The organism is Pseudomonas sp. LBUM1652 (assembly GCF_059716105.1).
Genome location: NZ_CP166804.1, coordinates 1,564,276 through 1,679,618, shown reverse-complemented (window position 1 = coordinate 1,679,618; position 115,343 = coordinate 1,564,276). Strand labels below are relative to the sequence as shown.

Here is a 115,343-nt window from a genome sequence, read left to right as displayed (position 1 = left end):
CCGAACAGCAGGAATGCCGGCAGCACCACCGCCAGTGCGCCGAGGTAGAAGTAGCCAAAGCGGCGATAATGCGGCAGATCGCTCGGGTGTTTCGCCACCAGATGTTTGTACAACACCTGCCCGGCGGCATAGGTGAAGTTGGCCAGTTGCAGCAGCAGGAAGCCCATGAAGAAATCCGGACTGATGCTGTCGAAACGAATCACCGCCGCCCCGCCCACCGCCACCAGCGCGGCGATCAGCGCCCACGGGTTAAAGCGTCGGTTCAGCGCATCTTCGATCAACGTCACGTGCAGCGGTGTGAGGATGGTGAACAGCAACACCTCGGGCACCGTCAGCACACGGAAGCTCAGATAGAGGCAAACGTAAGTCACACCGAACTGCAACGCCCCAATCACCAACATGCCGCGCATGAACGAAGGTTCCACCGAACGCCAGCGGGTCAGCGGGATGAACACCAGCCCGGCTAGCAGCACACGTACCAGCACCGCGAAGTAGCTGTCGACATGACCGGCAAGGTATTCGCCGATCAGACTGAAGGAAAACGCCTGGATCAGCGTGACAAAAAGTAGATAGCCCATGATCGCCTCTGTTTCGAATGGCGGCGACGATAGCGGTTTTTACTTTCTGGAACCAACACAAATCCCAGGCAAAAAAAAGCCCGATCTCGCTAATGCGTTCAATCGGGCTACAGCACTCAGGAGCAAAAAGTGCAAAGGGAGGTTCGATGCGCGTAGAGCCTTGAAGGGGTTGCGCCAGGTCACTAGAACATCCAGCGATTATCTGGCGATTAACATATCAAGCGACCGAGGCCAGTTTGGCGTTGGCCTGGTTCAAGCCTTTTTCCTGGAAGTCGCCACCCAGGTTCATGCCTTCGGCGTGAATGAAAGTCACGTCGTGGATGCCGATGAAACCCATCACCTGGCGCAAGTACGGTTCCTGATGGTCCGCCGGGCCGCCGGCGTAGATGCCGCCGCGGGCCGTCAGCACGTAGGCACGCTTGCCGCTGAGCAGGCCTTGCGGGCCGGTTTCGGTGTATTTGAAGGTCACGCCGGCACGCAGTACATGGTCGAGCCAGGCCTTGAGGGTGCTCGGGATCGCGAAGTTGTACATCGGTGCGGCCATCACCAATACATCGGCGGCCAGCAGTTCGTCAGTCAATTCATTGGAGCGATCCAGCGACGCCTGTTCGCTGTCGTTGCGCTGCTCGGCGGGCTTCATCCAGCCACCCAACAGATTGATGTCCAAGTGCGGCACCGGGTTCACGGCGAGGTCACGTACGGTGATCTGATCGGCAGGGTGTGCTGCTTTCCACTGTTTGATGAAGGTCTGGGTCAACTGGCGGGACACCGAGTCTTGCTGGCGGGCGCTGCTTTCGATGATCAGAACGCGGGACATGTTGTGTAGCCTCCATCCGAGAATGTTGTAGGTCGATGGAGTGGAGATTAGACAGAGTCGATTCGATGAAAAAGCGCAAATAATTGCTATAAAGCATCGATAAATTCGTTTATAAGCTGAAGCATGCCTTTGCAGGAGTGAGCCTGCTCGCGATAGCGGTGTGTCAGGCGACATCTATTTATCTGGAACACCGCTATCGCGAGCAGGCTCACTCCTACAGGAGAACGGTGCTACTTCGGGGTGCAAGTCAGCTTGATCCGCAGCTTGATGATTTCTCGGGTGAACTTGGCCGTAGCGTTTTTATGCTTGCCGGCCGCCACTTCGATGGTGCGTGTGCGCGGTGCTTCCGGGCCGTTGGTGAACACGGCTTTGCAGACTGCATCGACATCCCCGTAGTTGACCACCTGGATCGAGCCGATGTCATTGTCGGTGTCGAAGGTCTCGTAGTCGATCTTCAGTCCGTTGAGATCCTTGACCACGTCGATCGGATAAGCAAACGCCGACATCGGCAGCAGCGCCAGCAACACACAACAGAATTTTTTCATTCGGCAATCTCCATGAGGGACGGCCAGCTTAGGACAAGAGGAGCTATTGATGAAAGCGCCCCGCGTGACCCTTGATCAATGGCGAACATTGCAGGCGGTGGTCGACCACGGCGGGTTCGCCCAGGCCGCCGAGGCCCTGCACCGTTCGCAATCGTCGGTAAGCTACACCGTCGCCCGCATGCAGGACCAGCTCGGCGTGCCGTTGCTGCGCATCGACGGGCGTAAAGCGGTACTCACCGAAGCCGGCGGCGTGCTGCTGCGCCGCTCGCGGCAACTGGTGAAACAGGCCAGCCAATTGGAAGACCTTGCCCACCACATGGAGCAAGGCTGGGAAGCCGAGGTGCGACTGGTGGTCGATGCGGCCTATCCGAGCGCACGCATCGTGAGGGCGCTGACTGCGTTCATGCCGCAAAGCCGTGGCTGCCGCGTGCGTCTGCGTGAGGAAGTATTGTCGGGTGTCGAGGAAGTGCTACTGGAAGGCGTGGCCGATCTGGCCATCACCGGTCTGAGCATTCCCGGCTACCTGGGCGCGGAATTGAGCGACGTCGAGTTTGTTGCCGTCGCCCATCCCGATCACCCGCTGCATCGGCTCAATCGCGAACTGAGCTTTCAGGATCTGGAGACCCAGATGCAAGTGGTCATCCGCGACTCTGGGCGCCAACAGCCACGGGATGTCGGCTGGCTCGGCGCCGAACAACGCTGGACTGTCGGTAGCCTTGCTACTGCTGCCACGTTTGTCAGCAGCGGCCTGGGCTTTGCGTGGTTGCCACGGCACATGATCGAGCGGGAACTGAAAGATGGCTCGCTTAAGCTGCTACCGTTGGACAGGGGCGGCAACCGCAACTCCAGCTTCTATCTGTATTCAAACAAGGACAAACCGCTGGGCCCGGCCACGCAAATCCTTATCGAACTGCTGCGCACCTTCGACACTTTGCCGCTGGACGCACCGTTCGCCGCACCTGAGCAAGCCTGACACGGAGTTCACCGATGGCGTGTTTCGAGCACGAAGGTTGCAACCTGCACTACGAGGAATATGGCCACGGCACGCCGTTGCTGCTGGTCCACGGGCTCGGCTCGAGCACGCTGGACTGGGAAATGCAGATCCCGGCACTGGCCGCGCATTACCGGGTGATCGTCCCGGACATTCGCGGCCACGGCCGCTCGGACAAACCCCGCGAGCGCTACAGCATCGCGGGCTTCAGCGCCGATCTGGTCGCGCTGATCGAGCACTTGAAACTCGGCCCGGTGCACTACGCCGGGCTATCCATGGGTGGCATGATCGGTTTTCAACTGGCCGTCGATCAGCCGCAGATGCTCAAGAGCCTGACCATCGTCAACAGCGCCCCCGAGGTCAAACTGCGCAGCCGCGACGACTATTGGCAGTGGTTCAAGCGCTGGAGTCTGATGCGAGTGCTGAGTCTCGCGACTATTGGCAAGGCGTTGGGTGGCAAACTTTTCCCGAAACCGGAACAGGCCGATCTGCGACAGAAAATGGCCGAACGCTGGGCAAAAAACGACAAACGTGCTTATCTCGCCAGCTTCGATGCGATTGTGGGCTGGGGGGTTCAGGAACGACTTTCCCGAGTGACCTGTCCAACCCTCATCGTCAGCGCCGACCGTGACTACACACCCGTCGCGCTGAAAGAAACCTATGTAAAACTGCTACCCGATGCGCGGCTGGTGGTGATCGCCGATTCACGCCACGCCACCCCGCTCGATCAACCCGAACGCTTCAACCAAACGCTGCTGGAGTTTCTCGCCGCAGCCGATATTCAATCTCAGGATCACTGACCCATGCTGAAAAAACTCGCCCTCGCCGCCGGCACCGTGCTGTTTGCTGCCAACCTGATGGCTGCCACGCCGGTTAAAGCACCGCACGTGCTGCTGGAAACCACCAATGGCCAGATCGAAATCGAACTGGACCCGGTCAAGGCACCGATCAGTACCAAGAACTTCCTTGAATACGTCGACAGCGGCTTCTACACCAACACGATTTTCCACCGTGTGATCCCGGGGTTCATGGCTCAGGGCGGCGGTTTCACCCAGCAAATGCAGCAAAAAGAAACCAAGGCACCGATCAAGAACGAAGCCAGCAATGGTCTGCATAACGTTCGCGGCACCTTGTCGATGGCACGCACCTCCAACCCGGATTCGGCCACCAGCCAGTTCTTCATCAACGTGGCCGACAACGCCTTCCTCGACCCGGGTCGTGACGCCGGTTACGCCGTATTCGCCAAAGTGGTCAAGGGCATGGACGTGGTCGACGTCATCGTCAACTCGCAAACCACCACCAAACAAGGCATGCAAAACGTGCCAGTCGACCCTGTGATCATCAAGTCGGCCAAGCGCATCGACTAAGGTTTACAGGGCATATAGAGCGGCGACGGCCTGATCCCGCGCCGCTCACACCGATAAAAGGAGAGCCCGTACTCCGGGCGGTTATCTGATGCTCTATCGCCGTTTTGAACAACTGATCGACATATTCCGCGACGCCCCGACGGCATCCCCGCCGGATCGTGTGCTCCCCTTCTATACCTATTACCTCAAGCAGGTCTGGCCAAGTTTTGCCGCTCTGCTGGTGGTCGGTCTGTTTGCCGCGCTGATCGAAGTGGCGCTGTTCAGTTATCTGAGCCGCATCATCGACCTGGCCCAAGGCACGCCGAACCCGAATTTCTTCAGCGACCACGCCCTCGAACTGTCCTGGATGCTGGTGGTTGCGCTTGTGCTGCGCCCGATCTTCTTTGCTCTGCATGATTTGCTGGTGCATCAGACCCTGAGCCCGGGCATGACCAGCATGATTCGCTGGCAGAACCACAGCTACGTGCTCAAGCAGAGCCTGAACTTCTTCCAGAACGACTTCGCCGGTCGTATCGCCCAGCGCATCATGCAAACCGGCAACTCGCTGCGTGATTCGGCGGTGCAGGCGGTGGATGCGCTGTGGCACGTGGTGATCTATGCGGTCAGCGCGCTGGTACTGTTCGCCGAGGCCGACTGGCGCCTGATGATCCCGTTGCTGATATGGATCGCAGCGTATATCGGCGCGCTGTATTACTTCGTGCCACGGGTGAAAGACCGCTCGGTGGAAGCCTCCGACGCGCGCTCCAAACTGATGGGCCGAATCGTCGACGGCTACACCAACATCGCCACCCTGAAGCTGTTTGCCCACACCAATTTCGAACAGCACTACGCCAAAGAAGCCATCGAAGAGCAGACCGTCAAAGCGCAAATGGCCGGCCGCGTGGTCACCAGCATGGACGTGGCGATCACCGCCATGAACGGCTTGCTGATCGTCGGCACCACGGCGCTGGCCCTGTGGCTGTGGACGCAATCGCTGATCACCGTCGGCGCGATTGCCCTGGCGACGGGTCTGGTGATCCGCATCGTCAACATGTCCGGCTGGATCATGTGGGTGGTCACCGGCATTTTCGAAAACATCGGCATGGTCCAGGACGGTTTGCGCACCATCTCGCAACCGGTCAGCGTCACCGATCACGAACAGGCCAAACCGCTGGCAGTGGCCCATGGCGAAGTGCGTTTCGAGCACGTGGATTTTCACTACGGCAAGAAGAAAGGCATCATCGGCGACCTCAACCTGAACATTAAGCCGGGTGAGAAAATCGGTCTGATCGGGCCGTCCGGCGCCGGCAAATCGACCTTGGTCAACTTGCTCTTGCGCCTGTACGACGTTGAAGGCGGGCGCATCATGATTGACGGCCAGAACATCGCCGAAGTCGGCCAGGAAAGCCTGCGCGCGCGCATTGGCATGATCACTCAGGACACCTCGCTGCTGCACCGCTCGATCCGCGACAACTTGCTGTACGGCAAGCCTGACGCCACTGACGCAGAGCTGTGGGACGCCGTGCACAAGGCCCGCGCCGATGAGTTCATTCCGTTGTTGTCGGACGCTGAAGGCCGCACCGGGTTCGACGCGCATGTCGGTGAGCGCGGTGTGAAGCTGTCCGGTGGCCAGCGTCAGCGCATCGCCATTGCGCGGGTACTGCTCAAGGACGCGCCGATCCTGATCATGGACGAAGCGACCTCCGCCCTGGACTCGGAAGTCGAAGCAGCGATTCAGGAAAGCCTGGAAACCCTGATGCAGGGCAAAACCGTGATCGCGATTGCCCACCGCCTCTCGACCATCGCGCGCATGGATCGGCTGGTGGTGCTGGAAAACGGCAAGATCGCCGAGAGCGGCACCCACGCCGAGCTGCTGGCCCATCGCGGGCTGTATGCGCGGTTGTGGGCACACCAGACTGGAGGGTTTGTCGGGATCGATTGATTTCCCTGCCCGACACAAAACCTGTGGGAGCGAGCCTGCTCGCGAAAGCGTCAGTTCAGCCAAAATCCTTTGTGGCGGCACGACGCCTTCGCGAGCAGGGGGAGTCAGGTTTGGCGGTAGGGCAAGGCTGCTCTCGCTTCTTCGGCATAGGCCAGCACACCGGCGCGTTCCTGGTGCAGGAAGTCTTTGACCGCCGCTTTCAAACCCGGATGCCGCAGGTAATGCCACGAATGCGTGATCACCGGTTCAAAGCCGCGAATCAGTTTGTGCTCACCCTGAGCGCCGGCATCGAAACGCTGATAACCCTGGGCAATCGCGTAATCCATGCCCTGATAAAAACAGGTCTCAAAGTGCAGCCGATCAAACTCGGCCAGACACCCCCAGTAGCGTCCGTAAAAGCTGTCACCCCCGACCAGACTGAAGGCCATGGCCACCGGCCGTGAGCCTTGCTTGGCCAGCACCACACGGATCGCTTCGGGCATACGCTCGGCCAGCAGGCTGAAAAACTCCCGAGTCAGATAGGGCGTCTGCCGGCGCACTGCGTAGGTGTTGGCATAGCAGGCATAGACGAAATCCCACTGCGCCTCGTTCAGCTCGCGCCCTTCCAGCCATTCAAACTCAAAGCCCTGCCCCGCCACTTGCTCGCGCTCCTTGCGCATCTGTTTGCGCTTGCGCGAACTGAGCACATCGAGAAAATCCTGGAAGTCGCGATAGCCGCGATTCTGCCAGTGATACTGACAGCCGATGCGCTGCAACCAACCCGGTTGCTCGGCCATGGCGGCATCAGTGAAAGGGTCGGTGAAGTTGATGTGGGCGCTGGAAAGCTCTTCAATTTCCAGATAACCCGGCAGGCTTTTGAGCAGCTCGAAACCATCTTCGACGTTCGCCGCCAACAGCCTTGGGCCGCTGACCGGACTGAATGGCACCGCCGTCAACAACTTGGGGTAATAGTCGATCCCGGCGCGGGCGCAGGCATCGGCCCAGCCGTGATCGAACACGTACTCGCCGTAAGAATGCCACTTGCGGTAACTGGGTAGCGCCGCGATCAGTCGATCATCTTCGATGTGCAGCAAATGCTCGGGTTGCCAACCGCTGTGCGGGCCGACACTGCCGCTGTCTTCCAGCGCACTGAGAAACGCATGACGCAGAAATGGCTGACTCTCGGGCACCAGAGCATCCCATTCCGACGGGGCGATTTCTGACAGGTTCTGCAGGCGTTGCAACGGCATCAACAAGTCTCCACATCTGGGTTTCAGCGCCCGGCGAGTATCGCCGATTGCGTTGCATTGCACACCCGCCATTGAGCGACAGCGCTCTAGATCGATAGTTCACGCGCACCGTGCATCGTCATCAACCTGCCATCACTGTGCCACCGCTCTGTCATAAACCATCGCGATACTGGCGCCTGTTTTTAGAGCGCCGGGGTCTACCCGGACACTGTTTTCCGACCTTCAACCGTCGGTTGTGCCCAGGATGGTTCAGCCATCCCTCTCATCTTCGGAGATTGCTATGCGTCTTGCTTCCACGAAAACTGCGGCGGCCCTGTGCGGTGGCCTGTTGCTGGCCATGAGCGTTCCGGCCAGTGCCGCAGTCGACGCCAAACTGCTCGACATGCTCAAGGCTAACGGTTCGATTTCCCAGTCGCAGTACATCGAGCTGCAAACTGAACTGGCCAAGGATCAGAAGGCTCAGCAAATCGCCCAGCAGGCGCAGCAAGAGACCAACGAACAAGTCGCGGCTGTCGCGAAGAAAACCACCGAACAAAGTGCCTTCGACCAGAAACTGGCCTGGGCTGCCAAGACCCAGTTCAAGGGCGACGTGCGTATCCGTCAGGAAACCATCAAGATCGACGGCGAACCAAACAACGGCGGCCGCGACAAGGATCGTCAGCGCATCCGTGCCCGTCTGGGTGCCTACACCGAGATCAACCCGCAAGTCGACACTGGCATCCGTATCGCCACCGGCGGCGGCGATGACGCCCGTTCGACCAACCAGGATCAGGACAACTACTTCGACAAGAAGCAGATCTGGCTCGACCTGGGTTACATCGATTACCACCCCGATCAAATCAAGAACCTGCACGTGATCGGCGGCAAGATGCTGCAACCGTGGGTCAGCATGGGCGACGTGATCTGGGATGGCGACATCAACCCTGAAGGTCTGGCTGTTACTTACAAATACCCATTGGGCAGCAGCGCCGAACTGTTCGGCAGCCTGGGTAACTACAACCTCAAGGACAACGTCGATGGCGACGGCGTGCAATTCCGTCACGATTTGCGCATGACCGCCGGCCAACTGGGTAGCCGCTTCACCATCACCGATAACCTGAAGCTGACGGTGGGTGGCAGTGTCTACGCCTACCAGAACGACGAAGACAGCCGTTGCACCGGTACTTCCACGCCGTGCGCCCTGGCCGTCAATGGCAACTCGGCGAACAACGAGTTCCGCCTGTACGAAGGCTTCAGCCAGATCGACATCGGCGGTCTGCCAATGCCGCTGTCGTTCTACGGCCAGTACGTGAAGAACAACGACGCCGTGACCGATCAGGACACTGCGTGGCTGCTCGGCGCCAAGTCGAAGGTCTTCGGTTTCAACCTCGACTACAACTATCGTGACGTGCAGCGCAACGCTGTAGTCGGCGCCTTCACCGACTCCGACTTCGCCAACGGTACTACCGGTTCGCGTGGCCACAAGTTCAAGGTCGGTTACGACATCGACAAGAACTTCGCCCTTGGCGCGACGTACTACCTGACCAAGGCCGACTTCTCCAGCCGTACACAGCGTGATGCAGACACCAACACTCTGCAGCTGGACGCGGAAGCGAAGTTTTAAGCCACAGAGCAACAGATCTCAGGCGTTGCGCTTCTCATCCGGGCGCAATGTTTGAGGTGTTTCAACAGTCTGGTGCGATTATGGCGATCCCCATCATCCGTGAGCTTTAACCGTGCCAGCCTGCATTTCCCTCAGGGACTGTCGTCCCGCCGCTGCTTGGCCAGACGCTCGGCCAGCGCATCGACATCCTCCACCGGGTGCTCCGGCAGCGCCTTCAGCGTCAATTGCATCAGACGCATCTGACGAATGAAACGCCGGCAATTGGCGCAGAACATCAGGTGATGACGCACCATCAGTCTTTCCCGAAAACTCAACTGGCCATCGAGATAATCGCTGGATCGTGCCACTTGCTCCTTGCAGGTCAACATTCCCCTGTCTCCTCAAAATGTTCCACGGTCGCGAAGACCTTTAAACGTGCCCGATGCAGCAGCACGCGGACATTGGAGAGCGATATCTCCAGAAGATTACAGATCTCTTCCAGCTCCAGCCCCTGACGTTCGCGCAACAACAGCACACTGCTTTGCAGTTCCGACAGGCTCAACAGCGTGTGTTCCAGGCATTCGCGCAGTTCGCTTTCGGTCAACAACGCTTCGGGAGTGTCCTGGTGCCAGGCAAACGGTGCGACCAGCCAATGGCCGTCCCCGGGAGAAAAACGGCCGTCGTCGATGGTGCCGTGGGGCGATGGCAGGTCATCCATCAGCACTTCGCGGCGATTGAGTTTGTAACGACTTTTGGCTGAGTTGGCGGTGATGGTCAGCAACCAGGTTTTGAGACTGGAGCGGCCTTCGAAGCTGCCAATATGACGCACCACCGAGAGCCAGGCATCCTGCACCACTTCCTCGACATGACGCTGGCCGACAATCGCATACGCGACGGCGCGCATCGCACTCTGATAAGTCGTGACCAGTTCCTTGAAAGCCCGTTGCTCGCCTGCCAGCAAACGCGCGAGCAGTTGGGTGTCGTCAGCCGCCATCCATCAATCTCCTTGTTCCGACTCCGAAAAAGATAGCGGCAGGATTCGCCTAAAGCGTCTCCTGCCGCGATTTCCGAAAACTACAGCGTTCCAGCCGATTCGGATGTAGGAAAGGTCAGCGCGATTAAGCGGAAATTAAACCGTTTTTCAACGCTTGCGCAGAATCACGCTACCGATCGAGTAACCCGCACCGAACGAACTCAGTACCGCCAGCGAACCGCTGGCCAGATCATCCTGATATTTGTGAAAAGCAATCACGGACCCGGCAGAGCTGGTGTTGGCGTAGGTGTCGAGGATCACCGGCGCTTCTTCTTCGGTAGCCTCGCGGCCCAGCAGTTTGCGCACGATCAGGTGGTTCATGCTGAGGTTGGCCTGGTGCAGCCAGAAACGCTTCACATCGCCGACGTTGAGCTGGTTTTCCTGAAGATGCTCGCCGATCAGTTCAGCGACCATCGGGCAAACATCTTTAAACACCTTGCGGCCTTCCTGCACGAACAGTTTGTCGCGGGTGCCTATGCCCTCTTCCGCTGCGCGGTTGAGGAAGCCGAAGTTGTTGCGGATGTTGTTCGAGAACTTGGTCAGCAGTTTGGTGCTGACCACGTCGAACTGGTGGCTGGACGTTGCCAGATCAGCGCGCTCGATGATCACCGCAGTGGCGGCGTCGCCGAAGATGAAGTGGCTGTCGCGGTCACGGAAGTTCAGGTGACCGGTGCAGACTTCCGGATTGACCATCAGGATCGCCCGGGCCTGGCCCAGTTGCACGCTGTTGGCCGCGGCCTGGATGCCGAAAGTCGCCGAGGAGCAGGCCACGTTCATGTCGAAACCGAAACCCTGAATGCCCAGCGCTTCCTGGACTTCAATGGCGATGGCCGGGTAGGCGCGTTGCAGGTTGGAACAGGCGACGATGACGCCGTCGATGTCCGCGGCGGTCTTGCCGGCACGCTGCAAGGCTTGCTCGGCAGCGCCGATGGCCATCTGGCAAAGTACCGACCATTCGTCGTTGGAACGCTCCGGCAGACGTGGCGCCATTCGCGCAGGGTCGAGGATGCCGTCCTTGTCCATGACAAAGCGGCTTTTGATGCCCGAAGCTTTTTCGATGAACGCGGCGCTGGATTCGGTCAGGGCCTGGACTTCGCCGCTGGCGATGGCGTCGGCATTGTCGGCGTTGAACTGGGCGACGTAGGTATTGAAAGACTGCACCAGCTCTTCGTTGGAGATGCTGTTGGCCGGGGTGTACAGGCCGGTGCCGCTGATGACGACGTTATGCATGGTCGTTTCTCTAATCTGTTCAGGCAGAAAGTGCTGGAACCGTCGTACCAACACACAAAGGGTCTATTCCCATCCGGGGGACGCAAACCTGGCATCGCTTTATTCCGATCCGTGACCGCGCCGAAGGCTCTGGGTCGCGAAAGCGGCGTTTATGGTCGCGAAGTTTGCCATAAACCCGAGGTTTTGGCGCCTTTCTCAGGCACAACGCCTATCCCCTGTGCTGGCTTGTGTGGCGAGGGGATTTATCCCCGATCGGCTGCGAAGCAGTCGTCAAACCATCCCACTCGGTACAACTGGCACGCTTAGTTCATGGTTTTTGGGGCGGCTTCGCCACCCATCGGGGATGAATCACCTCGCCACAGAGGTTGTTTGAGCTTCTGTGTCAGGGTTCGACCTGGGTCCACTGCTTGTTCAGGCGTTTGTCGGAAATCGGCACTTTTGTCCCCAACTGCTGGGCGAACAGCGACACCCGGTATTCCTCCAGCCACCAGCGATACAGCTCAAGCTGCGGATCGCGTTTGCCTTCCTGCGCGTGTTTGGCCGCACGGGTATGGTATTGCGCCCACAGGCCGGCGAGTTCGCCGCTCCAGACCCGATCCTTCTGCACCTGCGCGCCGAGTTTCTCGAAACGCTGCTCGACCGCTTTCAGATAACGCGGCAGCTCCTTGAGCCACTGCATCGGCGTTTCCCGGACAAACCCCGGATAGACCAGATTATTGATCTGCTGCTTGATGTCGTTCAGCGCCACGGCTTGCGCCAAGTCGATCTTGCCCTTGAAGCGTTTTTGCAGACCGTGCCAGAGCTTGAGGATCTCCAGCGTCAGCCGCGCCATGCGCTCGGCGTGTTCGGTCCAACTGCCGCGTTTGCGTTCGGCCAGGGCTGCCAGTCCTGCGCCGTCACGCGGCAGCGGGTCTTCGCCATCGAGAATGCAGCTGTCGAGGCTGGCCAACAGAATGTCTTCGACCAGCGCATCGACACGGCCCAATTCACGATAGAGCAAGCCAAGTTCGGTCTGCCCCGGCAACTTGCCACGCAGGAATTTGGCCGGCTCGGCCAATTGCTGCATCAACAGACGCTGCAAGGCGCGACGGTGCTGGAACTCGGCTTCGGCCGGGGTCGAGAACCGCCCTTCCTTGACCGTACCGCCCTCTTCAACCAGCGCCGGATAGACCGTCATCGACAGCCCGGCGATTTTCTGCTGAGTCTTTTCCGCTACGGGTGCGAAAACCCTGGCTTCCACCGGTTGCTGACTTTTCGCGCTCTGCGGCACCGCCAACGCGGCCTGACTCGCCTCAGCGAAGCGTGCAGTCAGTTCGGCCAGATCCCGCCCTTCGCCGAGGAACTTGCCCTGGCCGTCGACGATTTCCAGGTTCATCCGTAGATGCCCTTCGACTTGCTGCGCGGCTTCCGCCCACGCCTCGTCGCTGACCCGCGCGCCGGTCATGCGCAACAGCTCACGCCCGAGCACCTGGGGCAGCGAACCCTCGGCGAAGGTCATGCGTTGCAATGCAGCCTTGATGAAGTCCGGCACCGGTACGAAGTTCTTGCGCAGGGCTTTCGGCAGGTTACGCACGAGGGCGATGCACTTGGCCTCTATCAGCCCCGGCACCAGCCATTCCAGACGCTCCGGTGGCAGCATCGGCAGCAGCGGCGCCGGCACGCGCAGGGTCACGCCGTCGCGCGGGTGATTGGGTTCGAAGTGGTAAGTCAGGGCCAGTTCCAGATCGCCGATGTGCAGCGTGTCCGGGTAGTCCCGCGCGGTGACTTCACTGGCCTCACGGGCCAGCACGTCTTCTTCGCGCATGATCAACAGCTGCGGATCTTTTTGGCTGTTGATGCGATACCAACTGTCGAAGGTCGCGGTCTGATGAATCTCCGCCGGCAGCCGCGCATCGTAGAAGGCGTACAGGGTTTCTTCGTCGGCGAGGATGTCGCGACGTCGGGCCTTGGCTTCCAGTTCGTCGAGCTGTTCCAGCAGTTGTTTATTGGCGGTCAGGCATTTGGCCCGCGACTGAATCTCGCCACGCACCAGACCTTCGCGGATAAACAACTCACGCGAGACCACCGGATCAACCGGGCCGTAATGCACTGGCCGGCGACCGACCACGATCAGGCCGAACAGAGTGATCTGCTCAAACGCCACGACCTGCCCGCGCTTCTTCTCCCAGTGCGGTTCGAAGTGATTTTTCTTGATCAGATGCCCGGCCAGCGGCTCGATCCAGTCTGCGTCGATCTTCGCCACCATGCGCGCGTACAGCTTGGTGGTTTCCACCAGCTCGGCGGTCATCAGCCATTGCGGGCGCTTCTTGCCGATGCCCGATGACGGATGAATCCAGAAGCGCCGCTGCCGCGCGCCGAGGTAATCGCCGTCCTCGGTTTTCTGGCCGATCTGGCTGAGCAAACCCACCAGCACGGCCTTGTGCAGTTTCGGATAATCCGCCGGCTCTTTATTGAGGCTCAACTGCATGTCGCGGCAGATCAGGCTCAACTGCCGATGCGAGTCACGCCACTCGCGCAGACGCAGGTAGTTGAGGAAATTCTTGCGGCACCAGTTGCGCAGCGGGCTGGCAGTCAGCGCCTGACGCTGCTCTTCAAAACCGCGCCACAGATTGACCAGCCCGGCGAAGTCGGAATCAACATCCTTCCATTGCGCGTGGGCCTGATCCGCCGCTTGCTGGCGCTCCGGCGGACGTTCGCGCGGGTCCTGAATCGACATGGCACTGGCGACGATCAGCACTTCCTGCAAGCTGCCGAGCTTCGCCGCTTCCAGCAGCATGCGGCCCATGCGCGGGTCGACCGGCAGGCGTGCCAACTGGCGACCCAACGGGGTCAACTGGCTGTTGCGATCCACCGCCGAGAGTTCTTGCAGCAGGTTGAAGCCGTCGCTGATCGCCTTGCCGTCCGGCGGCTCGATAAACGGGAACGCGGTGATTTCGCCGAGGCGCAGGTGCAGCATCTGCAAGATAACCGCAGCAAGGTTGGTGCGCAGAATCTCCGGATCGGTGAATTCCGGGCGACCGAGGAAATCTTCTTCGCTGTACAAACGTATGCAGATACCCGGCTCGACGCGACCGCAACGACCTTTACGCTGATTGGCGCTGGCCTGGGAAATCGCTTCGATCGGCAGGCGCTGTACCTTCGCGCGGTAGCTGTAACGGCTGATGCGCGCGGTGCCGCTGTCGATCACGTAGCGGATGCCCGGCACGGTCAGCGAGGTTTCGGCAACGTTGGTCGCCAGCACCACACGTCGACCCGGGTGCGACTGGAAAATCCGCTGCTGCTCGGCCGGCGACAGGCGCGCGTACAGCGGCAGAATCTCGGTGTGTTTGAGCTGGGCCTTGCGCAGCATGTCGGCGGCGTCGCGAATCTCGCGCTCGCCGGGCAGGAACACCAGCACGTCGCCCGGACTGCGGCGTTCGCTGCGCTCGTAAGCGGCGATTTCGTCGAGAGTGGCGAGAATCGCCTGATCCACGGTCAGGTCGTCTTCGACGCGGTTGCCCTCTTCGTCCTGCTCCAGGGTCAGCGGGCGATACCAAGTGTCCACCGGGAAGGTGCGGCCGGAGACTTCGACAATTGGCGCATCGTCGAAGTGCTTGGAGAAGCGCTCCAGATCGATGGTCGCCGAAGTGATGATGACTTTCAGATCCGGGCGGCGCGGCAGCAGGGTTTTCAGGTAACCGAGCAGGAAATCGATGTTGAGGCTGCGCTCGTGGGCTTCGTCGACGATGATCGTGTCGTAGCGTTCCAGATACCGGTCGTTCTGGGTTTCCGCCAGCAGAATGCCGTCAGTCATCAGTTTGATCAGGGTGTTGGAGTCGCTCTGATCTTCGAAACGCACCTGATAGCCGACCAGCGAACCCAGCGGCGTGCCGAGCTCTTCGGCAACCCGGCTGGCAACGCTGCGCGCCGCGATCCGGCGTGGCTGGGTGTGGCCGATCAAGCCGTGCTGGCCGCGACCGATTTCCAGACAGATTTTCGGCAACTGCGTGGTTTTACCCGAGCCGGTTTCGCCGGCGATGATCAGCACCTGATGCTGCTCCAGCGCCTTTTTGATTTCGTCACGCTTGGCCGCGATCGGCAGGCTGTCGTCGTAACGGATCACTGGCAGGCTGGCCTTGCGCGCCAACACCTGATCGCAGGACGCCTGCATGCGCGCCACCCACTGGGCCAGCTTGGCCTCGTCGGGTTTCTTGCGCAGCTCAAGCAACTGCCGCCGCAACCGGTGACGGTCGGCGAGCATGGCGTGATCGAGGTTTTTCAACAATTTGTCGATGGAGGGCGATTCGTCGGTCATCGGGTACGCAATTCGGTCGTCTAGTGGCGCAGGGGGGCGATTGTCGCAGATTTGCGGCACTGAACACGACTGTGAGGTGCTTTTGTGGCGAGGGGATTTATCCCCGATCGGCTGCGCAGCAGTCGCCAACTGGATATCAAAGCCGATCTGTCACATCTGCGCTGAATGGTTTTAGGGGTGCTTCGCACCCCATCGGGGATAAATCCCCTCGCCACACAGTGTTCACTTGAAAATTATTCGTTATCCAGGCCCTTGCGCCGATACGGGAACACATCAATCACCTTCCCCGCCCGAATCGCCTCCTGCAAGCTCTTCCAGTAATCGGCGTTATACAACTCCCCATGCAACTGATCGAACAACTTGCGCTGACCGGAATCGGCAAACAAAAACGGCGGAAACTCTTCGGGGAAGACATCCAGCGGCCCGATCGAATACCACGGCTCCGACGCCATTTCGTCCTCCGGCGTACGAGGTTGCGGGATGTGGCGGAAGTTGGCCTCGGTCAGAAAGCAGATTTCGTCATAGTCATAAAACACCACCCGTCCGTGACGGGTGACGCCGAAGTTCTTCAGCAGCATGTCGCCGGGAAAGATGTTCGCTGCCGCCAGTTGCTTGATCGCCAAGCCGTAATCCTCCAACGCCTCGCGTACCTGCGCATCGTTGGCGTTTTCCAGGTACAGGTTGAGCGGGGTCATCCGTCGTTCGGTCCAGCAGTGGCGGATCAGCACGGTGTCGCCTTCCACCGACACCGTGGACGGCGCGACTTCAAGCAATTCTTCAAGGCACGCCGGATCGAACTTGCTCAGCGGAAAGCGGAAATCGGCGAATTCCTGGGTATCGGCCATGCGCCCGACCCGGTCGACACTTTTCACCAAACGGTACTTCTCGATGACCGTGGCGCGGTCGACGTTTTTCGACGGTGAGAAGCGGTCCTTGATGATTTTGAATACGGTGTTGAAGCCCGGCAGGGTGAACACGCTCATGACCATGCCGCGCACGCCGGGGGCCATGATGAACTGGTCGTCGGTGTTGGCCAGGTGGTTGATCAGCGCCCGGTAGAACTCGGACTTGCCGTGTTTATAGAAGCCGATCGAGGTGTACAGCTCGGCAATGTGCTTGCCCGGCAGGATCCGCCGCAGGAAACCGATGAACTCCGCCGGCACCGGCACGTCGACCATGAAATACGAGCGGGTGAAGGAGAAGATGATCGACACATCGGCTTCGTCGGTGATCAGCGCGTCGATCTGAATTCCGCGACCTTCGCGGTGCAGCAACGGGATCACCAGCGGCCACTGCTCGTCACGGGTATAGATGCGCCCGACCAGATACGCGCCCTTGTTGCGATACAAAACCGAAGAAAACAGCTCGACGCTCAGTTCCGGGTCTTTGCATACCCAGTCCGGCAGGTTCTCGCGCAATTGCGCTTCGAGTCTGAGCAAATCGCCCGGCAAATCGGCGTAATCCTCACTGAAGCGGTAGTCGGCAAAAATGCTCGCCAGCATCCCCGATAATTGGCCCTGCGGTTTGTACGTGCGGGTTTGTGCGGCGCGGGCACGGCGCAGGCTGGGCCGGGTGGTGTGGATGAACATGCAGCCGTCGCTGATCAGGTCATGGCTGAACAGCCCGCAGAAAATCGAGTTGTACCAGGTCTCGGACAGCTCATCGTCGAAGCGCAGGTCGATGACGCTGATGTAGGCGCTTTTCACCAGCGGCCAGCAACTGACATCCATCAGCGTTTCGTCGTCGAAATACTCACGCAGGCGAGCGATGGTTTCGCCGACCTTTTCTTCGTAGAGGTTGATCCGCGCCGCCGATGCCGTCTGGATCTCCTGCCAGCGCGCCTGCTCGAAGCGCTCCCGCGCGCCGTCGGTGATCCGGCGGAAATGCTCGCGGTAATCGTCGAAGCCATCGAGGATCATGCGGGCGATGTCGGTGGCTGGCCATGGCTGCGGCATAGATGAAACCTCTGCGTGCATTCGGAATGCTTGAGCTTAGCCACGGAACCGGCCCGAGGAGAAGTGCAATTTCTGCCAAAACCGCGTCGTGGTTGCACACGGCAGGGATTATTCGTTGCCGGCGTAAACAATGGACCGGTCAGACCAAAATTAAATGCCTGATTAGCGGTTGCCATCGTCAGGGCGCTCGGCAACACTCTCGTCCCGATCAAGCAAGGAGCGCCACCGTGAGCCCCGTCGATATTTTCCGCATGCTGTCGCTGGCAGCCATCTGGGGCGCGAGCTTCCTGTTCATGCGCATTATTGCGCCGGTGATCGGCACAATTCCGACGGCGTTCTTGCGCGTGTCGATTGCGGCCGTCGGTCTGCTGGTGATCCTTGGGCTGATGCGCATCAGCTGGGATTTCAAGGGCAAGCTGAAAACCGTGATGCTGCTGGGTGTCATCAATTCGGGGATTCCGGCGACGCTGTATTCGGTGGCGGCGCAGGTGTTGCCGGCGGGTTACTCGGCGATCTTCAACGCCACCACGCCGTTGATGGGCGTGCTGATTGGCGGGTTGTTCTTCAGTGAAAGACTTACCGTCGCCAAGCTCAGTGGCGTGTTCCTTGGCTTGTTCGGTGTCGGCGTTCTCACGCGCGCAGGCCCCGTGGCTTTCGATCTGGAATTGTTGATGGGCGCCCTCGCCTGCCTGCTTGCCACCACTTGCTACGGTTTCGCCGGTTTCCTCACCCGTCGCTGGCTGGATCATAGCGGCGGGCTCGATAGTCGACTCTCGGCGGTGGGCAGCATGCTCGGGGCAACGCTGTTTCTCTTGCCGCTGTTCGGCTACAGCGTGATGACCGCACCACCGGCAAGCTGGGGCGGCTGGAATGTCTGGCTGTCGCTGCTGGGATTGGGCTTGGGCTGCACGGCGTTTGCCTACATCATTTACTTCCGTCTGCTCAGCTCCATCGGGCCGGTGAAGTCGATGACCGTGACCTTCATGATCCCGGCGTTCGGTGTGTTGTGGGGGGCGCTGCTGCTGGATGAGCCGCTGTCGATGGCACATCTGTATGGCGGGGTGTTGATCGCACTGGCGTTGTGGCTGGTGTTGAAGCCGGCGGTGGTGAAATCGGCTGAGGTGACGGCCCGCTAGAACAGCGTGGCTGCTGAAATTGCCATCGCGAGCAGGCTCACTCCTACAGGGAAATGCGTTCCAACTGTAGGAGCGGGCTTGCTCGCGAAGACGCCAGCACAGTCACTGAGGATTTAAAGCGCCAGCGCACTCACCTCACCATCCACCAAACGCCTAATCCCCAGCGGATTAGCATCCTGCAATGCCTCGGGCAACAACGCATCCGGGTAATTCTGAAAGCAGACCGGCCGCAAAAAGCGATCAATCGCCAACGTCCCGACCGACGTTCCGCGCGGATCCGACGTCGCCGGATACGGCCCGCCATGCACCATCGCCTCACACACCTCGACCCCGGTCGGATAACCGTTGAACAGAATCCGCCCGACCTTTTCCTGTAGCTGCTCGGCCAGCCAGCGGTACTCCAGCAACTCCCCCGCCTCACCGATCAATGTCGCCGTCAGTTGCCCACGCAAGCCTTGCAGCGCTTGCGCCAACTGCGCCTGATCCTCCACTTCAATAATGATGGTGGTCGGGCCGAAGACTTCTTCCTGCAACAGCGCATCACCGTTGAGCAACAGGCTGACGTGGGCTTGAAACACCTGCGGCTGGGCCTGAGTACCTTGTTGCGGATGACCGGCCAGGTGCGTCAGCCCCGGATGTTCGTGCAACTCGCCCAAGCCTTTGCTGTAACTGGCCAAGGCGCCGGCATTGAGCATGGTCTGTGCCGGTTGCCCGTTCATGTTGGCGCAAAAGCGCCGGACAAACGTACTGAACTGCGGCGAGCGCAAACCGATCACCAGACCGGGATTGGTGCAGAATTGCCCGCAGCCGAGCGTCACCGAACCCGCCAGTTGCGCGGCAATCTGCTCGCCGCGTACTTCCAGCGCTTCAGGCAACAGGAACACCGGGTTAATGCTCGACATCTCGGCGAATACCGGGATCGGTTGCGCGCGGCTCGCGGCCATCTGGCTCAGGGCATTGCCGCCCTTGAGCGAACCGGTGAAACCCACAGCCTGAATCGCCGGATGTTTGACCAGCCATTCGCCGACTCCGCCGCCGTAGACCATGTTGAATACGCCGGCGGGCATTTCGCAGCGCTCGGCGGCGCGGATGATCGCGTCCGCCACCCACTCGGCCGTGGTCATGTGGCCGCTGTGGGCCTTGAACACCACCGGGCAACCGGCGGCCAGCGCCGAGGCGGTGTCGCCACCGGCCGTGGAAAACGCCAGCGGAAAGTTGCTCGCGCCGAACACCGCCACCGGACCGAGGGCGATGCGGTACTGGCGCAGATCCGGACGTGGCAACGGCTGACGTTCAGGTAACGCCCGATCAATCCTCGCACCATAAAAATCACCCCGGCGCAGGACTTTGGCGAACAGCCGCAACTGGCCGCTGGTGCGCCCGCGCTCGCCTTGGATACGGGCGGCGGGCAGCGCGGTTTCACGGCATACGGTAGCGACGAAGTCATCCCCCAGGTCGTCGATTTCATCGGCGATGGCATCGAGAAACACCGCGCGTTTTTCTGCACTGAGGTTGCGATAAACCGGATAGGCAGCGGCGGCGGCTTTGGCAGCAGCGTCCACCTCGGCTTCGGTGGCCTGGACGAAATGCCCCGGCAGCGCCTCACCCGTTGTGGCGTCGAGACTTTGCAGCTGCACGCTGCCTTGAGCGCTGCGGCGGCCGCCGATGTAGTTGTGACCCAGTAGCGATGTCATGGGAATTCCTCAAACAATTGGGCTTTACAACGCACGTACCTGACCGATGGCCAGCGGCTGGGCACTTTCGCCGATGCCGTTTTCCAGCGGCGCGCCGAACGCGTCGAGACTGATCTGGAAGCGGTCGCCGGGGCGGGTCTTGATAGCGTCGGCAAACGACAGCGTGGCGGTGCCGAAGTAATGCACGTGGACATCGCCTGGACGCAGGAACTGCGCGTATTTGAAGTGATGAAATTCGAGGTTGGCGAGGCTGTGGCACATGTTGTCTTCGCCACTGAGGAACGGCTTCTCCCACAGCACTTCGCCGTCACGCAGGATGCGGCTGGTGCCTGACAGATCGGTGGGCAACGCACCGACCCGCAGCTCCGGGCCGTAGGCGCAGAAGCGCAACTTGGAATGGGCCAGATACAGGTAGTTGCGCCGCTCCATGACGTGATCGGAGAATTCGTTGCCCAGCGCATAACCGAGGCGATACGGCAGGCCATCGTCGCCAATCACGTAGAGGCCGGCCAATTCCGGCTCCTCTCCGGCATCTTCGGCAAATGGCGGCACCGGAAAATCCGCGCCGGGGCGCACGACGATGTTGCCGTCGCCTTTGTAGAACCATTCCGGCTGCGCACCGACGTCACCGGCCGCCGGTTTACCGCCCTCGATGCCCCACTTGAAGATGCGCATGGTGTCGGTCATGCCCGCTTCAACAGCGCCGTCCTGCTGGTGCATTTTGTCCCGTGCCGAGGCGCTGCCCAAGTGGGTCAGGCCGGTGCCGCTGATCAGGCAATGGGCCGGGTCTTCGTGATCCAGCGGCGGCAGGACGCGGCCCTGTTGCAGCAGCTCGGCGTAATCGGGGCCGAGTTCAGTGCCGCGCAGGGCGACTTGCTCTTGCAGACCATGGCTGGCACGAATCGCCGCCAGCGCCAGTTCGCGGGTGCTGACGGTGTTGCGCACGACGTGAACCTGCGTGCCCTCAACGAGCCCGACGAGGCGCTGGCCGGCGGTGTTTTCAAATTGAATCAGGCGCATATGCGACCTCCGGAAATGCATGGAGGGCGCCGCCCGCAGGCGACGCCCGACAGATCACTCGATGATGTTGAAGTCGTTCAAGTACTCATCAGAAATTTCCAGGCCCAGGCCCGGCTTGTTGTCGTCGAGCTGGATATAGCCGTTGACCGGTTGCGGCTCGCCCTTGAACACGTAATAGAAAAGTTCGTTGCCGACTTCGACGTCGAACACCGGGAAGAACTCGGCCATCGGCGAGGCGGTGGTGGACATGGTCAGGTGGTAGTTGTGCATCTGCCCGGCATGGGGGATCACCGGCACTGACCAGGCTTCGGCCATGGCGTTGATCTTGCGCGCGGCGGTGATGCCGCCGACGCGGTTGGTGTCGTACTGGATCACGTCGACGGCGCGGCGTTCCAGCAAATCCTTGAAGCCGTAGGAGGTGAATTCATGCTCGCCACCGGAGATCGGCATGATCCCCATTTTTTTCAGCTCGATGTAGCCTTCGATGTCGTCGGCGATCACCGGTTCTTCCAGCCAGCGCGGCTCGAACTCGGCCAGTTTCGGCAGCATCCGGCGGGCGTATTCGAGGGTCCAGCCCATGTAGCACTCGAGCATGATGTCGATGTCCGGGCCGGCCAGTTCACGCAGGGCGCGCACTTGCTCGATGTTTTTGCGCATGCCCGCCGGGCCGTCTTTCGGGCCATAACCGAAGCGCATTTTCAGCGCGGTGAAACCCTGATTCAGATAGCCCTGCGCCTCTTCGAGGAACAGGTCGAGGTTGTCATTGGCATAGAGCTTGGAGGCGTAGGTCCAGATCTTTTCCTTGGTGCGCCCACCGAGCAGTTTGAACACCGGTTTGTTCACCGCTTTGCCCATGATGTCCCAGATGGCGATATCGATGGCCGAGATCGCCGCCATGCCGATGCCTTTGCGGCCCCAAGCGTGGCTCTGGCGGTACATCTTCTGCCAGATGTATTCGTTGTCGAAGGGGTCCTCGCCGATGGCAATCGGTGCCAGATAGGTGTCGATGATTTCCTTGGCCACGCGCGGCGCCAGCGCACAGTTGCCGATGCCGACCAGACCGGTGTCGGTTTCGATTTCCACCACCAGCCAGCCGTGGAAACGGAACGAGCCCATGGCGTCGCCACGCTCAAAAAGGATGTCGCTGGCGTTGGTGCAGAAGTGCGCTTGCGGTGGCACGACTTTGCCTTTCCATTCGAAGACGCGGGTACGGATCGCTTTGATTTTCATGAATACGGTTCCTTGCTAACGCTTAAGTAGTGATCAGCCAACCTGAGCCGGTGTGAGCTGCGAGGGAGAAACAGGGGTTTGGGTGGTGCGAAGTCGGGACAACAGAACCGCGCCAACGAGGCCTACCAGCGCCAGGGCGAACATGCCGGCACGGGGGTCAGCGAAGGAGGTTTCCATCACGGTTTTCAGGTTCGGTGCGACAAAGCCGCCGAGGTTGCCGATGGAGTTGATCAGGGCGATCCCGCCGGCTGCGGCGGCACCGCTGAGGTAACTGGTGGGTATGGTCCAGAACAGTGGCTGCACCGAGACGAATCCGGCGGCAGCGAAACAGAAAGCGAGCACCACCGGCATCATGCTGGTACCCAATGCCGACGCCGCGATGCCAAGGGCGGCCATGGTCAACATGCACACGGCGAGACGACGGTGCTGGCCAGTGCGGTCGGCGTAGCGGGTGACGATGCGGGTGACGATCAGCGCGCAGATCCACGGGATCGCGGTGATCAGGCCCACGTTCAAACCGACATGACCGTCGAGCAACCCGGCGATGCGGGTTGGCAGGTAGAACACCACGCCATAAACGCTCATCTGAATGGTGAAATACGCCAGGCAGAATTGCAGCACTCGCGGGTTGCGCAAGGCGCTCAGGAAACCGTGGGGGCTGGAGTCTTTTTTCTTTGCATCTTCTTCATCGAGTGCAGTTTGCAGTGCCTGCTTTTCTTCGACACTCAACCATGTCGCCTGAGCCGGACGGTTGACCAGGTAGAAGTAAGCAGCGATGCCCACCACCGAAGCCATCAGCCCCTCAACGACGAATAGCCACTGCCAGTTGGTCAGGCCGAACACGCCGTGGAACTCCAGCAACCAACCGGACAAAGGGCTGCCCAACACCAGCGCCAGCGGCAGGCCGAAATAGAACAGACCGAGGGCCTGGCCACGGCTCTGCGCCGGGAACCAGTAGGTGAGGTAAAGGATGATCCCCGGGAAGAAACCGGCTTCGGCCACACCCAGCATGAAGCGCAGGACGTAGAAGGTTTCGGCGTTGTGGGCAAACATCATCGCCGCCGACACCAGACCCCAGGTGACCATGATCCGGCACAGCCAGACCTTGGCGCCGAGGCGATGGAGCATGTAGTTGCTCGGTACTTCGAAGAACGCATAACCGATGAAAAAGATGCTCGCACCGAAGGCGAACGCCGCATCCCCGAGCCCGGTATCGGCTTGCAGCGCCGCTTTGGCGAAGCCGACGTTGGAGCGATCGATGAAGGCGAGGATGTACATCAGGATCAGAAACGGCAGCAGGCGCAGCCGGCTTTTGGCGATGGCACTGGACAAAACCAGGGCGGAATCTGGACGGGTCATGTGAAGGTTCCTTTGCTGCCGGTATGTGCCCTGCGGAAGTGACAGGGCGGGCTTTTTGTAGTTGTTGGTCGCATGAACATGCGTTCAGTCGATGGAGCGACTGTAGCCAGCGCAAAGGGCTGCCGGATAATCACTTATGCGTATCCGGCGATAACCTGCGGTGATCGCATCAAGCGATTTATGGGCAGATAGGGTTATCGGATAAAAAACAAAAAAGATCGCAGCCTGCGGCAGCTCCTACAGGTGAATGAGATCCCCTGTAGGAGCTGCCGCAGGCTGCGATCTTTTGCTTCTGATGTTACTAGTAGCTGTTGGCACCCATCCGACAGGCAATTTCGAACGCCTGGCGAATCGCGCCGACGTTGGCTTTACCCTGCCCCGCAATATCAAACGCGGTGCCATGCGCTGGCGTGGTGATCGGGATCGGCAAGCCGCCCTGCACCGTCACCCCACGGGAGAAGCCCATCAGCTTGATCGCGATCTGGCCCTGGTCGTGATACATGGTGACGACCGCATCAAATGCGCTGGCATCGCCCTGCACCTTAAGGAAAATCGTGTCGCCCGGATAAGGCCCTTCCGCCGCAATGCCCTCGGCCTGTGCCGTACGCACTGCCGGGCCGATGATGTCCAGCTCTTCGCGACCGAACGAGCCGTTGTCGCCGTTGTGCGGGTTGAGGCCACACACGCCGATGCGCGGTTTCTCCAGTCCGTTGCGTTTGAGCGCGGTGTCGATCAGGCGGATCGCCTCGCCTACCCGCTCCTGACTGAGCAGCCCCGGCACATCGGCCAGCGCCACGTGTGACGTCACCCGTGACGTCCACAGGTTGTCGAGCACGTTGAATTCGCAGAACGGACCATGGAAATCCAGCAACTCGGCGAACCAATGCAGCTCGTCGCTGTGGGCCATGCCGGCCATGTGCAGCGAGGTTTTGTTCAACGGCCCGAACAGCACCGCATCGGTGGTGCCAGCCTGGGTCAGACGCAGGGCGATTTCCAGCGTATCGAGGCTGTAGCGGCCGCCGATTGCACTGGCTTCACTGCGGGGAAACTCGCCCACGGTATCGCCGCGCACGTTGTAGAACAGTGGCGTGTCATCGGCAAAATCCAGTTGCTCCAGCGACTCGATCCGGCGATAGGGAAACTCGACGCCAGCGATGCGCATGCCGCGCTGCATCTCGGCTTCATCGGCAATCAGAATCACCTGCGCCTGTGCGCGTACTTGCGGCTCGCCGAGCAGCCGCGCAATCAGTTCCGGGCCAATGCCCGCCGGGTCACCGAGTACCATGGCGATCGTGGTTTTGTTCATGCTTGACTCCTCAAAGGCTCAGACCCGGCGCGCTCAAGGACACCAGGTTCGCAGCGGTAAACCCGCTGCGCGTTGCTGTAGAACAGACATTGCTGATCGGCCTGCGGCAGATCGGCGACGATGTGTTTGAAACCGCTGTAAATGCTGTCGAACGAGCCGCACAGGCTGTCGACCGGGAAGTTACTGGCAAACATCGCCCGCGTGCTGCCGAACATGGCGATGATCTCGCGCACGATCCACGCGTTATCGATGGCCCGCCATGAACGACCGGCCTGACCGAGACCGGAAATCTTCACCTGCACGTTCGGGTACTCGGCCAGTCGCGCCATGGCTGTGCGCCAACCGGCCAAACCTTCGGCGCTGCGGTCGCTGGGCAGGCCGGCGTGGTTGAGAATCAGCGTGGTGTCGGGGAAATCCCGGGCCAGCCGCTCGGCTTCCGGCAGGTTCCACCACGGTGTCTGCAAATCGAAGTGCAGCCCCAAACCTTGCAGCGCGGCGTAACTGCGGCGCCAATGCTCGTCGCTCATCAGGCTGCGCGAACGCCCGACTTGCGTGGGTGATGTCGGCCCTCCGGGTTTGTGCCGCACGCTGCGCACATGCTTGAAGCGCGCCTGTTCGGTGAGCACATCGATTGCGTCCGGATGATCAAGCCAGGCTTGGGCCACCACCGCATTCGGCACGCCATAACGGGCGGCCAGTTGTTCGATGAAGCGGGTCTCGCCGATCGGGTCCTGCGGGTTCCATTCGGTCTCGATGTAGACGGTTTGCACCACTTGATGCTGCGCCGCGTCGGCGAAGTAATCCTCGGGAAAATAGCGGCGCTTGATCGCGCTGTAATCACCATAGCGAAACGGGATGTTGGCCTCGGGCGCGAGCCACGGGTGATCGTTGATCGCCGGGTCCCAGAAATGATGATGGGCGTCGATGATCGGGCCATCCCACAGTGGGCGGTTCTGCTCAGTCATGGCGCACCTCGTCCAGTGCAATGAACAGCGTGGCCAGCACAAACACCGCCGAACACGCCGCGAAGAAACCGAGTACCGGAGCGAAACCGCCGGCCATCTGCAGGATCACGCCGACCAGAATCGGCACGGTAATCCCGCCGACACTGCCGGCCATGTTCATCACTCCGCCGATCAGGCCGACCCGCGCCGGTGCCGCGAGCAGCGCCGGGAAGCTCCAGTAGAGGCTGCCCCACATCAGGAAAAACGCGGTCATGGCCAACAGCGCCACGGCCGCAAAAGGGTTGCTCAAGGTCGGCAGCAGCAGGAACGCGCCCAGCGCCACCAGCCCGGAAAAAGCCAACAGACTCTTGACCGCCACACCACGGCTGACGCCTTTGCGAATCAGCCCGTCGCAGAGAAAACCACCCGTGAGTGAGCCGAGCGCGCCGCAGACAAAGATCACAAACGTGGCGAAACCAATGCCCTTGATATCGAAGCCGCGCGCTTGGGACAGGTAGGTCGGCCCCCAGGTCAGCAGGCCGAAATAAACCATCGCCCAACTGGCCCGGCCGATCAGCAAACCACTGAGTGAACGTGCGGCAATGCCCAGACCCTTGACCGGTGCCCGCGCTGCCTCGGCGGCAGGCGTGGCGCGGCCGGCGTTGATCTTTTCCAGCTCCGCCGCATTCACTTGCGGGTGGCAGGCCGGATCGTCGCGCAGATAACGCCAGGCCAGCCACGCCAACACCAAAGTGGCGATACCGGCAATCACAAACGCCAGGCGCCAGGAGTTCAGCGAGGCAATCAGGTAAGCGATGATCAAACCGCCCAACGCCACGCCCAAGGGGCTGCCGCTGTCCATCAACACCGCGCCGCGACTGCGCTCGCCGGGGGCGAGCCACAGGGAAATCAGTTTGCCGCCGGACGGAAACAGTGGCGCTTCCGCCGCGCCCAAAGCGACTCGGGCGAACAGCAGCGACAGGCCGCCGGTGGCGAATGCCGCCAACACCTGAAAGGTGCCCCACAAACCGGTCGACCAAGTGATGACCCGGCGCGGCCCGTAACGGTCGATCAGCCAGCCGCCGGGGATCTGCAACAACGCATAGGCCCAAAAGAAACTGCTGAGGATCAAGCCTTGCAGGCTCGGTGATAGGGAAAATTCGGTAGCGATGGTCGGCATCGCAATCGACAGCGACACGCGGTCGATCAGGTTGACCATGGTCAGGGCGAAGACAATCGCAAAGATCCGCCAGCGCACGTTGCTGGCCGTGGTGCTGGCGGTCAGCGCAGCCGCCGCTGCCGTCGGGAGGGCGCCTGCGACAGGCAGGTGCAGGGAAGCACTGGGACGAGCCATGGTGCGTACCTCGTTTTATTATTTTTGTGGGTGTCGCCACGCCGCTGTTTCGCGGCATCCGGAGGGCACTATCGAAGGCCCGGCGATAACCGTCTAATCAAAACTTGAAATCAGGCGATAGCCTCGGGTTATGCCATGCCGATCTTTCATCACGCTTACATCGCCAGCCATGACGATGAATGTGCGCCTGAAACGCTCTACGGCAAAGTCTGCCCCACGTTTGGGTAATTGATTGGCGCCCGAGCGATAACCCCAGGCTATCGGTGTATGTTTTGTTTTGAGTAGACGCCGCCGTCATACCTTCCCACACTCAGGCCAGGCTTGCGGCTTTCGAGCGCAGACAAGTCACTCATAACAACTACAAGAATGAGGCCTCCCATGCGTACTGCATTCGTCCGTCGCACCTCCCGTCTGCTGCTGGGTTGTACCCTGCTCGCGGCCGGTGTCCTCCCCTCCCTCGCCCACGCCTGGCAACCGGACAAGAACGTCGAGATCGTCGTCGCCGGCGGCCCCGGTGGCGGCACCGACCAGCTCGGTCGTCTGATCCAGTCGATCATCACCACCCACAAGTTCCTTGAGGTCAACACCATCGTCCTCAACAAGGGCGGCGGCAACGGCGCTGAAGCGTTTCTTGATCTGAAGATGAACAAGGGCGATCCGGAAAAACTGGTGATCGGCACCAACAACATCTACCTGCTGCCGCTGGTGTCCAAGCTCGGTTACCAATGGCAGGAACTGACCCCGGTGGCCGCCGTTGCCGAGGATGACTTCATTCTCTGGAGCTACAAGGACGCGCCGTGGAAAGACGCCAAGGGCTTCTATGAGGCGGTGAAAACCGATCCGTCGAAACTGCGCATGGGCGGCAGCCAGTCCAAGGACGTCGACCAGACCCTGACCCTGCTGCTCAACCAGACCAACAACAGCAAACTGGTGTACATCCCGTTCAAGAGTGGCAGCGAAGCCGCCACGCAACTGGCCGGCAAGCACATCGCCGCCAACGTCAACAATCCCAGCGAAAGCATCAGCCAATGGCGTGGCGATCAGATCGAGCCGCTGTGCGTGTTCAGTAAAGAGCGCATGGCCTACACCGAAAAAGTGGCTGGCGACAAATCCTGGGCGGATGTACCGACCTGCCACGAACAAGGCCTGGGCATCGATCAATATCGCTTTCCGCGCACCGTGTTCATGCCGGGCGATGTCACCGCCGAACAGCGCGCGTTCTATGTCGAGCTGATGCGCAAAGTCACCCAGACCCCCGAGTTTCAGGCCTACGTGAAACAGAACGCGCTGGTGCCGACCTTCCTCGAAGGCGAGCCGCTGACCGCGTACATCGAGCAAGACACCGCCCGTGTCACGCCGGTGTTCAAGGAAGCCGGCTGGCTGAAAAACTGAGGTCGTCCACGGCCGCCCGATAAGGTGCGGCCGTCACCTGCTGGAGGTGTTTCATGTCCCATTCTTCGGATTCACCGGCGCTGGTCAGCACCCGTTGGGTCGAACTCGGCCTGACCCTGTTCACCACGCTGATCGGCGCGGTGGTGATGTACGGCAGCCTTGAACAAGGCATCGGCTGGGGTGACGCCGGGCCTGAGCCGGGTTACTTCCCCTTCTACATCGGCCTGATGCTCAGTGGCGCGAGCGTGGCCAACGGCATTCTGACCGTGGTGCGCTGGCAGGCCATGAGCATTGCGTTCGTCAGCCGCAGCGCGTTTCGGCAAGTGTTCTCGGTGTTCCTGCCGATTGCCCTGTTCGTCGCGGCCATGCCGTTCACCGGTATCTACGTGGCCTCGGCGGCGTTCATTGCCTGGTTCATGTGGCGCGACAAAGTACGCGTAAAACCCTATGGCAAATGGATGATCGGCAGCGTCTCGCTCGGTGCGGTGCTCGCCAGCTATCTGATCTTCGCGCTGTGGTTCAAGGTGCCGCTGGATGCCGGCCCGATGGGCGACTGGATTGCCCTCGCCGGGAGAAACTTCAAATGAGCGAATTCGATTCCCTGATGCAAGGCATGAACCTGATCATGACCCCGGGCCACATCGGCCTGATGGTGATCGGCGTGCTGCTGGGCATTCTGGTCGGTGTGTTGCCCGGCCTCGGCGCCCCCAACGGCGTGGCGTTGCTGCTGCCTCTGACCTTCACCATGTCGCCGGTGTCGGCGATTATCCTGTTGTCGTGCATGTATTGGGGGGCGTTGTTCGGCGGGTCGATCACCTCGATTCTGTTCAACATCCCTGGTGAGCCGTCATCCGTGGCGACCACCTTCGACGGCTACCCGATGGCCCGTGAAGGCCGCGCCGCCGAAGCCCTCACCGCCGCGTTCAGTTCGGCGCTGATTGGCGCACTGGCCGGCGTGTTGTTGCTGACGTTCCTGTCGACCAAGATCGCCGCGTTCGCCATGTCCTTCAGCTCACCGGAATTCTTTGCGGTGTACCTGTTGGCCTTCTGCACGTTCATTGGCATGAGCAAGAACCCACCGCTGAAAACCGTGGTGGCGATGATGATCGGTTTCGCCATGGCGGCGGTGGGCATGGACACTGTATCCGGCAACCTGCGCCTGACCTTCGATCAGCCCGCGTTGATGACCGGCATCAGCTTCGAAGTGGCCGTGATCGGTCTGTTCGGCATCGGTGAAATCCTCTGCACAGTGGAAGAAGGCCTGGTGTTTCGCGGTGAACATGCGCGCATCACGCCGATGGTGATCCTGCGCACCTGGGCGAAACTGCCGCGTTACTGGCTGACCATTGTGCGTAGCACGTTGGTCGGTTGCTGGATGGGCATCACCCCGGGCGGGCCGACGGCGGCGTCGTTCATGAGCTACAGCCTGGCGCGGCGCTTCTCGAAGAACCGCGACAACTTCGGCAAGGGTGAACTGGAAGGCGTGATCGCCCCGGAAACCGCCGACCACTCCGCCGGCACCAGCGCCCTGCTGCCGATGTTGACCCTGGGCATTCCCGGTTCGGCCACCGCAGCGGTAATGCTCGGCGGCTTGATGATCTGGGGCCTGCACCCCGGCCCTACCCTGTTTGTCGAGCAGCACGATTTTGTCTGGGGCCTGATCGCCAGCATGTATCTGGGCAACGTCGTAAGCCTGATCGTCGTGCTGGCCACCGTACCGTTGTTCGCCTCGATCCTGCGCATTCCGTTCTCGATCATTGCGCCGATCATCATCATGGTCTGCGCCATCGGTGCCTACTCGGTGCACAACTCGTTCGTCGACGTGGTGCTGATGCTCGGCTTCGGCGCGCTGGGTTATCTGTTCAAGAAACTCGGCTACCCGATCGCGCCGCTGGTGCTTGCCGCCGTGCTGGGTGACAAGGCCGAAGACGCGTTCCGCCAGTCGATGCTGTTCTCCGACGGGCACTTGGGCATCTTCTGGTCCAACCCGTTGGTGGGCAGCCTGACCACGGCGGCGTTGCTGATGTTGTTCTGGCCACTGATCTCCAAGGCGCTGCAAGTCATGGTCGGTTTGCGCAAGGCCCATGGGGCCAAGCCAAAATCGGTGCTGTGACACAGGACTGGCACTGCCTGACATTTGTTGTCAGGCTGGCCACCTGTCTTTTTCGCGAGCACGGCCCATGACCCGAATTCCTGATGCCAACGTGATCCACAGCCGCCTGCGTCTGCGCCAGTTGCGGCTGATGCTGGCGTTGCAGGAATTCGGCTCGCTGCGCCGCGCCGCCGACCACATCGGCATGACTCAACCGGCGGCGACCAAAATGCTCCACGAGGCCGAGGATTTGCTCGGCGTCGAACTGTTCGAGCGCTTGCCCCGGGGCATGCGCTCGACGCCCTTCGGCGAGACGGTGATCTATTACGCGCGCATGGTCTTCGCCGAACTCAGCGGCATGCGCGAAGAGTTGGTGGCGCTGGAATCGGGCAATCTCGGAAGGGTCGCGGTCGGGGCTATTCCGGCGCTGGCCTCGGGGTTGCTGACGCGGACTATCGCGACCTTGAAGCAAAGCCATCCACGGTTATCAATGAGCATTCAAGTCGACACCAGCGACGTGTTGGTGCAGGCGCTGTTGCAGGATCAACTGGACATCGTGCTGGGGCGAATACCCGCCGGAGCGCGGGCCGAAGAGTTGCTCTTCGACAGTCTCGGCGAAGAAGCCTTGTGCGTGATTGCCGGCGCGCAGAACCCGCTGGCGAAAGAGAAAAACCTCAGCTGGGCAGAATTGCAAAACATGACCTGGGTGCTGCAACAGCAACCGAGTCCGATGCGCGCGATCATCAATCAGGTGTTCCACAACGCCCGGGTCGACATCCCCAGCAGCATCGTCGAAACCACCTCGATCATGACCTTGCTGTCATTGATCCAGCAGACCGACATGCTCGGCGTAACACCGGTGTCGGTGGTCGAGGACTATCCCGGCCGCGACCTGCTGGCGGTGCTGCCGATCAAGTTTGAAGCGCGACTGCCACCGTTCGGTCTGATTACCCGACGCCACCGGATTCAGTCCTCGGCGATGCAGGCGTTCATGAACTCGGTGCGGGCCGAACATGCATTGAGCAAATGAAAAAAGGCCCGGAGACAGGCTCCGGGCCTTTTGCGGTTTAAGCTGTTTTACGGAAGACGAACGCCAGACCGATGATGATCAACAGCATGCCGAACATGCTCAACGTCGCCAGTCTGTTGCCGAAAAACAGATAGTCCATCACTGCAGTCACCGCCGGCACCAGATAAAACAGGCTGGTGACATTCACCAGATTGCCCCGCGCGATCAGGCGATACAGCAACAGCGTCGCCAGAACTGACACCACCAGGCCCATCCACAACACCGGCACGATGAAGCCCACACTGTGCTCGAAATGAAACGGCTGGAACGGCACAAAGATCCCGCACAACAACAGCCCCGCCAGATACTGCACCGGCAGCGTGCCGAGGGGATTGTCGGTGATGCGCTTCTGCATGATTGAACCGAGCGTCATGCTCGCCAGCGCCAGCAGACCGAACAGCATCCCCGCCCACGACATCCCGGCCAGACCGATCCCCTGATACACCACCATGATCAGACCGGCCAACCCCAGCGCCAGCCCAAACATCCGGCTGGCCGAGCGCTGCCGCTCCATCAACACCACCGTGAGAATCGGTTGCACGCCCATGATGGTCGCCATCACCCCCGGCGTGACTTTGGTGTTGAGGGCCAGCAGATAGAAAATCTGATAAGCCCCCAACAACACCACACCGGTGGCAATCGCAAACAGCATCGGCCTGCCGCCCTTGGGCAGTTTCAATTTGAGTAAAGGAATCAGCAGCACCAGGCCGCACAGGGCGATGGCAAAGCGAATCAACAGAAAGGCAAACGGTGACGCGTGGGCCAGGCCCCATTTGGAGAAGATCGCCCCGCTGCTCCACAGCAGAACGAACAGGCTCGTGGACGTCGCCGCGAGCGCGGATTTTTTCGAAAGGACAAACATGAATACCACCTGTAGTCAGGCCAATAGCCAACTCAGCCGAAGCTGAAATTCAGTAGGTTTTTCAGGCGGGCAAGGGGGTCAGCAGAAAATGCCGATCAGCCCGATACGCCAACGCCCGGCGGTGATACGACTGCGCACACCGGCGTGCTACTGACAGGTGGGGGGTAATGACTGATCTGCCCGGGCTGCTGATTCCCGCACGGCACGACGCCAGCGTTGACCGCTGAATCGACTACCGCGTTGATGAGGGATACAGGCATTGGGGCAGATCTTTTTTGAAGGGTTTGGAACGTGAATCACCTGATTCACGAGCGGCGACTATAACCAGCGTGGGACACAGATTGCAATGGCTTGGGATTTCTGCAAGTTCTGGTCGATGGCATTGACGTGGATGAACCCAACGTTCTCGCTGGACGGCGCTGAATCGCAGGCAATAAAAAACCGCTCACAAGAAGCGGTTTTTCATTTCCGGTTCGGTCTCAACCAAACAGCCAATACCCGAGCAACGTCAAGACCACCACCGCCAACACCGGCCGCAGCACACGGTAGGCTTTCGGATTACGGCGTTTCCACTGTTTGACCACGCCGCTGAACTTGTCGCTGAAGTTCTTGCTCCAGGCGTAAGCCTGGTTGATGCCACCGACGCGTTCGTCATCAAGGTTCTGTGGTGCGGTTGCCCGGCCGAGCCAGCCGCTGATGAAGCGGTTGATTCGGGTCATCAGCCGGTTGCTCAGCGGACGTTCGATGTCGCAGAACAGGATGACGCGCGTCTTGTCGGTTTCGTTCTTGACCCAGTGCACGTAGGTCTCGTCGAACATCACGTCTTCACCGTCGCGCCAGGCGTAGACCTGACCATCGACGAAGATCCGGCAGTCATCGGAGTTCGGTGTCGACAGGCCGAGGTGATAACGCAGGGAACCGGCAAACGGATCGCGGTGCGGATTGAGGTGACTGCCGCCCGGCAGCAGCGCAAACATCGCGCCTTTAACGTTCGGAATGGTACTGACCAGTGCCACGGTTTTCGGGCACAGGGTTTCGGCCGATGGCAGAGGTTTGTCGTACCACTTGAGGTAGAAACGCTTCCAGCCCTTCTTGAAGAACGAGCCGAAACCGGCGTCGTTGTTCTTCTCGGCGGCGCGGATGTAACCCTCGTCGAACAGGTGCATCGCTTCGTCGCGAATGACTTCCCAGTTATCGCGCAGCACATCCAGTTCCGGGAATTTGCTGCGATCCAGATACGGCTTGGACGGTACAGCGGAGAACAGGTACATCAAGGCGTTGTAGGGGGCGAACAGCGCCGAGTGGTTGACGAACTGACGCAATACCGGCAAACGCGCCTTGCCGCGCAAATGCACATAGAGCGTGCTGCCCAGAAACAGCAGCAATACCGAAGCCTTGGCGGCAAACGAAAAGGTCATCAACAACTCCTTGGAATAAAAACAACACTGCGCAACGCCCTTTACCCGGCATGGCAGCCGGCCATGATAAACACTCCTGGCCCGGGGCAAAACCCGTTCAACCCAAGATTCAGTGTTAAGAATTGCGCAACAAAGCATTTATTAACATAAGCATCCTGAACCCCGGCTGACCTGAATCAACTCGATTACTGCTGGTTCTCCTGCTCGGTGAACAGATCGCTGAATAGCATGCTCGACAGATAACGCTCACCGGAGTCCGGCAGAATCACCACGATGGTCTTGCCCTGCATCTCAGGTGTCTCGGCCAGACGCACCGCCACCGCCATTGCCGCACCGCAGGAAATACCGCACAAAATCCCTTCTTCCTGCATCAGGCGCAGGGCCATGGCCTTGGACTCTTCGTCGGTGACCTGCTCGACCCGGTCGACCATCGACATATCAAGGTTTTTCGGCACGAAACCGGCACCAATGCCTTGAATCTTGTGCGGGCTCGGCTTGATCTCTTCGCCAGCCCGTGCCTGAGTAATCACTGGCGACGAGGCAGGCTCCACGGCCACCGAAATAATCGGTTTACCCTGGGTATTCTTGATATACCGCGAAACGCCGGTGATGGTTCCGCCGGTGCCGACGCCAGCCACCAGCACATCCACTGCACCGTCGGTGTCATTCCAGATTTCCGGGCCGGTGGTTTTTTCGTGGATGGCCGGGTTGGCCGGGTTATCGAACTGTGCCGGCATGAAGTATTTGCCTGTATCACTGGCAACAATCTCGGCGGCCTTCTCGATCGCGCCTTTCATGCCTTTGGCCGGCTCGGTCAGCACCAGTTCGGCGCCCAGCGCCTTGAGTACTTTGCGACGCTCAATGCTCATCGAGGCGGGCATGGTCAGCATCAACTTGTAGCCACGCGCGGCGGCGACGAAGGCCAGGCCGATGCCGGTATTGCCCGACGTCGGCTCGACGATGGTCATGCCTGGCTTGAGTTTGCCGCTGCTTTCGGCGTCCCAGATCATGTTGGCGCCTATTCGGCACTTGACCGAATAACCGGGGTTGCGCCCCTCGATCTTGGCCAGAATGGTCACGCCACGCGGGGCGATACGGTTGATCTGCACCAGCGGCGTGTTGCCGATGGAATGGGCGTTGTCAGCAAAGATGCGGCTCATGGCTGGGTCCTTGTGCAGCGTTGAATTTAGCGCTCCAAGGTATGCCTGTTGCCCGTTACAGTCCAGTCGGGTCGAACGTCTGCGGCAGCAGGCAGTCAACCGTTTACATCGTTCGGGAATTGGCACCATGAAGCGTCGTTATAGCTGGCCGTTATGGATTTTCGCTGGGGTTGTCGTGCTGTTGATTGCACTTCACATCGCCCTGCCGTACGTGGTGCGTGATTATCTGAACGACAGAATGGCGAACATGGGTGACTACCGTGGGCAGATCACCGATGTCGATCTGGCGCTGTGGCGCGGCGCCTACAAAATCAACGGCCTGAAGATCGTAAAGGTCGACGGCAAGGTGCCGGTACCGTTCGTCAACGCACCGGTGATTGACTTGTCGGTGAGCTGGCACTCGTTGTGGTACGAGCGAGCGGTGGTAGCGCAGGTGCAGTTCATCAAACCGGAAGTGAATTTCGTCGACGGTGGGGCCAACAAGCAGAATTCCCAGACCGGTCAGGGCACTGACTGGCGCGAGCAACTGGGCAAGTTGCTGCCGATTACCCTCGATGAAGTCCAGATCCACGATGGCCGCGTCACATTCCGCAATTTCAACTCCAAACCGCCCGTCAACATGAACGCCACCAACGTCGACGCCAGCATCTACAACTTGACCAACGTGGTCGACAAAGAGGGCAAACGCGATGCACGTTTCGAAGGCAAAGCTTTGTTGTTGGGCCACGCCCCTCTGGAAACCACCGCGACCTTCGATCCGCTGAGCAACTTCGAAGACTTCGAGTTTCGACTTCGCGCAAAAGACATCGAGCTCAAGCGCATGAATGATTTCGCCTCGGCTTATGGCAAGTTCGACTTCAACGCCGGGCATGGCGACGTGGTGATTGAAGCAAAAGCCGAAAAAGCCAAAGTGACCGGTTACATCAAACCGTTGCTGCGCGATGTCGATGTGTTCGACTGGCAGCAAGACGTTGAAAACAAGAACAAAGGTCTGTTCCGCTCGGTCTGGGAAGCACTGGTCGGCGGTACCGAAACCGTGTTGAAAAACCAGGTCAAAAACCAGTTCGCTACCCGCGTGCAACTCAGCGGTAACGTGCACCAGCAAAATATCAACGGGTTCGAAGCGTTTTTGCAGATTTTGCGCAATGGATTTGTTCAGGCTTTCAATGCGCGGTATGAGCGGCCGAAGCCGGATGAGGGTTAAGGCTTTGCGCCAGCACCTCCCGATGAAGGGTATCGGCCGAAACCGAGTCAACATGTGACGCCCCATTCAGAGACTGAATAAGCCGTCTGCGTTCACAGTCGACCGGGCTGCGCGTTATAGTCGGTGCATCCGATTATTTCGCCCCCGCCCTGCCCGTTCAGGTCGGCGTTACCGTTCGAGGATTAGCAGATGAAGTTCGAAGGCACCCAGGCCTACGTCGCCACCGATGACCTGAAGCTGGCGGTCAACGCCGCCATCACCCTGGAGCGGCCGCTGCTGGTCAAGGGCGAACCGGGCACTGGCAAGACCATGCTCGCCGAGCAACTGGCCGAATCGTTCAACGCCCGGTTGATCACCTGGCACATCAAGTCCACCACCAAGGCGCATCAGGGCCTGTACGAGTACGACGCCGTCAGCCGTCTGCGCGACTCGCAGTTGGGCACAGAAAAAGTCCACGACGTGCGCAACTACCTGAAGAAAGGCAAGCTCTGGGAGGCTTTCGAGTCCGAAGAGCGAGTCATCCTGCTGATCGACGAAATCGACAAGGCCGACATCGAGTTCCCTAACGACCTGCTGCAAGAACTCGACAAGATGGAGTTCTACGTTTACGAGATCGACGAGACCATCAAGGCCAAGAAGCGCCCGATCATCATCATTACCTCCAACAACGAGAAAGAGCTGCCGGACGCCTTCCTGCGCCGCTGCTTCTTCCACTACATCGCCTTCCCCGACCGCAACACGCTGCAAAAAATCGTCGATGTTCACTATCCGGACATCAAGAAGGATCTGGTCAGCGAAGCGCTGGACGTGTTCTTCGACGTGCGCAAAGTACCTGGTTTGAAGAAGAAGCCGTCGACCTCGGAACTGGTCGACTGGCTGAAGCTGCTGATGGCCGACAATATCGGCGAAGCGGTGCTGCGCGAACGCGATCCGACCAAGGCAATTCCGCCGCTGGCAGGGGCTTTGGTAAAGAACGAACAGGACGTGCAATTGCTTGAGCGCCTGGCGTTCATGAGCCGTCGCGGCACCCGCTAAGAGGCTGATGCCATGTTGCTCAACCTGTTCAATGAAATGCGCGCAGCCAAGGTGCCGGTGTCGGTGCGCGAGCTGCTCGACCTGATCAACGCGCTGAAACAGCGCGTGACCTTCGCCGACATGGACGAGTTCTACTACTTGTCGCGGGCGATTCTGGTGAAGGACGAGCGGCATTTCGACAAGTTCGACCGTGCGTTCGGCGCCTACTTCAATGGCCTGGAAAAACTCGACGATCATCTTCAGGCGCTGATTCCCGAAGACTGGCTGCGCAAGGAGTTCGAACGCTCGTTGAGCGACGAAGAACGCGCGCAGATCCAGTCCCTCGGCGGTCTGGACAAGCTGATCGAAGAGTTCAAGAAGCGTCTGGAAGAACAGAAGGAACGCCACGCCGGCGGCAATAAATGGATCGGTACCGGCGGCACCAGTCCGTTCGGTTCCGGCGGCTTCAACCCGGAAGGCATTCGGGTCGGCGATGCCGGCAAGCGTCAGGGTAAAGCGGTAAAAGTCTGGGATCAGCGCGAGTACAAGAACCTCGACGATTCCGTCGAACTGGGCACGCGGAACATCAAGGTTGCCCTGCGTCGTTTGCGTAAGTTCGCCCGTCAGGGCGCGGCGGAAGAGTTGGACATCGACGGCACCATCGACCACACCGCCAAAGATGCCGGACTGTTGAACATCCAGATGCGCCCGGAACGGCGCAACACGGTGAAGCTGTTGTTGCTGTTCGACATTGGCGGCTCGATGGATGCGCATGTGAAGATCTGCGAGGAACTGTTCTCGGCCTGCAAGACCGAGTTCAAGCACCTGGAGTATTTCTACTTCCACAACTTCATTTATGAATCGGTGTGGAAGAACAACATGCGCCGCACCTCCGAGCGTTTCTCGACGCAGGATTTGCTGCACAAATACGGCGCCGACTACAAAGTGATCTTTATCGGCGACGCCGCCATGGCGCCTTATGAAATCACCCAGGCCGGCGGCAGCGTCGAACACTGGAACGAAGAGCCCGGTTATCTGTGGATGCAACGCTTCATGGAGAAATACAAGAAGCTCATCTGGATCAATCCGTATCCGAAAGATACGTGGGGCTATACCTCATCGACCAACATCGTGCGGGACTTGATCGAGGATCAGATGTATCCGCTGACCTTGCGTGGGCTGGAAGAAGGGATGAGATTCCTGTCCAAATAAAATCAAAAGATCGCAGCCTTCGGCAGCTCCTACAGAGAAATCTCCGCTCCCCTGCAGGAGCTGCAGCAGGCTGCGATCTTTTGATCTTCAACCAAACAGCTGCAGATAGTCGACATGCTCCCGGTGCGCAACGTCCTGCACCACCGGCCGCAATCTCACCTTTTCTCCCGGCAGACATTGCGCCAGCCGAGCCAACGCCAACGGCGTCAACGCCCCCAAGCGCGGATAACCACCAATCGTCTGTCGATCATTGAGCAAAACAATCGGCTGCCCGTCCGGCGGCACCTGCACCGCGCCCAGTGGAATGCCCTCGGAAATCATCGGTTGGCCCTGGTAGTGCAAAGGCTTGCCCAGCAAGCGAATGCCCATGCGATCAGCGCGACTGTCCAGCGTCCAGGCGCTGTTGAATACATCAAACAGACTTTCCCCGCTGAACTGGCCGATCTGCGCCCCGAGCACCAGATCCAGTGGCGCATTCAGCCGAAGATCCGGGCGATGCGCCATTGGCACTTCCCGAACCAGAAAGGTTTCACCCTGATAGCTCAACGTCGCCCCTTTGGCCAGCGGCAGCCCCATGCCATCGAGCCCCCCGAGTTCCTCGCGCACCACCGTGGCGCTGCTGCCCAGAACCCTCGGCGCGTCAAAACCACCCGGCGCCGCCAGATAAGCCCGGGCACCGAGTCGTGGCTGGGTGAATTTCAAAGTCTGCCCTTTGCGCAGTTTGAAACTGCACCACGGCGACAGCGGTTGGTCATCCAGGTGCGCGTCGAGATCTGCCCCGGCCAACGCCAACAGGCAATCCTCTTCAGCCACCACGGCAAACCCGCCGAGGGTGATTTCGATCACCGGCAGATCCAGGCCGTTGCCCAGCAGCCAATTCGCCCAACGCATCGACCGCCAATCCGCCGCACCGCCCTGGGTCACACCCAAATGCCGCACGCCAAACCGCCCGGCGTCTTGCAACAGGCACAGCGGCGTACTTGCTTCAATCGTCAGTCGGCTCATATCAGTGCCTCCAGCGGTGTGTCGTCGCCACCCAGATGGATGAACTCGGCGTGGCTCACCGCTTCGAAGCGCACGGTGTCGCCAGGTTGCATCAGGCTGTAGCCGTCGCGATGACGATCAAACAGTTTCGCCGGGGTGCGGCCGATCAGGTTCCAGCCACCCGGGGAGACCACGGGATATGCGGCGGTTTGCCGTTCGGCAATGCCGACGCTGCCGGCGGCAACTTTCTTGCGCGGGGTGTTCAGGCGTGGCGCGGCCAAGACTTCTTCGACCAGCCCCATGAAGGCAAAACCCGGGGCAAAACCAAGAGCGAATACCTGATACTCCCGGGCACTGTGACGGCGGATGACCTCTTCTACCGCCAATCCACTGCGTTGGGCCAACAGGCTCAGTTCGGGGCCGACGCTCAGGTCGTACCAGACCGGCAGCACGTGGCACTGGCCGGTGGCCCGCGCATTCGGCGAAAGATCAATCAACGCATCAGCGATCAATTCCCGGGCCTGATTCGGGCTCAAAACGGTCAAGTCGTAATGCACCATCAATGTCGTATAGGACGGCACCAGATCAATCAGTTGCGCACCGAACACCGCGCGTAAGCGCTCACTGGCAGCGAGCATCCATGGCATGTTGGCCTCGGCGATGTCATCGAACAGACGCAGCATCAGGCAATCCAGTGCTACGACTTCAATCCTTGGGTTCATGACGCACTCTGCTGATTCAAGGCCTCGCGGATACGCTGCACGGCGGCCACCGAACTGGTGTTGTCACCGTGTACGCAAAGGGTGTTGGCTTGCAGGTGCAAGGCGCTGCCGTCGCTGGCGGTGAGGTTGTCGCCACGGGCAATGGTCAGCGCTTGCTCGATGATTTTTTCCGGTTCGTGATGCACCGCGCCCGGCAGTTGTCGCGAGACCAGGCGACCGGCGCTGTCGTAGGCACGGTCGGCGAAGGCTTCAAACCACAGGGTTACGCCGTACTCGTCGCCGAGTTGCTGCGCCGCCGAGTTGTCGCGGGTGGCCATCAACATCAACGGCAACGTGCGATCGTAAGCGGCCACCGCCTGAATCACCGCGCGCAACTGCGCCGGGTTGGCCATCATGTCGTTGTACATCGCGCCATGGGGTTTGACGTAGCTGACTCTTGCACCTTGCGCGCGGCAGATGCCGTCGAGCGCGCCGATCTGGTAATGCAGGATGTCTTGCAGTTCCTGTGCGGAATACGCCATGGAGCGCCGACCGAATCCGACCAGATCCTGATAGGCCGGGTGCGCGCCGATCTGCACGCCATGGCTCAGTGCCAGGCTGACGGTTTTGCGCATGATGCCCGGGTCGCCGGCGTGGAAGCCGCAGGCCACGTTGGCGCAGTCGATGAAGGGCATGACTTCGGCGTCCAGACCCATGGTCCAGCTGCCGAAACTCTCGCCAATGTCGCAATTCAATAACAGGCGGCTCACGGTAAACACTCCTGTAGCTTTTTATCTTTCTATCCGTAGGACATCGCCCCTTGGGCAATGCCCCCGCAGGTTATCAGTTACTGCGCGTCGAGTTGCTTGCCACGGGTTTCCGGCAGGCTCAACGCCGCGATAATCACCACGCCGTAAGACACCGCAGCAAATGCACCAATGCCTACGCTCAACGGCACTTTCTGGCTGAGCAGGCCGATCAGCAGCGGAAACAGCGCCGCCAGCGCCCGGCCGATGTTGTAGCAGAAGCCTTGGCCCGAGCCGCGAATCCGCGTTGGGAACAACTCGGTGAGAAACGCGCCCATACCGCTGAAAATCCCCGAGGCAAAGAACCCCAGCGGGAAGCCCAGCCAGAGCATCACGCCATTACTGACCGGCAATTGGGTGTAGAGCAGAACGATGGTGAACGAGCCGACCGCGAACAGGATAAAGTTCTTTTTGCGGCCCAACAGGTCGGTCAGATAAGCACTGATCACGTAACCGACATAGGAACCGACAATCACCATCGCCAGGTAACCGCCGGTGCCGAGCACGCTCAAGCCGCGTTCGTTTTTCAGGAAGGTCGGCAACCACGAGGTGATCGCGTAGTAACCGCCAAGTGCGCCGGTGGTCAGCAGCGAGGCGCGAATCGTGGTGAAGAGTATGCCGGGGGCGAAAATCTCATAGAACTTCGCCGCATTTTCCGGGGTTTGCGCAGCCTTGGCTTCGCGGTAGATCTCCGGGTCTTTGACCAGACGTCGCACGAAAATTACGAAAATCGCCGGCACGATGCCGAGGATGAACAGCGCTCGCCAGGCATCTTCCGGCGGCATGATCGAGAACAGCAGCGCATACAGAATCGCCGTCAGCCCCCAGCCCAGCGCCCAACCGGATTGCACCATGCCGACCGCTTTGCCGCGATCCTTCGCCCGGATCACTTCGCCGATCAGCACTGCGCCAGCCGTCCATTCGCCACCGAAACCGAAGCCCATCAGGGTGCGGGCGATCAACAACTGTTCGTAGTTTTGCGCGAAGCCGCAGAGGAAGGTGAAGAAGGCGAACCACAGCACCGTCAGTTGCAAAGTGCGCACACGGCCGATGCGATCGGACAGGATGCCCGCGACCCAGCCGCCGATGGCCGAGGCGATCAGGGTGCTGGTGTGAATCAGCCCGGCTTCGCCCGTAGTGATGCCCCACATCGCAATCAGGGTCGGCACCACGAAACTGAGCATCTGCGTGTCCATGCCGTCCAGACCGTAGCCGATCTTGCAGCTCCAGAACGTGCGACGCTCCTGCTTATTGATGTTGCGATACCAGTCGAACGGTCCGGGGCGGGCCGTAGTCTTGGCGAGGTCGAGGGTGTCGGGCGCACTCATGGCAAGTCTCCGCAGGCTTTTATTGGTCTTGTTCGTAGTCCCGACGACGCCTATCGTGGGAACCGGATGCGCCGATTTTTGGGCGCCCCGCCCTGCTGCGTCCAACGAATAAAAACCCGCCTTAGGCATAAGAAAAATTTGTCACCCGAGCCTTGCCCATGAACCTGAAGTTTCTCGAGACCTTTGTCTGGGTCGCCCGGCTGAAGAGTTTTCGCCTGACCGCCGACAAGTTGTTCACCACTCAGGCATCGATTTCCAGCCGCATTGCGGTGCTTGAAGGCGAGTTGGGGGTGAAGCTGTTTCTGCGTGATTCGCGCGGCGTCAGCCTCACACCCGAAGGCTTGAAAGTGCTGGACTATGCCGAGCAGATGCTCGACACCATGAGCGCGCTCAAGCAATCGATCGAAACCCGCTCAAGCAAGGTTGGCCGTGTACGCATCGGCGTGATGGACACGGTGATTCACACTTGGCTGAGCCCGTTGGTGGCGCAGATGACCGACCTGTATCCACGCGTGGAAATCGAGCTGGTGGCCGATACCTCGCTGAACCTCTGCGATCAGCTGCAAAAAGGCTTTCTCGATCTGATCCTGCAAACCGATCTGGTGCGCCATGAAAGCGTGCGCAGTCTGGAGCTGGCCAGCCATCCGCTGGGCTGGATCGTCGCCAGCCATTCGATCTACAACCGCGACTACGCCGATCTCGCCGAACTGGCGCAGGAACGCATCATCACCTACTCGAAAAACTCCCGGCCGCACCAGGACCTATTGGCGCTGATGCAGGCCAACGGGGTGTTGGCGCCGCGCTTGAATTGCGTGAATTCGGTGTCGGCGATTACCCGGTTGCTGCGCGATGGTTTTGGCATCGGCGTATTGCCGCCGGTGCTGGTGGCCGAGGAGTTGGCGCGGGGTGAACTGACCCTGCTCGCCATTGATCAGCGGCCACCGAATCTGCAAGTGGTGGTGTCGTGGCGGGTGGGTGTGGAGTGGGTCGAGGAGATTGTGACGTTGTGTCAGCAGGTGCTGGAGGGGTATGCGCAGAAGGTGGGTGAAAACTACATCACCCTTACTAACTGATCACATACTTGTGGTGAGGGGATTTATCCCCGACCGGCTGCGCAGCAGTCGTACACCAAACAACTCGGCCTTTCTGACACACCGCTTTGCCGGGTTTGGGGCTGCTTCGCAGCCCATCGGGGATAAATCCCCTCACCACAAACCCCCCTCATTTCAGGGGACTGTGCAGAATTTACAAGCCGCGCACATCCCGGTCTTCAATCGGCCGGCTCTGGCGCAGGCGCTTGCCGCCCAGTACCACCCAGTCGATCAGACGGAACAGGCATTCGATGCCGAACGACAGCAGCAACGCGCCGCTCATGCCCCAGATCATCGCTTCCGGAGTCAGCAGGATCTGATAGCTGTAGCCGTTCCAGGTTTCCTTGCGGATGTCCGGGTCGGCGGCCAGCACCACTTGCAGGAAGCGGATGTACCACGGCCCCTGCATGGCCTGGAACTGTTTATCCAGGGCCAACTGACGATTGAGCATCGTGCTCAGGCTATCGGCATCGCTGCGAAACACCGGGTCTTCACTGGCGCGATAATGCGCGACCAAGGCCTGCATGTCGCCCTTGAAAAACTGTTCGGCCGTGCCCTGGAACCCACGCAGACCAGTCTGCGCCTCGATCAGATGCGCCTCGACGCGTTTAGCGTAATCGTTGATGAACCCCGGCACCTGGACACCGATCAACAGGCCCGCCGCAAACAACACCAGCCGTAGATAACTGAGCAACATGGGGTGCAATCCTTATTCGGTCTTGCCCTGGCTTACGCATTCGCCGCGTCGCCACAGGCTCCATTGGCCCGGTTCGTAGCGGGTCCAGGTTTCGTTTTCGGTCAAGGGTTCGGTGGCAATCACCGTCACCACATCGTTGGGCGTGGTTTCGGCCTGGAAATCGACGATCACATCGACATCCTTGAGCCGCGCCGGGCCGAACGGTGCGCGCCGGGTGATCTGCGCCAGTTTGGTCGAGCAATAGCAGAACAGCCAGTCGCCATCGCTGAGCAGGCAGTTGAACACGCCTTTGCTGCGGTATTCGGCGCACGCGGCGACCAGATCCGGCAGCAGCACTTCTATATCGACCGGTTCCGGAAAGGCTGCACGTACGCGGTTGAGCAAATCGCAGAACGCCGCTTCACTGTCGGTATCGCCAACCGGGCGGTAGAAACTTTTGATCGGGGTGAAATCGGCGAGCTGGCCGTTGTGCGCGAAGCACCAGTTGCGCCCCCACAGTTCGCGCACGAACGGGTGGGTATTGGACAGGCAGACCTTGCCGACGTTGGCCTGGCGGATGTGGCCGATGACCACTTCGCTCTTGATCGGGTAACGCTGCACCAGATTGGCGACTTCCGACTCGCTGCTCGCCGCCGGATCCTGAAACAGCCGCAGGCCACGGCCCTCATAGAAGGCGATGCCCCAGCCGTCGCGGTGCGGGCCGGTGCGGCCGCCGCGCTGCATCAGCCCGGTGAAGCTGAACACAATATCGGTCGGCACGTTGGCACTCATGCCCAGTAATTCACACATGTGCGGACTCTCGGGATTACAGACGCGGCTCGACCCGCATGCGCTGCGGATTGCTCGGTACCGGCGGGCGGCCATAACGGTCATCACCGGCACCACCGAACGGCTGATCATCGTCGCGTTCATCGGCGCGAGCTGCGGCCTTGGCGGCGTCCGCCTGTTCACGGCGAGCCTTGGAGGCACGTTCGATCGGGAAGCGGATCAACACGAAAATCAGGTAGATGCCGAAGGCGATCATGCCGTACATGAACAGATCGGAGACCGCGCGCCAGGCGTTGTTGCCGACCTTGAACGCCAGATCCAGTGCGGTAATGGCGATGGCCGGAGCGACCTTTTCCTTCACGGGGTCAACGATGGTCGGGCTGAAGAGCAATACCACCATCAACACGCGCAGCGGCTCGCGCAGCCAGCGCCACATCCAAGTGGTCAGGCGCATCCATACCAACAGGCAGCCTACAGCGGCAAAGGCGTAGAGGCCCCAGGCGATCAGATAGTCGTTCTCGGTCATGGTGTCCATGGCAAGGCAGGCAAAGAGGCGCTTATAGTAACGACTTTTCGCCCGCCAGGCTTGTCCCAATGCCAGACGGCGAGCAGCAATCCCTGTGAGAGCATCAGTCTCAAGCGCTGCGAAATCCCTTTTCCGAATATTGTCCGAGAGCCTTCCATGCCCGAATCCGCCAACGTCATCAGCGCCCCGATTGCCCACAAGGCGGCCGGCGCCGACCCGTATGCCTGGCTGCAAGAGCGCGACACCGATGCGGTGCTCGACTACCTCAAGGCCGAAAACGCCTACCAAGAAGCGCAAACCGCCGATCAGGCCGAACTGCGCGAAACCCTGTTCGAAGAGATCAAGGGCCGGATTCTCGAAACCGATCTGTCCCTGCCCTCCCCTTGGGGGCCGTACCTGTATTACACGCGCACCACAGCGGGCGACGAATATGCCCGGCATTACCGCTGCCCGCGCCCGGCGGACGACAGCCTGACCCTCGACGAAAGCCGCGAGCAACTGCTGCTCGACCCGAACGTGCTGGCCAATGGCGGATTCTTTTCCCTGGGCGCGTTCAGCATCAGCCCCGATCACCAGCGCCTGGCCTACAGCGTTGATGCCTCGGGCGATGAGATCTACACGCTGTTCGTCAAGGAACTGTCCAACGACAAGGTCAGCGAACTGGAATTCGAGGACTGCGACGGCAGCATGACCTGGGCCAACGACAGTCTGACGCTGTTCTTCGGCGTGCTCGACGACACCCACCGCCCGCACAAGTTGTTCCGTTATCGCCTCGACGGCACTGCCGCTGAAGAAGTCTTCCACGAGCAGGACGGGCGTTTCTTCCTGCATTGCTACCGATCCAGCTCCGAACAGCAATTGCTGCTGTCGCTGGGCAGCAAGACCACCAGCGAAGTCTGGGCACTGGACGCCAACCAGCCGCACCTGCCGTTCACCTGCCTGGCACCACGCGTCGAAGATCACGAATACGACGTCGACCACGGCCTGCTCGATGGCACATGGACGTGGTTCATCCGCACCAACCGCGACGGCATCAACTACGCCTTGTATCAGGCGCCGGACACTGGCGTCGCCCCAACTGAGGCCGACTGGCAGAACCTGATCCCGCACAGCGACGAGGTGATGCTCGATGGCGTGAGCCTCAATACCGAGGCCATGACCCTGAGCCTGCGCGAAGGTGGTTTGCCGATCATCGAAGTTCACCCACACGGTCTGGCGCCTTATCGCGTGCAATTGCCGGACGCGGCCTACAGCCTCTATGTGCAAAACAGCCTGGAGTTTGAAAGCGATCGCATCCGCCTGCGCTACGAGGCACTCAATCGCCCGGCGCAGGTGCGCCAGTTGATCCTCGCCAGCGGCGAACAGACTGTTCTGAAAGAAACACCGGTACTCGGCCCGTTCGATGCTGACGCTTATGTCAGCCAGCGCCTTTGGGCCACCGCGCCGGACGGCACGCAAGTGCCGATCAGTCTGGTGATGAAACGCGAAATGGTCGGCAAACAGGTGCCGCTGTACCTGTACGGTTACGGTGCTTACGGTTCGAGCCTCGACCCATGGTTTTCCCACGCGCGCCTGAGCCTGCTCGATCGCGGCATGGCCTTTGCCATCGCCCACGTACGTGGCGGCGGCGAGTTGGGCGAAGCCTGGTATCGCGCCGGCAAGCAGGAACACAAGCACAACACCTTCAGCGACTTTATCGCCTGCGCCGAATTCCTGATCCTCAACGGCATCACCACGGCTGAAAAACTGGCGATCAGCGGCGGCAGCGCCGGCGGTTTGTTGATTGGTGCGGTGCTCAACCAGCGTCCGGATCTGTTTGGCGTGGCGATTGCCGAAGTACCGTTCGTCGATGTGCTCAACACCATGCTCGACCCTGAACTGCCGCTGACCGTCACCGAATACGACGAGTGGGGCAACCCTGAGGAGCCGGACGTCTACGAGCGGATCAAGGCCTATGCGCCTTACGAAAACGTCACTGCGCAGGATTATCCCGCGACACTGGTGATCGCCGGCTACAACGACAGCCGCGTGCAGTACTGGGAAGCGGCCAAGTGGGTGGCGAAGTTGCGAGCGACCAAAACCGACAACAACGTGCTGCTGCTCAAGACTGAACTGGGCGCCGGCCACGGCGGAATGAGCGGGCGCTATCAGGGATTACGTGACGTAGCGCTCGAATATGCATTTGTTTTCAAGGTTCTGGGGCTGGCCTGAGGAACTCCGTCGGTCACTTGGGTCTTAACTCAAGACCCTTGTGGCGAGGGGATTTATCCCCGTTGGGCTGCGAAGCGGCCCCAAAACCTGCAAACTGAGTATTCCTGAAATACCGAGTTGGTAGGATTTGCGACTGCTGCGCAGCCGAACGGGGATAAATCCCCTCACCACAAAAGCCCGTTCCCACGGGAACCGTGTATAGCCTCGAAAATGTGAAAACAAAAAGATCGCAACGACATGTCAGAACCGACCTTACTGAACAACGAAATCCGCGACTGGCTGATGGACTGCGGCCTGTTCGACCAATTGCAACTGGCCGACTTCGCCGCCGCCTCCGGCTACTTCAGCATCAGCACCGTGGCTGAAGGCGAAGCAATTTTCCGTGAGGGCGATGCCGGCAGTTTCATGTGCATCCTCCACACCGGTCAGGTCGCCGTGCAGAAAACCGGTGCCGACGGTCAGGTCATCACCATGGCCACCCTGCGCAGCGGTCGGGCGTTCGGGGAAATGGCCGTGCTCGACGGCGAACGGCGCTCGGCCACTTGCGTGGCGGCGAGCAATTGCCAGTTGCTCAATCTGGGCAAGGACTCGCTGGAAAAAATGCTCAACGACGCGCCGAAAATCGCCGCCAAGATCATCCGCGCCCTCGCCGTCTCCCTGTCCAAACGCTTGCGCATGGCCGACGGCCAACTGGCGGCGCAACAGGTTTAACCGCCGGGGGATTTGATCTTGGTGCCGGTCTGTTCGATACCCGGCACCGGTTGATCCTTGATTGGCGGGCTGGGCATTTCGATCGGCACCAGCGGCGGGCTGCCACTGCCGGCGCCCGACTTGGGGATGTTGATCGGCGTGATCTGTGGATATGGGGTTGGCGTTGCGGTGCCGGGCGAGCCGGGCTGCGGCGCCGGGCTGACCGGAATGGTCTGCTGCGCTTGCACTGCAGTTATCGAGAGCGCGGCCAGGGCAATGACCGTTAGAATGGTGCGCTTCATCAAGGGCTCCGTTGGCCTTAGTCTGCGCTCAGGCTACTCCCAACGGGCCTGCTTGCCTTCCCCCTTGTAGAGATTTCCATGAAACGTTTCGTTCTGCTCGACACCACCCCGATCCCTGAAAGCGGCGGTGCCCTGTGCCTGTTCGAGTATGGCGAGGATTTCGTCATCAAGATCCAGGGCGGCGACGGCGGGCAACTGATGAACACGCGCATGCACGGCTCCGAAGATGCGCTGGCCGAGATCCCTTGCCGCAAGGTTGCCGGCCGGCCGGACTCGCGGGTGCTGATCGGCGGGCTGGGCATGGGTTTCACCCTCGCCTCGGCGCTCAAGCATCTGGGCAAGAGCGCTGAAGTGGTGGTCGCCGAACTCGTACCGGGCGTGGTCGAGTGGAACCGTGGCCCGCTCGGTGAAAAGTCCGGCCGGCCGCTGCTCGATCCGCGCACGGTGATTCGTCAGGAAGACGTGGCCAACGTCCTGCAAAGCGAGCCGAACGGCTTCGACGCGATCATGCTCGACGTCGACAACGGCCCCGAAGGCCTGACGCAAAAGGCCAACAGTTGGCTGTATTCCGCCGCGGGCCTGAATGCCTGCGCCAAGGCACTGCGCCCAAAAGGCGTGCTGGCCGTGTGGTCGGCCAGCGCTGACCGGCAGTTTTCCGACAAATTGAAGAAGGCCGGTTTCAAGGCTGAGGAAGTGCAGGTCTTCGCCCACGGCAACAAGGGCACTCGTCACACGATCTGGATTGCCGAGAAGCTCAAGGGCTGAGCTAAACTCTGTACATAACCGTCATTAGTCTTCTACAAAGGTGAACCCATGAGTTCGTCCACCCCAACCAATACGTCGAAGCTGGATCGCATCCTCGCCGACAACCAGCGCGACAAGGAAATGGGCTATCGCGACAAGGCCCTGAAGATGTACCCGCACGTCTGTGGCCGCTGCACCCGTGAGTTTTCCGGCAAGCGCCTGAGCGAACTGACCGTGCACCACCGTGACCACAACCACGACAACAACCCGCAGGACGGCTCGAACTGGGAGCTGTTGTGCCTGTACTGCCACGACAACGAACACTCGCGCTACACCGATCAGCAATACTTCAGCGAAGGCTCGCTGAGCACGCCGAAAATCGCCAAGGCGACGCACAACCCGTTCGCCGCACTGGCCGGGTTGATGAAGAAAGAAGACTGAACCAGCCATGATCGTTCCCACGCTCTGCGTGGGAACGATCAGTGCCCGCCCTCCCCCAATCCCCGTATAATCGCGCTCTTTTTCCCGAAGGCACCCCGCTCGTGGCAGACAAACGTTACAGCTGCATTGGTTTGTACAACCCCAAATCACCGGAGAACGTCGGTTCGGTGATGCGCGCCGCAGGCTGTTACGGCGTGGCGTCGGTGTTTTACACCGGCAAGCGTTATGAACGCGCCGCCGATTTCGTTACCGACACCAAGCGCGTGCACTACGACATTCCGCTGATCGGCATCGACGATCTGAAAAAGATCCTCCCGCTCAATTGCGTACCGGTCGCCGTGGAACTGGTCGAAGGCGCCCGTCCTCTGCCGGAATACACCCACCCGGATCGCGCCCTGTACATCTTCGGCCCGGAAGACGGCTCGCTGGATAAAGAGATCCGCGACTGGTGCGAAGACGTCGTGTACATCCCGACCACCGGTTGCATGAACCTCGCCGCCACCGTCAATGTCGTGCTCTACGACCGCATGGCCAAGGGCCTGAATACTCGCTCCGGACCGAAATTCCGCTGAAGCGTCGCACATCCGATGGAACAAGCTGACCGCTCCGGCAGTCAGCTTGTTTATCCATTACTCATTACCTGGAGAAAGATCATGACCGAGCTCAAACGCGTCGAGCGTATCGAATCCACCCCGTTCCAGACTCGTAACGAGCAGAACGTCGAAGGCTGGGAGCGCATCGGCTCGCTGGCCGGTGGCGTGATCATGGTCGGCAAGGGCCTGCGCCGTGGCGGGGTCTTCGGTCTGATTCAGGTGGCGATTGGCGGTGTGGCCATGGCTCGCGGGATCACCGGGCACAGTTCGGTAAAAAGCCTGTTTGAGAAAAGCCGTCAGGACATGAATAACGTGCGGGCCAAGATCGAGCGGGCCGGAGAAGAGCTGAGCAAGCTCAAAGCCAATGCCGAGGCGGCGACCAGCACGGCGACGGTGACTGGTAATGATTCGGTGAAATCGCCGAAAGCCGGGGTTTGATCCTGAGTTTGTTGTAAGGCCTGTGGCCTCTTCGCGAGCAGGCTCGCTCCCACATTTAATCTGTGTCGAACACAAAACCAGTGTGGGAGCGAGCCTGCTCGCGAATGGGGATATTACTGAAGCAACGCGGTATCAAGCACTTTGGAGGACTCGCCCAGAACGCTCTCGGCCAGTTGCACAAACTCCTTGGTGCTCACCGTCCCCAGATGCATCGCCCCGCGCAACACATCATCCAGTGAACGCTTGTTGCGCGTCTTCAGGCGAATCTCGCCATCCAGCTCCTGCAACACAATTACCGCTTTTGAAATTTGCCCCGGGCTGACCTGCTCGCCGCGCAGCGTTGTGACCTTTGCGCCATCCTTGGCCAATTTCGCCTGCAAACTCTGATAACGCTCGTCACTCATACCGCCAGCCCGGCGCACCAGTTCGATCGCGTAATACTCGGCAAAACCCTCACTGATCCAGTCACTGCGCTGCTCGTCATTGATCCGCCCGAACACCTGCGCCAACTCGCGCACCAGCGCACTGCTGCCGTTTTCGCTGACCAGCGGCAATCGCGTATTGAGGTAGATCGATTCGTGCGCGCCGAGGCTGCCGCGCCACATCGGGTCGTTGGCGCCGACGATCAACAGTTTCGTGGGATGCCGTGGATATAGGGCTTGAACCTGAGGCCAGACGAAGGTGAGCAAGGTCAACACATCCATCCGGCGCATGCCCTGCCCCTGCGGCGAGGCCACGGTGACTTCGGTTTCGCCCAGACGCGTGCGGCGGCTGCCCAAGTGCCCGGCGAGCATCCACCCGGTCGGGCGGTCGAACAGGCGCGAGGGGTTGTCGATGCGGAATTTGTTTTTGCCGACGCGCGGCCAAGCGGTTTCGATGCTTTTCCAGCCGTCAGGCAATTCGAATTGCAGGCGCGAGACCAGTTCGGTGCCGTCCTGCTGATCAAGTTTGGCCGGCGGCACCAGTTCGTCGCCGCGCATCAAAGCCCAAGTCGGGGTCATGCGCGTGTCGAAGCTGCCGTTCTTGCGGCCGTGGCTGATGCGCACGCGGTAGGTCAGGCTGGACTTGTCGCTGGCCGGACGCCAGACGCCGCGTGCCTGCTTGCCCGGTGTCAGCAGCCATTGGCCGTCGGCCTTGAAGTCGCTGTAATGACTGCCGTCGCCGAGGTCGAAATCCAGGCTGCGTACGGCTTCGCCTTTGGCCAGGGTCAGGCGCACTTCGGCCTGATCGCTCTGCGGCAACAGGCGCACGTGATAATCCAGATCGACTTTCTTCGCCGCCCACACAGGGGCGCTCAGCGCCAGCAGCCCGGCGATCAACCCCCGCCGCAATCCCACAGCCATACACACTCCTTGTTGAAACTTGAACCTGCGGGCGTTTAACCGGCCCGGAAAATCAGGTGATCTTCCCAGTCATCCTCCGGCACGCTGCCTTCGGCGAGCATGCGCCCGGACTGGGAAATACGCTCGTGGTGCACTGCATCGCGGTCGCCGCAGACCAAGTGGTGCCACAGCGGCAGATCCTTGCCTTCGCTGACCAGTCGATAACCGCAGGTCGGCGGCAACCATTTGAATTCTTCGGCCTGGCCCGGGGTGAGCTGGATGCAGTCAGGGACAAACTTGAGGCGATTCGGGTAATCGCTGCATTGGCAGGTTTTCAGATCCAGCAGTTTGCAGGCAATGCGCGTGTAATAGACGCTGTTGTCTTCTTCATCTTCGAGCTTTTGCAGGCAGCACAGACCGCAGCCGTCGCACAGCGATTCCCACTCCTCGTGATCCAGTTGATCGAGGGTCTTGCGTATCCAGAACGGTTCGACTTTGGCGGCCATGGCTCAAGCATCAACATCAGGTGGTGAAAAGGCCGCCAGTCTAGTGCCCAAGGCCTTGCGGGCCAAGCGCTGGCGACTGTCGGTAAATCGTGCTTGTCAGCCCAATCGCCGCCAAGTAGGGTTTTGCCACGGTTTTATTACTCAAACGTAGCAAGGAATCTCTTGATGAGTGCCAACACTCGCGTCGCCGATTACGCCATTCACCCGCAGTTCACTGATCGCTGGTCACCCCGCGCCTTCACCGGTGAAGCGATCCCGGAAGAAACCCTGCTGAGCTTCTTCGAAGCCGCGCGTTGGGCACCATCGGCCTACAACTCACAGCCGTGGCGTTTTCTCTACGCGCGTCGCGATACGCCGAACTGGGAGCGTTATCTGGGCCTGCTGAACGAGTTCAACCGCGGCTGGGCGCAACACGCTTCAGCGCTGGTGATCGTGATCTCGAAAACCACTTTCGCCGTGCCGGGCGCCACTGAAGAGACGCCGGCGCTGTGGAGCACGTTCGACACCGGTTCGGCGTGGGGCCATCTGGCGCTGCAAGCGAGCATCAGCGGCTGGCACACCCACGGCATGGCCGGCTTCGATCAGGAGCTGACGCGCAAGGAACTGAATATTCCTGAGGGTTATGCCCTGCATGCCGCCGTTGCGGTGGGCAAGTTGGGTGACAAATCGACCTTGGCCGAGTACCTGCAAGCACGCGAAGAACCAAGCCCGCGTCGCCCGCTGAGCGAATTGGCGGCTGAAGGCGACTTCACCCTTTAAGCCATCACAAAAAACAATGTGGGAGCGAGCCTGCTCGCGAAAGCGCTGTGTCAATCAACATTGATGTCGACTGACACGCCCTCTTCGCGAGCAGGCTCGCTCCCACAGTTTTTATTACGTTGAATCAGTAACCGCGTGTGAAATCCACTTCCCCACGCAACGGCTCGCCCGCCTGATACGCCTTCAGGTTCTCGACAAACAACTGCACCATCAATGCCGGTGAAGTCGGTGCCGAGCTGTGACCGGTCAGCAGCAGGCCCCACGCCGTCCAGAACGGATGACGCTGCGGCAACGGCTCCTGACGGCAAACGTCGATCACCGCACCCGCCAGATGCCCTTCCTTGAGGGCCTCTACCAGATCGGCATCAACCACCGCTACACCACGCCCGACGTTGATAAACAACCCGGTCTGCTTGAATTGCTTGAACAGCGCCGCGTCGTAAACATCGTGGGTATGCGCCGTGTTCGGCAGCAGATTGACCACGTAATCCACTTCGCCCACCAGCCGTGGCAGATCGGCCATCGACCCGACTTCAACAAACGGTGCCTGCTCCCGTGCGCTGCTGGCGATGCCGTACAGTTCGACGCCGAACGGCAACAGAAACTGCGCCACGCTCAGGCCAATATCACCGGTGCCGACAATCAGCACCTTGCGCCCGACCAGGCTCTGGCCGGTGCGGTTGTCCCACTTGCGCTCGACCTGGCTGACCAGTCGCGCCAGTACTTCGCGTTCGTGGCCGAGCATGTAAGTCAGCACGTATTCGGCCATCACCTGGCCAAAAATCCCCACCGCGCGGGTCAAGCGGTAATCCCGGCGCAGGCCGTCGGCGAGCAGCGGCGTGATGCCGGCCCAGGTCGACTGCAGCCATTGCGGTTGATGGCCCTGCCGCAACAGGGTCGCGAGCAGATCCGGTTGCCCCAGCCACACCGGGCAATCGGCGGCCTTGCGGGCCAGTTCAGCGGAGTCGCCGCTGGTCAGCACTTCGAGTTCCGGCGCTGCCTGTTGCAGCAGCCGGGCGTATATCGCGTGGTCGTGTTCAGCAATCAGAACGCGCATCTTCAAACCTTTCGCAAACCGTGCAGACGGCCACCGGATTCAGGGTGGCCATCGCGGTAAAAACAGTTCCAGAGTTAACAAAGGCCCAGAACAGGGCCTTGCAGATCACATCGGGTCGTTGCGTCGCAGCAACTCTTCGGGCAAGTGTTCGATGTACTCGTCCTCGGCAGGCGGCATTTGCAGGTGATAACCCTGTTTGTCGAGGTTTTCCAGGACAACGACGATGTCCTCGCTGGCCAATTTGCGCTCGGGAGTCAACACCAGGCTAAAGGCAAAAATGGCTTTGCCGAAGGCCGCCATCAACGCCTCGGGCACACGTTCCAACTCATCGCTCTTGAGCACGTAGAGATACATGCCGCTGCGCTTCGAGCTTTGGTAAATAGAGCAAATACGTTTCAAGGCTGTTCTCCGGCGGTGGCCAGGCTGTCGAGCAGCTTCTGACCCATGAGTTCGCGGCGCCAGCCACGCAGCGACTCAGGCAATTGGTAAGGACCCTCAGGAAAGCCGCTTTTGACCAGCGCTTCGAGGGTTTTCTTGCGCAGCATCAGTTCTGGCGCGATGCCCAGGCGCTCGGCCTCGGCCTGCCCCAGGGCGCGCAGTTGCTTGATCAACGCAGCCGCTTCGATCGGCAACGGCTCTGGCACTGCGGGCGGCCATTGATCAGGCCCCACACTGCCAGAGCGCTTGATCAGATCAAGCAGAAATTCGCCGTCCTGACGCACGGTACGCGGGTGCATGTCTTCGATCTTGCCCAGCGCACTGAGGGAGTCCGGTTGCGTGCGGGCCAGCGGCCACAGCGAGTGCTCACGGACGATACGGTTGCGCGGCAGGTCGCGGGCGCGGGCTTCGCGCTCGCGCCAGGCGCACAACTCGCGCAGCACGGCCAGTTGCGCACGGGACAGTTTCCACGCCAGTTTGGCCTCGCGATAAACCTCATACGGATCGGTTTCCCGACGCAGGTTGGCGACCAGTTCGGCGCCGTCCTCCAGCACCCAGGCAAATTTGTCGTCAGACAGTTTCGGCCGCAGTTGTACGAAAACCTCTGCCAGATGCACGGCATCTTCGGCGGCGTAGCTGATTTGGGTGTCGGACAAAGGACGCTGCAACCAGTCAGAGCGGGTTTCGCCCTTCGGCAGTTCGATGCCGAGTACGGCCTGCACCAGTCGCGAATAACCCATCGAGAACCCGAGGTTCAGATAAGCGGCGCCCAGTTGGGTGTCGAACATCGGTGCCGGCAAGCTGCCGGTCAGGCGCAACAGGACTTCGAGATCTTCGCTGCACGCGTGCAAGACCTTGAGCACCGCCGGGTTTTCCAGCAAGGCGGCCAGCGGTTGCCAGGCATTGATGGTCAGCGGATCAATCAAATAGGCGCGTTTGCCGTCGCCAACCTGCAACAGACCGGCAATCGGGTAGAAGGTGTCGACCCGCATGAATTCGGTGTCGAGGGCCACGAAAGGCAGCTGCTGCCACTCGGCGCAAAATTGCGCGAGGCTTTCGTTGTCGCGAATCCAGTGAATATCGATGGCCACACGGCTCTCCCTTGAAGAATGGCGCGCAGTATATATCGCCACTGGCGATTTACGCGCCTGCGAAGGGCAAGAGCTGTAACGAAATGTCCTGCCAGAGAGCAAGAATAGTCTGACAGAGGAAACAGACAGGCCCGTCGTGTCAGGACGACAGGCCCGAAGCGGTTCAGTCCTTCGCCAACACGCCGTCGATCACTGCACCACGGCAACCGGCGAACATATCCAGACCCGGCTGATACACCTTGCTGCGCACTTCCAGCAGGCCAAGCATCGAATGGAACAGGTTGTCCTGGCTCAGCGGTTTGTCGCGGCTCATTTGCAGACAATGGGTGTCGACCGAATAGGCTTTCTGATAGTTGTCGGAGAACCACGCCAGCATCGCGACATGTTTCTGTTGCTCCGGCGCCAGCATGTAAGGCGTGCCGTGCAGGAACAGGTTGTACTCGCCCAGCGACTCGCCGTGATCGGACAGGTACAACATCGCGGTATCAACTTTGTCCTGATTGTTACGCAACACATCAATCAGGCTCGACAGCACATGGTCGGTGTAGACCAGCGTATTGTCGTAACCGTTGACGATACTTTCGCGGCTGCAATTGTTCAGTGCATTGCTTTCACAGACAGGCGTGAAGTGCTCGTACTCCTTTGGATAACGCTTGAAGTACTCCGGTCCGTGGCTGCCCATCTGGTGCAGGACCAACACGGTGTCCTTGTCCAGATGATCGATAAAGCTTTGCAGACCTTGCAGCAGGATTTCGTCGCGGCATTCACTGTTGGCGCACAGCGTCGGGTCTTTCAAATTGCTGACATCCTGCAAGGTGACACGATCACAAGTGCCCTTGCAGCCGGACTGGTTATCGCGCCAGATCACGTCGATGCCAGCACGTTTGAGCACATCAAGCAGGCCTTCTTCGTTCTTGGCTTTACTGGCGTCGTAATCCTTGTGGCCCATGTTGGAGAACATGCACGGCACCGAGACGGCTGTTTCAGTGCCGCATGAATGCACATCGGTGAAGGCGATCAGCCCCGCTTCCTGGTCCAGCTTCGGCGTGGTGTCTCGGTCGTAGCCGAGAATGCCGAAGTTCTCGGCACGGGCACTTTCACCCACCACCAGCACGGTCAGGGATTTGCGCGGCTGAAGATGCAGATCCGGGTTGCGCTGCGCGTCTTCGCCAATCTTGACGAAGGGTTGCTGCGCCGAGACAACCTGCTCACGCAGGTAACCGGCCGAGGCGCCAATGTAGTTGCTCGGCACCAGCATCAAACGCAATTCATGGTGATTGCGAAACAACGACGACAGGCCCTGATAGTTGGCCAGCGCCACCCCACCGATGACCGCAACCGACGCCACGCTGACGATAACTTTGCTGAACAACTCATGATGCCAGCGACGATAGCTGACCGGCACTTTCCATAACAACCAGGACGGTAAAACTCCGAGCAGGAATATATAAGCAAACAACTTAAACGACAGCAAATCACGCACTTCCGTAACATTGGTTTCAGCAAAGTTACGCAACATGCCAGCATCAATCATCACGCCATATTGGCTCATGAAATAAGCCACACCGGCGCTGATCAAAAACATCAACGTCAGCACCGGTTTAAGCAGCGGGCGGAAGGCCAGAAACGTCAGCACGATGTTGAACGCCGCGAAGATCATCACCCCGAAAGCCAGGCGCATGGCGATGCCCTTGCCGTCTGCGGCGGTGATCTCGAAGAGGTGCTGCCAGAGCACAAAGTTGAAGCCGAGCAAAAGAAAGGCGCTGGCAATCAACGTCACCCATTCCGGGCGCACGGCTTTTAACTTCAACATAGAGGTTGGCAATTCCTGAAAAGAAGAGCTGTGGCTAACTGTGAAAAATTCATTAACCAGGGCATGACAAACTTTAGGCGCGCAACCATCAATTTTTTGTGAAAAAGACGCCAACAATTAGTTAGCTCTGGGTATTACATCCAAACTTGTGAAGTATTTGAGAATGATTCAGTTCTCGTTCAGAAAAACAGCACGGCTTTACCTGTGGGAGTGAGCCTGCTCGCGATTGCGGTGTGACAGCCACTACTGCATAGACAGGCAGCCCGCTTTCGCGAGCAGGTTCACGCCTACAAGTGATCGGGTGTTATCGAGTTTTCAAATACTGCTGCGGATTTTCTGGTTTGCCCGAGTCAGGCAGTGACGCGCCTAATCCTCAGTCCCCAGCATCAAAGGTCTGAAGATGGAAAACGCCCGCACCACTTCCCGCCCCGCTACTTGGCTAATGCTTTCAATCATTCTAGTCGCGCTCAATCTGCGCCCGTCGATGGCGGCCATCGGGCCGCTGCTGTCGGCAATTCGCGGCGACATTGCGTTGAACTTCAGCGTCGCGTCGTTGCTGACCATGCTGCCAGTGATGGCCATGGGTCTGGCGATGTTCTTCGGCATCGGCATCAGCCAACGACTGGGTGAACAGCGCACGGTGTTGCTGTCGCTGCTGATCATTGCATTGGCGACGCTGTCGCGGCTGTTTGTCGATTCGGCGGCAGAGTTGATTGTCAGCGCCGTGCTGGCGGGGATTGGCATTGCCTTGATTCAGGCGTTGATGCCGGCGCTGATCAAGTCGCACTTCCCCAATAATGTGGCGCTGTGCATGGGCTTGTACGTGACGTCGATCATGGGCGGCGCGGCGCTTGCGGCCTCGTTCGCCCCACGGGTGATGGTGCAAACCGGTAGCTGGCGCCTCGGCTTAGCCATTTGGGCAGCACTGGCGCTGCTGGCATTGGTGTCCTGGTGGTTGCAACGTTGGCAATTGCCGAACGCCATGACCGGCTTGGCGAAGAAAGAATCGTTTTTCGCCAATTCCCGTGCCTGGTTACTCGCAATCTTCTTCGGTTTGGGGACAGCGTCCTACACCTGTGTGCTCGCCTGGCTGGCGCCGTACTACGTTGAAAAAGGTTGGAGCGAACAAAACGCCGGTCTGTTGTTGGGTTTTCTGACAGCCATGGAGGTAATTTCCGGACTGATAGTGCCGGCCATCGCCAACCGTAGCCGAGACCGGCGCGTGGTGCTGATGGCGCTGCTCGGCCTGATCATCGCCGGTTTCTGCGGCCTGACCCTCAGCCCCCAACACCTCAGCCTACTGTGGCCTTGCTTGCTGGGCCTGGGCATCGGCGGGTTATTCCCGATGAGCCTGATCGTCTCGCTCGACCATCTAGACAATCCTCAGCGAGCCGGGCACCTGACTGCATTCGTGCAGGGCATTGGGTATCTGATTGCCGGTCTCTCGCCGCTACTCGCCGGGATGGCTCGCGATCAACTGGGTAGCTTCGAATGGGCTTGGTGGGCACTGACTGCAGTGATGGTGGCCATGCTCCTGATGGTGTTGCGCTTCGATCCCCGGCAGTACGCGCGGCATATTCAATGATTGCAGAGGCGCGCGAGCTAGAGGCCTCTGGCCATCTTTGCGCACATTGATCAATGACGTCGTGTTCCTAAAACTTTCTGTCCCACATGTATCCGTGAAATGTCCTACAGGGCGTTCTCCTGGCACCATCGTTCCGCTAGGATCATTCGCACACGTTTGCGCGGATTCAGCGCAAGGAGCACAGCGAGACAGAACGGATGCTGAACAGTAACTTGCTTCGAAAGCTCGACATGCAGGATCTCATGGTGTTTATCGCCGTGTATGAGCAGAGCAGCGTCACCGATGTTTCGGAAACGCTGTTTGTCAGCCAGTCCACCGTCAGTTACTGCCTGAAAAAACTGCGCACCAGTTTCGAAGACGAACTGTTCATCAACACCCGCACCGGCATGCGTCCGACCTACAAGGCCAGCAGCATGTACGGCCATGTGCAGAAAATTCTCGAAAGCATCAACCTGTGCCACGCCGGCGCCCCTGTGTTTGATCCAACCCGACAAGCCGTCACATTCAACATCTGCGCCCCGGAATACTTCGAGCAACTGATCCTGCCGCGTCTGTTGAAGCGCTTCGACTTCGATGACTTGCCGGTGGTAGTCAACATGCACAAGTTCGAAACCGACGTGCCGGCCGATGAGTTACGCGACGGCAGCCTCGACCTGGTGATCAGTTTCGGCCCCAATTTTCACCGCAACCACACTGACCTGAAGTCGCAGATGCTGCTGGAAGATGATCTGGTCTGCGTCTTCGACAAGCGCGCCACGCCACTGGAACCACGCCTGAGCCTGCAAGCCTTCACCGAGCGTCGGCATGTGTTTCCGACCCCATGGACTTCCACCACCAACATGGTCGATGGCTGGCTGGCACGGCAGGCGCAGAAGCGTCAGATCGTGGCGCGATCGAACAGCTACAGCGCTGCGTTAAAGATGATCACCGGCACCGACTTCATCCTCACCCTGCCCCGGCGCATTCAGCGTTTACTGACCAGCGAAGCGGTGTTTAATCACTGTGAGGCGCCTAATGGCTTGCCGGGGTTCACCCTCGACATGCAATGGAGCCAGAGCGTCGATCAGGACAGCGCCAACGTCTGGCTGCGCGAGCAGGTGATCAAGGTGTGCAGCGAACTGGAAGCGGCCTGAGTCTTAAACGCCAATGGCGGTTTTGCTGTAGGACTCACGGTCGATATCCAGCAGTTCCACACACAACTGCACCTCGACGCCGGCGGGCCATTCGCAAAGATCCTGCAACACCGCCAGCAGGCTTTGCGAAAGCTGCTTCTTGATCCCCGGCGAACGGCCACTGAGCAGTGCCAGCTTCACATGCACGAAAGCGCGCTCGCCCATGGCGGTGCCCACTTTGAAGGTTTCCACCTTTACCGCACGGCTCTTGATATCGAACTCTGCCGCGAACTGACCGGACCCCACCAACGTGTTGTTGAGCCGGATCAACGCGACGTCGGCGTTCAACTGCGGCAGGTTGGCGGTGTATTCCATGTGCAGGTGTGGCATTGGGATGCTCCAGTCAGTCGGCAGAAAGGGCGTACATATAACACAGCGCCGGCTCAGGGCGGTGTGATCGGCCGCTCGCTCATGAACGCTTCAAGCCGTGAACGCAACCAGCGCTCGGCCGGGTCGCTATCGACGTGGCTGAGCCAGACCATCGACAGATCCAGCGTCGGCGTCTTGAATGGGAACGGCTCCTTGAACAGCAATCCGGAGGTAGCCATGGCTGCGGCGGTGTAGTCCGGCAGGCTGGCGATCAGGTCCGTGCCGGCCAGCAATGCCGGCAATGCGCTGTATTGCGGCACCGACAGCACGACCTGACGGGTACGTCCCAGCTCTGCCAGCCACTCGTCGGCGAAACCGCTGACGTTGGCCGTGTGGGACACCAGCACGTGCGGGCGCGCGCAATATTCATCAAGGGTCAGCGGTGTAGCGGAGGCGTCGGCACGCAGGATGCTTGGCTGGATGTGCCGCAGCAGTTTGCGCTTGGCATTGGCCGGCAGACCGCGGGTCTGGCTGATACCGACGGTGATGTCGCCGGCGGCCAGTAGATCGGGAATCCGCCAGTAGTCGACGTGTTGCACCACAAACACCACATTCGGCGCTTCCTGGCGCAGTGCACGCAACAGCGGCGGCAACAGGCCGAACTCGACATCATCGGACAGACCGATGCGGAAAGTCATGGTGCTGATCACCGGATCGAAATCGCGGGTCAGGCTCAGCGCCACCGACAACGAATCCAGCGCAGGCTTGAGGTGGCGGAAGATGTCCTCGGCGCGGGCCGTCGGCTCCATGCGGTGGCCGACTCGGATAAACAACGGATCGTTGAGCATCGTGCGTAGACGGTTGAGCGCCGAGCTGATGGTTGGCTGGCCAAGAAACAGCTTCTCTGCCGCCCGGGTCACGTTGCGTTCGAGCATCAAGGTCTCGAACACCACCATCAGGTTGATATCGGCCTTGCGTAGTTCATTGCGGTTCATCCATTGCCCCCATTCCCAGACTGCCCGCAGTGTAGAAAGTCTGCGGGGCTGACGTCCATCAACATGCGCAGCAGGAGAGGTTTAGATCAACACAGAAACATCCGCGAACGATTGGAAACAAATGTCCGATAGCCAAAATAACCGCCTGCGCTAGGCTTGCGTCGATGCGCCACACAGGTTGTCGCACGATTAAATCGCATGGAGCGAACTGAATGTATTTCGAGATTTACAGGCAATCCAGAGGCACCCCAAGCACCGGCAAAGGCCAATGGCGCTGGAGGCTGCGCGCAGGCAATCACGAGACCATCGCCAGCGGCGAGTCGTACGTGAACAAGGCGGATTGTTTGCATGTGATCGAGTTGATCAAGGGTGCTACGGGGGAGACGCCGGTTAGGGAGATTTGACCACGAGAGTGAAAGCGCGACTGTGTCCTACAGCACTTTCCTTTTTTAGTCGAATGACTGGCACGCCTGCTTTCCACCTCTACGCTCACCGGCGTAAGGGGCAATCCGGCCCTGTTTCATTCCATCACTCGAAATCAAAAGGAGCCGCACAATGGCTAGAGACAAAGCGAAAGACGACAAGCACTTCAACTGCACGCAAGCACATGAAGCCGATTACGTCGCCAGCCTCTATCCGCACGCCAAGGACGAAGTCAAAACCTTCCTCGCCTCGGCGTGCAAGGACAATTCGCTGCATAACTCGACGCACAAGGAAGTTTATGAGCTGATCAAGCGCAAGCTGGGACACTCACAGCCTTGAGTGGTTGATTGCGGAATTTTCCAGGTTCTGCAGAAGTGGAAAGCCCCACAAGTTTGAATTTGTGGGGCTTTTTTGTGGTCGATGCGAACGAAAGGAAAATAGCGGTTGGTCGACCTGCTCTTCGCCCAGAAACGAAAAAGCCCCGGAGCTTCTCAGCTACGGGGCTTTTTCTATGTAATGGCGGAGAGATAGGGAACCTCCATATAAGGATAAAAAACCCAAGAACCATTGATTACAGGGGCATTCGCAGCGGATTTACGTACAATAAATACGTACAATCGATCAAAGGCATACCAAATGGCAAACAACTTAGAACTTCAAGGCGGCACTTATCACGTAAGGCTAGCGGTACCCGCAGACGTACAAAAAGCATTCGGCGGACGTCGTGTGCTTTCTCAAACACTCATGACAGGCGTGCACCAAGAAGCGTTGGATCGCAGGCTCCCAATTCTTGCGGCTTGGAAAGCTCAAATCAAAATTGCACGCGAAGGAAAACCACTGCCTGAAGGCTGGCAGGACAATCTAGTTTCAGGACTGCTTGAACTGGAATCCCTGAAGCGGAACCGAAAACTCCACATTATAGGTGAACCTACCCCCCCATTAGCCGTCAGCGAATCAGAAGTCGAAGCCTTCAAGGCAGAGAATCCAGGGTTTGTCGCACTACTTGAAAGAATCATCGACCATGAATGGGACAACGGTGTGGAAGGCGAGCTACGCATCCAAGAAGGATTGCATCGAGCATTCAAAAAAACGATTCAAAACGAATTCGCCTCGATGCATCGTCTGTCCTCGGACGAACACAAAGAATTGGCAGGGCTGATCAATAACCCGAAGTCATACACACCCAAATCCCCTATTACCAAAGCAAGGCTGGCAACGTTCCGAACCTTTCGAGAAAACCGAATCATCGCCGCCAAAACGATTGATCAGCAACAGTCCAAATTAGAAAAGCTGTCGGCATACCTCACGCAAACAGGTAAACCTCTGGACTTCGATGCGGTTTCGTCGTGGTTGGATTCAATCAATTTGGCGAGTAAGACCCTGACGCAATACCTGCTGGCCGGGAATGTCTTCTGGAAATGGGCAATGAAGCATGATGCTCGTTGGCGGATCGACTACAAGGACAGAGCCAACCCATTTGAAGAACACGATCTGCCGAAAGTGAGAGGCAGGGACAAGGTAGATGCGCAACGCAAAGACTTCACCTTGGATGACCTCACAAAGCTACACGCAGCAGCGGTTTCAGAAGGACTGCTGGCCCTCGCGGACCTGATCCTACTTGGAACCTTCACAGGGGCCCGTATCGAAGAACTGTGCCAATTGAAGAAAGACCACGTGATCACCGTGGATAACGTTCTTAGCTTCGATATTACTGACAGCAAGACAAAAGCTGGAATCCGGATCGTCCCAATCCACCCTGGCATCATCGATCTTGTGAAGCGACTGATGAACGATTCGACTGATGAATACCTTATCGCGACCAAAAGTCGTAGCAAATATGGCATCCGATCAGACCCGATGGTGAAGGCTTTTGGCAGGTTGAAGACAGCCCTGGGATTTGGTTCGGATCGTGTTTTTCACTCCATCCGGAAGACCGTTATTACCCAGCTTGTCAGGGCGAACGTACAAGGCACTTTGATTGCTGAACTTGTAGGTCATGAAACTGGGCTGGTTACATTTGATGTGTATAGTCAAGGCTCATCCATGAGTCAGAAATTCGAGGCCATTTCGAAATTACCAACACTCACAACGTTCCATCTACGTGCCCCTGAAGCGCTCGTCTACGGGTGATACATTGGACGAGCCCCCTGAAAGACAGGACACCGTTTCCCCCTTAACATAAGGGATAGGCAAACGACTGTGTATATGACTAATAGAAACGATAAGGGTGGGGAGCTTTTGGGTCAGGAGCGGCGACGCCGCTGGAGCCCAGAGCAAAAACTGGCCATGGTTCGCGAGAGCCTGCAACCGGGGCAAAGCGTCTCGGTGGTGGCGCGGCAGAATGGCGTTAATGCCAACCAGCTGTTTCAGTGGCGCAAACTCTATCAGAGCGGCAGTCTCTCGGCCGTCAGTGCCGGGGAGAGCGTGGTGCCTGTTTCCGAGCTGGCCGATGCACTCAAGCAGATTCGCGAGCTACAGCGCATGCTCGGCAAGAAAACCATGCAGGTCGAGATCCTTCAGGAAGCCGTGGAGATTGCCCGGTCGCGAAAATGGATTGCGCACTCACCCTTGTTGCCGGGGGACGATCAGTGAAGCTGATCAGTGAAAGTCTCGGTGTAGCGCGCTCGCAATTAACGGTTCAACTCAAGCCAGCTGCACGGCTCGCAAGGCGTCGTCCAAGAATGGACGATATCGCTTTGGTCGAAGAAATTCAGACTGAGGTGAGTGAGCTGCCCAGCTACGGCTACCGCCGCGTGTAGGGCTTACTACGTCGCCGGCGTGAGCAACAAAGTCAGGCGCCAATCAACGTCAAACGGGTCTATCGCGTGATGCGCGATCATCAGTTGCTGCTTGAACGACGGATTAAACAACCTGGTGTGGCACGCCGCCATGAAGGCCGTATCGCTGTTGCCACCAGCGATACCCGCTGGTGCTCGGACGGGTTTGAGTTTCGCTGTGAAGACGGCGACAAGCTGAGCGTGACCTTTGCCCTGGACTGCTGCGACCGCGAAGCCATCGGCTGGGTGGCCAGCCCGACCGGCTACAGTGGTGATGACATCCGTGATCTGATGCTGGAGGCGGTGGAAACACGTTTCGGCGAGGAACCGCCTGCCACCCCGGTGCAATGGCTGAGCGATAACGGCTCGGCCTACATCGCTGAACAAACACGTCAGTTTGCCCGACAGATCGGCTTGCAGCCGGTGACGACACCGGTGCGCAGCCCGCAGAGCAACGGCATGGCCGAGAGCTTCGTCAAAACGATGAAGCGCGACTACGTCGCGCACATGCCCAAACCTGACCGGGAAACAGCCTTGCGCAACCTGACGATTGCCTTTGAGCATTACAACGAGGAGCATCCGCACAGCGCGCTGAAATACCGTTCACCACGGGAGTTTAGGCGTTTGGCAGCGGCATCAATTTAACGGGGTATTGGTGACCGGTTTGATAGGGGCCAATCCAAGGTATACCCAAATAGGCCTAGTTTATCAGCTATAGCTCAATTGAGTTAAATGCAACCCTAAAGAGCCACCACGAAAAGAACCACCCATTTGAGCCAATAGCGCAGGGTGAAGGCTCCAATCATGCCAAAGCTGTATTGGTAAAGCGTTCAAAGACTATCCCCATGAACAGCGTAAATGGGCAATGAACGCTTTACCGATACAGCCTTAGGCTTTCTGTCTAAAACTTGCCAGCGAGTCCAGTTTGATTGCGTGGTAATCCCCCCTGAAATCAGTGCTCGTCAGAAGTAGAATTTTCTCCTAATCGGATCAAGGAAATTTTGCGTGAAGACATCACGTTTTTCAGACAGCCAAATCATCGCCATCCTCAAGCAAGCCGAAGCCGGTAGTCCGGCCCCCGAGCTGTGTCGCGAGCACGGCATCAGCACGGCCACCTTTTACAAGTGGCGCACCAAGTTCGGCGGCATGGATGCATCATTAATGGCTCGGTTGCGCGAGCTTGAGGAGGAAAACCGCCGGCTCAAGAAGATGTACGCCGAGGAGCGTCTCAAGGCTGAAATCATCCAGGAGGCGATGGCAAAAAAGTGGTGAAGCCATCTCGACGGCCAAGAGCACGGGAGTTACACCACGTCCTGGGACACGATCGCGACGAAGATCTGGGCCTGACGGATTTCACCGGTCTGTCGGTCGATAATGGGCGCGGTCTGTCCGGCGTAATCGACGAACAGCTTTTCGCCGGCACGGTGCTCCTGGCGCATGACAACGTCGACCTTGGCGGCCCAGAGGCGGTAGTGCTCGCAGAACCAGCTGTATTGGAAGCCTTGCGGGTGAGCGAGTCGGTACTCTTGCCAAAGCAGGGGCAGAGTTACGCCGGGGCGGCGCAACTCGGCATGCGCCCAAGCCCAGTCAGGCATCGGGCGCTGGTCGCTCGGCACCGGTACTGCCGGCGGAAACAGGCGTCGGTTCAGCTCTGCATCAGAGATATCGATGGGCCACTGAAGCCCACTGGCTGCGAACCGGCAAAGGTAGTCTCCCGCGCTTGAATGGCCAATGGATAAACTTTTGGCGATCTTGCGCACGGACAGGCCGGCGTCGAACTTTAGGCGTAGTACCTCTCGGATTTTACGCATGGATAAACGCTCCACGACGACCTCTTCGCTTCGAAAAAAGAGGTCGATGGTAGTGAATAATCCTGCGTTGCTGCCTGCCTGAAAGTGTCCGGATGCTCGTGGAATGAGTGTCCGGATCAGCGTGGAATCAGTGTCCGGATGTTGGTGGAATGGGTGTCCGGATGGTCATGGAATCCCCATTCGACTGACGTATCACCAGCGTAACTGGGGGTTTGGCTTGTGCTTTCTGTACCTGCGCAACGTGAAAGGCTATCGCTGGAACCACAAGCGGGTGTACCGGATTTACCGTGAATTGGAACTGAATTTGCGGATCAAGCCACACAGGTGCATCGTGCGCGAGAAGCCCGAACCGCTGGCCGTTCCTGAGGCCACCAACCAGTGCTGGTCGATGGACTTCATGCACGATCAATTAGCGGATGGGCGCAGTTTTCGGGTTTTCAATCTGATTGACGACTTCAACCGTGAAGCCCTGAGCATGGAAATTGATTTGTCGCTACCGGCTGAACGTGTGGTTCGTGCGCTGGATCAGGTCATTGAATGGCGTGGAAAGCCGTAGGCGATCCGTAGCGATAACGGTCCAGAATTTATCAGCGCCAAGCTCACGGGGTGGGCCGAGAAACGGGGCATCCGGCTGGAATATATCCAACCGGGTAACCCGCAGCAGAATGCCTACGTCGAGCGCTACAACCGCACGGTACGTTATGACTGGCTGGGGCATTACTTGTTTGAGTCGATCGCCGAAGTTCAGGACTACGGCTCGAACTGGATCTGGACGTACAATCACGAGCGCCCGAATATGGCGCTCGGAGGCATCACCCCCAAACAGAAGTTAGCCCTCGTGGCTTGATCTCTACTTCTGGCGTGTACTGGAAATGGGGGGATTACCCTCTCATGCTTATTGGGTTATAGATAAATATATGACCTGTTTTTTCTTAAAGGAAATACCATGAATAGAAAAATTGATCGTCAAACCCACTCCTTGGGCAGGTCGTTGAAGTTCATGACCTACAGCCCATTATCATTCTCTCAAAACATTCATCATGAACTTAGTTTGTTGGTTCGCGATGCACTGACCGAACTGGGGGTTCCAGACCGCTTGTTGCACGGTTTTGACTCACACTCAACCATAGCTATTGATATGAATGAAGAGCGATCTATTAATATTTCATTGGTCGACGATCGCCTCTTCATTTGGTCATTTATCCCGATTAGCGAAGAGCTATTGATAGACAATGCCAGGCGCATCATGCCCGTCATCACAACCGTAATGGAATACGTTGAAACGGGTCACTTAACGTTAGGTAAGTGCAGTGATGGCTTCGAACTAAAAGCGTTAGTTAACCCGCGTGCATTAGTTGAAAATAAATTCAGCCAAGTCATTCATGGTTTCCATGGCGCACTGAAAATTATATCTAACCACCGATGAAGGAGGATGTTTAATGCTGGAAATTAAAGTCAATCACCTCGCTCAGGTCAGCGGATACCAAGCAGAACAGCAGGGTGAGCCTCCGTCACTACCAGTTAAAACGATAAAAAACTCCCCAAGCATGATGCGTTTCAAAGAGACCGCAAAATTCATCATGGAAATGATGCCAAGAAAAAGCTGTGGGGAAGCAGGTGCTAACCCAAAATACTGGCTGGAAATTAAAGATCCAAAGCATCGCGATAGGATTTCGTTGAACGGCCTTGACGGACAGTCCGGTGCATTAAGTGCATGGCAGGAAGACGCTAATAGCATGACTGGGCTATTCCAATGGATTGATCAACATCCCGATGTTGAAATCAATACGCTCAAGAATAAACCTAAGCACCCTCTGTCGCAGGATGTCGGCTATATCAATTATCTGTCCCCAGACCAAGCCACTGACTATCGGGTAACGCTTTCAAAAGGTGAATGGAAAGCAGGGGGTAAGTTATTAGATACGACACATTTACCAGGCAAGGGCGGGATGGAGGGCCACGCTGCTATTGTTATCCATCGCGACGGAAATATCTTTGTTCACCCGTATGAAAAAGGCAAATGGCAACATACTTCGACGACAGAAGGTAAGCCGGTTTTATCAGCGGGCATGATACTCATTGAACAGGGAAAAGCGAAATCATTTCATCTGGATTCCGGCCACTATACGCCCCAGCGGCCTCAACTCGAATATCTTTTAGCTCGATTGGTGGCACAAGGCGTCAATATTAACGAGCTCGATATCCACGCCAAGTCTATCGCGCAGGATGATATAAACGCGCTAGTGAGGCAGTATTCTGGCTAACGCTGTTGCTTCCCAGGCAGGCGCCTAATAATACAAGCCCAATCGATTCTTTATTATCAAGGATATAGGCAATGACCCAAATCCAAGCATTGCATCGTTCTACCTCTATTACACCGACTGAGCAAAGTCATCAGCGCAATCAGACCCTAAATGTGCAGGCGGTGCACAACACTCAAAACTCGCCGATGCACAGAACGCTGGACGCCTATGGCATAGACGATAATCGGAAAGCGTTAAGCCAGCTAAATCAGGATAAATACCATGTTTTGGTTAAAAAAGACCACTCAGGCACCCCTGATTTAACCTCCGGTGCCTATGTATCTAAACAGGGTGAGGATGACTATGGCAACTTTAACTGGTTAAATCCAAAGGGTCTGATGAAATATCAAACCCCAGATGTCGCTGTTATCATCTTTACGAATAAAGATCAGTTAACACAGCTCAGTGAGACCTACTCGGAGACTCCCTTGCCGGATTTTCTCACCAAGATACTCAATTCAGAGGCCTGTCTGGATACTGATCTTTATCGCCGGAATGAGAGTCTGGCTAAGTTTGTCTCGCCGATCGATCGCACGCAGCATGGCTATCTCATTAGGCCCAATACACCGTACTGTGATGCAAAAGTGTTAGATGCCTATGTCAATGCTCCCGAGACACTCAAAAATAGCAAACATGGGATCATCTTGTGTACCTACGCGATTCATCCGGGTATACAGTCCTCGTTCCTGGAGTCGCGACATCATCAATCAGGCTCCGAGAGGTTTGAAGCAAGCCAGAAGACACCACAAATGATGATTGATAAAAAAATGCAGATTGACTCCTTGACCAGCATTCTAAATTTAAAACAAGAGCATCTTCCACAGCTCGAAAAATTGCGACAAGAGACAGTGCAACATCTTCGAGATATCTATGCTGTAAATGAACATGACAATACAAGAATGTTTTTTCATTTTCCCGTTGCAGAAAAAACCGCGACCCTTCATTTGCATACCTGGGTAAACAAAGGCGATCACCCGCTGAATGAACCAAGGTCTTTCGATCTCGACACGATTATTGCGCATCTTAAGTCTGGAAAAGAGATTAGCGATCTTGTCCTTGACCGAAACGGGGGAACCTATTTTTTACCGACCTCAGATTCCATTAAGGATATTAGCGGCATTCCATTTAAAGGGATGCGCGACAATATTCTAAACCTGCCTTTGTAATCGATTTATACCCGTTCTTTTGTACGTTGCAGTGCGATCGGGCAAGCCTTAGTGACTGAGCGCAGCCAACGCACCTGCAACGGGCAACATGACAATTACAGGAGATAACTAATGATTTCAATTCAGGCGTTGCAGCCTTCTGCTGCGACTTTGCCCGCAGACTCGAGTCACTCTCGCCATCAGACCCCGGATGTACAGGCAGTACGTAACTCTCAGGCCAGCCTGAAGCAACACGAAAGCTCTGCGATCCGCAAAACATTAGATGCTTATGGTATTGATGACAATCGGAAAACCCTGAGCCAGCTAAATCAAGACAAGTATCATGTGCTGATCAAGCAAGACAACTCCGGCACCGCCGATTTGACCCATGGCGCCTATATATCCAAACAATCTGAAGACGACTATGGCAGTTTCAGATGGCTAAACCCAAGAGGTTTGCAAAAATATCAAACTAACGACCTGGCTCAGGTAACACTGACAACAACAAATCTGGCACAGCTCAAGGAAACGTACAAAAATGAAAATTCCACCCAGTTTCTGGTTGAGCTGCTACGCGGTAACAGCCGGGAGCCAGGCGATAAGGTATACAGTGAGGTGTACAAAAGAAATCCCGATGTCTTCCATTACTCTGCCCCGTTGGGAACGGGCAATGGGTTTCTAATTTACCCGAATATTCCCTACATGTCGCAAACCTACACCGCTGGACAAATCACGGATTTGGCCACTAGGCCAGAAGGCATCCAGCTGACGGCCTGGGCCGTTCATCCTACAGTGCCACATGATTTGATTCAGGAAATGAAGGGTGACCCTTCAACAGGAAAAGCACCGGCTAACCAGAAGGAGGAATTAAATCAATATAGCGCTGAGTTAACATCGGGCGTGAAGTCATTAACCTCTATATTGGATTTGGAGCAGGGTGATGTTGGGATGCTGGAAAAACTAAAGCGGGATAGCCTTCAGCATTTAGTTGATATCTATGGGGTGTCTGCTGAAAAAGATAAGGTTAATTTATTTTTCCATTTTCCGGTGGCGCCTTCAACCGCTACCTTGCACCTGCATGTTTGGGTGAACAAAGGGGATCACCCCTTAAATGAGTCGCGCGCATTTGGCATTGACGAGGTCATTCAGCATTTAAAACACGGTGGAAATATAAATGAGTTGATATTGTCCCGAAACGATGGGCAATTTATATTGCCAACCAAAGATATGTTACATAAGATTAAAGGCATGCCTGAAAGTAAAACGCCAATGCCTGCCGATTATAGCGAACTTAAGCTTCCTATCGGCGCTGGTGCATCAATAAGGTAAGGTCGCAGGTTCCCTTACCCACTGAAATTCAGGCAGTTAAGGAAGGTCTGAAGTCCCCACCGATTTTTGATGCCCTTGCTGCCTGAGTGCGTATTTCGCTCATCGTGACCGGTCATTTCGCTAACAACGTGACCGGTTCCTCCACCCGATTGCGCGGGGTCTAAATTCTAACCGCATCGGTCACGATGCCGCTTCTTCTTCCGTCTTTTTACGTCGCAGCGACTCGCCCTTCATCACGATTCGATAGTAACCGCTCCATGAACCCCACATTCAAAGCCGCCAATTGATCCCGGATGCTGTGCTCCCGATTCCTTTCTGGAGCCCATCCGCCATGATGCGACCCGACGCAAAAGTCGAAAAAGTGTATCTGTACCCCAAGCCCGTCGACTTCCGAAAATCCATTGATGTCCTGGCTGCGCTGGTCGAGCTGGACATCAAGGTCGCCGTGTTTGACCCGGTGCTCTTCGTCTTCCTCAACAAACCGCGCAACCGCGTGAAGATTTTGTACTGGGAGCGCAACGGCTTCTGCCTTTGGCTCAAGCGCCTTGAATCTGAGCGATTCAAAACATCGCCCGATGCCACCGACGAGGCGATTGTCCGTAAGCGTCCAGCCCAGCCACCTTGCAAACCACCTCTCACCCCCGCGGCAGCAACTCATCAATCCGGCTGTTAGGCCACGTCGGGAGCTTTTCCAGCGTATCGCGCAGCCAGGCCGACGGGGTTACAGCCCATTGAGTTTCGCCGTTGCCAGTAAACTCTGAATCGCGGCAGCGCGGCGACCGGCCCTTTCAGAACCCGTAAACAACCAGTTCTTCTTACCAACGGCTATCGGCCTGATGACGTTCTCCACCGCGTTGTTATCAATGGGTAAATCACCGCTGCCGGCATAGCGTGACAACGCCACCCAGCGCTTGAGGCTGTAGTCCATTGCCTTGGCCAAGCCGCTGCCGTTCGCCACACCTGGGCGGGTTGATAGCAGCCATTGATGCAGTGCCTGCAACTTGACCACTGCTTCGCCGGTGCGCAGTTGTTGGCGTGCTTCACAGGTCAGTGTTCGGCCCCGTGATTCGATTTCGTACAGTTCAGCGATCCGCTGCAAAGCCTCTGCCGCTACCGCACTTTGATTCGCCGCATGTAATTCAAAAAACTTGCGACGTGCATGTGCCATACAGCCCACTTCGGTAACGCCCTGAGTAAACAACGCCTTGTAACCCGCGTAATCGTCAACCACCAAGTGGCCTTTCCAGTCATCCAGAAAAGCTCGTGCGTGCGCGCCACTGCGCCCGGCCTGGTAATCAAATACCGTGATGCCCGCCCCAGGACCCAGGTCGTTGCTGCGATAGACCCACAAATAGGCTCGTTTGGTTTTGCCCTTGCCAGGGTCAAGTTGCTGTACCGGTGTTTCGTCGGCATGCAGGATCAGGCGTTGGCGCAACAGTTCGGCCAATCGATCAGCCAGCGGTTGCAAGGCAAATCCATATCGGCCCACCCAGTCGGCCAAGGTTGAGCGTGCCAGGGTCACACCGGCGCGGTTGGCAATCTGTTCAAGACGATACAGCGGAAGATGATCGAGATATTTACTGATCAACACCCAGGTAATCAGTCCGGCAGCCGCCATGCCGCCGTCGATGATGGCCGGCGCAACGTCTGCTGAAACAATACGTTCACAGGGTCGGCAGGCGTACTTGCTGCGGACATGACGATGTACAAAGAACTTTGCAGGCTCGACATCCAATTGCTCGGTGATATCTTCGCCTACTTTGACCCATTCACCGCCGCACTCGGGGCAATGACATGCCTCGGGATCGTGGCGATGTTCGATACGGGACAGATGTTCTGGCAGCGGCTGACGACCGGCACGAGAGCGCCGTGCTCGCTGTTCAGGTACGAGCGCGTCAACCTCAACCTCAATGGCAGCGCAGTCGGCATCGGCCGTTTCTTGAAAAAGGTCACGCTGTTCGGGTGACAACGCCTCGTTTCTGCCCCCAAACCGGATGCGCTTGTAGTGCGCCAATTCAAGGGTCAATGCCTGGATTTTCAAGGCGTCGTGTTGAGCCTGGGCACGTAACTTATCGACATCCGCCCTCTGTGAAAGCGCGGCCATGATCTGCTCCCGCAGTGCGGGATCAAGGTTGAGGGCGGCGATTTCGTCGGCGATAGGCATCCGTGAATTTTACTGAAAAAGTGGCGGATTCAACCGGTCGTCGCAACACTGGATTGTTGAATTGATTTTAGATACTTGTTCAGCGCTTCGGCAGGTGTTTTCCAGCCGAGTGTTTTTCGTGGCCTTGTGTTCAGCGCATGAGCTACGGCTTGGATCTCTTGGGCACTCCAGCGAGACAGGTCGGTACCCTTCGGGAAGTATTGGCGCAGAAGACCGTTCGTATTCTCGTTCGTGCCGCGCTGCCATGGACTATGAGGGTCAGCAAAGAAGACCTTCACTCCGGACTCGATGGTAAATCGAACGTGATCCGATAGCTCCTTCCCACGATCCCAAGTCAAAGATCGCCAAAGTTCGACGGGCAGATCAGTCACCGTCTTCTTCAGTGCGTTGGCCATGGTTACAGCCCCGTAGCCGGCAAGCGCCGGGCCGTTCTTCGTCCGGGGAATTAGCCCATAACCTTCCTCGCGAGGCAGATGGACGAGCATGGTGAATCGAGTTGAGCGCTCGACCAGCGTTCCAATCGCAGAACGGTTCAGACCGATGATCAGGTCGCCCTCCCAATGCCCTGGTACAGCCCGGTCTTCCACCTCGGCAGGGCGACTGGAGATCATGACGTCCTCGCTGACATGTGCCCACGCTTTAGCCTGCGCCCTAGCTCTCGGCACGCGCAATGCTCTCCCTGTGCGCAGACAGCTCACGAGTTCGCGCTTGAGAGCCCCTCGACCCTGAATGTAGAGGGCCTGATATATGGATTCGTGAGAGATGCGCATGGATTCATCGTCTGGAAAATCGATCTGTAGCCGGTTGGTAATCTGTTCGGGCGACCAGCCACTGACCCATTTACGGTCACTGCGATGTGGTTTATTTCGACCTTTGAACGGAGCTTGTCGAGGCCCAGCAATCTCACGGCCATCAGCGTCGTGAACCTTGCCCTCCAGACGGTCTTGCACGTAGTGACGCAGTCGCGAATTAGCCACCAGTTTCGCTGGTTTCGGCCTCTTGGCAACCAGTTCTGCCTTCCATTGCGCGACTGAAGCTCGATACTCAAGCCGACCGCAACGAGTTGCAGCATTACGTGTCAGCTCCCGTGAAACTGTCGATGGGCTTCGTCCAAGGCGCCGGGCAATCTCACGCACACCAACACTTTGCGCCCGAAGCAGCCCAATCTCTTCTCGCTCTGCGAACGATAAGTACCGTCCTGATATGTGGTTTGACATGAATAATGGCATCCCGCCCCGATGACGGAACCAGCGTGTGCCTACCGCTGATGAAACGCCAACGGCCTCTGCTGCCTTTTCGCTTGTGATACCGGTAGCGATCTGTTTCCAAAAGAGCCGCTCGATCTCACTGCGAAGTGACGGCGCACCTGGCGAACGCATCGCTCCTCGCCCCGTCAGCTTCTGCATCCAGCCTGCAGGTCGTCCCATAAACACCTCGATCAAAGGTGTTGCGACGACCGGTTGAATCCGCCGTTGGTTCAGTGTTCCAGGGTTTACATGCAGCGACTGGAACACCAGAAGGGCCCCTTGGCTGACTGGGTGCGCTTGTTGCTGACGCGACGTCACTCCAATGTGGTGGCCTGCGCGCTGGTCAACAAACTGGCGCGGATCGCCTGGGCAATAGCGGCCAACCATACCGAATATGAAGCAGCACCAAGCACCATGGCTGCCTGACCCTGCGGTTGCTGCAGTACCACGATTCACCTTTCAGGTTTTGCGATAGCTGAACAACAGATGACGTGAACGGCCAACCGGCCTGGCGAAGAACCTGTCGCCCAAATCGGCTTTTGAAGCCGAGGAGCTTTTTAGGATCGCCAGGCGCGACTCTCATCGTGGCGCGGGGCTTGCCCCAATAGACGCCGGATAGATTTAAGCAAACCAACCACTTCACCCGTTAATCAGTATTGCAAAAAATGGGGTGACCATAGATTTGGGCCAGGAGCGGCGGCGCCCCTGGAGCCCAGAGCAAAAGCTGGCCATGGTTCGCGAGAGCCTTGAGCCAGGACAAAGTGTGTCGGTCGTCGCTCGGCGCAACGGCATCAATGCCAACCAGCTGTTCCTGTGGCGCAAGCTGTACCAGGACGGCAGCCTGTCGGCGGTCAGTGCTGGCGAAGCCGTGGTGCCTGCCTCCGAGCTGAGCGATGCGCTCAAGCAGATCCGTGAACTGCAACGGATGCTGGGCAAAAAAACGATGGAAGCCGAAATCCTCAAAGAGGCCGTGGAGATCGCCCGGTCGCGAAAATGGATTGCGCACTCACCCTTGTTGCCGGGGGACGACCAGTGAAGCTGGTCAGTAAATGTCTCGGTGTAGCGCGCTCGCAATTAACGGTTCGAATCAAGCAATCGGTATCGCTCAAAGTGCGGCGAAGCAGGCCTGTGAACGATGTAGAGCTGGTCGCTGAAATCCAGCAAGAGGTCAGCGAACTGCCCAGCTATGGATACCGTCGCGTCTGGGGACTACTGCGTCGTGCACGTGAAAAGCGCTCGCTGCCGGCGGTCAACGTGAAACGGGTTTGCCGGGTGATGCGTGACCACAACCTTTTGCTTGAACGCCGGATCAAACAGCCCGGCGTGCCGCGTCGGCACGAAGGCCGTATTGCGGTGAAAACCAGCGATACGCGTTGGTGCTCGGACGGCTTTGAGTTCCGCTGCGAGGACGGCGCCAAACTGAGCGTGACCTTCGCCCTCGATTGCTGTGATCGCGAAGCCATCGGCTGGGTGGCAAGCCCGACCGGGTACAGCGGCGATGATATCCGCGACTTGATGCTGGAAAGCGTGGAGAAGCGTTTTGGTGATCAACTGCCCACCACGCCACTTCAATGGCTAAGCGACAACGGTTCGGCGTACACCGCCGAACAGACACGCCTGTTTGCTCGACAGATCGGCTTGCAGCCGGTGACCACCCCGGTACGCAGCCCGCAGAGCAACGGCATGGCCGAGAGCTTCGTGAAGACGATTAAGCGAGATTACGTGGCGCACATGCCCAAGCCAGATCGAGAAACGGCGTTGCGTAACCTGGCAATTGCCTTCGAGCACTACAACGAGCAGCATCCGCACAGCGCATTGAACTATCGCTCACCGAGGGAGTTCAGGCGCTTGGCGGCAGCATTAATTTAACAGGGAGTTGGTGTCCGGTTTTGTAGGGGCAAGTCCAGTTGTGGACTCCGCTCGCCGCGATTTTATTGAAAAGCTAGGGTTAGTAGAGAACAATTTCTTTGCAGATGCCTTCGTCTAAACCGCATCATAAGCTCGACAAAACACAGCGACGCTAAAACGCAGACTATAAGAGCGATTAAACCGATAGATAAGCACAGGTGAAGGCGCCGCACAAAATTACTGGCCCGACACTAGAGAGGGGGTTGAATAGAGCGTTCGACTTTGGATATGCGTACGCCGGGTTCCCGCGCAGCCTCAATTCACTGTCGCTGCTGATGAGCGTTTTGCAAGAGCGCGAAGCACGCGGAGTTCAAGACGAGCCGAGATGCGAACCAGGCCCCGTGCCGTCGGGGCACGCTTTGCTCGACCTGGGCACAGACAATCAAACCCGTCTGGTGGATGCACCGGTCTCAGGACCGTTGTTTGGGTTCGCCCCTGCGATTGACCAGTTTCTGAAGCTTCACCTGTTCGGCGATATCTTCGCTGGAGACAACTTCGATTGGGCTACTCGTGAACTGGCCACAGTCGGGGCACTTGTCGCGATGCCAGGGTTAGCGTCGCAGTTGGAGTCGCACCTGAAGATCGGCATGAATGTTGGCCTCACGGCGCAGCAGTTGAACCAAGTGGCTAGCCACCTCAAACGCCACGGTGACCAAAAGGCGGCTGAGCGCATTGTTGTGACCTTGGAAAAAATCAGGGGCTGACAACGCCACCGTTGGCGACAAGATATTGATGAGCTCAGCTAACAACGGCTATCGGAATCCGCGGATTCTGAATTTGCGGGCGAATGCTAAGTTCCTAAGGCACTGAGACCACTCAAGCGTCGACACTACCTCGATGTTTCTGTCGGGCCCATTGACGATCTCCGCCGCAATGAAAAGGCCAAGACCCAGCCCGGCAGATTTCTACTTACTGTCTTCCGTATAGGTCGAATACCGCGCCTTCGGATCAAAAACAAAGGGTAATTTGCGGTCATGGATGGGCTCGCCGAAGCTCCTGACCGTGAAGCAGACACTCAGGGCTTCACGGGCCAGAGTCACCTGGACAGGCTTTTCCAGGTCGCCATACAACACGGCATTGCTTATCAGATTGGTAAATATCTAACTCATGCGCAGCGAGTCGAATTAGCCCGAAACGGTGGTCGGGTCATTGAACTAGATTTGTCGGTGCTGATAGTCAAGTGAAGCTCAATTTCTTAGGCTCGGCCTGTCTCGATTTCAACCTGAGCTAACAGGCGTCAGTGGCCTTCTGCTGAGAGGTCGAAATAAGAGGTTGCCACTCAACGTCCTTGGCAGCCCGTTCCAAAGCCGAGTGCATCGGTAATCCCCCCATTTTCAGTACTTGTCAGAAGTAGAGTTCAAGCCGCGAGGGCCAACTTCTGTTTGGGGGTGATACCTCCAAGGGCCATATTCGGCCGTTCGTGATTGTACGTCCAAATCCAGTTCGTGCCGTAGTCCTGAACTTCGGCTATCGATTCAAACAAGTAATGTCCCAACCAGTCATACCGTACGGTTCGGTTGTAGCGCTCGACGTAAGCATTCTGCTGCGGGTTTCCTGGCTGAATGTATTCCAATCGAATCCCCTGCTTTTCGGCCCACAGTGTCAGCTTGGTGCTGATGTACTCCGGGCCGTTATCGCTGCGGATGGCCTGCGGTTTACCACGCCACTCGATCACCTGATCCAGAGCACGTACTACACGTTCCGCTGGTAACGACAGATCGATTTCCATGCTCAGCGCTTCGCGATTGAAGTCATCGATCACGTTGAATATCCGAAAGCTGCGTCCGTCGGACAATTGGTCATGCATGAAGTCCATTGACCAGCACTGGTTGATCGTCACTGGTACCGCCAACGGCTCCGGTTTCTCGCGCACGATCCGCTTGCGCGGCTTGATCCGCAGGTTCAGTTCCAGTTCGCGGTAAATCCGATACACCCGCTTGTGGTTCCAACGATGGCCTTTCACGCTGCGCAAATACAAGAAGCACAAGCCAAAACCCCAGTTGCGCTGGTTGTGCGTCAGCCGAATCAGCAGGTCAGCAATCAGGGCGTTTTCAGACGACAACCGTGGCTGGTAACGATAACAGGCGACGCTGACGCCGAAGACTGCACAGGCCAGTTTGATGTTGATTCGACCTGAATGAACGGCTTGGCGCGCCATCTCTCGTCGTCGAGATGGCTTCACCACTTTTTTGCCATCGCCTCCTGGATGATTTCAGCCTTGAGACGCTCCTCAGCGTACATCTTCTTGAGCCGGCGGTTTTCCTCCTCAAGCTCGCGCAACCGAGCCATTAATGATGCATCCATGCCGCCGAACTTGGTGCGCCACTTGTAAAAGGTGGCCGTGCTGATGCCGTGCTCGCGACACAGCTCGGGGGCCGGACTACCGGCTTCGGCTTGCTTGAGGATGGCGATGATTTGGCTGTCTGAAAAACGTGATGTCTTCACGCAAAATTTCCTTGATCCGATTAGGAGAAAATTCTACTTCTGACGAGCACTGATTTCAGGGGGGATTACCCCTGAACACCTTCCTGATGACCCAGAACTTCTCAAGCAAATGCTGCTTGATGCGTTCGACGCGCTCGCTCGCCAGCAGGAAGTGGGTCAGGCTTACGAAACGCATATTGTCGACCTGAAAGAACAGATCAAGTTGTTACGCGACCGTTTGTTCGGTCGTAAATCCGAGCAAACAGTCGAGCCCAACACGCCGCAACTGGCCTTGTTCAACGAACCCGAAAGCGAACCAATGCCCGTCGTCGGCGATGCCGATGAGGAAAAGTCGTTGCTCCAGTTCCGCGCCGTGGCAAGCGCAAGCCACTGTCGGCTGATCTGCCGCGTATTGAAGTCATCCACAAACTGCCTGAACACGAACTGACCTGTGCCTGTGGTTGCCGCAAGCATGTGATCAATGAAGAAACCAGCGATCAGCTGGACATCGTGCCGATGCAGATCCGGGTGATCAAACACATCCGCAAAGTCTACGGTTGCCGCGGTTGTGAAACGGCTCCGGTCACCGCTGACAAACCCGCTCAGTTGATCGAGAAGAGCATGGCCAGCCCGAGCGTGCTGGCGATGCTGCTGACCACCAAGTATGTCGACGGCCTACCGCTGCACCGCTTCGAGACGGTACTCAGCCGGCATGGCATCGATATTCCACGCCAGACCTTGGCACGCTGGGTCATCCAGTGCGGCGAGCACCTCCAGCCGCTGTTGAATTTGATGCGCGACCGGTTGCTGGAAAGCCCCGTCATTCACTGTGATGAAACCCGCATCCAGGTACTTAAAGAACCGGATCGAGACCCGACTAGCCAATCCTGGATGTGGGTACAGGCCAGCGGGCCGCCGGATCGAAAAGTCGTGCTGTTCGACTACACCTCCAGCCGTGCGCAGGATGTGCCGTTGCGCCTGCTGGAAAGTTATCGCGGCTATGTCATGACCGACGATTACGCGGGATATAACGCGTTGGCGTTACAACCGGGCGTGGAGCGTCTGGTGTGTATGGCCCATGCCCGGCGCAAGTTCGTCGATGCTCAAAAAGTGCAGCCCAAGTGCAAGACGGGACGTGCCGATATCGCGCTGGCGATGATCAACAAGCTGTACGGCATTGAGCGCGAACTCAAGGATGTCAGCGATGAACAGCGTTTTATTGAGCGTCATGAAAAGAGCCTGCCGATCCTGGCTCAGTTGAAAAGCTGGATGGATAAAACACAGCTTCAGGTGACGCCGCAAAGTGTGCTTGGCAAGGCCGTTAACTATCTGGCCAGCAACTGGAGCCGGCTGGAGCGTTACGTGGAGGCCGGCTTTTTACCGATCAACAACAACCCGGCAGAGCGTGCAATTAAACCGTTTGTGATCGGGCGCAAGGCATGGCTGTTCAGCGATACGCCCAAAGGCGCGACTGCCAGCGCCCAGATCTACAGCCCGGTCGAAACCGCGAAGGTCAACGGCAAAGAGCCCTATACGTGGCAGCGCCACGTACTGGAGCGACTGCCGCATGTGCAGTCAGTAACCGACTATGAAGCATTGCTGCCGTGGAACTGCTCACCGGAAATGTCACGGTAAACGGGTGCTTCATGGATCGCATACGCTGGTTTCGCCGTTTACCGTTCCTGATTTGATCGCAGAAATGCGTACCCTCCCAGGAAATCGAATGTTTCTGGTGTTCCTTCGCCAAGTTTCTTACAGTTTTCTAGAGCAAATCAGCCAAATCGAAGCAGGCCAAACCTATCGTACCTGCCAAGCCGTAACCGCGGCATACTTGACCATCAGGCGCAGACTCAATGTATCGCCTCACGCGGCGTGGTACTTGCAACATTACCGATATGACGAATAAGCGTGGCTGAAAGCGTTTGATCTAACAGTCACTGCCAGAGAAGCCAGCAACTGTCAGATCAAGTTCAAACCTTCAATCCGAACCCTTAAGCAGGCTTGTTAAATAATGATGACATCATATCCATAAGGCTCTTCATCATGTCTTTAATCATGTCCATCATATTGTTCATAGGGTTATCCGAATTTTCTGCACCACTTCCATTTCCTCCATGCTGACTTCGCTTCGACTGACCCACACCACCAAAATCATTCGGATTTAAACTTGTATTATTTGAAAAATCGACTCCGGCATTCCTATCGCCAGCCTTCTTTAGGCTCGCCTGAGTAAATTCCCCATCTCTGGATTGAAAAACATCAGTCTTATCTGCCTCATACAAAATATCCGAATCATTAAGTAAAGCTTGTGCGGCGAGCGAGTCTTTTTTGCCGGAAAAAGTGGACCCAGGTTGATCTGCCTTTTTACGCAGCTCTTCCATACTAACCCAGCCATTGTTATCCGTATCAAACGATTTGAAATTCATGCTAGTATATTTGGCTGCATCACTTGAATTCATAATAGCCATAACGATACCCACTTATTGTTTACATGTTACATATTGATGTGGTGCTTTAGCCGAAAACGGTTCCTTGACGAAATAAAATTAGTGAAGTCGAGCACCACTAAAATTACCATTTTTATCAAGAACTGGGGCTAAAACCGTTTTTTTTTAAGATTACGCGGCGTCAATCTCACAATATGGTGAATCGATTTTCTGAAGCAATATTCTCCCGCAACAGGTGTCTTTTCCAAGTGCGACTATGCCGCACAGCCCAACCAGCGCGTGAGAAAATACAATGGTGCCAGGTCCCATCCCATATCAAAGGGTATACGCACCTATACTTTCCATAATGAAGGCGTAGGAACGTGCTGCATAGGCTGGCGAAAAGACTCACCCATAGGATCTGACATACTCAAGCTCACAGCACTCAGGTCTTTCATTGCGCTTCCAAAATCGACTAAGCTCTTGTTAGTTTGTTCCATGGCCTTACTAGTTTCCTCATTTAGTTTATTGATTTCAGTCATGTCTGGAGCAGGAGTAAAAATAGAACTCAAAGCCTGACCAATTATTGGGAGAGCGGCTACAGCCAATAGCGGAAACATAATTAACCCCTAAAAATCAAATGTTGAAACAGTAAGTACTGCCTCAGTTATATGAGTGGCAAAATAAAAAAAACAGTTCCATAGTTGCATCGAGCAAACGTAAAAAATTTCGACCCCGCTAAAATGCTTAAAAAAAGCTGAATATGACCACGCCAAGATTAATCATTTTCTTAGATCCGTACAAAAGGTAATACTCAAGCACCGCAGGGAACCCATATCACAAGCTGGAGCGTTTGCCGCAAGCTGAGTCGGGAGAGAATTTGAAGCATTGTTGCCGCGGAACTGCACCCCAGAGATGCCACGATAAAGGGATAGCCCTTCTGAGGCAGAGGGAACTATGGATGAATTTTTCATAACTCGTCACACAGTACCCCATCTAATGTAACGCAGCATAAATTGATTACTAACAGACGCCCCCAACGCAAGTCTGAACGCAGTTAATTTGAACCCACAACAATGCAGGTTACGAGCACGGATACGCTCGCTCGTAAGAAATTATAAGCAGAGTACAGACGGACAACCCGAATGGAAAAATCATCGTAAATATCTCCGCGCGGAATGATTATTACCATCAACACTCTGGCCTGACAAGGACAAGAGCAGGTAAATCAACTCGCTTACTTGTTCGCGCTGATGCTCATTATGCAGTTCATGCCAAATCACAAAAGTAAGCTGACTATTCAGGCATATAAAGCAATGCTCGTATAGCTCGACGCCTTCAAAACGACGTTTCAGCGTCTCGGCAAATAGATCTGGCCGTTGTGTCTGACGCTGTATATTTAGGGTGAGTTCCCAGCCCAAGCTCTGCTTACTGCAAATGAATTCAATGCCCAGAGCCCATTGCCACGTACAAGCACGCTTTTCATCGACAAAGGCAAGGAACGCCTCCCGATTTTTGCTCTGCAAAATCGTTTCACTCATCGATCGTTACCGTACTATACTCATTCTCTCCGTCACGCAATGCTGGAGACCACCAGACAGCCATTTGAACTTTTTGGGCTAGGAACTTCTGACAAGCAGCTGAATCACAAGAATCTTTAAAAGGTAAAGTGCAAGCACTCAACGAAAGCAGACTCATTACTGTAATACTTACGTTGCGCAATCTCATTTAATCACCTTCCTTACTGGATCTTAAACGGCCCCGGCTAGTAGCAGAGCTTATTTTCTAGGGACGGTCTGCCGCATTCACCGCCATGCCAACCCGGATATGAACCTGACTCGACTCAGCATTAACGCCAATGTGCGATTTTATCCAAAAAAACACATATTACTTTTCTTCATCTTATACATTTTGGGGATGCCTTTATGTCCTTACTCCCGGATAAACTCGGGGCATGAATGATCGCCGGATCGACCACCGCACCTTGGGACAGTATCAATTCATGATGCCGTCGTTCAACTCATGACGCTCCAGCAGCCGGCGGAAGTTGAGGGTAGTTACACCGGCGACCAAGGTCTTTTTCAGGAATTCTCCAGGCGAGATTACATTAAAACTAATGACTTCACATTGTCGCTGCCGCTTCCTGTTTTCCGCTAATATGAAGGTAACATTAATACTCGCGCTGGAGCTACAGATTGCAAAGAAGCAGCCGGCGACTGCAACGCTACGAAAATCTGAGTTGACTCACCAGGTTGCAACGGGAGCGCGGAGGTAGCCGTTACAGCTAATGTCTGTGATCCTGAGCAGGATACCGGGTTAAAGCGCTGCGGCCTAACGCTGACGTTCTTTACCACGCCAACCGCCACCGTAAAATCAGTACCACTAAACCACTGCATCTGCTTACTATCCAGCACAAAGGAATTGTCAACTTTACATAGTTCACGCAACGCTGCGCCAGATGATCTCATTTGAACATCATTAGGGGTACGCCCCTGAACCAATTCGGCGAACACTGTACTGATATTCGCCCGCAACACTGATGCGCCTCCCGATTGCCGACCGGAAGTCATAGCGCGCTCCAGTTTCACGGGATTTTCGTTGGCAACATCGCGCACCTGCTCAATATCATCTCCAAGCAAGCGGGGCGTAAGGATGAATAAGCGTTCGCGCCGCGACACCTCGCGTTTGGTCGAGGAAAACAGCCAACCGATCAGCGGTAATTGCCCGAGCACCGGTACCTGATTTTTCTGGTCGCCGCGCTGGTCGACATGAAATCCGCCAATCACCAAGGAGCGATTTTCACTGATCACTGCCTGGGTGCTGACGGTACCGCGCCTGACCGTCGGGGTCTGCTGAAAGAGGGCTTGTTCAAGCTGGCCGTCCTCGATATCAACGATCAGATGGAAGCGGTTGTGCAGCCCGCCCGGGATGGTCCGCGGGATCACTTGAAGGCTTGTGCCGGCGGTAACCGGCTGGATGTTGGCAACTCGCTCGCCGGAGACAGTTATGTATTGGGTGCGACTGAAGTCGATCACCGCGGGTTGGTTCTCTAAGGTCAACACTGACGGTCGGGCTATCACCGAAGCCATGCCCTGCCCTTCAAGGGCCTGGATATCGGCGAAGAAACGACCGAAATCGCGGATGAACAATGTTGAGGAACCACCGGTGAGCAACGAGCTACCAAAGCTGACGCCTCCTGCCTGGGCCGACCAGCGCGATTCAAGGTTCGACAGCTCAGTGCGATCGATATCAAGAATGATCGCGTCGATTTCCACCAGTTTGCTCGGCAGATCTAGTTGCGCCACCATCTGCTGATATACCGCGTGCTTGTCCAGGTTGTCATAGATCAACACGGCGTTGTTTCGCACGTCAGCCGCGACCCGGCGCCGCTCCGCTACCTTGGTCGCGACCTTGGCCTCGTCACGGTTAGTGTCCCGTTCACTGACGTGATTGAAAAGCCTTGTTCGGGCGCTGTCGCCCATGTCTTGTAGACTTTCTATGTTGGCATTGGGATCGTTAGCGGGAGGGGGCACATTCTGCCGGTTCTCCAATAGCCCTTCGAGAATAGTCAACACGCCGGGGATGCTCATACTCTGCCCACGGTAATTAATCTCGCGGTCAGCCACTGACGCGTAGCGCAACGGAAAAATCATCACCTGTTGCTGTTCCTCAGGCTTATCCATCTCTTTGGTGAAACTGCGGATCAACTCGATATAACGGGCCGGCCCCCTGACCAGTACCACACCCTCATCGGGCAGCTCGCCCCAACCGAAACGCTTGTCTAGCAGCCCTATGTCTGTCAGCGCCTGTTTCAGGTCCGGCACCGCATCGGTCGAAACCTTCAGGCGCTGCGAAAGTTGCTCAGATTGCGCACTGATATATAACTTGTCGCTGTAGACGAACCACTGAAACTGGTGTTCCAAGGCTAGTCGATCAAGGAATTCCTGAGCGTTGGCGGCCCGTAGTTTAACGTCCACTACACCGCTGACGCTGCTCATACTCAAACCCAGGCCATAAGCGTTGGTGAAGTCCGTGAGCACAATGCTCAGAGGGGCTTGTGTGGCCTCATAAGCATAGGCCGACTGACGCCACTCTTCGGGCATTGCCGCCAACGTTGGCCAGGACAGCATCGCTAACACGGAAAACTCGCATAGTCGTTTAAACATAGGAGTTTCCCAAGGGCTGAGGACGATTCAGACGATAGGATGGATCGGCATTAGACTTAATCAGCTCTTCCCATACATCCCATTGATTAATCAAGGCTTCGAGAGCGAGGATAATTGCGGTGACAACATCGAACTTTAGGTAATGCATCAAACACAGCCGATGCATTACTGGATCCAGAGCCAAAGCGCCACTAAAGTAGTGACAACTGGGACCGGACAAGTGCAAGGCGGTCTCTAGGTCGAGGTCATCGCCACCCCAGGCGACACTGAGCGTGGCGATACACAGCACCCCAGCCGTACGCCGCTGCAAGCGCACCGGAGCCCGGCCGATCAGCAGCTTGAGTTCGCTGTCGCCGCTGTCCAACCAGCCTTGTATGGCGACCGCCAGTTCAGCGGATTTCATTGAGGATGGCCTTCGCCAGATTGTGTTTGACCACAATTTCCTGATTCGCTGCCCAGCTGGCGGTGGATGACTGGCGTATGGCCGAGTTGAAAGCATGCATGTCATCCGGGGAAAACGCGTCCATGTCTAAGGCCGCAGTATCTAAACCGTTTTGCGTACGCTCGAAGTTATTGTCAAGGCGGCGGCGCAGTGCGTCGGAAGAAAGCATGGTGATACCCCAAGTACGGAAACTATGCACTGAGTGGCAGCCGCCAGAGATTGGTTCCATGGCTTTAGCCGATCAAACTGCCTCGCTGTCTGGCTGCGGCCACAGCGCTATGACCAAGCGGCTCCAACTGAGGCTGAAGTCACCCAGCTCCGTGTGTAGGCACAAACTGTCTGGAGCTAACTGTGGATCTGCGCGCACCGTCCAGCGTGCTTGTGCCTCCTGCAACTGAAAGGTGATACTTTCCAGCCAGTCCGGGTGAGCATACAACATGCCCGCCGGCTCCCCAGGCCGGGCGGCCATCAGGTGGTGCAGCACGACACGAACCCTTGCGCTATCGGGCTGCTCTCCCTCCAACTTCTGCAAGGCCTGACCCACAAGGTTTTCGGCAGTGGTAGTAATATGCTCCCACATCTGCTGACGTTGCTGCTGCCAGTCGTCGAGCAATGCATCAGCCTGACGCCAGACTTCAGCCCGCGCCTCGGCCTGGGCCTCCTCCCCCATACGCTTAGCCTCCTGCCGGGCTCGGGCTAACATTGCCTCGGCTTCGACCCGAGCAGCCTCCAACACCTGTTCCGCCAGCAGACTATTCTCCAGATTTTCACGGCGTAGCACGGGGCCACCACACAACATCTGGGGATTGCTCAGGATCAGGCTGCGTCGGGATAACATGGGGCAATCCTTATGGGAGGGAAGTGAAAGCGTACCAGGTGACCGCCTGCCATAGCGCTGTCAGACGCAAGGCAGGCAGATCCTTGAAGACAAAACATTCGGCTTCTTCAATGGCGTCACGGATAAAGCGCAGGCGCAGACGCTGCCACACCAAGTCGCCCACCCATGCCCGCAATAGGCGCAGGCCCTGAATGAGCGGGCTACCCTGCCGCCATTGGTCCGGCAACCAACACCCCGGCTGGAGCGCCTTGCCCAAGCGTCGGCACCATTTCATATCCACCGGGACGAGCCCAGTCAGGGTCAGTAGCTGGCTGCCAGCACAGATAGCCACAGCCAGGGTCAACACCCGCGACCAGCCTGCATCGCTCAGGGTCAGCAAGGGCAACAGGTTGATATTTGGCGGTGCCGGCCAGGTTGAGATCGTCCCCAGCAGCTGGTCGTCACCCGTATAGCCATAGCCCGATAGCAAGGCCAGCAGCTCAGAACTGACACCTGCCTCGTCCAGCCGCCAGCTGGCGTCAGCCTGCCGCGCACCCTGCACCCACCAGCGCACCCAGACTAAAGACTGTTCATCAGATACTGTTAGCTGGCTCATGCAGGATCGGACGATGTAGGCTTAGTGCGGCCAACGCCTTTGAACAGACATTGGCGCCACGTCGGGTTAATCACTAGCAAGCCACTGACCAGTAGTAAAATGGCCCCAGCACACACGATTGCCAGAACATGCCAGAACTTGAGAAAAGGGTGAATACCCACCTGCTCCACCGTTTCTTGATAGCCTTGAGCCAACACAAAAACCACGGCGAGTTTTTTATCATCGGCGCTGCTGATGCCGGGAATGCTGCTGGCCACCATACGGCGAATGCGCGGTAGCACGACGTCTGGATCCAGCTCTATGCGGTGCTTGATGAATACCGCAGCCGAAGCTGGCTGTACCGGTTCGCCGGGGGCGATTCGCTCCGGTAGCACCACGTGCACCCGAGCCACTACCACGTTGTCGATCTGCGACAGGGTTTGCTCCAACTCCTGGGACAATGCATAGAGGTATCGGGCGCGCTCCTCCAAGGGCGAGGAAATTACTCCGTCCTTGCGAAACACTTCACCCAAGCTTGATCTCGATCGATGAGGCAAGCCCAAGGTCTCCAGCACCCGCACCGCACGAGAGATGTCAGGTGTCGCCACCAGCACCGCAACACCATTTTTATCCTGGCGTTTTTGCGCATCAATATGTTTACTGGCCAACTCGGCCAGCACTTCGTTGGCGTCCTGCTCCAGCAAATCGCGATACAGTTCCATCTGGTCGCCACAGCCCGCCAACAGCAGAATCGTCAAGGTCGTCACGAGTGATCTGAGTACCTTGAACAGCATGGGTTCGCCTTATTGAAGACTGGTGAGTTTTTCCACGCTCTGAACCGCCTTGCTCACCAGTTTGGCGCTCAGTAGGCTCTCGAGATAGAACGAAGACAATGAACGGTTGGCTTGCAAGATCTGCTGCGGATCAAGCGAGCTCGCCGCCCGCTGAAGATCACGGTCGGCACGCTCGGAGCTCTTCAGCGAGGCCGCCGAAGCTTGGGAAAGCGGCGAGATCTGCCCCTCATTTTGGACCGGAGGAGGCAAGCTCCGCTGCATCTGCACATTAAACCAGGCGATGTCTGCTTCCGCAGGCGGCTTCACCGCACGCCCTTCCGTGTCGGATGGAACCGACAGGTTACCTGTAACTCCTGTAACTACCATTCCGGCTCTCCTGCTAATGGGGTAAAAGTTTGCATTCAGACTCAACAGCTAACGGCACTTGTTGCACCAGCACGGACAGCACGCTACCTGCACTAATCCAGAAATTGGCTATTGAAGCACTTCACGTAGCGCCCTCGAGGAAGTTCTACCCGTATTAGCCCCTCCCGAAAGCGACCATGAGTACTACCCATGACTTCACCCTGATCATATCGAAAGGCTGCTGGAATTCCTTGCTCTGATTACTCAAGTCACAGCCCTCCTGATTAAGATCAAGAGGACCATAAACCCCTTTACTTAATATTGGATCGACTTACCAGTCTGCGTGGCGGAGTTCTGTGCCTTGCTAGCAGAGTCCATATAGGCACTGGCAATACCGTTAATTGTGTCAGTCGTCATCTTTGTAGATTGAGCTTTGGCATTCATCATCGTGGTTGCCGCTGAAGTAGCTTCCATCATCTGCTGCGCTGCGATCGAAGCACTAAGTGCCATAGACATAGTTATTACCCCTTAATAATCATAAATTGTATGAGCACTCAAGTGATTACTCTTACAATGAGTGGTCGATTCTCAGAGGCAGTTCCATGGATGGAAAAATACATTCAGTCCAACCCGTGAGGCCTCGTACGACAACTAATATCGCCCCCACTGTTGCAAATCAGTGACACCGTCGCACCAAAGCTCTCTCCGACCTGTCCACTTGACAAGTTGAAATACAGAGAAATTCGCTCGAAACACAGAGCATGAATCCCGGTCGTCGAGCCGCCGCGACCGCGGCCCAGCACATGCTCTAGCGGCTCCCTAAGCCACCCGCCTCCTCCAGCGCCAGAAAAAGCTCGGGTTGAACGTACCGTAGAGCGGATCGTCTGGGTGGCGAGATCGATCTACCCCCGCTCATTGATCCCGACGTGCAAGTACTTGAGCATCTGGTCAAACGCACCTCGGCTTAGTCCGCCGCAAAAGCGCTGATCAACTGTCCACCAGGCGCCAAATTGTTCAGGCATGTGGATGAATGCTCAGAATTTTCATGCGGTGATACAGGGTACGGCGCGGGATACCCAACTCACTTACCACCGAGTCAATGCACTTGCCATGACGCGCCAGGCAATCCTGGATCAGGGTTTTCTCGAACAACCGAAGATAGCTCTTCAGTGGCACTACGCCTTCACTCCTGGAAAGACCTTCGGCATTGGCAACATCTTCGGCGCTCTGTAAGACGGGCATACCCAGCACAAAACGTTCAGCGGCGCACTTGAGCTCACGAATGTTACCCGGCCAGCGATGACTCAGAAGGCATTTGAGCAGGTGGGAGTCTGGCTCTGGGACAGGCTGACTATGACGCTCTGCGGACTCGAGAACGAACTGCTGAAAAAGTGGCTGGATATGCTGCAACCTCGAACTCAATGTGGGTATCTGAATCTTGATTACATTTAGGCGAAAGAACAGGTCGCGGCGAAACCTGCCCTCTTCCACCAATTTCTCCAGTGGTGTCTGAGTGGCAACAATGACTCTCAGATCCAGGGGCACAAAGCGTGTAGAGCCGAGGCGTTCGATGCCGCGCTCTTCCAGAACCCGCAGCAGCTTGGCCTGAAGCAGCAATGGCATGCTGTCGATTTCGTCGAGGTACAGAGTACCGTGGTTTGAAGCCTCAATGTAGCCCGCCCGTGACTTCGAGGCGCCAGTATAGGCGCCCGCTATAACCCCGAACAACTCACTCTCAGCCAACTGCTCAGGAACCGCCGCGCAGTTCAGCGCTATGAGCGGCCCCTCGCGACAGGACAACTCGTGGATACGTCGTACCAAGGTATCTTTACCGGTACCAGTTTCCCCTTCCAGCACCATGTCAACTTTGAGTGGAGCAGCCTTTCTGATAAACGCTTGCAACGTGCCCATAATGTCGAGAACTTCGCGCCCTAGCTTTGGGGAGTGGTTGTCTGAACGACCCCAAGTCATCTTGCCACCTCGCGATGATGATTACTTCCATTGGGGTTACTTCCTTGATGCAATGCGCCAAATCCTTCCTTGCTTTGGCGATGCTGATATTTCCAGAGTTAGCGCCCCAAAGGCCCCTCCCTGCACCACGTCGAATCCAAGCGACACCACCTACGGAAAATTCCGCTCTTGTTTTCACGCATATCGTGGGACAACGAAAGCCCTCCGCAGCAGCGGTAAATCACTCACGGAACGCGATGAGTGAAATCCCCCTCTACAACAGTGCTCGAGTAACAGGTCCTTCTCCTTAAACTGGAGCCTGGCCAGTCAGTTCTTCTTGTCGATGAAGCACCCGCGAGCAAGAACCTTCCATAACTAGCCTTCCTTTAATACGGCAAAGTTCATCAACATGATCTCAAGTGATAAAAACCCGCTTAAGTAGCGAACCCCACTGAAAAGACTGGCCCAATAATTGCTTTCTGAGGGCAGTCATTAGTATGTCAGCAGCCCAACTGAATAGCTCACTACGATTCCTCCTCAACACCACGACACCACAACACCACAACACCAACAAGACATCAATAAAATCGCCCAACGCCCACCATTGATTAATCAACAACCACGTCACCATGTAAAAACAGCTATAGCTTTAGCCCACATAGAGCCCATGCCAACATGAAAGCATAAAAACAACCAACAGAAAAAATTACAACCACAAGATCACCCTTCTTCAAAAATATTTTTATGTATTTAGGATTTGCCCCAAAAATATAAAGCTTCCAGCCCGCATAACAATACCCTTCGACCCGGTAAATTTTAATCATCGCTTGTAGTGGTCAACTAATCCCGGACACGACGTTAAGTTTTTTCTCGGCCTGAGCTGGGGCCAGTCCGTTGTTGAATTGGTGCGGTCTAATCCAGTTGTACCTATGCATCAGGTAATGACTGATGTCGCGGTGCGCCTCTTGAGCTGTCATGTAGCCCACATTCGGTATCCATTCAGTTTTCAAACTGCGAAACACACGCTCCATCGGCGCGTTATCCCAGCAGTTTCCACGACGGCTCATGCTTTGGCGCATGCGGTAACGCCAGAGCCGTTGGCGAAACTGGCGACCACCATATTGCGAGCCCTGATCCGAGTGAAACAAAAGCCCTTGAGGCTTGCCACGCTGCTCGTAAGCCATGTCCAATGCCTTGATGACCAGATCCGCATCCGGCTTGTTCGACAGCGCCCCGCCCACCACTCGGCGCGCGTAAAGATCCATAACCACAGCCAGGTAATGCCATTTCCCTTGAGCCCAGATGTAGGTGATGTCGCCACACCAAACCTGATTCGGCGCCGGCACATCAAACTCTCGATTCAATATGTTCGGAATGTCAGGCCGCTCAACCGTCGCTTGTTTGTAGGCATGTGATCCAGATTGTTTGCTGACCAACTCCAGTTCCCGCATCAGGCCTCGCACCTTGAACCGCCCAATTTGCTCGCCGTCTTCCTGCATCATCGACACGATGCTGCGGCTACCGGCGGCGCTTCGACTTTGCGTAAACAGTTCGTTAACCCGGCTGCGCAAGCGAAGCCGCTCAACGTCTGGAGTTCGGCGCCTGAGACGGTGGGCGTAGTAACACGAACGAGTGACATCAAAGACTGCGCAAAGCCAATCAACCGGCTCTTGGGGGCTCAGTTGATCAATCAGCGCGTGCGCTCGTGCTCTTCCGACATCAAGAGCGCGGTAGCCTTTTTTAAAATGGATTTCTCCCGCTCAAGTCGAGCGATTCGAGCTTCCAACTCCTGGATTTTCTGCTGCTCTGGCGTCAGCGCTTTACTCTGCGGAGTAGCGCCGGTGCGCTCCTGCTGAAGCTGATTAACCCAGCGGCGCAACGCGGACTCAACCACACCAAGCGAGCGGCTGGCTTCGATATGGCTATAGCCTTGATCGAGCACGAGGCCTGCGGCCTCGCGTTTGAATTCAGTGGAAAAAGAACGACGTTGTTTGGTCATCAGACACCTCTATCTGGCGAGCATTCTCGCCTAAATGGGTGTCCGGTTTCATTAGACCACTACACAATCAACTCTGACTGGGTGACAGCGCCTGCCTCTGGGCGCAGGAAAAATGGTACAGCCTGATGGAACCCTCCTTCCCTGCCAGTCCACCAAAGTACAACCCATGTCATGGGTTTGGCGGCTTTCAGTCCGTGCCGCCGCCTTCAAGTGAGACAACAACAGTATGAAACCTATTGCCCCGCGCCCACTGCCCCCGGCAGTTCTTCAGCCCCAACCTGCGCCGCCTTCAGTCGCTGCGCAATCCAGGCCTGCGCCCCCTGAGGCCCCCACCTTATGGTCCGTTCTGCCTGGTAACCGCAAACAGGTTTCGTGGTACGTTCCTCGGGGACATCCCCAACTGTCGCCAGCGTTGAAAGCTTGTCAGGAGTTGATGCAGCGCACGGCACATATGGCCAGATTCGGTCGCGGTTTGCTGAGCGTCGCCGCCTTTTTGACTCCACCTCCAGCGTGGTCCAAAGAGGCAAAAAATGCAGAAGATGAAGAAAAGAAAGATCTCATCGCCCTCCATTCTCGTCTCGCGACTCTTGAGGCAGACAACTCAGACTTCAAAACGCTGATCAGGCGGTTGACTCAGGGCTTGAAGTGTGTGGATGAAAGTGGCCAGCAGCCCACGGCCCGTGAAAGCCAGATTCTGATGACGGAAATGGATAAGCACTACACGGAGGCCGGCAAACGTTACCTGGAGCTTCATGAGCTGACCTGGGCCGTTCGCGAGCAACAGCAAACTAACCAGGCCTGGCTCTCTCTGGGGGAGTTTGTGGATGTATTTAATGCGCCTGAGCAATGGGCCAATTTGAAAGAACTTTACCACGAAGTGAAATCCGCCCTGACTCACCTGTCCCGGGTGCCGGACCAATCCGTTCATGATTGCAAGACGCCGTGGGAGGCGGATGAGCGGTATCTGCCGGCAGCACCTGCACTCTATCGCACTGAAACGACGATGCAGAAGCTGGTCTTGGCCTTGTATGCCCAAGGCAGCTTGGGGGTGACCTGCAATAACGGCGTCCATGCCCGCAGTTCATCCCTCGTGGACACTCGAGGCGCCCTGGCGCGCTATGAACAAGCGGACAAGGCCCAGGATCAACACCAGGAGAGTGAGTGGTCCGATCGGATGGATAGGGCCCCTAGGTTCCATAAAGCGCCCGAATCGGGCGCACAGGCATCGACCGGCGCTGTTGATGCTCACGCAACATGGACGGAGCAGGTGCTGGCCCTTGCTTCACTGACACTTGGGCTTACTACAACCACCCCGGCGGGTGTTGACGTCAAGCTTCCTGAAACTCAGCTAGAAATTATCGCTGAAGATGGCACTGTCTTTGCCAACACCGCATCAGTTGAAACGGTGAGAAAATACCCTGGTAAGGTGATGATGCCCCCCACGGACGTATCATCATTCCCGCTCCCTGAGCCTGGGAACTCCGGAGCGCTGACCGATAAGGACACCAGCAGCGTCTCTGGTATGAGTAGCGTGGAGCCGGCGGATGGGTTGATGGCGCGGATGGATGCCATTGTCAACAGACTAGTGACGCCTTTTTGGAACTCTGTCCACGGGGCTGATGTTGTTCCGCCCTTTCGGCAAAATATAACGATGGCACCTTTAATAAGTATTGAAGATCAGCGGTCGGTAAGTAGGGAAGTTATTAAGCTGGTAAAGAAATTAAAGAACATGTACCAGCCGATAATGGACCCTGCCGATTTTATTCACAGATTTATTGAAGAAGGCATAAAAAGATTCGAGAGCAGCACAAAAACAGTCACTAATTTAAACCCAGAAAGCAAAATAAAAATCACATTTAGCCATAATTCTAGACTCTTAATGGCTGTCTCCGAAAACAGAGATAAGGTACTGGAATTTTCGCTGACCGAAATTGTCACGGGAATATATTTACACGAAGCAAGCAGAGCGCTAGGGCCGGGCTATACCGATTACGTCCTGGAGCACTCCAAGCTAATAAATGAACTGAAAAAAACCGACTTGCAAAAGCAGATGCAGGATGCTCTGACAGAATACAAAAAAAGCCACGAAGCTGGTAGCCAGCTAAAGCAGTATTATGCCGACATGATTAATTTGCGGTGCCTGGAGTATTTAAATCATCCTCATGCGAAGCCTGAACATATACAATCGGTGGAGAAACTTCAAAGTGGAGAATTACAGGCGCAAGAGGTTGAATTCCACGACACCAAACTTAATGGTGTATTTTTTATACCCTCAGGTGACTCGTCCGGATTATTGTTCAGCGTGGATGATCCCAAACATTTCCACATAGGTAGTAATAGTCACACCTTTCGTGAAATGGGGAAGTCAAAAACCGAAGTGGTGCCAACTTTTCCGGAATCCACTGAGTTTAAAAACTGGGTGCTCGCCAAAATACCATACGTTTACAATTTAAAGCACGCCAATGAAACAGATGCATTTGAATATAAGTTAACGCCGCCAGGTGCGGGCATTGGATTTGGATGGCTAAATCAAGATAAGATAATCATGAGACCCTTTTCTTTTAAGTCTGTTGGTAATCAAGGCAGTCTGCCCGATAAACTATTTGATGGTTTTATGGGCAGACTGGAGTCGGATATAGACACGCTGGTGTTTTCGCACACCGAGAAAATAACAGAGCAAATGTTGAACGCGGTTAAAGGCGTATTGAATCTTCTCGTCAGCGGCTCCGCCATTGCTATCCCCGGGACAGGTACGATACTGGGTAGACTTTTCGTCGTTGGAACTTCGCTGCTCGCGGGTGGAGGTTCTGCTGGTGTCAGTGGACTACAGGCACATTTGTCCGAGCGGCCTGAGCGCACCGAATATCTCCTGAATGAGGCGATTGTCGGGGGGCTTCTGACCGGACTGTTTGGTTTTTCTATTGGAACTGCGACAGGAAAGGCCGTATTGAAAGAAGTGTATTCATTAAAGAACATCAGGCAGGTGCTTGACCTCTATCGACATGTTAAGAATACTGTATTCCATCTACGGCCTAGGTTGGCTGGGATAGCAGCCAGCGGAGGTCCGAAAGCGCTCTCAATACCAACGGTAGCGAATTTCGCAGGTCAGCGCCCTCCAGAAAACTTGATGGGTTTGCAAAGTATCAAATCAGGGGGGCACAAGCCTGTACCTCGCATCACTGGCGAGAGTATTTCCCAGCATCGAATACGACATTCAAAGGGAAGATTAACGAATCGCGCCGATCAGCGGCCCCCGGAAAACTTGTTGAATATACCGATGGTGCGTCTGGAACCGTTACGGCAAATCCCCGCGGGAAAGGTCGGCAACTTGGCGCCGGAGATGAGCAATTTATACGACCTGCTTAAGCAAACCCCCACCATCCAAGACGCCATTGATATGCCTGCAGGAAAATGCGACGCTTTGCTGAAGCCCGTGGCCGAGCGTATCCAGCAGGCGGACATCGGCATGAAGAATATTCGATACCGCGCCATAGTAATGTGGAGCAGCGCCACTGAACGATCACCGACGAATCACTTCGTGGTCGTTGCTGAGACGGGCGGGGAAAAGTACGTGTTTGATCTGTCGGCCCATCAGTTCGCGGATAGAGGGATGCCTGACCTCAGTGGGCCCTTGATTCTCACTGAAGCCGATTGGGCGCAAAAGTATGCGAATGCCTCTAGCCGAAAGCTTATAAGATATAAGGATTTCAGCAACGCCGATAGTGCTGTTATCGAGTTTAATGCCATCCCAGGAGTGATGTCGCCGGAAAAGGGGATCGAGGGTGGCACCTTGCTCACGGACCCGCAGTGGTACAAGACACTGACCAATAGAGCTCCAGCACAAGCCCTCGCGAAGATAAGGCCGGCAGACCTCGTCCGCCGCAACCCGGTACGGGACGCAACTGATCTCAATATGCGTTCTGGAAGCTCGCAGGGAGTGTGCTGGGACTATGCGGCTGATATCTTGCGTGAGGCCAACATGCTGAATCCTACCCAGGCGAAAATGTTGGCCAATGGCTTTAAGAAGGCTTCGAATTACCAGGGGATGGGTCATAGCGGACGAGTAGATAACCTGATTTTCGACCGCTCCGTCACCAGTATCGACGAGTTGTTGTTAGTTAAGCAAGGCGAGGTGGTGGTTTTCATGGAAGTCGACCCGAACATGTCGAGTCTAGGTGCGCGTCCGGTGCATGTAATGATTGGCCTCGGTGATGGCCAATTTACCGGTATGAAGAACGATTTTCTGGATCCCGCGATGGGACCGGGCAAACGCACCCTTAGAGCGGATGAGTTGGGGGACTTTCGCAATAACAAGTTCTTCAATATTCACCGTAGCACAAATGCTCCTTCCTTGGAGATTAAGGCAGGATACCCGATGGTCGCCGGGATAAGCCCCCTTTAGCGCCGGACAGCCATACAGTCGATCTCGGTTGCACCGAGTGCGAAGCTGGTCTTGTAGCGCGGAGGCCATTCGTGGCGGAATTACTTCATTTTTTGTGGCCTGATATCCACCACCGTCCTCGCCTGTACGTTTTTGATCGGTGAAAGTAAGCGTGGCGAAATATTCCAGCGTTGGCCGTTGTCGGTTATTGATGGTGATCATGCGGCTACAGGCATCTCGATTGCGACGCAGCTATCGGCTTGTGGTCGAGGGCGTTCGGTTGGTAATCCCCCCATTTTCAGTACTTGTCAGAAGTAGAGTTCAAGCCGCGAGGGCCAACTTCTGTTTGGGGGTGATACCTCTAAGGGCCATATTCGGCCGTTCGTGATTGTACGTCCAAATCCAGTTCGTGCCGTAGTCCTGAACTTCGGCTATCGATTCAAACAAGTAATGTCCCAACCAGTCATACCGTACGGTTCGGTTGTAGCGCTCGACGTAAGCATTCTGCTGCGGGTTTCCTGGCTGAATGTATTCCAATCGAATCCCCTGCTTTTCGGCCCACAGTGTCAGCTTGGTGCTGATGTACTCCGGGCCGTTATCGCTGCGGATGGCCTGCGGTTTACCACGCCACTCGATCACCTGATCCAGAGCACGTACTACACGTTCCGCTGGTAACGACAGATCGATTTCCATGCTCAGCGCTTCGCGATTGAAGTCATCGATCACGTTGAATATCCGAAAGCTGCGTCCGTCGGACAATTGGTCATGCATGAAGTCCATTGACCAGCACTGGTTGATCGTCACTGGTACCGCCAACGGCTCCGGTTTCTCGCGCACGATCCGCTTGCGCGGCTTGATCCGCAGGTTCAGGTCCAGTTCGCGGTAAATCCGATACACCCGCTTGTGGTTCCAACGATGGCCTTTCACGTTGCGAAAATACAAGAAGCACAAGCCAAAACCCCAGTTGCGCTGGTTGTGCGTCAGCCGAATCAGCAGGTCAGCAATCAGGGCGTTTTCAGACGACAACCGTGGCTGGTAACGATAACAGGCGACGCTGACGCCGAAGACTGCACAGGCCAGTTTGATGTTGATTCGACCTGAATGAACGGCTTGGCGCGCCATCTCTCGTCGTCGAGATGGCTTCACCACTTTTTTGCCATCGCCTCCTGGATGATTTCAGCCTTGAGACGCTCCTCGGCGTACATCTTCTTGAGCCGGCGGTTTTCCTCCTCAAGCTCGCGCAACCGAGCCATTAATGATGCATCCATGCCGCCGAACTTGGTGCGCCACTTGTAAAAGGTGGCCGTGCTGATGCCGTGCTCGCGACACAGCTCGGGGGCCGGACTACCGGCTTCGGCTTGCTTGAGGATGGCGATGATTTGGCTGTCTGAAAAACGTGATGTCTTCACGCAAAATTTCCTTGATCCGATTAGGAGAAAATTCTACTTCTGACGAGCACTGATTTCAGGGGGGATTACCCAATGGTTGCTGCTGGGATGGCGAAAGCCTCCTATGGGCATAATAAACTCCTTGCGATTGAAGTCAATTTATGGATTCAGTGTTGAGGCTGATCCGATACCCTCATATTCGTCAAGGTAGGTTTGTAACATGGTTTGTGTAAATTCGTAGCTGATGAGATACGCTGCAGTTTCGGCAGGCGATTTCTTCGTAATATTTATACCTTCACGAAGGAATCAACAAAATGGCGCAACGTGTAGAACTTAATCCCTTGAACGCTGCTTTGGCAGCGTTCCTGGTTAATGGTCTGAATGGTGCCCCCGGCAGCCGGTGACCACACCGGAGCGTAGCCCGCAGAGCAACGGTATGGCTGAGAGCTTCGTCAAAACGATCAAGCGCGACTACGTCGCGCATATGCCCAAACCTGATCGAGAAACAGCGCTACGTAACCTGACGATTGCCTTTGAGCATTACGACGAGGAGCATCCGCACAGCGCGCTGAAATACCGTTCACCACGGGAGTTTAGGCGCTTGGCAGCGGCATCAATTTAACGGGGTATTGATGTCCGGTTTAGCAGGGGCCAGTCCATTTCTTTCTAAGGGGATAGTCCCAGAGTAGGTATGGGTAACGGCAACACATAATAGCTATGCCACCGCCCCCTCTAAGAACCGGAATTAAGAGCGCCCATCATCTGGCTAAGCCTCTAAACCCGGTTACAGCCTCATATTTGGCACATTTTAGATCCCTCTAGACATTTTAGATGGCATATCTGTGATTGCTTGCCGCGCCTGCCCCACCGCCAGCTCTTTTTTGCAACATGGCGAATAAGGTACGACGGATAATTCTACTTATGCGAAAGCCCCTGCCCGTACACGCTAATCTTCAGTTGGCTACGGGCCCGAGCCAGGCGTGAACGCACAGTGCCGATGGGCACCCCCAATTTCTGCGCGGCTTCCTGGTAACGGAAGTCGGAATCAACCACCAAGTCGATTACCGCCCGCATGTCTACCGATAAACCGTCTATAGCCTCCAAAGCGTTACTGAGCAGGAGTTGATACTCGGCAACTAGGCTTGGGTCATGTCCGCACTCTAGACTTTCAAGCTCTGACGCCTTCAGCTCCGAGCACTGTGGTCGGCTATAGAGGGTCTTGAAGTAATTTCTAATCAGGTTCATGGCAATTCCGAAAAGCCACGTTTCCGGTTTCGAGGCTCCGATGAACTTGTGCTGGTTACACCATGCTTCCAAGTAAGTCATCTGCACTAGGTCATCGACATCCGCCTGATTGAATACGCGCTTGTTGATGAAGCCTCGCAATTTCCTATGGCTGCTACGGGCCAGATCTGCCAAGTCCAGTTTGATAACACTAATGACTTTCGCTTCCGCCTGAACTCCACTCAATTCCATGTTTAGCCCCTCATACTTATTATGCCAACAGCGGCATGGGCAAATAGAGCAGCATCCGTACCATTCCAGGTTATTCATTAAGCAATTGATTAGTAATGATTTAATTTTATAAGAAACGCATAAATTGCAGTTTTTTGCACTTTCAAAAAAAACACTGTGCCAGTTCTTGCGCAGCATTCCCGGCTTGCCATCACTGATGGAACCGTACGCCGCAAAACGCCACTCAGAATGCATCTGTACTGTGGTGGATAGCGCACTCGATGAAAATCAACACTTACAACGACGCCCTGCCCCTGGACCTGCGGCCTCGCCCGATGTACGGCGCAGAAAGCAGCTCGGTTACGGCGAAGAATCCGCTGATCGATTCCATGGAAGAAGTGGCGCTGAAATTCAGCGAAAGCGTCGAACGCCATAGCAAAAGGCTGGATGAACGCAGCATCAGAGATGCCGGTCGGGGACACCCGGTGGAGAAAATCGAGAAGCTCACCGAGCTGTATCGTTTGCTTAACTACTCCGATCAACCAAGCCTGGAACAGCAAGCTCGGCGCATGCAGATACATCTGCAACAAGAACCTTCATTGCAGGCGGCGCTGACCTTGGCCAACCAAGACCCGGCATGCGCCGATATCCTGTTGCACCAAGCCTTGCGCCTGTCCTTAAGCGAAGATAGGAAAAACGACGCCGACACTACTCGCCAACTGATAGACGAGTTGCAACAGCTGCACGGCGATAAGGTCCGAGCAGGCTTCAACACTGCCAGCGCCATTGCCCTGTTCAGCCGCGACCCACAACAACGGACAGCGATGCGTCAGTTGTATTATAGAACCATCGTCGGTCGGCAGCCCTTGGCTAGCCTGATGGAAGCGCTGCTGGAGATGTTTAACGATGAGCAGTTCGCCCGCGGCCTACGCACCCTACAGCGGGCCTTGGCGGACGATATCGCCGCCCTATCTCCCTCGCTGCCCGGTAGCGTTCTCGGCTCGATGCTAAGTGGCTTGGGTTCATGCGGACAGCTTAACAACTTGCTGAAAACCGCTCATACGCTGATTGAGCGGCTGAGACAGCAAGAGCATGAGGGTTGCATGACCCCCTTATCCATAAGTAAACGGGTTCTGCATTTCTGTGCTAATGGCTTCTTCCCCCGCGACCTGACCCAACTCACCCAAGAAGCGGCGGGCAATTCGCCACGCCTGCATCCAGTGTTTCTCAACGGACTGTATCCACTGTTGCAAAACCTCCCGCTAGTGCTCTGGAAGGACCTCAAGACACGGCAAAAAGGCCTGCGCTTGCTGCAGAATCTGATGGATGAAGTGGCCCGTCAGGAACGCCAGGCCATGGGACTTATAGACACGGGCAGGCACCCGCGATGAATCGACTGATCCATGGCCTCAACCGCCTGGCCATCGCGGTGGTGCGCCGTACCGAGATCGTCGGCGCGATGATGGTTATGGCCATCGTTTTCGTGATGATCCTACCGCTGCCCACTGCCCTGATAGACGTGTTGATCGCCCTGAATATCTGCATTTCCTCGCTGTTGATCGTACTCGCTATGTATCTGCCGCGCCCACTGGCGTTCTCAACTTTCCCAGCTGTATTGCTGCTCACCACCATGTTCCGCCTATCACTATCGATCGCCACCACGCGTCTGATCCTCCTGCAACAGGACGCAGGGCACATAGTCGATGCCTTCGGCAGCTTCGTGGTTGGCGGCAACCTCGCGGTGGGCCTGGTTATCTTCTTGATTCTCACCATCGTTAACTTCCTGGTTATCACCAAGGGCTCGGAACGGGTCGCCGAAGTGGCAGCGCGCTTCACTCTGGACGCCATGCCTGGCAAACAAATGTCCATCGATAGCGACCTGCGCGCTAACCTGATCAATGTCCACCAAGCGCACCATCGCCGCGAGCAACTGTCCAAGGAAAGCCAATTATTCGGAGCTATGGACGGTGCAATGAAGTTCGTCAAGGGTGACGCCATCGCAGGTCTGGTGATCGTGCTCATCAACTTGATCGGCGGCATTTCCATCGGCGTGTTGCAGAATGACATGGAAGCAACCGACGCCATGCACCTGTATTCGGTGCTGACTATCGGTGACGGATTAATCGCACAGATTCCAGCGCTGCTAATTTCGCTAACGGCGGGCATGATAATTACCCGAGTCTCCCCGGACAGTCAGGCAGAGGAAGCCAACATCGGCCACGAGATTGCCGAGCAGATGACCAGCCAGCCGAAAGCTTGGGTATTCTCATCCATCGGCATGCTCTGTTTCGCCGCTATTCCCGGAATGCCGAGCCTGGTGTTTATCAGCATCAGCATGATTTGTTTGTTCAGTGGGTTGATTCAGCTATGGCGTATTCACCAGAAGCAACTGCTACAGGACCACGTCGGAGCCGCCAAAAACAGCGCGCCAGAGCTCAATGGCAATGAGGACATTCGCCGATTCAACCCATCCCGGGCCTACTTGCTGCAGTTTCATCCCGAACACAAAGACAGCGTAGCCCTGGACCAGTTGCTGCAAGGCATACGTCAGCGGCGCAACACCCTGGTCCACCATTTTGGCCTGACCCTGCCCACCTTCGACCTGGAGTTCAGCAACCGTTGCGGACCAGATGAGTTCTGCTTCTGCGTCTACGAGGTGCCGTTGATCCGCGCCACCTTCAGCACCACACGCATGGCGGTTCATGTGCGTCAGTCTGGAGACTTGCATGGTGGAGAACTCAGTCGCCCTGAGCGAGAGGAAGGCCAATGGGTGTGGTTTGAGGCCGGTCATCCGATACTACTTATGGACACTGTGGATGCGGTTAACTCCGACGAACTGATCCTCGAACGTATGAGCCGCGCCTTTCAGGCAACCGGCCCACAGTTCATCGGTCTGCAGGAAAGTAAGGCGATCCTCGGCTGGCTGGAAAGCGAGCAGCCAGAGTTGGCCCAGGAACTGCAACGTGTCCTGCCCCTGTCGCGCTTTGCAGCAGTGCTGCAACGACTGGCGGCTGAGCTGGTGTCGCTGCGTTCAGTGAGGCCGATCGTCGAAACCCTGATCGAACGAGGTCAGCACGAGCGCGACCTGAGCGTCCTTACCGACTACGTGCGAATCACCCTAAAAGCGCAGATTTGCCATCAGCATGCAGAACAGGGCGCGCTGAACGCCTGGTTGGTGACTCCGGAAACCGAGGTAATACTGCGCGACGCCCTGCGCAAAAGCCAGAATGAAACCTACTTTGCCCTAGAACCGGAAGTCGCCAGCGCCCTGCTGGAACAACTACGCGACGCCTTCCCACTGCGGGCCAAACCAGCACCAATTCTACTGGTAGCGCAAGATCTGCGCAGCCCGCTTCACGGCCTGCTGAACGATGAGTTCAACCATGTTCCTGTGCTGTCTTTCGCCGAGTTGCTGGCGTCGGTGCAGGTGCAAGTTCTCGGGCGAATCGATTTGGAAGACGCATTAGCCATGCAGGCCTGACGGAGTCCGTTGATGAATCCCGAAATGATGTATGAACTACGCGTGCTTACCGGGCTGCACCGAGGTGCGGCGCTGCCGTTGACCGGTTATGAGTGGAGTATTGGCTCCTCTAACGGAGCCGACCTATCACTATGCGATCCTGGCATAAAGGACCATCACTGCCTGCTACGATTGGTGGACGATACTTGGTCTCTCGCCCGCGTAGAAGGCCCGGTGACCGACATCGAAGGGCACAAAGTAGATGCTATCACCCCTCTACAGCCCGGAACGGCCTTCGCTCTTTGTGGTGTGTGGCTGTCGCTGGTCAGCGCCAACACCGAATGGCCGGAGGACGAAGACGAACAGCCGCAATACATGGCGGAAGTCGACTCGATAGTGCAGGAGCCAAGCACTCAGTACGACGAATCGCGGCCGAAGCAATTGGGCACACAAACACGCTCAATGCTGGGAGTAATCCTGTTGCTCGGCGCTTCAGTGCTGTTTCTCGGCGCCCTGATCTGGGGTCTGAACCGGGAGGAGCCGGTGCCGGTCCTACTGACCACGCCAAGCCGTATCCCACTTGGGGACGCTGCTGCCGTCCATGAGGTATTGAATCGCATGCTCAAAGAACGCGAGTTGCAGACACGGATCAGTATCGTCAACGAAAAGAACAAAATCTTCCTGAAAGGGCGCTTCGATGAAGACGACCTGCTGCAATCTACCGAGCGTATGCTCCTGCGCTTTGAACAAGAGTACAAAAGCCCACTACAAGTACTCAGCGAGTTGCCGGTAGCCACACCACAGCTTCCCTTTAACATTATACAAATCAGCAACGCGCGACTACCCAGCGTACTCACCAGCGACGGTCGTCGACTGTTCCTCGGGGATGAAGTCCAAGGCGTGCGCCTAGTCGACATCAGCGACCACCAACTAGTGTTCGAGGGTGACCGACGTATCGAAGTGAGCTGGTGATGCAGGCCGCCCTCGACCGCCTGAACCAGTGGTACAAGCAACAGAAATTCCGTCTGGATGCCGTTGCACCGGTGCAAATCCACGGGCATATCAGCGGAGTCAACGGCATCCTCCTGCAAAGCCGAATGCCTAAGGCGCGGATCGGCGACCTGTGCCAAGTCCTCCGGGCCGATGGCAGCGAAGTCATGGCCGAGATCGTCGGTTTCGACCACCAGCACACCTTGCTTGCCGCCTTGGGGCCATTAGATGGCATCGCAATCGGAGCGCGGGTTATGCCCTTATTCCAGCCTCACAGCCTGCTGGTCAGCGAACAGTTGTTAGGCACAGTGCTCGACGGTTTTGGCCGCGCCCTTGATGGTGAAGGCCCGGAAGCCTTCGTGCCAGCCTGCACCCCAGGCGCCCTGCCAGTTATTCGCGACGCTCCGGTGGCCACCGATCGCCAGCGTATCGAGGAGCCACTGATCACTGGGTTGCGTTCCATCGATGGCTTACTGACCATCGGCGAGGGCCAGCGTATGGGAATCTTCGCCGGTGCAGGTTGTGGCAAGACCACCCTGCTCGCAGAGTTGGCACGCAACACACCGTGTCAAGCCATTGTCTTCGGCTTGATCGGCGAGCGGGGCCGCGAACTGCGGGAGTTTCTCGACTACGAATTGGACGACGAGCTGCGCAGCCGTACAGTGCTGGTCTGCGCCACTTCCGACCGAAGCAGCATGGAACGGGCCCGAGCTGCGTTCACCGCCACGGCGATTGCCGAAGGCTTTAGCCAGCAGGGTAAATCGACGCTACTGATCATTGACTCCCTGACCCGTTTCGCCCGGGCCCAACGTGAAATCGGTCTGGCCAGCGGTGAACCCGCCGGACGCGGCGGCTTGCCTCCTTCGGTCTATAGCCTCCTGCCGCGTCTGGTGGAACGCGCGGGGCGTACCAACCATGGGGTAATCACCGCGCTGTACTCGGTGCTGATCGAACAGGACTCGATGAACGACCCGGTCGCCGACGAAGTACGGTCGCTGCTGGACGGTCACATCGTACTCTCTCGCCGTCTTGCCGAGCGCGGCCATTACCCAGCGGTAGACATTCTTGCCAGCCTCAGCCGCACCATGAGCAATGTTGTTGGAACCGAACAGCTGAAAGGCGCCACACAGTTACGCCGACTAATGGCGGCTTACCAACAAGTAGAGATACTCCTCAAACTTGGTGAGTACCAGCCGGGCAACGATCCGCTGACCGATTGCGCCGTGAACTCAAAGGCACGGATTGACACCTTTTTGCAGCAATCGTTACGCGACCCGGTGTCGCTCGACGAAACCTTGGACCACCTCCTACAGGTAACCGCCGATGTCCCTCTCTGATGCCGATTCACATGCTCCAGCCAACGACTCATTGCTAAGCGAACTGGCCACAACCCTCGAGTTACTGGTGCCGATCCGCCGGCATCGCCTGACCATTGCCGAGCAGGCCTGGCAACGTCAGCACACGGTGCTCAATGCGCTGCATAACCGATTGGAGCAGATGGCCCAAGAGTTACAGCTTTTGCGTGAAAGCCAGCACCGGGCGCGTCTGGAGCAACGTGACCTGCACGCTAACCGACGCCTGCCGCTCAGCGAGATGAATCAGTGGCTGGCCAGCGAACAACAGGCGCTACGGCGTATCGAGCGCCTTGAGCAGAGCTTCAAGACGTTACAAGCGGAGTACCTCTGTCAGCAGGACTGGACCGACGACAGCCAGAAGCAACTGCGCCATCGCCAGCGCGACATGGAAAAACTTGACTACTTGCGCGACCTGCCACGGGGCGCCTTATGACCCCATGCACAGCCCTGCACAAAGCGACGCCACCACCGTCGGACCCCAAACGCATGCGCCAGGAGCCTCAGACCGGCGCCTGTCCAGTTCGGCACGAGCGCACTCCGGACCTGCGTGGCGAAACTAACGATGAAAGCGAAGATTTCGAGCTGCTGCTAACCCCCTTAGATACCTTGGGACAAACCGTCGTGGCAAATTTCAGCGGCGAAGAGTTCAGCAGTTCACACTCGCAGGACCAAGGACAACCAGGCGCGGCGTCACTTCCAAGCCCGCAGACCAGTGCACTATGGGAAGCCGTGCTAGCCAACTTGGAAGAACAGGATGAAGGCCCAATAGAAGCCCAGCTGGAGTTACCGAACCTCGGGCAGGTTGGGGTTCGCATGGTGCAACGTGACGACGCATTGGAAATCATCCTGCGCTTTGCTCAGGACAACGCCTGGCAGCACTGCATAGCCCATCAGTCTACCAGCGCCGCCTGGCTGAGCCAAAAACAGGGGCGTCCAGTGCACTTGACGCTGTTGCGCGAGACCTACTGAGATGGCCGTACAAGCTCTGCGTATGCGCATCCTGTCCACGACTGAAGCAAAGGTTCGTGAACGCCTGGGCTCAGGACTGTACCTGCGGCTAGCGTCACCACAAGCGGCCACTCTCAGCCTGCACTTGGCCCCGACCACTTTCATTCAAACGCCGGCCACCGCGCTGGAGACCGCGTGCGGCCTGCTGTGGCTGGACGATGCTCAGGCTCTACTGAGCCAGCTGTCCGAGTGCCCGGCGATAGTCGCCGAGCCGCCTAAGGAAAACTCAGACAACACTTGGTACTGGTCGCTGTACAACCGCTACCTGGCGCCAGAGCTCCAAGCCCTCATCAGCCCCGTGCGCTTGGTCAACGCGCGACCCGAGCCCGGCTTCGACTGCCTGTTGAGACTGCGCAACAACCAAGAGCAGTACACCATCAGCCGCCTACGCCTCACCGCGGAAAGCCTGGAACATCTGATGAATCTAGGACCTTGGCAGCCACTCGTCACTCACACCAGCCTCCTCGACTGGCCATTGCGTCTACCGCTTGTGCTGGGCCACTGCCCACTGAGCATCGAGCAGTTGGGTTCGTTGCGCCTGGGTGATGTCTTGCTGGTGGATCAAACACTGTTCAGTGCCGCCGGCGAAGGCTATCTGGACATCGGATCGTGCCGGCTGCACCTGCAACAGGCCACAGCGGATGAGCTGCGATTCATTCTCACCAAACTGGAAGACCTGCCTATGAATGCCAACCTCGATCATTTCGCACTCACTGAAAGCGAACACCTTATCCAAGTAGAATCACAGTCCCCGCTGTCTAGCGTCGATAACCTGTCCGCCGATTTCCCGCACTCAGAGCGCTTCGACGACCTTCCCTTGGCCCTGACCCTGCGCGCCGGCACCCTGAGCCTGAATCTTGGCCAGCTACGTCATCTGACGGTGGGGTCGGTGCTGAGCTTCAGCGGCTGCACTCCGGGCCAAGCCATGCTCTACCAAGGTGAACGAGTTCTAGCGCAGGGTGAGTTGGTGGATATCGACGGCCGCCTAGGCCTGCAGATCACTCGCCTGGAAGCTCGACAGTGAATCTACAAGACGCCGATCCGCTCACGCTCGCACTATTTTTGGGGGCACTTTCGCTGATTCCCCTGCTGATGATGATCTGCACCGCATTCTTGAAGATCTCCATGGTGCTGCTGATTACCCGCAACGCTATCGGAGTGCAGCAAGTGCCGCCGAATATGGTGCTGTACGGCATCGCCCTGGCCGCGACGCTGTTCATTATGGCCCCAGTGTTCAGCGACATGGGCATGCGTTTCAAGCAGCTTCCCAAGCACATGAACGACTTCACCGCCCTTGAAAAGGGTGCCACTCAAGTGGTGGAGCCGTTGCGGCTGTTCATGGCGCGCAATGTCAACCCGGACATTCAGACTCACCTTCTGGAAAACACCCAACGTATGTGGCCCCCGGAGATGTCGGCCCAGGCCAGCCGCGACGACCTGCTGCTGATAGTGCCGGCCTTCGTGCTCTCCGAGCTACAGGCCGGGTTCAAGATCGGCTTCCTGATTTACATACCCTTTATCGTAATCGACCTGATTGTCTCCAACATCCTGCTGGCCTTGGGCATGCAGATGGTAGCTCCCATGACCATTTCCCTGCCGCTGAAGATCCTCCTGTTCGTGTTGGTGGATGGATGGACCCGACTGCTGGACGGGCTGTTCTACAGCTACTTGTGAGGGCGTCATGGATACCTTGACTCTGTTCAAACAAGCGATGTTGCTGGTAGTGGTGCTGTCCGCACCGCCGCTTATCGTCGCGGTAATCGTCGGCGTGCTGACATCTTTGCTTCAGGCGGTGATGCAGCTGCAGGATCAGACCCTGCCATTCGCCATCAAGCTGGTGGCGGTAGGCATAGCCCTGGCGCTTACTGGGCGCTGGATCGGAGTCGAGTTGATTCAGCTTACCAATCTGGCCTTCGGTATGATTTCGCAGACGAGGGCCTGATTATGTACCAAAGCGTCTTTGTCGAAGTGTCCGAATCCATCATCGCTCTGACTATCGGCATGGCTCGCCTCTACCCCTGCCTGCTCCTGATTCCGGCGTTCTCACTTCGTGAGATTAAGGGCATGTTGCGTCACCCCATCGTACTGGCCTTAGCCTTGATACCGATGCCCGGGATCCGCGCCAGCCTTGCCGGCAAAGACTTGGGCTGGCTGGATCTCGGCGGCTTGGTGCTCAAGGAAAGCCTGATCGGCCTGCTGTTGGGACTGCTGCTGGCCATGCCGTTCTGGATGTTCGAGAGCGTCGGCTGTCTCTTCGACAATCAGCGAGGGGCTCTGATCGGTGGGCAGATCAACCCTGCTCTGGGCGATAATACTTCGGAGCTGGGGCACATGTTCAAGCAGATCCTGATCCTGCTGCTAATTCTTGGTGGCGGCTTCGCAAGCCTGACTCAGGTAGTCTGGGACAGCTATGCTATCTGGCCAGCCAGCCAGTGGCTGCCGATACCCACCGTCGACGGCCTGGACCTATACCTCATGCTGCTAGCCAGCACGTTTCGTTACATGGTGCTTTACGCCGCACCACTGGTGGGATTGTTGCTGTTGATCGAGTTCGGAATGGCGATTCTGAGTCTATACAGCCCACAATTGCAGGTCTCCACACTGGCTATGCCGGCCAAGAGCCTGGTGGGCCTTGGTTTTCTGGTGCTGTACCTGCCGATGCTGTGCTGGTTGGGTACCGGCTACCTCGCGCAACTCGCTGACCTTAAACACTTGCTGCCACTGCTTTTGCAACCGGCAGGCGACTCTTGATGTTCTACTGCGTTCTCTACCCTCGACCTGATCGAACCGAGGCTCGCCCATGAGCGAAAAAACCGAAGAACCCACGCAGAAAAAACTCGATGATGCGCGTAAAAAAGGCCAGATTGGACAGAGCCAGGACGTGCCCAAACTCCTGATCTTCGCTGCGTTACTGGAGCTGATCCTTGGTCTGGCCGAAAGTGGTATCGACAAGCTTAAGGCGTTGATGATCTTGCCCTTGCAACAGCTGAACAGACCCTTCGACGCCACACTCGGTGAAGTGCTGACAAAGGCCGGCTGGGACCTGTTGCTGTTCATGCTCCCTGTATTGGGCATTGCTGTGACCATGCGTCTGGTTGGTGGATGGATACAATTCGGCCCATTATTCGCCCCTGAGGCACTGAAACTGGACTTTGAGCAGCTCAACCCGCTGAATCAGCTCAAACAAATGTTCTCCTCGCGTGGACTATTCAACCTGCTCAACAGCGTGTGCAAAGCTATTCTGATTTCCGTAGTGTTGTATCTCGTACTATCACCAGCTCTAGGAGACCTGATCGGCCTGGCCAGCACCGATCTGGATACTTACTGGCGCGCAATAGTCACCCTCTTCACCCACCTGTCGCGCATCTGCCTGGGAGTACTACTGGTGCTGGCAATTATCGACTTCGCCTTGCAAAAGTACTTCTTCATCAAGGGCCAACGCATGAGTCACGAGGACATACGGAAGGAGTACAAGCAGATGGAGGGCGATCCACAAATGAAGTCTCATCGCAAATCCATAGCCCGTGAATTGAGCGAACAAACAGCGAGCCCTGCCCCGCCACAGGCGCCTGTGGAAGAGGCTGACCTGCTGCTGGTCAACCCGACTCACTATGCGGTGGCGCTATTTTACAGACCGAAGTTGACACCACTGCCGCGGATCATTTGCAAAGGCCACGCATCTGAGGCCCAGGAGCTGATCAAACGCGCCCGCAAAAGCAATGTACCGGTGATCCGCTTCGTCTGGCTAACACGCACCCTGTACCGCAGCGAGGTTGGACACTTCATCCCGCGAGAGACGCTGCAAGCAGTGGCACAGGTCTATCGCCTATTGCGAGAACTGGACGAACATGCCCGTCAAGAGATGATCGAGATACCAGGAACGCCTTACTGAACTCTGCGACCGAACCGACGGCCTTGGCTAGTTGCAGATAATCTGATCGAAAAATGCCGAAAGAAAGTAATCGCTCCCTATATCCCAGATTCAAAGTCGCCACCAGATGCCCGATGCTGTACTCCCGATTCCTGCCCGCAGCCAGCACCTCATGATGCGTTCCGACGCAAAAATCGGTAAGCGGCCAGCGAACACACCTTCAGAAATCCGGAATTAAGGGAGATGGTGTCCGCCTATTTTTAAGCGGACGCGATCACCCTTATCGCCAGGATTTCCATGCGCCAACGAAGCTCCTATCCCAAACCCTTCAAGGCCCAGGTTGTGCAGGAATGCCTGAAACCCGGTGCCTCAGTTTCCAGCGTCGCCATCAGCCACGGCATCAATGCCAACGTGATTCGCAAGTGGCTGCCGATTTACCGTGATAAACCTGTCGCGCCACTTCCCGCGTTTGTACCGCTGCAACCAATGCCTAAACGGCACGCTGATGAAGCGGTGGTGATCGCACTGCCGCTGGGCGACAAAGCCATCACGGTCAAATGGCCCATCACCGACCCGGACGGCTGCGCACGTTTTATCCGCAGCCTCTCGCAATGATACGCATCGACGCCATCTGGCTCGCCACTGAGCCCATGGACATGCGCGCCGGCACCGAAACTGCGTTGGCCCGCGTGGTCGCCGTGTTCGGTGCGGCGAAGCCGCACTGCGCTTATCTGTTCGCCAACCGCCGGGCCAACCGGATGAAGGTGCTGGTGCACGATGGCGTGGGCATCTGGCTTGCCGCACGGCGTTTGAACCAAGGCAAGTTTCACTGGCCTGGCACTCATCGCGGTTTGGAAGTCGGGCTCGACGCTGAACAACTTCAAGCGCTGGTGCTCGGTTTGCCATGGCAGCGAGTTGGCGCTAACGGCGCAATCACAATGATTTAGCCTTGCTTTTCAGCTGTGGCAGGTGGATCGCTTTGGTAAAATCCACGGCATGACTTCCTCTCCCAATCTCGACCAAATGACACCCGAACAACTGCGCGCACTCGCTGCGCAGTTGCTGTCGAAGGTCGACACCATGGGCCGAAAAATCCATCGTGACGAGACGATCATCGAGCAGCTCTCTCACGAGATTGCCATCCTCAAGCGGCACAAGTTCGCCAAGCGCAGCGAACAGATCAGCCTGGCGCAAGGCAACTTGCTCGATGACCTGCTCACCACTGACCTTGAGGCTATCGAGGCAGAACTGAACGCGCTTCGTCCCGCCCCAACGTCGGACGAAACCCGCCAAAAAACCAAGCGCGCGCCGCTGCCGCCGCAGTTCCCACGTACCGTCATTCGTCACGAGCCAGAGAACACCCAGTGTGTCTGCGGGTGTCAGCTTCAGCGCATCGGCGAAGACGTCAGCGAGAAGCTGGATTACACGCCGGGCGTGTTTACCGTTGAGCAGCATGTACGTGGAAAGTGGGCCTGCCGCCAGTGCGAAACACTGATCCAAGCACCGGTGCCGGCCCAGGTGATCGACAAGGGCATCCCGACCGCAGGCCTGCTGGCGCATGTGATGGTGGCCAAATTCGCTGATCATCTGCCGCTGTACCGGCAAGAAAAGATCTTTGGCCGTGCAGGCCTGGCGATCCCGCGTTCAACGCTGGCTCAGTGGGTGGGCCAAACTGGCGTACAGCTACAACCGCTGGTGGATGCACTGCGCGAAGCGGTGCTGGCTCAGCGAGTCGTGCATGCCGATGAAACGCCGGTGCAGATGCTGGCGCCCGGCGAGAAGAAAACGCACCGAGCTTATGTCTGGGCTTATTGCACCACGCCGTTCTCGGCACTGAAGGCCGTTGTCTACGACTTCAGCCCCAGCCGTGCTGGCGAACATGCACGGAACTTCCTTGGCACGTGGAACGGCAAGCTGGTCTGTGATGACTTCGCGGGTTACAAGGCCAGCTTCGAGCTGGGCATCACCGAAATCGGCTGCATGGCGCATGCCCGCCGTAAGTTCTTCGACCTGCATGTGACGAACAAAAGCCAGTTGGCCGAGCAAGCGCTGCACTCAATCGGCGGGCTGTACGAAGTTGAACGGCAGGCCAAAGACATAAGTGATGAAGAACGATGGCGATTACGCCAAGAAATAGCGGTGCCCATTGCACAGAAATTACATGAGTGGATGCTGGCTCAGCGCGACCTCGTGCCCGAGGGCTCGGCCACGACCAAGGCTCTGGATTACAGCTTGAAACGCTGGGTAGCGCTGACGCGCTACCTGGATGATGGTGCCGTGCCCATCGACAACAACCCGGTGGAGAACACGATCAGGCCATGGGCGCTTGGGCGCTCCAATTGGTTGTTCGCCGGGTCTCTGCGCAGTGGCAAACGAGCGGCAGCGATCATGAGTTTGATCCAGTCGGCACGCATGAACGGGCATGATCCGTACGCGTATCTCAAGGATGTACTGACGCGATTGCCGACGCAGAAAGCCAGTGAGATCGAGCATCTACTGCCGCATCAATGGATGCCTGGCTGATCTACGCAAGGCGTATTCCCCATACGCTTACAAAAATCGAAATCTATGGTCACCTCCTTTTTTGCAACGGTCGCGGTAGGGATGGCAGTTACATGCCACCCCCCGCACATACATGAACGCCCCCGGGTTGCCAAGCTTTCAATCTGTGACGGCTCAATGGTAGAGATTGCACTCATACATCCGGACTTTCGGTGCGGCGTTGCCGCTGTCCCTGATGGAATCCGCTGGCCGAGTTCTCAATAGATCCGTGTGCTCATGGCACGCTGTGCGGGTCAGATTTTCTTGGCCACGGTCTTACCAGTTTTGCCATCAATTCATGATCACCTGAGCAGTCAATAGAGTTGGTCCGCTACGGGGTTAAGTTGACGTCTTCAAGCCGCTTCGATTACGCGACGACGGTCATGTAATCGGAGCGGAACTCGCGGTCACCGGCCAACAAGGCCCATATAATTCGGGCGTTTTTATTAGCCAGTGCAACGGCTGCCACATTAGCGTTACGCCGCTTAAGTAGCCGGCCAAGCCAGCTGTCAGAGATCTCTTTTCGCTGTGCTGCGTAGATCATCGACCGTGCCCCCTGGATCAGTAGCGTCCGTAAATAGGAGTTCCCACGCTTACTCATCCCCAACAACACCGTCTTACCACCAGTGGAGTTCTGCTTCGGCACCAGCCCAAGCCAAGCACTCACCTGTCGGCCATTCTTGAAACTCTTGGCATCGCCAAGAGAGGCTACCATCGCACTGGCCGTGATCGGCCCGATGCCTGGCATCTTGGCCAGCTTGCGGCTGTTTTCGTTCGCGCGATGCCAAGCGACAATTTGATTCTCGATCTCATGAACCTGATGATCGAACCCCTTCAATTGTTCCAGTAGACGCTGCACAAGCATACGAAACGAGCCCGGCAACTCGTTGCGCTCATCCTCAATAAACTCCGGTACGCGCTTGGCGATATGTGCGATGCCCTGTGGGATTACAAGACCAAATTCGGCTAGCAGCCCACGGATCTGATTAGCTTGCGCTGTCCGCGCCTTCACGAATCCTTGACGAACCCGATGCAGCGACAGCACGGCCTGTTGCTCAATGTCCTTGATCGGCACAAAACGCATGTTTGGCCGACCCACCGCTTCGCAGATCGCCTCAGCATCAGCTACATCGTTTTTGTTCGTTTTCACGTATGGCTTTACGAATTGCGGGGCCATCAGCCTCATCGGAAGAGCCCGCAGCAGAATCGCGAGCGTCGAAAATAGCCAAGCCCTCTGACTCTTCTCCGGCCGCATTCGAACGAACGGTGATGGATAGAAACGATATAAAAGTAGCTTATCACTACGTAAGCAATAAAAAACATGCGGAAGGGTCCAACTTTATTAAATACAGTTCGAGCGCCCCCTCAGGCAATTCGAGTGCAAAATACAAATATACCGTTTACTTTACAGATATTCCTCCAGAAAAAATGAGGGATCCGAATAACCCGCAAAA

Annotated in this window: 101 protein-coding genes and 9 pseudogenes (2 of these 110 only partly in view); 55 read left to right on the top strand and 55 right to left on the bottom strand. The window is 57.2% G+C overall.

The window, feature by feature from the left end; translation table 11 throughout:
- The 3 genes from ACA069_RS07650 to ACA069_RS07640 form a co-directional block, all read right to left on the bottom strand.
- A protein-coding gene (locus tag ACA069_RS07650; protein ID WP_497616940.1) for a carboxylate/amino acid/amine transporter crosses the window boundary here: on the bottom strand, positions 1–578 show its 5' portion. It extends 289 nt beyond the left edge of the window; the window shows 578 of its 867 coding nt (coding positions 1–578); its start codon is at positions 576–578; its stop codon lies off the left edge, out of view.
- A 217-nt stretch (positions 579–795) separates the two neighbouring features.
- Positions 796–1,395: an FMN-dependent NADH-azoreductase gene (locus tag ACA069_RS07645; RefSeq protein ID WP_187681376.1), complete on the bottom strand. Its 600-nt coding sequence runs from the start codon at positions 1,393–1,395 to the stop codon at positions 796–798.
- A gap of 230 nt (positions 1,396–1,625) precedes the next feature.
- On the bottom strand, positions 1,626–1,940 hold the full coding sequence (locus tag ACA069_RS07640) for a 3-phosphoglycerate kinase (protein ID WP_489878458.1): 315 nt from the start codon (positions 1,938–1,940) through the stop codon (positions 1,626–1,628).
- Positions 1,941–1,989: 49 nt separating this feature from the next.
- On the opposite strand from ACA069_RS07640, the gene ACA069_RS07635 reads away from it, so the two are divergent.
- The 4 genes from ACA069_RS07635 (at position 1,990) to ACA069_RS07620 (ending at position 6,219) form a co-directional block, all read left to right on the top strand.
- On the top strand, positions 1,990–2,913 hold the full coding sequence (locus tag ACA069_RS07635; RefSeq protein WP_007914443.1) for a PA3225 family LysR-type transcriptional regulator: 924 nt from the start codon (positions 1,990–1,992) through the stop codon (positions 2,911–2,913).
- Between the two features lie 14 nt (positions 2,914–2,927).
- Positions 2,928–3,731, top strand: a complete 804-nt coding sequence (locus ACA069_RS07630; RefSeq protein ID WP_497616938.1) for an alpha/beta fold hydrolase — start codon at positions 2,928–2,930, stop codon at positions 3,729–3,731.
- Positions 3,732–3,734: 3 nt separating this feature from the next.
- Positions 3,735–4,298 (top strand): peptidylprolyl isomerase, encoded by a 564-nt coding sequence (locus tag ACA069_RS07625; RefSeq protein ID WP_401266592.1) that lies wholly within the window; start codon positions 3,735–3,737, stop codon positions 4,296–4,298.
- Positions 4,299–4,386: 88 nt separating this feature from the next.
- Positions 4,387–6,219, top strand: coding sequence for an ABC transporter ATP-binding protein (locus ACA069_RS07620; RefSeq protein ID WP_401266590.1), 1,833 nt, complete (start codon positions 4,387–4,389; stop codon positions 6,217–6,219).
- Between the two features lie 104 nt (positions 6,220–6,323).
- On the opposite strand, the gene ACA069_RS07615 is transcribed toward ACA069_RS07620, so the two are convergent.
- Positions 6,324–7,448 carry a GNAT family N-acetyltransferase gene (locus tag ACA069_RS07615; RefSeq protein WP_497616937.1) on the bottom strand — a complete coding sequence of 375 codons (1,125 nt, stop codon included), beginning with the start codon at positions 7,446–7,448 and terminating at the stop codon, positions 6,324–6,326.
- Between the two features lie 280 nt (positions 7,449–7,728).
- Here ACA069_RS07615 and ACA069_RS07610 point away from each other — a divergent pair, with 280 nt between their 5' ends.
- Positions 7,729–9,051 (top strand): putative porin, encoded by a 1,323-nt coding sequence (locus ACA069_RS07610; RefSeq protein ID WP_401266584.1) that lies wholly within the window; start codon positions 7,729–7,731, stop codon positions 9,049–9,051.
- Positions 9,052–9,182: 131 nt separating this feature from the next.
- On the opposite strand, the gene ACA069_RS07605 is transcribed toward ACA069_RS07610, so the two are convergent.
- The 5 genes from ACA069_RS07605 to aceK form a co-directional block, all read right to left on the bottom strand.
- Complete coding sequence (locus ACA069_RS07605) at positions 9,183–9,419, bottom strand: anti-sigma factor family protein (protein ID WP_497616935.1); 237 nt, start codon at positions 9,417–9,419, stop codon at positions 9,183–9,185.
- Positions 9,413–10,024 (bottom strand): RNA polymerase sigma factor, encoded by a 612-nt coding sequence (locus tag ACA069_RS07600; protein WP_489878454.1) that lies wholly within the window; start codon positions 10,022–10,024, stop codon positions 9,413–9,415. Before ACA069_RS07600 ends, ACA069_RS07605 begins: the two co-directional genes overlap by 7 nt.
- A 147-nt stretch (positions 10,025–10,171) precedes the next feature.
- On the bottom strand, positions 10,172–11,293 hold the full coding sequence (locus ACA069_RS07595) for a beta-ketoacyl-ACP synthase III (RefSeq protein ID WP_497616934.1): 1,122 nt from the start codon (positions 11,291–11,293) through the stop codon (positions 10,172–10,174).
- Positions 11,294–11,675: 382 nt separating this feature from the next.
- Positions 11,676–15,587 carry an ATP-dependent RNA helicase HrpA gene (gene hrpA, locus ACA069_RS07590; protein ID WP_497616932.1) on the bottom strand — a complete coding sequence of 1,304 codons (3,912 nt, stop codon included), beginning with the start codon at positions 15,585–15,587 and terminating at the stop codon, positions 11,676–11,678.
- 233 nt (positions 15,588–15,820) lie between these two features.
- Positions 15,821–17,542 carry a bifunctional isocitrate dehydrogenase kinase/phosphatase gene (aceK, locus tag ACA069_RS07585; RefSeq protein WP_401266570.1) on the bottom strand — a complete coding sequence of 574 codons (1,722 nt, stop codon included), beginning with the start codon at positions 17,540–17,542 and terminating at the stop codon, positions 15,821–15,823.
- Positions 17,543–17,769: 227 nt separating this feature from the next.
- Between aceK and ACA069_RS07580 the strand changes: the two genes are divergently transcribed.
- On the top strand, positions 17,770–18,678 hold the full coding sequence (locus ACA069_RS07580; protein WP_401266568.1) for a DMT family transporter: 909 nt from the start codon (positions 17,770–17,772) through the stop codon (positions 18,676–18,678).
- 113 nt (positions 18,679–18,791) lie between these two features.
- On the opposite strand, the gene ACA069_RS07575 is transcribed toward ACA069_RS07580, so the two are convergent.
- The 7 genes from ACA069_RS07575 to ACA069_RS07545 all read right to left on the bottom strand — a co-directional run bounded on the left by ACA069_RS07575 (position 18,792) and on the right by ACA069_RS07545 (position 27,585).
- Positions 18,792–20,372: an aldehyde dehydrogenase (NADP(+)) gene (locus ACA069_RS07575; RefSeq protein ID WP_497616931.1), complete on the bottom strand. Its 1,581-nt coding sequence runs from the start codon at positions 20,370–20,372 to the stop codon at positions 18,792–18,794.
- 24 nt (positions 20,373–20,396) lie between these two features.
- Positions 20,397–21,392, bottom strand: coding sequence for an AraD1 family protein (gene araD1 / locus ACA069_RS07570; protein WP_497616929.1), 996 nt, complete (start codon positions 21,390–21,392; stop codon positions 20,397–20,399).
- 54 nt (positions 21,393–21,446) lie between these two features.
- Positions 21,447–22,622: an L-rhamnonate dehydratase gene (locus ACA069_RS07565; protein ID WP_497616928.1), complete on the bottom strand. Its 1,176-nt coding sequence runs from the start codon at positions 22,620–22,622 to the stop codon at positions 21,447–21,449.
- A 33-nt stretch (positions 22,623–22,655) separates the two neighbouring features.
- Positions 22,656–23,981, bottom strand: coding sequence for an MFS transporter (locus tag ACA069_RS07560; protein WP_497616926.1), 1,326 nt, complete (start codon positions 23,979–23,981; stop codon positions 22,656–22,658).
- A gap of 301 nt (positions 23,982–24,282) precedes the next feature.
- A complete protein-coding gene (locus tag ACA069_RS07555; protein WP_497616924.1) occupies positions 24,283–25,287 on the bottom strand; it encodes a 4-hydroxythreonine-4-phosphate dehydrogenase PdxA in 1,005 nt (334 codons plus the stop codon).
- Complete coding sequence (locus tag ACA069_RS07550) at positions 25,284–26,252, bottom strand: amidohydrolase family protein (RefSeq protein ID WP_497616923.1); 969 nt, start codon at positions 26,250–26,252, stop codon at positions 25,284–25,286. The genes ACA069_RS07555 and ACA069_RS07550 overlap by 4 nt, the downstream gene beginning before the upstream one ends.
- The gene (locus tag ACA069_RS07545) at positions 26,245–27,585 is read right to left on the bottom strand and encodes an MFS transporter (protein WP_401266552.1); all 1,341 of its coding nucleotides are present in this window, start codon (positions 27,583–27,585) and stop codon (positions 26,245–26,247) included. Before ACA069_RS07545 ends, ACA069_RS07550 begins: the two co-directional genes overlap by 8 nt.
- A 378-nt stretch (positions 27,586–27,963) precedes the next feature.
- Between ACA069_RS07545 and ACA069_RS07540 the strand changes: the two genes are divergently transcribed.
- The 4 genes from ACA069_RS07540 to ACA069_RS07525 all read left to right on the top strand — a co-directional run bounded on the left by ACA069_RS07540 (position 27,964) and on the right by ACA069_RS07525 (position 32,099).
- On the top strand, positions 27,964–28,977 hold the full coding sequence (locus ACA069_RS07540) for a Bug family tripartite tricarboxylate transporter substrate binding protein (protein ID WP_497616920.1): 1,014 nt from the start codon (positions 27,964–27,966) through the stop codon (positions 28,975–28,977).
- A gap of 53 nt (positions 28,978–29,030) precedes the next feature.
- Positions 29,031–29,564, top strand: coding sequence for a tripartite tricarboxylate transporter TctB family protein (locus tag ACA069_RS07535; RefSeq protein ID WP_401266548.1), 534 nt, complete (start codon positions 29,031–29,033; stop codon positions 29,562–29,564).
- Positions 29,561–31,090: a tripartite tricarboxylate transporter permease gene (locus ACA069_RS07530; protein WP_497616918.1), complete on the top strand. Its 1,530-nt coding sequence runs from the start codon at positions 29,561–29,563 to the stop codon at positions 31,088–31,090. The genes ACA069_RS07535 and ACA069_RS07530 overlap by 4 nt, the downstream gene beginning before the upstream one ends.
- 67 nt (positions 31,091–31,157) lie before the next feature.
- The gene (locus tag ACA069_RS07525; protein WP_095187746.1) at positions 31,158–32,099 is read left to right on the top strand and encodes a LysR family transcriptional regulator; all 942 of its coding nucleotides are present in this window, start codon (positions 31,158–31,160) and stop codon (positions 32,097–32,099) included.
- Positions 32,100–32,136: 37 nt separating this feature from the next.
- On the opposite strand, the gene ACA069_RS07520 is transcribed toward ACA069_RS07525, so the two are convergent.
- The 3 genes from ACA069_RS07520 to cysK form a co-directional block, all read right to left on the bottom strand.
- Positions 32,137–33,000, bottom strand: a complete 864-nt coding sequence (locus tag ACA069_RS07520) for a DMT family transporter (protein WP_497616917.1) — start codon at positions 32,998–33,000, stop codon at positions 32,137–32,139.
- Between the two features lie 479 nt (positions 33,001–33,479).
- On the bottom strand, positions 33,480–34,418 hold the full coding sequence (locus ACA069_RS07515; RefSeq protein WP_497616915.1) for an aspartyl/asparaginyl beta-hydroxylase domain-containing protein: 939 nt from the start codon (positions 34,416–34,418) through the stop codon (positions 33,480–33,482).
- A 185-nt stretch (positions 34,419–34,603) separates the two neighbouring features.
- Positions 34,604–35,578 carry a cysteine synthase A gene (gene cysK, locus ACA069_RS07510; RefSeq protein WP_401266540.1) on the bottom strand — a complete coding sequence of 325 codons (975 nt, stop codon included), beginning with the start codon at positions 35,576–35,578 and terminating at the stop codon, positions 34,604–34,606.
- Positions 35,579–35,705: 127 nt separating this feature from the next.
- Here cysK and ACA069_RS07505 point away from each other — a divergent pair, with 127 nt between their 5' ends.
- The 3 genes from ACA069_RS07505 to ACA069_RS07495 all read left to right on the top strand — a co-directional run bounded on the left by ACA069_RS07505 (position 35,706) and on the right by ACA069_RS07495 (position 39,008).
- On the top strand, positions 35,706–36,782 hold the full coding sequence (locus tag ACA069_RS07505; RefSeq protein ID WP_497616912.1) for a DUF748 domain-containing protein: 1,077 nt from the start codon (positions 35,706–35,708) through the stop codon (positions 36,780–36,782).
- A 189-nt stretch (positions 36,783–36,971) separates the two neighbouring features.
- A complete protein-coding gene (locus ACA069_RS07500) occupies positions 36,972–37,817 on the top strand; it encodes an AAA family ATPase (RefSeq protein WP_489878441.1) in 846 nt (281 codons plus the stop codon).
- Between the two features lie 12 nt (positions 37,818–37,829).
- Positions 37,830–39,008 carry a vWA domain-containing protein gene (locus tag ACA069_RS07495; protein ID WP_305441915.1) on the top strand — a complete coding sequence of 393 codons (1,179 nt, stop codon included), beginning with the start codon at positions 37,830–37,832 and terminating at the stop codon, positions 39,006–39,008.
- A gap of 87 nt (positions 39,009–39,095) precedes the next feature.
- Here ACA069_RS07495 and ACA069_RS07490 read toward each other — a convergent pair whose 3' ends face one another.
- The 4 genes from ACA069_RS07490 to ACA069_RS07475 all read right to left on the bottom strand — a co-directional run bounded on the left by ACA069_RS07490 (position 39,096) and on the right by ACA069_RS07475 (position 42,827).
- Positions 39,096–40,013: a 5-oxoprolinase subunit C family protein gene (locus ACA069_RS07490; protein ID WP_497616910.1), complete on the bottom strand. Its 918-nt coding sequence runs from the start codon at positions 40,011–40,013 to the stop codon at positions 39,096–39,098.
- Positions 40,010–40,714 carry a 5-oxoprolinase subunit PxpB gene (gene pxpB, locus ACA069_RS07485; protein WP_497616908.1) on the bottom strand — a complete coding sequence of 235 codons (705 nt, stop codon included), beginning with the start codon at positions 40,712–40,714 and terminating at the stop codon, positions 40,010–40,012. Before pxpB ends, ACA069_RS07490 begins: the two co-directional genes overlap by 4 nt.
- Complete coding sequence (locus ACA069_RS07480; protein WP_401266528.1) at positions 40,711–41,463, bottom strand: 5-oxoprolinase subunit PxpA; 753 nt, start codon at positions 41,461–41,463, stop codon at positions 40,711–40,713. The genes pxpB and ACA069_RS07480 overlap by 4 nt, the downstream gene beginning before the upstream one ends.
- Positions 41,464–41,540: 77 nt before the next feature.
- A complete protein-coding gene (locus ACA069_RS07475; RefSeq protein ID WP_489878438.1) occupies positions 41,541–42,827 on the bottom strand; it encodes an MFS transporter in 1,287 nt (428 codons plus the stop codon).
- 158 nt (positions 42,828–42,985) lie between these two features.
- Between ACA069_RS07475 and ACA069_RS07470 the strand changes: the two genes are divergently transcribed.
- A complete protein-coding gene (locus tag ACA069_RS07470) occupies positions 42,986–43,900 on the top strand; it encodes a LysR family transcriptional regulator (protein WP_489878437.1) in 915 nt (304 codons plus the stop codon).
- Between the two features lie 172 nt (positions 43,901–44,072).
- On the opposite strand, the gene ACA069_RS07465 is transcribed toward ACA069_RS07470, so the two are convergent.
- Genes ACA069_RS07465 through ACA069_RS07455 form a run of 3 tightly spaced genes read right to left on the bottom strand, consistent with a single transcriptional unit; the run spans position 44,073 to position 45,918 of the window.
- The gene (locus tag ACA069_RS07465; protein WP_305441908.1) at positions 44,073–44,615 is read right to left on the bottom strand and encodes a DUF2937 family protein; all 543 of its coding nucleotides are present in this window, start codon (positions 44,613–44,615) and stop codon (positions 44,073–44,075) included.
- A 12-nt stretch (positions 44,616–44,627) separates the two neighbouring features.
- Positions 44,628–45,404 carry a class II glutamine amidotransferase gene (locus ACA069_RS07460; protein ID WP_024012022.1) on the bottom strand — a complete coding sequence of 259 codons (777 nt, stop codon included), beginning with the start codon at positions 45,402–45,404 and terminating at the stop codon, positions 44,628–44,630.
- A gap of 16 nt (positions 45,405–45,420) precedes the next feature.
- On the bottom strand, positions 45,421–45,918 hold the full coding sequence (locus ACA069_RS07455) for an MFS transporter (RefSeq protein WP_401266523.1): 498 nt from the start codon (positions 45,916–45,918) through the stop codon (positions 45,421–45,423).
- Positions 45,919–46,065: 147 nt separating this feature from the next.
- Between ACA069_RS07455 and ACA069_RS07450 the strand changes: the two genes are divergently transcribed.
- Together ACA069_RS07450 and ACA069_RS07445 are read left to right on the top strand one after the other, a co-directional pair.
- A complete protein-coding gene (locus ACA069_RS07450; protein ID WP_497616904.1) occupies positions 46,066–48,120 on the top strand; it encodes a S9 family peptidase in 2,055 nt (684 codons plus the stop codon).
- A gap of 237 nt (positions 48,121–48,357) precedes the next feature.
- Positions 48,358–48,831, top strand: coding sequence for a cyclic nucleotide-binding domain-containing protein (locus ACA069_RS07445; protein WP_186548822.1), 474 nt, complete (start codon positions 48,358–48,360; stop codon positions 48,829–48,831).
- Here ACA069_RS07445 and ACA069_RS07440 read toward each other — a convergent pair.
- On the bottom strand, positions 48,828–49,112 hold the full coding sequence (locus ACA069_RS07440) for a hypothetical protein (RefSeq protein ID WP_187681368.1): 285 nt from the start codon (positions 49,110–49,112) through the stop codon (positions 48,828–48,830). The two genes, ACA069_RS07445 and ACA069_RS07440, sit on opposite strands and share 4 nt — an antisense overlap.
- Before the next feature lie 78 nt (positions 49,113–49,190).
- Between ACA069_RS07440 and ACA069_RS07435 the strand changes: the two genes are divergently transcribed.
- The 4 genes from ACA069_RS07435 to ACA069_RS07420 all read left to right on the top strand — a co-directional run bounded on the left by ACA069_RS07435 (position 49,191) and on the right by ACA069_RS07420 (position 51,328).
- Positions 49,191–49,877, top strand: a complete 687-nt coding sequence (locus ACA069_RS07435; protein WP_093103748.1) for a spermidine synthase — start codon at positions 49,191–49,193, stop codon at positions 49,875–49,877.
- 48 nt (positions 49,878–49,925) lie between these two features.
- Positions 49,926–50,297 carry a YajD family HNH nuclease gene (locus tag ACA069_RS07430; protein ID WP_007911336.1) on the top strand — a complete coding sequence of 124 codons (372 nt, stop codon included), beginning with the start codon at positions 49,926–49,928 and terminating at the stop codon, positions 50,295–50,297.
- Between the two features lie 101 nt (positions 50,298–50,398).
- Positions 50,399–50,869 (top strand): RNA methyltransferase, encoded by a 471-nt coding sequence (locus ACA069_RS07425; protein WP_007911337.1) that lies wholly within the window; start codon positions 50,399–50,401, stop codon positions 50,867–50,869.
- 81 nt (positions 50,870–50,950) lie between these two features.
- Complete coding sequence (locus ACA069_RS07420) at positions 50,951–51,328, top strand: YgaP family membrane protein (RefSeq protein WP_497616902.1); 378 nt, start codon at positions 50,951–50,953, stop codon at positions 51,326–51,328.
- A 113-nt stretch (positions 51,329–51,441) separates the two neighbouring features.
- Here ACA069_RS07420 and ACA069_RS07415 read toward each other — a convergent pair whose 3' ends face one another.
- Together ACA069_RS07415 and ACA069_RS07410 are read right to left on the bottom strand one after the other, a co-directional pair.
- Positions 51,442–52,671 (bottom strand): hypothetical protein, encoded by a 1,230-nt coding sequence (locus tag ACA069_RS07415; RefSeq protein ID WP_497616901.1) that lies wholly within the window; start codon positions 52,669–52,671, stop codon positions 51,442–51,444.
- Positions 52,672–52,706: 35 nt separating this feature from the next.
- Positions 52,707–53,156 carry a YcgN family cysteine cluster protein gene (locus tag ACA069_RS07410; protein ID WP_122608869.1) on the bottom strand — a complete coding sequence of 150 codons (450 nt, stop codon included), beginning with the start codon at positions 53,154–53,156 and terminating at the stop codon, positions 52,707–52,709.
- 165 nt (positions 53,157–53,321) lie between these two features.
- Here ACA069_RS07410 and ACA069_RS07405 point away from each other — a divergent pair, with 165 nt between their 5' ends.
- Entirely contained in the window at positions 53,322–53,915 is a 594-nt protein-coding gene (locus ACA069_RS07405; RefSeq protein WP_497616899.1) for a nitroreductase family protein, read from the top strand.
- 124 nt (positions 53,916–54,039) lie between these two features.
- On the opposite strand, the gene ACA069_RS07400 is transcribed toward ACA069_RS07405, so the two are convergent.
- The 4 genes from ACA069_RS07400 to ACA069_RS07385 form a co-directional block, all read right to left on the bottom strand.
- Positions 54,040–54,972: a D-2-hydroxyacid dehydrogenase gene (locus ACA069_RS07400; RefSeq protein ID WP_497616897.1), complete on the bottom strand. Its 933-nt coding sequence runs from the start codon at positions 54,970–54,972 to the stop codon at positions 54,040–54,042.
- A gap of 105 nt (positions 54,973–55,077) precedes the next feature.
- Positions 55,078–55,371: a YcgL domain-containing protein gene (locus ACA069_RS07395; protein ID WP_187680180.1), complete on the bottom strand. Its 294-nt coding sequence runs from the start codon at positions 55,369–55,371 to the stop codon at positions 55,078–55,080.
- The gene (rnd, locus tag ACA069_RS07390; protein ID WP_187680179.1) at positions 55,368–56,501 is read right to left on the bottom strand and encodes a ribonuclease D; all 1,134 of its coding nucleotides are present in this window, start codon (positions 56,499–56,501) and stop codon (positions 55,368–55,370) included. Before rnd ends, ACA069_RS07395 begins: the two co-directional genes overlap by 4 nt.
- A 163-nt stretch (positions 56,502–56,664) precedes the next feature.
- A complete protein-coding gene (locus tag ACA069_RS07385) occupies positions 56,665–58,314 on the bottom strand; it encodes a phosphoethanolamine transferase (RefSeq protein ID WP_497616895.1) in 1,650 nt (549 codons plus the stop codon).
- A gap of 400 nt (positions 58,315–58,714) precedes the next feature.
- On the opposite strand from ACA069_RS07385, the gene ACA069_RS07380 reads away from it, so the two are divergent.
- Together ACA069_RS07380 and ACA069_RS07375 are read left to right on the top strand one after the other, a co-directional pair.
- A complete protein-coding gene (locus ACA069_RS07380; protein ID WP_497616893.1) occupies positions 58,715–59,899 on the top strand; it encodes a cyanate transporter in 1,185 nt (394 codons plus the stop codon).
- 197 nt (positions 59,900–60,096) lie between these two features.
- Positions 60,097–61,032, top strand: coding sequence for a LysR family transcriptional regulator (locus ACA069_RS07375; protein WP_187680176.1), 936 nt, complete (start codon positions 60,097–60,099; stop codon positions 61,030–61,032).
- 3 nt (positions 61,033–61,035) lie between these two features.
- Here the strand turns inward: ACA069_RS07375 and ACA069_RS07370 are convergent, their stop codons facing one another.
- Positions 61,036–61,401 (bottom strand): 5-carboxymethyl-2-hydroxymuconate Delta-isomerase, encoded by a 366-nt coding sequence (locus ACA069_RS07370; protein WP_187680175.1) that lies wholly within the window; start codon positions 61,399–61,401, stop codon positions 61,036–61,038.
- A 53-nt stretch (positions 61,402–61,454) separates the two neighbouring features.
- Positions 61,455–62,375 carry a LysR substrate-binding domain-containing protein gene (locus ACA069_RS07365; protein WP_497616891.1) on the bottom strand — a complete coding sequence of 307 codons (921 nt, stop codon included), beginning with the start codon at positions 62,373–62,375 and terminating at the stop codon, positions 61,455–61,457.
- Positions 62,376–62,587: 212 nt separating this feature from the next.
- On the opposite strand from ACA069_RS07365, the gene ACA069_RS07360 reads away from it, so the two are divergent.
- The 5 genes and pseudogenes from ACA069_RS07360 to ACA069_RS07340 form a co-directional block, all read left to right on the top strand.
- Positions 62,588–62,779: a YegP family protein gene (locus tag ACA069_RS07360; protein WP_187680173.1), complete on the top strand. Its 192-nt coding sequence runs from the start codon at positions 62,588–62,590 to the stop codon at positions 62,777–62,779.
- Between the two features lie 151 nt (positions 62,780–62,930).
- Entirely contained in the window at positions 62,931–63,137 is a 207-nt protein-coding gene (locus ACA069_RS07355; RefSeq protein WP_401266501.1) for a hypothetical protein, read from the top strand.
- A gap of 297 nt (positions 63,138–63,434) precedes the next feature.
- Complete coding sequence (locus tag ACA069_RS07350; protein ID WP_497616889.1) at positions 63,435–64,928, top strand: tyrosine-type recombinase/integrase; 1,494 nt, start codon at positions 63,435–63,437, stop codon at positions 64,926–64,928.
- Positions 64,929–65,003: 75 nt separating this feature from the next.
- Positions 65,004–66,220: pseudogene (locus ACA069_RS07345) on the top strand (IS3 family transposase).
- Positions 66,221–66,580: 360 nt separating this feature from the next.
- Positions 66,581–66,841: pseudogene (locus tag ACA069_RS07340) on the top strand (transposase); the annotation flags it as partial.
- 53 nt (positions 66,842–66,894) lie between these two features.
- Here the strand turns inward: ACA069_RS07340 and ACA069_RS07335 are convergent.
- Positions 66,895–67,386, bottom strand: a pseudogene (locus ACA069_RS07335) (IS21 family transposase); the annotation flags it as partial.
- Positions 67,387–67,564: 178 nt separating this feature from the next.
- Here ACA069_RS07335 and ACA069_RS07330 point away from each other — a divergent pair.
- The 6 genes and pseudogenes from ACA069_RS07330 to tnpB (ACA069_RS07305) all read left to right on the top strand — a co-directional run.
- A pseudogene (locus ACA069_RS07330) lies at positions 67,565–68,233 on the top strand (IS3 family transposase); the annotation flags it as partial.
- 99 nt (positions 68,234–68,332) lie between these two features.
- The gene (locus ACA069_RS07325; RefSeq protein ID WP_497616888.1) at positions 68,333–68,812 is read left to right on the top strand and encodes an InvB/SpaK family type III secretion system chaperone; all 480 of its coding nucleotides are present in this window, start codon (positions 68,333–68,335) and stop codon (positions 68,810–68,812) included.
- Positions 68,813–68,825: 13 nt separating this feature from the next.
- Positions 68,826–69,650: an IQM protein middle domain-containing protein gene (locus ACA069_RS07320; protein ID WP_497616886.1), complete on the top strand. Its 825-nt coding sequence runs from the start codon at positions 68,826–68,828 to the stop codon at positions 69,648–69,650.
- A 71-nt stretch (positions 69,651–69,721) separates the two neighbouring features.
- On the top strand, positions 69,722–70,855 hold the full coding sequence (locus ACA069_RS07315; protein ID WP_497616885.1) for a hypothetical protein: 1,134 nt from the start codon (positions 69,722–69,724) through the stop codon (positions 70,853–70,855).
- Between the two features lie 111 nt (positions 70,856–70,966).
- The gene (locus ACA069_RS07310; RefSeq protein ID WP_497616884.1) at positions 70,967–72,163 is read left to right on the top strand and encodes a hypothetical protein; all 1,197 of its coding nucleotides are present in this window, start codon (positions 70,967–70,969) and stop codon (positions 72,161–72,163) included.
- Positions 72,164–72,494: 331 nt separating this feature from the next.
- Complete coding sequence (gene tnpB, locus ACA069_RS07305) at positions 72,495–72,836, top strand: IS66 family insertion sequence element accessory protein TnpB (RefSeq protein ID WP_497616883.1); 342 nt, start codon at positions 72,495–72,497, stop codon at positions 72,834–72,836.
- Here the strand turns inward: tnpB (ACA069_RS07305) and tnpC (ACA069_RS07300) are convergent.
- Together tnpC (ACA069_RS07300) and ACA069_RS07295 are read right to left on the bottom strand one after the other, a co-directional pair.
- Positions 72,799–74,327: pseudogene (tnpC, locus tag ACA069_RS07300) on the bottom strand (IS66 family transposase). The gene tnpB (ACA069_RS07305) and the pseudogene tnpC (ACA069_RS07300) overlap by 38 nt on opposite strands.
- Positions 74,328–74,356: 29 nt before the next feature.
- A complete protein-coding gene (locus ACA069_RS07295; RefSeq protein WP_497616881.1) occupies positions 74,357–75,733 on the bottom strand; it encodes an IS30 family transposase in 1,377 nt (458 codons plus the stop codon).
- Between the two features lie 60 nt (positions 75,734–75,793).
- On the opposite strand from ACA069_RS07295, the pseudogene ACA069_RS07290 reads away from it, so the two are divergent.
- The 3 genes and pseudogenes from ACA069_RS07290 to ACA069_RS07280 all read left to right on the top strand — a co-directional run.
- A pseudogene (locus tag ACA069_RS07290) lies at positions 75,794–76,000 on the top strand (IS110 family transposase); the annotation flags it as partial.
- Between the two features lie 304 nt (positions 76,001–76,304).
- Positions 76,305–77,443 (top strand): IS3 family transposase gene (locus tag ACA069_RS07285; RefSeq protein WP_497618205.1). Its coding sequence is split into 2 segments (ribosomal slippage): positions 76,305–76,569 and positions 76,569–77,443, totalling 1,140 coding nucleotides; the frame shifts between segments, so codons are not numbered across the junction.
- A gap of 242 nt (positions 77,444–77,685) precedes the next feature.
- Positions 77,686–78,186, top strand: a complete 501-nt coding sequence (locus tag ACA069_RS07280; RefSeq protein WP_497616880.1) for a carboxymuconolactone decarboxylase family protein — start codon at positions 77,686–77,688, stop codon at positions 78,184–78,186.
- 653 nt (positions 78,187–78,839) lie between these two features.
- On the opposite strand, the gene ACA069_RS07275 is transcribed toward ACA069_RS07280, so the two are convergent.
- Positions 78,840–79,927 (bottom strand): IS3 family transposase gene (locus ACA069_RS07275; protein ID WP_497616878.1). Its coding sequence is split into 2 segments (ribosomal slippage): positions 78,840–79,675 and positions 79,675–79,927, totalling 1,089 coding nucleotides; the frame shifts between segments, so codons are not numbered across the junction.
- A 109-nt stretch (positions 79,928–80,036) separates the two neighbouring features.
- Between ACA069_RS07275 and tnpC (ACA069_RS07270) the strand changes: the two are divergent.
- A pseudogene (tnpC, locus tag ACA069_RS07270) lies at positions 80,037–81,541 on the top strand (IS66 family transposase).
- A 356-nt stretch (positions 81,542–81,897) separates the two neighbouring features.
- Here the strand turns inward: tnpC (ACA069_RS07270) and ACA069_RS07265 are convergent.
- From ACA069_RS07265 to ACA069_RS07205, 13 genes are all read right to left on the bottom strand, one after another.
- Positions 81,898–82,374: a hypothetical protein gene (locus ACA069_RS07265; RefSeq protein ID WP_497616877.1), complete on the bottom strand. Its 477-nt coding sequence runs from the start codon at positions 82,372–82,374 to the stop codon at positions 81,898–81,900.
- Positions 82,375–82,685: 311 nt separating this feature from the next.
- Positions 82,686–82,952, bottom strand: a complete 267-nt coding sequence (locus ACA069_RS07260; protein WP_497616876.1) for a hypothetical protein — start codon at positions 82,950–82,952, stop codon at positions 82,686–82,688.
- Positions 82,953–83,486: 534 nt separating this feature from the next.
- Entirely contained in the window at positions 83,487–83,873 is a 387-nt protein-coding gene (locus tag ACA069_RS07255) for a negative regulator of hrp expression HrpV (protein WP_497616875.1), read from the bottom strand.
- 612 nt (positions 83,874–84,485) lie between these two features.
- A complete protein-coding gene (sctC, locus tag ACA069_RS07250; RefSeq protein ID WP_497616874.1) occupies positions 84,486–86,498 on the bottom strand; it encodes a type III secretion system outer membrane ring subunit SctC in 2,013 nt (670 codons plus the stop codon).
- Entirely contained in the window at positions 86,491–86,901 is a 411-nt protein-coding gene (locus ACA069_RS07245; protein WP_497616873.1) for a type III secretion system chaperone, read from the bottom strand. Before ACA069_RS07245 ends, sctC begins: the two co-directional genes overlap by 8 nt.
- On the bottom strand, positions 86,888–87,109 hold the full coding sequence (locus ACA069_RS07240; protein WP_497616872.1) for a serine kinase: 222 nt from the start codon (positions 87,107–87,109) through the stop codon (positions 86,888–86,890). The genes ACA069_RS07245 and ACA069_RS07240 overlap by 14 nt, the downstream gene beginning before the upstream one ends.
- Before the next feature lie 72 nt (positions 87,110–87,181).
- Positions 87,182–87,778: a type III secretion system stator protein SctL gene (gene sctL, locus ACA069_RS07235; protein WP_497616871.1), complete on the bottom strand. Its 597-nt coding sequence runs from the start codon at positions 87,776–87,778 to the stop codon at positions 87,182–87,184.
- Positions 87,779–87,788: 10 nt separating this feature from the next.
- Positions 87,789–88,373 (bottom strand): hypothetical protein, encoded by a 585-nt coding sequence (locus tag ACA069_RS07230; protein ID WP_497616870.1) that lies wholly within the window; start codon positions 88,371–88,373, stop codon positions 87,789–87,791.
- Entirely contained in the window at positions 88,370–89,146 is a 777-nt protein-coding gene (sctJ, locus tag ACA069_RS07225) for a type III secretion system inner membrane ring lipoprotein SctJ (RefSeq protein WP_497616868.1), read from the bottom strand. The genes ACA069_RS07230 and sctJ overlap by 4 nt, the downstream gene beginning before the upstream one ends.
- 9 nt (positions 89,147–89,155) lie before the next feature.
- Positions 89,156–89,512 carry a type III secretion system inner rod subunit SctI gene (gene sctI, locus ACA069_RS07220; protein ID WP_497616866.1) on the bottom strand — a complete coding sequence of 119 codons (357 nt, stop codon included), beginning with the start codon at positions 89,510–89,512 and terminating at the stop codon, positions 89,156–89,158.
- Between the two features lie 294 nt (positions 89,513–89,806).
- A complete protein-coding gene (locus tag ACA069_RS07215; protein WP_497616864.1) occupies positions 89,807–90,007 on the bottom strand; it encodes a type III secretion system major pilin HrpA in 201 nt (66 codons plus the stop codon).
- A 498-nt stretch (positions 90,008–90,505) separates the two neighbouring features.
- A complete protein-coding gene (locus tag ACA069_RS07210) occupies positions 90,506–91,402 on the bottom strand; it encodes a sigma 54-interacting transcriptional regulator (RefSeq protein WP_497618203.1) in 897 nt (298 codons plus the stop codon).
- 875 nt (positions 91,403–92,277) lie between these two features.
- Positions 92,278–93,440 (bottom strand): IS3 family transposase gene (locus ACA069_RS07205; RefSeq protein WP_497616863.1). Its coding sequence is split into 2 segments (ribosomal slippage): positions 92,278–93,185 and positions 93,185–93,440, totalling 1,164 coding nucleotides; the frame shifts between segments, so codons are not numbered across the junction.
- Positions 93,441–93,873: 433 nt separating this feature from the next.
- On the opposite strand from ACA069_RS07205, the gene ACA069_RS07200 reads away from it, so the two are divergent.
- Positions 93,874–97,842: a hypothetical protein gene (locus ACA069_RS07200; protein WP_497616862.1), complete on the top strand. Its 3,969-nt coding sequence runs from the start codon at positions 93,874–93,876 to the stop codon at positions 97,840–97,842.
- A 300-nt stretch (positions 97,843–98,142) separates the two neighbouring features.
- On the opposite strand, the gene ACA069_RS07195 is transcribed toward ACA069_RS07200, so the two are convergent.
- Positions 98,143–99,230 (bottom strand): IS3 family transposase gene (locus tag ACA069_RS07195; protein ID WP_497616860.1). Its coding sequence is split into 2 segments (ribosomal slippage): positions 98,143–98,978 and positions 98,978–99,230, totalling 1,089 coding nucleotides; the frame shifts between segments, so codons are not numbered across the junction.
- Positions 99,231–99,603: 373 nt separating this feature from the next.
- Here ACA069_RS07195 and ACA069_RS07190 point away from each other — a divergent pair.
- A pseudogene (locus ACA069_RS07190) lies at positions 99,604–99,831 on the top strand (integrase core domain-containing protein); the annotation flags it as partial.
- 293 nt (positions 99,832–100,124) lie between these two features.
- On the opposite strand, the gene ACA069_RS07185 reads toward ACA069_RS07190, so the two are convergent.
- Positions 100,125–100,862, bottom strand: a complete 738-nt coding sequence (locus ACA069_RS07185) for an RNA polymerase sigma factor (RefSeq protein ID WP_497616859.1) — start codon at positions 100,860–100,862, stop codon at positions 100,125–100,127.
- Between the two features lie 83 nt (positions 100,863–100,945).
- Here ACA069_RS07185 and sctW point away from each other — a divergent pair, with 83 nt between their 5' ends.
- The 14 genes from sctW to tnpC (ACA069_RS07115) all read left to right on the top strand — a co-directional run bounded on the left by sctW (position 100,946) and on the right by tnpC (ACA069_RS07115) (position 113,871).
- Positions 100,946–102,055: a type III secretion system gatekeeper subunit SctW gene (sctW, locus tag ACA069_RS07180; RefSeq protein WP_497616858.1), complete on the top strand. Its 1,110-nt coding sequence runs from the start codon at positions 100,946–100,948 to the stop codon at positions 102,053–102,055.
- Positions 102,052–104,145: a type III secretion system export apparatus subunit SctV gene (sctV, locus tag ACA069_RS07175; RefSeq protein WP_497616857.1), complete on the top strand. Its 2,094-nt coding sequence runs from the start codon at positions 102,052–102,054 to the stop codon at positions 104,143–104,145. Before sctW ends, sctV begins: the two co-directional genes overlap by 4 nt.
- 12 nt (positions 104,146–104,157) lie before the next feature.
- Positions 104,158–105,096, top strand: a complete 939-nt coding sequence (locus ACA069_RS07170; protein WP_497616856.1) for an FHA domain-containing protein — start codon at positions 104,158–104,160, stop codon at positions 105,094–105,096.
- Positions 105,096–106,451 (top strand): FliI/YscN family ATPase, encoded by a 1,356-nt coding sequence (locus tag ACA069_RS07165; RefSeq protein WP_497616854.1) that lies wholly within the window; start codon positions 105,096–105,098, stop codon positions 106,449–106,451. Before ACA069_RS07170 ends, ACA069_RS07165 begins: the two co-directional genes overlap by 1 nt.
- On the top strand, positions 106,438–106,902 hold the full coding sequence (locus tag ACA069_RS07160; protein ID WP_497616853.1) for a type III secretion protein: 465 nt from the start codon (positions 106,438–106,440) through the stop codon (positions 106,900–106,902). Before ACA069_RS07165 ends, ACA069_RS07160 begins: the two co-directional genes overlap by 14 nt.
- 53 nt (positions 106,903–106,955) lie before the next feature.
- Positions 106,956–107,438: a type III secretion system HrpP C-terminal domain-containing protein gene (locus ACA069_RS07155; protein ID WP_497616851.1), complete on the top strand. Its 483-nt coding sequence runs from the start codon at positions 106,956–106,958 to the stop codon at positions 107,436–107,438.
- A 1-nt stretch (position 107,439) separates the two neighbouring features.
- The gene (locus ACA069_RS07150; RefSeq protein ID WP_497616849.1) at positions 107,440–108,501 is read left to right on the top strand and encodes a FliM/FliN family flagellar motor switch protein; all 1,062 of its coding nucleotides are present in this window, start codon (positions 107,440–107,442) and stop codon (positions 108,499–108,501) included.
- Positions 108,498–109,151: a type III secretion system export apparatus subunit SctR gene (sctR, locus tag ACA069_RS07145; protein ID WP_497616848.1), complete on the top strand. Its 654-nt coding sequence runs from the start codon at positions 108,498–108,500 to the stop codon at positions 109,149–109,151. The genes ACA069_RS07150 and sctR overlap by 4 nt, the downstream gene beginning before the upstream one ends.
- A 7-nt stretch (positions 109,152–109,158) precedes the next feature.
- Positions 109,159–109,419 (top strand): type III secretion system export apparatus subunit SctS, encoded by a 261-nt coding sequence (sctS, locus tag ACA069_RS07140; RefSeq protein ID WP_497616847.1) that lies wholly within the window; start codon positions 109,159–109,161, stop codon positions 109,417–109,419.
- 2 nt (positions 109,420–109,421) lie between these two features.
- Positions 109,422–110,228, top strand: a complete 807-nt coding sequence (sctT, locus tag ACA069_RS07135) for a type III secretion system export apparatus subunit SctT (protein ID WP_497616846.1) — start codon at positions 109,422–109,424, stop codon at positions 110,226–110,228.
- Positions 110,229–110,277: 49 nt separating this feature from the next.
- A complete protein-coding gene (gene sctU / locus ACA069_RS07130) occupies positions 110,278–111,369 on the top strand; it encodes a type III secretion system export apparatus subunit SctU (RefSeq protein ID WP_497616844.1) in 1,092 nt (363 codons plus the stop codon).
- Between the two features lie 276 nt (positions 111,370–111,645).
- Positions 111,646–111,963, top strand: a complete 318-nt coding sequence (gene tnpA / locus ACA069_RS07125; RefSeq protein ID WP_095188479.1) for an IS66-like element accessory protein TnpA — start codon at positions 111,646–111,648, stop codon at positions 111,961–111,963.
- Positions 111,960–112,295, top strand: coding sequence for an IS66 family insertion sequence element accessory protein TnpB (gene tnpB, locus ACA069_RS07120; RefSeq protein ID WP_157815118.1), 336 nt, complete (start codon positions 111,960–111,962; stop codon positions 112,293–112,295). Before tnpA ends, tnpB (ACA069_RS07120) begins: the two co-directional genes overlap by 4 nt.
- Before the next feature lie 49 nt (positions 112,296–112,344).
- Positions 112,345–113,871, top strand: coding sequence for an IS66 family transposase (gene tnpC, locus ACA069_RS07115; RefSeq protein ID WP_497616843.1), 1,527 nt, complete (start codon positions 112,345–112,347; stop codon positions 113,869–113,871).
- 385 nt (positions 113,872–114,256) lie between these two features.
- Here tnpC (ACA069_RS07115) and ACA069_RS07110 read toward each other — a convergent pair.
- Positions 114,257–115,075, bottom strand: a pseudogene (locus ACA069_RS07110) (IS110 family RNA-guided transposase); the annotation flags it as partial.
- An 83-nt stretch (positions 115,076–115,158) separates the two neighbouring features.
- Between ACA069_RS07110 and ACA069_RS07105 the strand changes: the two are divergent.
- A protein-coding gene (locus tag ACA069_RS07105) for a hypothetical protein (RefSeq protein ID WP_497616842.1) crosses the window boundary here: on the top strand, positions 115,159–115,343 show its beginning. It continues 247 nt past the right edge of the window; 185 of the gene's 432 nt are visible here — the first part of the coding sequence; its start codon is at positions 115,159–115,161; the stop codon falls past the right edge of the window.

Bases quoted from the DNA above. Each gene is read 5' to 3' on its own strand.
- ACA069_RS07645 (WP_187681376.1), bottom strand. From the start codon at position 1,395: ATGTCCCGCGTTCTGATCATCGAAAGCAGCGCCCGCCAGCAAGACTCG.
- ACA069_RS07640 (WP_489878458.1), bottom strand. From the start codon at position 1,940: ATGAAAAAATTCTGTTGTGTGTTGCTGGCGCTGCTGCCGATGTCGGCG.
- ACA069_RS07635 (WP_007914443.1), top strand. From the start codon at position 1,990: ATGAAAGCGCCCCGCGTGACCCTTGATCAATGGCGAACATTGCAGGCG.
- ACA069_RS07630 (WP_497616938.1), top strand. From the start codon at position 2,928: ATGGCGTGTTTCGAGCACGAAGGTTGCAACCTGCACTACGAGGAATAT.
- ACA069_RS07625 (WP_401266592.1), top strand. From the start codon at position 3,735: ATGCTGAAAAAACTCGCCCTCGCCGCCGGCACCGTGCTGTTTGCTGCC.
- ACA069_RS07620 (WP_401266590.1), top strand. From the start codon at position 4,387: ATGCTCTATCGCCGTTTTGAACAACTGATCGACATATTCCGCGACGCC.
- ACA069_RS07615 (WP_497616937.1), bottom strand. From the start codon at position 7,448: ATGCCGTTGCAACGCCTGCAGAACCTGTCAGAAATCGCCCCGTCGGAA.
- ACA069_RS07610 (WP_401266584.1), top strand. From the start codon at position 7,729: ATGCGTCTTGCTTCCACGAAAACTGCGGCGGCCCTGTGCGGTGGCCTG.
- ACA069_RS07605 (WP_497616935.1), bottom strand. From the start codon at position 9,419: ATGTTGACCTGCAAGGAGCAAGTGGCACGATCCAGCGATTATCTCGAT.
- ACA069_RS07600 (WP_489878454.1), bottom strand. From the start codon at position 10,024: ATGGCGGCTGACGACACCCAACTGCTCGCGCGTTTGCTGGCAGGCGAG.
- ACA069_RS07595 (WP_497616934.1), bottom strand. From the start codon at position 11,293: ATGCATAACGTCGTCATCAGCGGCACCGGCCTGTACACCCCGGCCAAC.
- hrpA (WP_497616932.1), bottom strand. From the start codon at position 15,587: ATGACCGACGAATCGCCCTCCATCGACAAATTGTTGAAAAACCTCGAT.
- aceK (WP_401266570.1), bottom strand. From the start codon at position 17,542: ATGCCGCAGCCATGGCCAGCCACCGACATCGCCCGCATGATCCTCGAT.
- ACA069_RS07575 (WP_497616931.1), bottom strand. From the start codon at position 20,372: ATGACATCGCTACTGGGTCACAACTACATCGGCGGCCGCCGCAGCGCT.
- araD1 (WP_497616929.1), bottom strand. From the start codon at position 21,392: ATGCGCCTGATTCAATTTGAAAACACCGCCGGCCAGCGCCTCGTCGGG.
- ACA069_RS07565 (WP_497616928.1), bottom strand. From the start codon at position 22,622: ATGAAAATCAAAGCGATCCGTACCCGCGTCTTCGAATGGAAAGGCAAA.
- ACA069_RS07560 (WP_497616926.1), bottom strand. From the start codon at position 23,981: ATGACCCGTCCAGATTCCGCCCTGGTTTTGTCCAGTGCCATCGCCAAA.
- ACA069_RS07555 (WP_497616924.1), bottom strand. From the start codon at position 25,287: ATGAACAAAACCACGATCGCCATGGTACTCGGTGACCCGGCGGGCATT.
- ACA069_RS07550 (WP_497616923.1), bottom strand. From the start codon at position 26,252: ATGACTGAGCAGAACCGCCCACTGTGGGATGGCCCGATCATCGACGCC.
- ACA069_RS07545 (WP_401266552.1), bottom strand. From the start codon at position 27,585: ATGGCTCGTCCCAGTGCTTCCCTGCACCTGCCTGTCGCAGGCGCCCTC.
- ACA069_RS07540 (WP_497616920.1), top strand. From the start codon at position 27,964: ATGCGTACTGCATTCGTCCGTCGCACCTCCCGTCTGCTGCTGGGTTGT.
- ACA069_RS07535 (WP_401266548.1), top strand. From the start codon at position 29,031: ATGTCCCATTCTTCGGATTCACCGGCGCTGGTCAGCACCCGTTGGGTC.
- ACA069_RS07530 (WP_497616918.1), top strand. From the start codon at position 29,561: ATGAGCGAATTCGATTCCCTGATGCAAGGCATGAACCTGATCATGACC.
- ACA069_RS07525 (WP_095187746.1), top strand. From the start codon at position 31,158: ATGACCCGAATTCCTGATGCCAACGTGATCCACAGCCGCCTGCGTCTG.
- ACA069_RS07520 (WP_497616917.1), bottom strand. From the start codon at position 33,000: ATGTTTGTCCTTTCGAAAAAATCCGCGCTCGCGGCGACGTCCACGAGC.
- ACA069_RS07515 (WP_497616915.1), bottom strand. From the start codon at position 34,418: ATGACCTTTTCGTTTGCCGCCAAGGCTTCGGTATTGCTGCTGTTTCTG.
- cysK (WP_401266540.1), bottom strand. From the start codon at position 35,578: ATGAGCCGCATCTTTGCTGACAACGCCCATTCCATCGGCAACACGCCG.
- ACA069_RS07505 (WP_497616912.1), top strand. From the start codon at position 35,706: ATGAAGCGTCGTTATAGCTGGCCGTTATGGATTTTCGCTGGGGTTGTC.
- ACA069_RS07500 (WP_489878441.1), top strand. From the start codon at position 36,972: ATGAAGTTCGAAGGCACCCAGGCCTACGTCGCCACCGATGACCTGAAG.
- ACA069_RS07495 (WP_305441915.1), top strand. From the start codon at position 37,830: ATGTTGCTCAACCTGTTCAATGAAATGCGCGCAGCCAAGGTGCCGGTG.
- ACA069_RS07490 (WP_497616910.1), bottom strand. From the start codon at position 40,013: ATGAGCCGACTGACGATTGAAGCAAGTACGCCGCTGTGCCTGTTGCAA.
- pxpB (WP_497616908.1), bottom strand. From the start codon at position 40,714: ATGAACCCAAGGATTGAAGTCGTAGCACTGGATTGCCTGATGCTGCGT.
- ACA069_RS07475 (WP_489878438.1), bottom strand. From the start codon at position 42,827: ATGAGTGCGCCCGACACCCTCGACCTCGCCAAGACTACGGCCCGCCCC.
- ACA069_RS07470 (WP_489878437.1), top strand. From the start codon at position 42,986: ATGAACCTGAAGTTTCTCGAGACCTTTGTCTGGGTCGCCCGGCTGAAG.
- ACA069_RS07465 (WP_305441908.1), bottom strand. From the start codon at position 44,615: ATGTTGCTCAGTTATCTACGGCTGGTGTTGTTTGCGGCGGGCCTGTTG.
- ACA069_RS07460 (WP_024012022.1), bottom strand. From the start codon at position 45,404: ATGTGTGAATTACTGGGCATGAGTGCCAACGTGCCGACCGATATTGTG.
- ACA069_RS07455 (WP_401266523.1), bottom strand. From the start codon at position 45,918: ATGGACACCATGACCGAGAACGACTATCTGATCGCCTGGGGCCTCTAC.
- ACA069_RS07450 (WP_497616904.1), top strand. From the start codon at position 46,066: ATGCCCGAATCCGCCAACGTCATCAGCGCCCCGATTGCCCACAAGGCG.
- ACA069_RS07445 (WP_186548822.1), top strand. From the start codon at position 48,358: ATGTCAGAACCGACCTTACTGAACAACGAAATCCGCGACTGGCTGATG.
- ACA069_RS07440 (WP_187681368.1), bottom strand. From the start codon at position 49,112: ATGAAGCGCACCATTCTAACGGTCATTGCCCTGGCCGCGCTCTCGATA.
- ACA069_RS07435 (WP_093103748.1), top strand. From the start codon at position 49,191: ATGAAACGTTTCGTTCTGCTCGACACCACCCCGATCCCTGAAAGCGGC.
- ACA069_RS07430 (WP_007911336.1), top strand. From the start codon at position 49,926: ATGAGTTCGTCCACCCCAACCAATACGTCGAAGCTGGATCGCATCCTC.
- ACA069_RS07420 (WP_497616902.1), top strand. From the start codon at position 50,951: ATGACCGAGCTCAAACGCGTCGAGCGTATCGAATCCACCCCGTTCCAG.
- ACA069_RS07415 (WP_497616901.1), bottom strand. From the start codon at position 52,671: ATGGCTGTGGGATTGCGGCGGGGGTTGATCGCCGGGCTGCTGGCGCTG.
- ACA069_RS07410 (WP_122608869.1), bottom strand. From the start codon at position 53,156: ATGGCCGCCAAAGTCGAACCGTTCTGGATACGCAAGACCCTCGATCAA.
- ACA069_RS07405 (WP_497616899.1), top strand. From the start codon at position 53,322: ATGAGTGCCAACACTCGCGTCGCCGATTACGCCATTCACCCGCAGTTC.
- ACA069_RS07400 (WP_497616897.1), bottom strand. From the start codon at position 54,972: ATGCGCGTTCTGATTGCTGAACACGACCACGCGATATACGCCCGGCTG.
- ACA069_RS07385 (WP_497616895.1), bottom strand. From the start codon at position 58,314: ATGTTGAAGTTAAAAGCCGTGCGCCCGGAATGGGTGACGTTGATTGCC.
- ACA069_RS07380 (WP_497616893.1), top strand. From the start codon at position 58,715: ATGGAAAACGCCCGCACCACTTCCCGCCCCGCTACTTGGCTAATGCTT.
- ACA069_RS07375 (WP_187680176.1), top strand. From the start codon at position 60,097: ATGCTGAACAGTAACTTGCTTCGAAAGCTCGACATGCAGGATCTCATG.
- ACA069_RS07370 (WP_187680175.1), bottom strand. From the start codon at position 61,401: ATGCCACACCTGCACATGGAATACACCGCCAACCTGCCGCAGTTGAAC.
- ACA069_RS07365 (WP_497616891.1), bottom strand. From the start codon at position 62,375: ATGAACCGCAATGAACTACGCAAGGCCGATATCAACCTGATGGTGGTG.
- ACA069_RS07360 (WP_187680173.1), top strand. From the start codon at position 62,588: ATGTATTTCGAGATTTACAGGCAATCCAGAGGCACCCCAAGCACCGGC.
- ACA069_RS07355 (WP_401266501.1), top strand. From the start codon at position 62,931: ATGGCTAGAGACAAAGCGAAAGACGACAAGCACTTCAACTGCACGCAA.
- ACA069_RS07350 (WP_497616889.1), top strand. From the start codon at position 63,435: ATGGCAAACAACTTAGAACTTCAAGGCGGCACTTATCACGTAAGGCTA.
- ACA069_RS07325 (WP_497616888.1), top strand. From the start codon at position 68,333: ATGAATAGAAAAATTGATCGTCAAACCCACTCCTTGGGCAGGTCGTTG.
- ACA069_RS07320 (WP_497616886.1), top strand. From the start codon at position 68,826: ATGCTGGAAATTAAAGTCAATCACCTCGCTCAGGTCAGCGGATACCAA.
- ACA069_RS07315 (WP_497616885.1), top strand. From the start codon at position 69,722: ATGACCCAAATCCAAGCATTGCATCGTTCTACCTCTATTACACCGACT.
- ACA069_RS07310 (WP_497616884.1), top strand. From the start codon at position 70,967: ATGATTTCAATTCAGGCGTTGCAGCCTTCTGCTGCGACTTTGCCCGCA.
- tnpB (WP_497616883.1), top strand. From the start codon at position 72,495: ATGATGCGACCCGACGCAAAAGTCGAAAAAGTGTATCTGTACCCCAAG.
- ACA069_RS07295 (WP_497616881.1), bottom strand. From the start codon at position 75,733: ATGCAGAAGCTGACGGGGCGAGGAGCGATGCGTTCGCCAGGTGCGCCG.
- ACA069_RS07265 (WP_497616877.1), bottom strand. From the start codon at position 82,374: ATGGCTATTATGAATTCAAGTGATGCAGCCAAATATACTAGCATGAAT.
- ACA069_RS07260 (WP_497616876.1), bottom strand. From the start codon at position 82,952: ATGTTTCCGCTATTGGCTGTAGCCGCTCTCCCAATAATTGGTCAGGCT.
- ACA069_RS07255 (WP_497616875.1), bottom strand. From the start codon at position 83,873: ATGAGTGAAACGATTTTGCAGAGCAAAAATCGGGAGGCGTTCCTTGCC.
- sctC (WP_497616874.1), bottom strand. From the start codon at position 86,498: ATGTTTAAACGACTATGCGAGTTTTCCGTGTTAGCGATGCTGTCCTGG.
- ACA069_RS07245 (WP_497616873.1), bottom strand. From the start codon at position 86,901: ATGAAATCCGCTGAACTGGCGGTCGCCATACAAGGCTGGTTGGACAGC.
- ACA069_RS07240 (WP_497616872.1), bottom strand. From the start codon at position 87,109: ATGCTTTCTTCCGACGCACTGCGCCGCCGCCTTGACAATAACTTCGAG.
- sctL (WP_497616871.1), bottom strand. From the start codon at position 87,778: ATGTTATCCCGACGCAGCCTGATCCTGAGCAATCCCCAGATGTTGTGT.
- ACA069_RS07230 (WP_497616870.1), bottom strand. From the start codon at position 88,373: ATGAGCCAGCTAACAGTATCTGATGAACAGTCTTTAGTCTGGGTGCGC.
- sctJ (WP_497616868.1), bottom strand. From the start codon at position 89,146: ATGCTGTTCAAGGTACTCAGATCACTCGTGACGACCTTGACGATTCTG.
- sctI (WP_497616866.1), bottom strand. From the start codon at position 89,512: ATGGTAGTTACAGGAGTTACAGGTAACCTGTCGGTTCCATCCGACACG.
- ACA069_RS07215 (WP_497616864.1), bottom strand. From the start codon at position 90,007: ATGTCTATGGCACTTAGTGCTTCGATCGCAGCGCAGCAGATGATGGAA.
- ACA069_RS07210 (WP_497618203.1), bottom strand. From the start codon at position 91,402: ATGGGCACGTTGCAAGCGTTTATCAGAAAGGCTGCTCCACTCAAAGTT.
- ACA069_RS07200 (WP_497616862.1), top strand. From the start codon at position 93,874: ATGCAGCGCACGGCACATATGGCCAGATTCGGTCGCGGTTTGCTGAGC.
- ACA069_RS07185 (WP_497616859.1), bottom strand. From the start codon at position 100,862: ATGCTGCGCAAGAACTGGCACAGTGTTTTTTTTGAAAGTGCAAAAAAC.
- sctW (WP_497616858.1), top strand. From the start codon at position 100,946: ATGAAAATCAACACTTACAACGACGCCCTGCCCCTGGACCTGCGGCCT.
- sctV (WP_497616857.1), top strand. From the start codon at position 102,052: ATGAATCGACTGATCCATGGCCTCAACCGCCTGGCCATCGCGGTGGTG.
- ACA069_RS07170 (WP_497616856.1), top strand. From the start codon at position 104,158: ATGAATCCCGAAATGATGTATGAACTACGCGTGCTTACCGGGCTGCAC.
- ACA069_RS07165 (WP_497616854.1), top strand. From the start codon at position 105,096: ATGCAGGCCGCCCTCGACCGCCTGAACCAGTGGTACAAGCAACAGAAA.
- ACA069_RS07160 (WP_497616853.1), top strand. From the start codon at position 106,438: ATGTCCCTCTCTGATGCCGATTCACATGCTCCAGCCAACGACTCATTG.
- ACA069_RS07155 (WP_497616851.1), top strand. From the start codon at position 106,956: ATGCGCCAGGAGCCTCAGACCGGCGCCTGTCCAGTTCGGCACGAGCGC.
- ACA069_RS07150 (WP_497616849.1), top strand. From the start codon at position 107,440: ATGGCCGTACAAGCTCTGCGTATGCGCATCCTGTCCACGACTGAAGCA.
- sctS (WP_497616847.1), top strand. From the start codon at position 109,159: ATGGATACCTTGACTCTGTTCAAACAAGCGATGTTGCTGGTAGTGGTG.
- sctT (WP_497616846.1), top strand. From the start codon at position 109,422: ATGTACCAAAGCGTCTTTGTCGAAGTGTCCGAATCCATCATCGCTCTG.
- sctU (WP_497616844.1), top strand. From the start codon at position 110,278: ATGAGCGAAAAAACCGAAGAACCCACGCAGAAAAAACTCGATGATGCG.
- tnpA (WP_095188479.1), top strand. From the start codon at position 111,646: ATGCGCCAACGAAGCTCCTATCCCAAACCCTTCAAGGCCCAGGTTGTG.
- tnpB (WP_157815118.1), top strand. From the start codon at position 111,960: ATGATACGCATCGACGCCATCTGGCTCGCCACTGAGCCCATGGACATG.
- tnpC (WP_497616843.1), top strand. From the start codon at position 112,345: ATGACTTCCTCTCCCAATCTCGACCAAATGACACCCGAACAACTGCGC.